Below are 115,343 nucleotides of genomic sequence, written 5' to 3'. Positions count from 1 at the left end.
CCTCGTCGGCTACGACGACTCCGCCATCGCCCGCCACATGGACCCGCCGCTGACCAGCGTCCGCCAGCCGATCGAGGACATGGGCCGCGCGATGCTCGACCTCCTGCTCGACGAGATCGCGGACCGCCGGCCTGCGGTCTCGCGAGGCCTGGACAAGCGGCAGTTGGTGCTTCCCGCGACGTTGGTGGAGCGCGACTCGTCGTGAGGGGCGCCCCCGTCCCGGGGTACTGGAGAACGACGAAGGCCCGGCCTGTCTGTGCAGGTCGGGCCTTCGTCTTCGAGGGTGAGTGACGGGACTTGAACCCGCGGCATCCTGGACCACAACCAGGTGCTCTACCAGCTGAGCTACACCCACCATGCCCGGCGGTTGTCCGCGTGGACTTCCTGACCGGCCGAGAAAAAGTGTACAGGGTCCCGAGGGGTGCTCGCGCCCGCGTTTTCGAGGGCGCGGCACAGCCCCTACTGCGCAGGCAGGACGTGCTTCGCGGCGATCGTGCGGGCCTTGTCGGAGTCCGGGCCCGGGGGCGGGACGAAGATCGCCTCGCGGTAGTAGCGGAGTTCGGCGATGGACTCGCGGATGTCCGCCAGGGCGCGGTGGTTGCCGTTCTTCTCCGGGCTGTTGAAGTACGCCCGGGGGTACCAGCGGCGGGCCAGTTCCTTGACGGAGGAGACGTCGACGATCCGGTAGTGGAGGTACTCCTCCAGGCTCGGCATGTCCCGCAGCAGGAAACCGCGGTCCGTGCCCACCGAGTTGCCGCACAGCGGGGCCTTGCCCGGCTCCTTGACGTGCTCCCGTACGTACGCCATGACCTGCTCCTCGGCGTCCGCCAGTGTCGTACCGGCGGCCAGCTCGGAGAGGAGACCGGAGGCGGTGTGCATGGCACGTACCACCTCCGGCATGGTCTCCAGCGCCGTGTCGGGCGGGCGGATCACGATGTCCACCCCTTCGCCGAGCACGTTCAGCTCAGAGTCGGTGACCAGCGCGGCCACCTCGATGAGCGCGTCGTCGGACAACGAGAGGCCGGTCATCTCGCAGTCGATCCACACCATGCGATCGTTCATATGTCTTACCCTATGCCCCCGGCGATGCCCGGTGGCAGGCGCGGGACCAGGCAGGCTGCCTGACACCGCGCCTCACCCCTGCGAGCTGTACGTCTACGACGCCTGAGCGGCCTTGGCGAAGTCCGGTGCAACACCGCGCCCCTAAAGGAGGCCGCAGGCCTTCCTTTTAGGGGCGCGGGGAACTGCGCGACCAGCCACAACGAACCCGCAGCTTCGAACCGCCAAACCCAGCGGAGCGCTAGGGCGCGCTCCGCTGCCCCGGCAGGCTCGGCCGGCCGTTGGCGTACATCTCGTTGCCGCTCCTGTCCGGCTCCGTGGACAGGGACGCCGACGGGCCCACGGCGTGCGCGGCGGCCGTGCGGCGGGTCTGCGGGGGGACCGAGGCGGACTCCTGCGGGGGCGGTGGCGGCGGTGGTCCCTCCGGGTCCGAGGGCTTGTCGGACTGTGGGCGCCGGGCGCGGTAGGCGGCCCGGTACGCGGCCGGGGACGAGCCGAGCTGCCGGCGGAAGTGGCCGCGCAGGGCCACCGGGGAGCGGAAGCCGCAGCGGCCCGCCACCTCGTCCACCGAGTAGTCGGACGTCTCGAGGAGCCGCTGCGCCTGGAGCACCCGCTGCGTGATCAGCCACTGCAGGGGAGCGCTCCCGGTGAGCGAGCGGAACCGGCGGTCGAACGTACGACGGCTCATGTACGCGCGTGCCGCCAGCGTCTCCACGTCGAACTGCTCGTGGAGATGCTCCAGCGCCCAGGCGACGACCTCCGCGAGCGGGTCGGCGCCGATCTCCTCTGGTAAAGACCGATCGAGGTAGCGCTCCTGGCCGCCGCTGCGCCGGGGCGGGACCACCAGGCGGCGGGCCAGCGCTCCGGCTGCTTCGTTTCCGTGGTCTGTCCGCACGATGTGCAGACAGAGGTCTATGCCCGCCGCCGTACCCGCCGATGTCAGTACGTCGCCGTCGTCCACGAACAGTTCGCGGGGATCGACGTGGACGGACGGATAGCGCTTGGCCAGCGTCGGCGCGTACATCCAGTGGGTGGTCGCGGGACGACCGTCCAGCAGACCTGCCGCTGCGAGTACGAAGGCGCCGGTGCACAGCCCGACTATGCGGGCACCCTCCTCGTGCGCCCGGCGCAGTGCGTCGAGCGCCTCCTCCGGCGGCGGGGAGGTGATCGATCGCCAGGCAGGCACGACGACCGTGCCTGCCCTGGATATCGCCTCCAGCCCCTGGGGCGCGGTGAGTTCGAGCCCCCCGGTGGTCCGCAGGGGCCCCTCCTCCCCGGCGCAGACAAGCAGCCTGTAGCGCGGTACGCCGGCGTCCTGGCGGTCGATCCCGAACACCGACAGTGGAATGGAACTCTCAAAGATGGGGCCGCCGCTGAACAGCAGCACCGCGACGATCTCCTTGCGGCGTCGCCCGGAAAGTTTCCGGGCCGCGGCTTCCGGCGCGGCAGCGGAGTCGTGGCTCATACTGCTAAGCCCCCCTCGGTGGTCGCGGCTCCTCGGTTGTGTCGCTCCTGCACGTTTCCCCTTGGTCCTGCACGAGTCCCCCGCCGTAAGACAGCATGATCGAATCTACTGTGTCCCGTGGTACCTACGTGACCAGTTCAGCACTCGGCACATTGTCGACATGACAACTTGGCGTGAAGCATTCGATCACGAAGCGTTGCACTCGTGGGCCGTACAGGGAAGTGCGCCTCGCATGCGTGGCCGGTCCCCGTAGGGTGCGAGGCCCCTTGGCGCCCCTTTCGGTGCAGGTCGAACGAGGGGTGGAGACCCCTTCGGCCAACGAATGCGCGGGAGCCAGAAGTTGGCTGAAAAGCACCGGGCGCGTGAGCGGAAACCGGTCAGTCGACCGGCGTGTTTTCTGCCGCTCGCCGGCCCCCTCTGTGCGCTCCCGTACCGCCCCTGATGCGCCGTCGGCGACTTGCTGTTCGTTTCTCGGCCGGTTTCTCGCTCACCGGGCCCGCCGCGAACCGCTCGGAGCGCCTCAACAGGGCCCGGCACGCCGCTGTCACCGCCGCCAGGCCGAGGGCCGCCCCTGCCGCGCCCGCCAGGGACGTCCCGTACCCGACGAGCACCACGGGGACCAGTACGCAGCTGAAGGCCGCCCAGCGCACCACATCGCTCACGGAGTCGCCGACGGAGTCCTGCGCGGCGGGCCTCCCGGAGGAGGGCTGGGATGCGGGCACGGTGGGCCTCCCTGGACGGTGGCTTGGGCCTGTCTGGAGCGGTGGCTCATCGGAGTTCAACGCCTGTTCGACCGGCCGGTCACGGAATCCGCCCCGCGGGTGGTAGCCCGACCGCCGCCGAGCCCGCCGAAAAGAGACCGAGCGGCGGGGGCGAACCGATCAACTGCCGCCCCACGCCTGTCAAAACCCCGCGCAAACAGCCTGTACGGGGCAGCAACCATTGCGTTGCGGGCACCCTCTCGTGCATGCTCCCTGGAACCCTCCCGCGGCCGTCGCGGGATCTGGGCAGAGGAGGCGTGCCGCCGTACCCTTGGGGGTATGGGGTTGGGAAGAAGATTCCCGGACACAGCTCCGTAGCACATGTCGTCCCACCCATGAGGATCCAAACGCCGAGACAGCCATGGCCGGTCAAGAATTCTTCGATCCCGCGGACCGCAAGCGCCCCGTCGTCGATCCCACGGCGTCCGAGCCCTTCGCGGCGGAAGAGACACGTCAGTCCTGTGACCCTGCTTTCAAGCACGGCGTCGTCGTCGGCTTCGACGGCTCGACGTCCAGCGAGCGCGCCCTCGCCTATGCGATCGGAATGGCACACCGCTCCGGCTCCGGCCTGATCATCGTGCACGTCGCCAACCGGCTGCCGACCACGGTGTGGGCGGGCTGCGAACCCCCGGTCTTCGTCGACGTCCCGGACCACCGCACCGAGGTCCTGGGGCTCGAACTCGCCTGCGCGGACTATCTCGCCGAGGTGCCCTGGATCCTCGTCGAGCGCGGCGGCGACATCTGCCACGAGCTCGAGGAGGTCGGGCGGGAGTACGAGGCGGACGCGATCGTCGTCGGCTCCACGCACGGCATCGTCGGGCGGATCTTCGGCTCGGTCGCTGGGCGGCTCGCGAAGCGGGCGCAGCGGCCGGTCATCGTCATCCCGTGACGCCTGGTCATTGTCATTCCCTGGCGCGTCCCCTTGTTCCCGTTGCCCCAGGTGAGGCGCGGCGCGGCGGGGTGTCGGGCTGCTTCTGACGCGGCATAAACCTACTCGTGCGTAGAGGTGTTTGTGTCTTTGTGAAGGGTACAAACCGGTCGTCGGACCGACACGGTTCCGGCATAGGGCATCGCGCAAGCGCACCTGTATGAAAGGAGCCCCGCCGTGAACAACGACGTCACTGCGGGAAGCACCATCACCACCCTCGGTCATCTCGCCCTCGGCATCACCCTGCTGTTCTTCGGCCTCGGTCACACCGAAGTGATCGACGGTGTGACGGCGGCCGACGCCGTGGGCCTGGCCACCTACGTCGGCGGCATCGCGCTCTTCATCGCGGGTCTGTTCGCGTTCCGCGACCGTGACATCGTCACGGGCACGGCCTTCACGGGGTTCGGGGCCCTGTGGTTCGCCTGGGGTGCGATGGCGGGCGACTGGGGGGTCACCGCAGGCAGCGCGCTGTCGGACAACGCCGCAGGGCTCTTCTTCCTGCTGTTCGCTCTCGTCGCGCTGAGCCTCACCCTCGGGGCGGCGGCCCGCGGACCGCTCACACAGGGCGCCTACGGGCTGTTCTTCGTCGCGCTGGTGCTTCTCGCCATCTCGAGCTTCGCGGACAGCGAAGCGCTCGGTAAGGTCGGCGGCTGGTTCGCCGTGGCGGGCGGCGCCGTGTCCTGGTACACCGCGACGGCGTTCCTGGCCCACTGGCCCACCGCACTCCCACGACGCGCTGCCGGCCGGAGGATGACGGCTCCCGGCTGAGGCAGCCACGAGCCGGCGTAATGGGCGACGTCGGCTCCCGCAAAGAACGGTCCCCTGTGTGCTGGTGGCACACACAGGGGACCGTTCGCGTGGGTTCGCGGACTACTCCACCGTCACCGACTTCGCGAGGTTCCGCGGCTTGTCGATGTCCCGGCCCAGGGCCAACGCCGTGTGGTAGGCGAGGAGTTGGAGGGGGATGCCCATCAGGATCGGGTCCAGCTCGTCCTCGTTCTTCGGGACGAGGATCGTCCTGTCGGCCTTCTCCTGCTCCTGGTGCGCCACCGCGAGGATCTTGCCGCTGCGGGCCTTGATCTCCTCCAGGGCGGCGCGGTTCTTCTCCAGCAGATCGTCGTCCGGCACGATCGCGACCGTCGGCAGGGCGGGCTCGATCAGGGCGAGGGGGCCGTGCTTGAGCTCGGAGGCGGGGTAGGCCTCGGCGTGGATGTACGAGACCTCCTTGAGCTTCAGCGAGGCCTCGCGGGCGACCGGGTAGCCCCGTACACGGCCGATGAAGAGCATCGAGCGGGCCTCGGCGTACTCCGCCGCCAGCTTCTCGATCTCGCCCTCCTGCTGAAGGATCTCCGAGATCTGCGCGGGCAGCCTGCGCAGGCCCTCGATGATCCGCTTGCCGTCGCGGACCGACAGGTCGCGGGTGCGGCCCAGGTGCAGCGCGAGCAGCGCGAAGGCGACCGTGGTGTTCGTGAAGCACTTGGTCGAGACGACGCAGACCTCGGGGCCCGCGTGGACATAGATGCCGCCGTCCGCCTCGCGGGCGATGGCGCTGCCCACCACGTTCACCACGCCCAGGACGCGCGCGCCCTTGCGCTTCAGCTCCTGCACGGCGGCCAGTACGTCGTACGTCTCACCGGACTGCGAGACCGCGATGTACAGCGTGTCGGGGTCGACGACCGCGTTGCGGTAGCGGAACTCGGAGGCCGGCTCGGCGTCCGCGGGGATACGGGCCAGCTCCTCGATCATCTGGGCGCCGATCATGCCCGCGTGGTACGAGGTGCCGCAGCCGAGGATCTTCACGCGGCGGATCTTGCGCGCCTCGCGGGCGTCCAGGTTCAGGCCGCCCAGGTGCACGGTGGAGAACCGGTCGTCGATGCGGCCGCGCAGGCACCGGTCCACGGCGTCGGCCTGCTCGGAGATCTCCTTGTGCATGTACGTGTCGTGGCCGCCCATGTCGTACGAGGCGGCCTCCCACTCCACGGTGGTCGGCTCGGTCGTCGTGCGGGTGCCCTCGGTGGTGTACGTACGGAAGTCGTCGGCCTTCAGTGTGGCCATCTCACCGTCGTCGAGGGTGACGATCTGCCGGGTGTGGGCGACCAGGGCTGCGATGTCCGAGGCGACGAACATCTCCTTCTCGCCGATGCCGAGGACGACCGGGGAGCCGTTGCGAGCCACCACGATGCGGTCGGGGAAGTCGGCGTGCATCACGGCGATGCCGTACGTGCCCTCGATGACGCGCAGTGTGTCGCGGACCTTGTCCTCGAGCTTCACGGCCTGCGAGCGGGCGATGAGGTGGGTGAGGACCTCGGTGTCGGTCTCGGAGAGGAACTCGACTCCGTCGGCCTCCAGCTTCCTGCGCAGGTCGGAGGCGTTGTCGATGATGCCGTTGTGGACGACGGCGACCTTGCCCTCGGCGTCCAGGTGCGGGTGCGCGTTGACGTCGGAGGGGGCGCCGTGGGTGGCCCAGCGGGTGTGGGCGATGCCGGTGGTGCCCTTGAAGCGGGCGGGCACCTTGGCCTCCAGGTCGCGGACCCGGCCCTTGGCCTTGACCATCTTGAGGCCGGCCGTCCTCGGGCTGGTCACGACGATGCCGGCGGAGTCGTAGCCGCGGTACTCCAGGCGCTGCAGGCCTTCGAGGAGCAGCGGCGCCACGTCACGCTTGCCGATGTAACCGACGATTCCACACATACAGAAGGCCCCTAGCCGTAGATGATCTAGCCGTAAACGATGCGGCGCAGCTGCCTGAGCGTGAGCTCGGGCGGTGCGACCGCGCGGTACTTCAGGTCCGCCGCGATCCGTTCGAAGATCGCCGCGTTCACCAGGCCCTGAACCTGGAGCTCGCGATGGCGGCGACGGACGAAGTCCTCCGTCGTCTCGTCGAAGTAGGCGAGCACGTCCTGTATCACCCGCAGTGCCTCGCCCCGACTCAGGGCGGTGGAGCGCGTCAGGTGATCAACGAGTTCGTCGTGCACTCGATGATCCTGAATGATGGGGCGAGTGATCGCAAGAAATCTGCCCGAAATCGGGCAGGAGTGTGGCGGAACCGTCTCAAAGGATCTGCGCTGGCCGCGAAAGCGCTCCGCTGGGAGGGCGGTTCGAAGCTGCGGGTTCGTTGGGGCTGGTCGCTCCCCCACTCTCGGCTTCGCTCGAGCGGGGGGACCCCCATCGCGGCGGAGCCGCATATGTCACAGCCCCGCGCCCCTATGAGGCCTGCGGCCTCCTTAGGGGCGCGGTATCTGGCTCAGAGGTGCTTCAGGATGGCCTGCTTGGCCAGTGTGAACTCCTCGTCCGTGAGGACGCCCGACTTGTGCAGTTCGCCGAGTTCGCGCAGGCGGCGCAGTAGCGCGTCGTGATCGGGCTCGGCGGGCGGCTCGGCGTCCTGGGCGGGGGCGTTCGACGCTGTGGGCACCCGGTCCTCGACGGACGCCGACGGGTGCGGGAGGCGGGCCTGCACCGCCGCCGCGATCAGCGCCATCAGCGGGTCCTTCTTGAAGCCCCACAGCTCGATGGAGTTGGGGTCGTACTTCGGCGGGGCCTTGGTCGGGGCGCCTCGGACGGTGAAGCGCAGGCAGCCGTTCTCCAGGCCGATCGCGGGGTGCCACTCCACGGACTGGATGTCCGCGAAGTAGAGCGTGCGAGGGCCGGACGCCGCCTTGGCCTCCTCCGTCTTCCAGTTCCACTCCAGCCGTACGCGCTCCCCGTCGAAGCTCGCGGTGCCGTCCCCGGCGGACACCGACAGCGGCACGGACGGACCCTGCACCAGATAGCGGTCGACGGCGGTGGCCGGAACCTGGTCCAGCAGCAGCGCGTTGCGGATCTCGTCCACGAAGTACTCGGCGACGCCGTAGCGGTCGGAGTCGACGGCGAGCTGGTACGGATCGTTCGGCTCGGCGAGCTTGCCGCCGGTCGCCTGCAGCAACGGGTCCGCGCCCTCCCGCAGCCGGAGTTTCAACCGCCCGGACTTCTTGCCCTGTTCGAAGGAGATCCCCGCCAACGCACCTAGCGGGACGGTGAGTTCACCCAGGGTCTTGCGCAACAGGCTCACGCTCTTGTCGCGCCCCGGTGTCAGGTGCAGGGCATCGCCGTCGAAGGTCCAAGTACCGTCCTTCTGGATGATTTCCGCCATACGGTAATTCTGTCATCGGGTCCCCGAGAGCTGGTCCCGAGCGGACATGACGACGAGCGCCCCCTGGGACCGTACTTGAGGGCGCCCGCCTGCTTGTGGGGCTGCTGCTACAGCCCGGCTATGGGGTTCTTCAGATTGCCGACGAGCTGGAGCGCGCCCGCCGGGTCGGCGAGGTCGACCATCTGCTTGTTGTTGCGCAGCTGGAGCCGGTTGAGGCAGGACAGCGCGAAGTCCGGCGCGAACATGTCGTACTGCCGGAACTTGTCGGCCAGTTCGGGCGCGGCTGCCTGATAGTCGCGTACGCAGTCGGCGACCGTCCGCCAGAAGTCGGTCTCCTCGATGACGCCCTCGTCGGCGAGGTTCGCGGCCAGGAAGCGGAAGAAGCAGTCGAAGACGTCCGTGAGGATCGACAGCAGCTTCTTGTCCTCGGGCACCTCGACGCGGATCCGCTCGACCACCGGCGGCAGCACCGCGTCCGGGTCCATCACCGCGATCTCCTCGGCGATGTCCTTGTAGATCACGCGCTGTACGACGCCGTCCTTGAGGACGAGGATGACGTTCTCGCCGTGCGGCATGAACACCAGGTCGTACGCGTAGAAGCTGTGCAGCAGCGGCGTGAGGTACGCGTGCAGATAGCGCCGCAGCCACTCCACGGGCGTGAGGCCCGAGCGCTCGATCAGCGCCGCCGCGATGGACGCGCCGTCATGGTCCACATGGACGAGGGAGGCCATGGTGGCCAGTTGCTCGCCCTCCTGGAGGGAGGGGACCGGGCTTTCGCGCCACAGGGCGGCGAGCATCTTGCGGTACGGGGAGTAGCGGTCGGTGGCCGCCTCGTACTCCAGGTGCCGGTAGCCGACGGCCGCGCGCTCGCGGATGACCGACAGGCCGGTGGACTTCAACACCGGGTCGTTCTGCACGAGTTGGGCCAGCCAGTCGTTGATGGCCGGCGTCGCCTCCATGTACGCGGCGGAGAGGCCGCGCATGAAGCCCATGTTGATGACCGACAGAGCGGTCTTCACATAGTGCTTCTCGGGGGCGCTCTTGTTGAAGAACGTCCGGATCGACTGCTGGGCCAGATACTCGTCGTCACCCTCACCCAGGCACACCAGGTGCTGCTGGGCGACCTCGGCCGCGAAGGTCACGGAGAGTTTGTTCCACCACTGCCATGGGTGGACGGGAATGAGGAGGTAGTCGTCCGGGTCGAGACCCTTTTCGGTCAAGGTGACGGAGAACCGCTTCAGCGTCTCGTCCCCGAGCTCGGACCGCAGCAGCGACTCGTAGTCGATGCCGACGCCCGCCGTGAACGCCGCTCGCGAGCGGTGCGCCGCCAGCCAGATCAGCCGTACGGGGCTCGCGGTCTCAGGGGCGTACGAGAGGTACTCGTGGACCCCGAAGCCGAGCCGCCCGTTGTTGGCGACGAAGCAGGGGTGGCCCTCGGTCATCCCCGTCTCGATCTCCTGGAAGCCGCTCCTGGCGAGCTCGGCGGAGGTGAGCTGGGGCTTGGTGAGCTTGTAGCAGGTGCCGGAGAGGGTGGAGGAGATCTCCTCCAGATAGACCGGCAGCACCTCGTCGCTGAGGCCGAGGGACTTCTTCAGCTCGATGAAGAACTCCAGGGCGTGCAGGGGGAGTTGACTGCCGTCGCGGTGCCGGGTGATCGACTCGGCGTCGACCTGCCAGTGGTCGAGGGCGCGACGGGCGGCGGTGAAGCGGTAGCGGGTGAGGCCGTCGTCGCTGCGTACGACGTACGAGCCGTCGTCGGTGGCCTCCGGCGTGAGCAGCCGCTCGTGGGCGAACTCGGCGAGGGCCTTGCGGATGAGGAGGTGGTTGGCGCGTGTCCAGCGCTCCGGCGACAGGTGCGCCACTGCGTCGGACAGATGCGGTCCGGTTGCGGTTGCGGTGTCGGTGGTCAGGGTCATATCGCCACTCCTCGAGAAGCCAGGCTGTGCTTTTTAAAGAAGTGCGCCCGCGTGCAGAAGGACAGCAGCGCGCGCTTCTCCGGCTTCTGGATCTCGCGTACGGGCACAAAGCCGACGGCCTCGTTCAGCGCGTGCACGGCCGTGTTGCTCACGTCCGGTTCGACGACGATCCGCCGGGTGCGCGGGTCGGCGAACAGGGACTCCATCACCGCGGTGATCACGGCCCGGGTGAAGCCGTGCACGGGCGTGTCCGTCGGCGCCACCAGGAAGTGCATGCCGACGTCGCCGGGCTCGGGCTCGTACAGGCCGACGAGTTCGACGTACCGCGGGTCGTAGCGCTCCATCAGGAACGCCGGCTCGCCGTCGTGCAGCCCGATGAACGCGTCGTGGTGCTCATGGGCGGCGATCCGCATGTACTCGCGCTCCACGTCCTGGAGCCGGGCGCCCTGCATCAGCCAGTAGGCCGCCTTGGGATGGGTCACCCAGGAGTGCAGCAGCTCGGCGTCGGAGAGCGGGTCGAGGGGGCGCAGCGAGAGCGCCCCGAGAATCGCAGTGCTCATACGGCGAACTCCTGGAAGGCGATGGTCTTCTCGACGGGGTAGTACTCGCTGCCGAGCAACTCGCGGATGATGTACGCGTTGCGGTACGCGCCCATGCCGAGGTCCGGTGACGTGATCGAGTGCGTGTGGACGCCCGCGTTCTGGAGGAAGATGCCGCGCCCGGTGGTGTCGATGGCGTAGTTGCGGGCCACGTCGTGGTTGCCGTGCTCGTCGTAGAGGATCCGGTCGCGTACGGGCTTCAGGAACTCCGGTTCCGCGTACTTGTAGCCGGTCGCCAGGACCAGGCCCTCGGAGTGCAGCTCGTAGTCCTTCTCCTGCTCCTCCTGACGCAGGCCGAGGGTGTACGTGCCGTTCTCGTAACTCGCCCTGCTCAGGGAGGAGTTGGTGAGCAGCCGGGTGGGAACCGGGCCGCCGAGGTTCTTCTGGTAGAGCAGATCGAAGATCTCGTTGATCAGCTCACCGTCGATGCCCTTGAACAGGCCCTTCTGCTCCGACTGGAGCCGGTAGCGGGTCCGCTCGGGCAGCGCGTGGAAGTAGTCGATGTACTCCGGGGAGGTCATCTCCAGCGTGAGCTTGGTGTACTCGAGCGGGAAGAAGCGGGGCGAGCGCGTGACCCAGTTCAGCCGGTAGCCGTGGACGTCGATCTCGCTCAGCAAGTCGTAGTAGATCTCCGCGGCGGACTGACCGCTGCCGACCAGGGTGATGGACTTCTTCGCCTGGAGCTCCTGCTTGTGCTGCTGGTAGCGGGAGTTGTGGATGAAGTCCCCGCCGAGGCCCTGACAGGCCTCCGGTATGTACGGCGGCGTTCCGGTGCCGAGCACGAGGTGGCGGGCGCGGTAGATCTCGCCGGCCTGCGTCCGTACGACGTAGACGTCATCGGCGTACGTGACCTCGGTGACCGTCGTGTTGAAACGGATGCTGGAGAGCTGCCCGGCGGCCCAGCGGCAGTAGTCGTCGTACTCGACGCGCAGCGGATAGAAGTTCTCGCGGATGTAGAACGTGTACAACCGCCCTGAGGACTTCAGGTAGTTGAGGAAGGAGTACGGGGACGTCGGGTCGGCCAGGGTGACCAGGTCCGACATGAACGGCGTCTGGAGATGTGCGCCCTCCAGGAACATCCCGGAGTGCCACTCGAAGTCCGGCTTGGACTCCAGGAAGACGCCGTCGAGTTCGGTGATCGGCTCGGTGAGGCAGGCGAGGCCGAGGTTGAAGGGGCCGAGGCCGATCCCGATGAAGTCGTGGGTCTTCGCGGGGGATTCGGGAAGCGCGGATTCAGGAAGCGCGGATTCAGGAAGCGCGGTCAAGGGACTCTCCCAGGTACTGCTCGGCGTGGCCGGCGATCAGGTCGAGTACGGCGGCGATGTCGTCCGTCGTGGTCTCGGGGTTGAGCAGGGTGAACTTCAGGTAGTGGCGGCCGGCGACCTTGGTGCCCGCGACGACCGCGTCACCGGAGGCGAACAGGGCCTTGCGGGCGTACAGGTTGGCGCGGTCGATCTCGGCCGGGTCGGTGACGGATGCCGGGATGTAGCGGAAGACGAGGGTGGACAGCGACGGCGCGACGACCACGTCGAAGCGCGGGTCGGCGGCGAGCAACTCCCAGCCCTCGGCGGCGAGTTCGCAGACCTCGTCGAAGAGCTCGCCGATGCCGTCGGCGCCCATCACGCGCAGCGTCATCCACAGCTTGAGCGCGTCGAAGCGGCGGGTGGTCTGCAGGGACTTGTCGACCTGGTTGGGGATGCGCTCCTGCACCATGCGGCGGGGGTTGAGGTACTCCGCGTGGTACGTGGCATGCCGCAGCGTGGCCGCGTCCCGGACCAGCACGGCGGATGAACTCACCGGCTGGAAGAAGGACTTGTGGTAGTCGACGGTGACGGAGTCGGCGCGCTCGATGCCGTCGATGAGGTGGCGGTTCTTCAGGGAGGTGAGCAACCCGCAGCCGTACGCCGCGTCGACGTGCAGCCAGGCGCCGAACTGGTCGCACAGTTCGGCGATCTCGGGCAGCGGGTCGATGGAGCCGAAGTCGGTGGTGCCCGCGGTGGCGACGACGGCCATCGGGATCAGCCCGTCGCGGCGGCAGCGCTCCAGCTCGTGGGCGAGCGCGACGGTCTGCAGGCGCTTGTCGTGGCCGACGGGTATGGAGACCACGGAGTCCTGGCTGAGCCCGAGGAGTTTCGCCGACTTCTTGACGCTGAAGTGGCTCACCTCGGAGGCGAAGACGCGCAGTTTGGCGTACGAGTCGGTCTTGGCCTCTTCTCGCGCCAGGAGCAGCGCCTGGAGGTTGGACTGGGTGCCGCCGGACGTGAACACGCCGTCGGCGGCCGGGCCGAGGCCGATGCGCTCGGTGGTCCAGTCGATGAGCCGGCGCTCGATGAGGGTGCCGCCGGCCGACTGGTCCCAGGTGTCCAGCGAGGAGTTGACGGCGGAGAGGACCGCCTCGCCGACGACGGCGGGGATCACGACCGGGCAGTTGAGGTGCGCGAGATAGCGCGGGTGGTGGAAGTAGATCGCGTCGCGCAGGTAGAGCTCTTCGAGCTCGTCCAGGGCCGCTGTGGTGTCGAGCAGCGGCCGGTCGAGGTCGACCTTGTCGATGCGCGGCGCGAGGGCGTCGACCGTGACGCCGGTGAACGGACGGTCGGTGGTGGCGAGTTTGGCCGCCACCCGCTCGATTCCTTCGGTCACGGAGCTGCGGTACCGCTCCGCGGTCGTGTCATTGAGCAGGTGCGAGCGCATGGGGGGTTCCTCCGGGGACAGAGAGGGTGTGGGGCGCGGTGTTCCTGAGAGCGTGTGGTTTAGGTAAGGCTAACCTAACTTCTTGGCTCTCGCTCGTCCCTCATGTCCCTTTAGTTGCACGTATGGCGACGTTTGGTGGCTGTCCGTGAGGGATGGATCACTCTCCTTGGATCACCCTCCCTGGGTCACTCTCCTTGCTCGAGCCGCTGGTCCTCGGTCAGCCCGAGCCGCCAGTAGCCGACGAACCTGACCCGCCGGCGGTCGATCTCCCGCTCGCGCACGAGATGGCGGCGCAGCTCCTTCACACAGCCGGCCTCGCCCGAGATCCAGGCGTACGGGCTTTGTGCGGGCGGGAGTTGGGCGGAGCGGATCGCGTCGAGAGCCATGGGGGAACCTTCGTCGCGTACGAGCCAGGTGATCTCGGCGTCCGCGTCGGTGCTCAGCTCCAGACGGTCGCCCGCGTGCGGGACCTCCAGCCAGACGCGGGCTCTGGTCCCGGCCGGCAGCGACTCCAGGATGGCCGCGGCGGCGGGCAGGGCCGTCTCGTCCGCCCACATGAGGACCAGATCGGTGTCGGCGGGCGGACGGAAACGTATCGCCCCGTTGTCGGCGACCGCCGGGCCGATCAGGGCGACACGGTCACCGGCCTTGGCGTCGGCGGCCCAGCGGGAGGCCGGGCCCGCCGGGGTGGCGGCCCCGGGCTCCGTGCCGTGCAGCACGAAGTCGATGTCGATCTCGGTGGTCAGCCCCTGCGCGTCGCGGCGCAGCGCCCGCAGCGTGTACGAGCGCATCACCGCCCGTACGTCGTCGGGGATGCCGAGGTATGCCTCCCGCCAGCCCTCGCCGTACTCCAACGGCAGGACGGGCTTCTCCTGTCCCGGGTGCGGCAGGAAGAGCGAGAGGCTCTGGTCCAGGCCGTCGGAGGCGAAGGCGCGCAGGTCGCCGCCCGCGAAGGTGACGCGGACGAGAGACGGGCTGAGCCGCCTCGTCCGTACGACCTGGAGGGAGAAGATACGGTACGGGGCGGCTACGGCCGTCGTCATGCGTGCTCCTGAGTTCTCGTCAGGGGGCGGGCTTTGTTCGGCAACGCCGACGGGTCAGGCGGGTCAGGCGACCTTCTTGGCCTTCTCGATGGCCGTGGCGAGGTTCTCGAGGATGGGCGCGCACTTGTCGTAGGACAGGATCGGCTCCGGGTCACGTGCGATGACCTGACCGGCCTTCACGGCGGGCAGCTGCTTCCATGTGCCCTCGGTGATGTCGGCGGGCTGGATGGCCGAGGTGCGGTTGTCCATCAGGATGAGATCCGCGGGGTACTTGTCGACGTTCTCCCAGCTCAGGTTCTCGAACCAGCCGCCGCTGGCCTTCAGTACGTCGGCGGGGGGCTCGACGAAGTTCACGCCGAGCGCCTTGAAGTACTCCAGGTCGATGGAGAGGTTCGAGGTGGAGACGTAGAAGATGTCCTGGCTCGCGGAGCCGGCCAGCACCCTGATGCCCGGGTTGGCCTTGACGGCGGCGCGTACCTTGGCGGAGGCGTCCTCGAAGCGCTTCTTGGCGGCGGTGACCTTGTCGGCCTTCACGTCGGCGCCCAGCGACTCGGCGAGCTCCATCATGCGCTGCAGCGGCTCGGTCAGCCGGCGGTCGTAGACGGAGATGCCGACGCTCGGGGCGAGGGCGGCGATCTTGTCCTTGGACTCCTCGGGGACGTACCAGAGCGTGCCCGCGTCGTCGAACATCGTGGTGATCAGCACGTCGGGCGCCAGGGTGGCGTACTTCTCGACGTTGAACTGGCCGAACTCGTTGCCGAGAATGGTCACCTTGCTGATGTCGAGGTCGCCGGCCTGTACGTCGGCCTTGCCGTCCTTGGTCTCGGTGGGGCCGAAGACGCCCTTGACGGCGATGCCGTAGTCGTGGAGCGCGGCGGCGACGCCGGTGAACGCGACGATGTTCGCCGGGACCTTGTCAGTCTTGACGGTCTCGCCGCGGTCGTCCTTGAAGCTCCAGGGGCCGGACTTGGCGGACTCCGTCGAGTCCGCAGAACCACCGCTTTGCGCGTCGTCATCGCCGCAGGCCGCGAGGACAGCGCCGAGGCCGAGGGCGCCGCCCGCGGCCAGGATGCCGCGGCGGGTGGGGTGGGCGGAACGGGCGTTGAACATGGTGGTGACTGCTTTCGCACAGGGCGGATCGCCCAAAGGACAGGTTCCAAGGTAGGTTAGCCTAACCTTACGAAGCGTCCAGGGCGCGGGTCTCACCTGCGGAAATGCCCGAAGCCGCCCGCGTCCGCGCCTGTGCGGACCCTGTGCGGCTCGGATGCGGACCGGTCGTCGCCCGGGTGCCGCCGGGGTGCCGCCGGGGTGCCGCGAGGGTGTCGGCAGGGTGGCTTTTCAGCCCGCCAGACCCGACTCCCGTGCGATCAGCATGCGTTGGACTGCGGCTCTGGAGCGGAATCCAGGGACGGCAGCCCCGCACCTTCCCAGCGGAGGGGTCAACAGCCCGACGCGCCGGAGGCATCGACCTGGCCATGGCCGATCGCGATCAGCGCGCGGTCCAGGACCTCCTGGACCTGGCCGAGAGCCGAGATTGTGGTCACCAGACCCGGGGCCTGGTAGTGGTCGACGACCGGCGTCGTCTCGCTGCGGTAGACCTCCAGTCGCGTACGAACAGTTGCCTCGCGGTCGTCATCGCGCTGGTACAGCTCACCGCCGCAGACGTCGCAGGCTCCTGCCACTTCAGGCGAGCTGTAGTCGACGTGGAAGATGTGTTCGCGATCCCGACGGCACAGCCGTCGTCCAGCGATCCGCCTGACCACCTCGGCCTCGGGAATCTCCAGGTCGAGCACGGCATCCAGCCTCGACTCCGAGTCGGCCAGGATGCCGTCCAGCGCCTCCGCCTGGGCAAGATTGCGGGGGAAGCCGTCCAGCAGGAATCCGCGCTCGGTGTCCGGGCGGGCAAGGCGCTCTTTGATCACCTCGATCGTGACCTCGTCCGGTATCAGAAGGCCGGCGCGCATGTGCGTGTGGGCGCTCTGCCCGAGCTCGGTGCCCTGGTCGATGTGCTCGCGGAACAGGTCACCGGAAGAGATGTGCTGGATCGACAGATGCGCGGCAATGCGCACCGCCTGCGTGCCCTTGCCGGCTCCGGGCGGCCCGATCAGGAGGATGCGCATCGATGAGGTGTCCCTTCGTCATGCGTGGCCAGGGCCAATCCCAGGATTCGAAGTAGCTGGGCGTCGTGACTGCGTAGACGCCCTTTGTGCATTCCGGCAGATGGTAGGCACCGTAAGGTCTTTTCGCCTGGGTGCCCAGGTGTTTCCGTGGCGTACCCCGGGATGCCGAACGGGTGCGGGCGCTTGAGTTACCGTCAGCGTGGCTGTCGCGTGCCGGGCGGGAAGTGGCTTGTTGACCCTCACACCGTGTCAGGCGCTGAACTCGGAGACATCATGTTCACCATCGGAGACTTCGCCCGGCACGGCCGCGTGTCGGTCCGCATGCTGCGTCACTACGACGCCACTGGACTGCTACGCCCGGCCCACGTCGACCCCGCCACCGGCTACCGGTACTACTCGGCTGCCCAGCTGGCCCGCCTCAACCGCGTCATCGCGCTGAAAGACCTCGGCCTGACCCTCCAGCAGGTCCAGCAGATCCTGGACGAGAAGGTCACCACCGAAGAACTGCGCGCCATGCTGCGGCTGCGGCGAGCCGAGTTGGAGATCGCAATGGCCGCCACGGCGGCGCGGCTGGTCCAGGTCGAGGCGAGGCTCCGGTCGATCGAGAGCGAGGGGCACATGCCCACGAACGACGTCGTCCTCAAGAACATCCTGGCGATCCGGGTGGCGGAGCTGACCGCAACCGCCACGAGCTACGAGCCCGAGGACATCGGCCCGGTCATCGGGCCGCTCTACGACGAGCTGTTCCGGCGCCTGGACACGGCCGGGGTAACGCCTGCGGGGCCCGGTGTCGCCTATTACGAGGACGCCCCGGAAGGCGGTGGCAGGATCAGCATCCACGCCGCCGTCCAGGTCGCAGCCCCGCTCCAGGACGGCGCCTTCCGGGTGCTCGACCTGCCGCCCGTCGACCAGGCGGCGACCATCGTGCACCGCGGCTCGATGGACACCGTGCTGCCCACGGCCCAGGCGCTGGCCTTCTGGATCGACGAAAACGGGTACCAGTCAGCCGGATACCCCCGGGAGATCAGCCTTGAATGCCCGGACAACCGCAACGACTGGGTGACCGAACTCCAGGCGCCGGTGATCAAGCCCTGAGACCCAGGGCCATGGTCCCGGGACAGGCCCCCACGGGATCGAGCATCATGGCCGGGCAGCCGGTGGTCGCAGTTGTCCGCGGCTGCCCGGCCGTAGTTTGGTGAGCTTCTGGTAGCAGGTCAGCGCGGCGGCGAGACCGAGGAACGCAAGGAAGTGAGTGCCCTTTCGCTCGTACCGGACGGTGAGCCGGCGGTATCCGCGCGACCTCTTACCGCGGCGCGACGGCCGCGAGTACGCCCCGTGCAGCCGTTCCGTCTGGCCAGGTCCACCCGGCGACTAGGCGTCCGGACGACCTCTGCGTGGCCTCCGCCGACCGCAGGACGCGGTTGACCTGAACGTCAAGCCCGTCGTCAGGGCCAGTTCCGTGCACGGTGACGGTCGGGTCAGGGGTGTCGCTCCTGCTCTGGTGCTGCGGCATCGCCTCGCCACGCAGGAGGGCGCGCAACTGCGCCATCACCACCGGGTCGCGGACACCGTCGTAGATCCACCGGGTGCCGAGCACCCCATGCTCAGAGGTACCGATCAGCGCCTCGCCGGGAACGTTCTCCAGCGCCGCACCGCGGTAGCCCATCGGCACCAGATACGCCACCGGCTCCTGCGCGGTGGCGTCCACCACGACCATGAACTCGATCCCGACCGCCCCCTCCGGATCGTCCAAACGGAACCCACCGGCCTTAACCAGTTCCGGCGTTTCTGCGTCGCCCACGTACCAGCTCTGCTTCGGCAGCCAGCAGGTGAGCAGCTCCAGCTTGGTGGGCGTCATGGTGGTGCGGTGGATGGAGGCCATGCGAGCTCCCTCACGCGTAGGTCTGGGCCCGTCCTCCAACGGGATGTGATCGAACCTATAGGAAACGGCTGTGCTTCCCGAGCAGCGGCGAGTGACCTCGCGGACCTCCCCACGCTATGAGGGTCGATTGCGGTTGGAGGTCGCCGACGCCAACAACGATCGGCCCGCGCCCAGGGAGGCGCAGACTGATGAGGAGTGCGGGCGTGGCGTCGCTCTCGTCGCCCACACGACCGCGCCGCCTCAACCGCCGCCCCCATGGCCGCCCGCGTCTTCTCATCGAGCAGTACGCTCGGCGCCTCCTCGATGATCTTCTGAGGGTGAAGCTAACGGTGGAGTTCTGCTGGCGGTCCTCAGCGCCGTGGCCATCGGGCACATGGTCTACCGGGTGTGGAACACCGAAGTGTCGGCCGCCGGGCCGGGTCACCACCGCTACACCCAGATGATCCATCCCCGGGAGACTGCCCACACGCCTGGACCCGCCTGCGGACCTGGATGCGAGCAGCTCGCGGTCGGGGGTGCTGATCAGGAGGCGTCAGCCCGTCGACCCCAAATCGTGATCACCTTCGTCGTTGACATGTACGCCCCATGTGCGAATAAGGTGCATCACCTTTGAACTTGTTGTGACTCCCGGTGAAATTGTTGCGACTCCCGGGTGGCGACTTCGTGGAGTGCGGGGGAGGGTCCGGGGAATGAGTGTGCCCGTGCGGCGCCGTGGTGTCGGCAAGGTGCGTGTGACAGCGCTTGCTGTTGCGGTCGTCGGCAGTCTGCTGTCGCTGGGAAGCGGCGGCGCGGCCCATGCCTCCGCTCTGTCGGACACCGCCACGACGGCTGAGGCCAAGGACGTCGTTCCACCGGCCGCGCTGTCCGCAGCGGCTCAGGCCGCACAGGCCGGGGAGCCGGTCGAGGTCTTGGAAGAGCGCACCGCGTACTCCCAGGTGTTCGCCCAGCCGGATGGCGGCTTCAAACTGACCCAGTCGACCACTCCGCAGCGAGTGGAGGCTTCTGACGGGTCGTGGAAGCCGGTCGACCCGACGCTGGAGAAGCGGGCCGATGGCCGCATCGCACCCAAGGGTGCCGTGGTCGACCTCTCCTTCTCCGGCAAGGGCTCCGGTTCCGACATGATCCGGATCGGGGACCGCGATGGCCACTCACTCACCCTGGGGTGGGGCAACGAACTGCCGGAGCCGGTCCTGGAAGGGGACACGGCCACCTATCGCGAGGTATTTCCCGGGGTCGATCTGCTTCTGACCGCGACGCCCGAGTCCTACCGCGAAGTGCTCGTCGTCAAGACCCCGGAAGCGGCGGCAAGTCCCGCACTGGACAAGGTGGTCCTCGAAGTAGAAAGCAGAGGGCTGGAGGTCAGGCCCACTGTCGGCGGCGGCCTGGTGGCGGAGAACAGCGACGGGGTGGAGGTGTTCACAGGCCCACCGGGACGGATGTGGGACTCCGCAGGCGGAACCCAGGCCACGGGAGTCCAGACCATGATGGGCGCAGCCGCGGATGAGGACGGAGAAGACGATCCGACCAACCCGGCTGCCGGTCCGGGAGACGGCAGTGCCTCTGCCGTGATGCCCGTACAGGTTGGAGACGACACCATCGCCGTTGTGCCCGACGACGAGGTGCTGAAGGGCGAAAAGACCGTCTACCCCGTGTACATCGACCCTGCGGTCGGAGTGGGACACACGTACCGCACCGTCCTGTCCTCCGACGGTGACGACTTCTGGATGTTCGACGGGGCGGGCTACGGCATCGGCCGGTGCGGCTACAACTCCGAGGGCGCGTGCACTACCGGTGCCTGGTACACGAACCGGATGTACTTCCAGTTCAACTCCGCGAGCGCACTGCGCGGCAAGTACGTGATCGACGCCACCTTCCGGGCTTATGAGACCTGGTCGTTCGACTGCAACCCGGCCTGGGTGGACCTGGAACGCACGGATGGCATCTCTTCGGGCAGCAGCTGGCCGGGGCCGGGCGGGCCCAAGGCGGACAACGGCTGGGACCAAGTCGGTGACAGATACGTCTCGGCCGGCCGCGGCACTGCTTGTTCTCCGGAGCAGCAGAACGCGTGGATCGAGTTCAACGACAACCCGGACGAGCCCGACGAGAACCTGAAGTCCACGGTGCGGAACTTCGCCGACGGCAAGATCGACAATCTGACACTCATGCTGAAGGCGAAGGACGAGTCGGACGTCACCGCCTGGAAGCGGTTCGACGACAACGCGGAGCTGGAGGTGGAGTTCGCCTACCAGCCGGGCGTGCCCACCCGGTACGGAGTGTGGCCGGGCAACCCTGGTGGCGATCCGGACGACGTGCAGTGCTCCACCTCCTCGGGCAATCCAGCGATCGTGACCCGGGCCACTCCCTACGTGCAGGCGGCGGTTCAGACCAAGGTCGAACACAACGCGGGCAGTTCGGAGGGTGATCTGCAGGCCGAGTGGGTGATGGAACGTAAGCAGACCGACGGTACGTGGGCGAAGAACTGGAGTGCCTACAGACCTACTTCCGGCTGGGACTCGGACGGCACCATCGAAACCGCTCAGGTCTCGTCGCTGGCGGACAAGGCCCTGTACCGGGTCAAGGCGCGCACCCAGTCGCACTGGCACTACGCCGCGACGGGAGCGTCCGGGGACCTCTTCTCCTCGTACACACCCTGGTGTTACTTCAAGGTCGACTCGGAGAGGCCGAAGACGCCCGTGGTATCCGTGGTGCAGAACGGCGTCTACTCACTGTGCTCGACCGAGGACTGCGCCGCACAGGGCGGCCCGGGCGTCAGGGGCAAGCTGCACTTCGCCCAGAACTCCGGGGACAACGACGTCGTGAAGTTCGAGTGGCGACTGCCCGGAATGACCAAGACCGACTTCATCACCGGTGCCAGCGTGGACGAAGAAATCGTTCCCTTGCTGGCCGGCAGACAGACTCTGCATGTACGCGGCTGGGATGCCGGAGGCTCGGGGGAATGGGCCTACGTCAAGATCAAGGTGGCAGCCGGCCAAGGCGCGGTCGGGCGCTGGCACTTCGACGACTATCCGTCCGGATCGCAGGAGAAGCTTGCCAAGGACACGGCCACCGAAGGCAGTGTCCGGCACAACGCGACGATGTACACCGACGGGACGGGGTTCTCGTCGCTGGCCCGTCGTGGAGATGCCGACCAGTCGCTCTGGCTGGACAGCTCCGACCCCGCCAAGCAGCAGGGTTATGCCGCGACGTCCACGCCTGCGATCAACACGACCGACTCATTCACTGTTTCGACCTGGGCGTACCTCACCGACGCCTCGGTGAACAGAGTGATGCTGGCCCAGCCCGGCAGCGCGGCGAACGCGTTCGCGCTGTACTACTCGTCGTCTTACAAGGCATGGGTGTTCAACCGTACGGACCAGGACAAGACGAGTCCGGTGTTCATCCGTTCCATCGCCGAGAAGCAGAATCCGCAGCTGAAGGTGTGGACGCATCTGGCGGGTGTGTTCAAGACCGAGGGCGACGACGGCCTGCCCGACACCGATCCGACGAACGACACCATCCAGCTGTTCGTCAACGGCCAACCACAGGGTGACCCGGTCAAGTTGTCCGCTACGGCGTCCAGCTACCAGCCCTGGTCGGCGTCTGGCGGACTGCAGTGGGCACGCTCGGTCAAATCCGGTGTCGGTGGAGAGTTCTTCCGGGGCCGTCTCGATGAGACCGCCGTGTGGCAGCGCGCACTCACCGAAGCCGAGGTACGCGGGGAAGGCGAGCTGCGCGAGAACGAGGCCGCGGCAACCGAGCTGATGGCGGCCTGGGACGCCTCCGCCTCCACGGGCACAACGCTGGCCGAGCAGTCGGGTTACCCGTTCGCGGGAATGACGCTCGCCGGCAACGCCAAACTCGCGGAGGCACCGCAGTTGCTGACCTTGGACGGCGCCAACAGCTTTGCCTCCACGACCGGGCCGGCGGTCGATGAAACGGGGTCGTTCACCGTCAGCGCCCTCGCACGGGTGGACTCGGCCAAGCTGGTCGGCAAGGCGGACGGCTACACCGTCACCGTCGCCAAACAGAAGATCGGCAACGAGGCGTCCTGGGCGCTGAAGCTGGTCAAGCTGGCCGACGACGTGGACGGCGACGGCAAGCCGGAATGCCTGTGGCGTTTCGAACGGGCCACAGTGGATGCCACCGGAACGAAGGCCTCCGAGACTCAAGTGTTGTCCACTGCCCTGGCCGTGCTGGACGAACTGGTGCACATCACCGGGGTGTACAACGCGGCCGAGGATTTCGCCGACGGTGATGCGACCCGATTCGGCAAGCTGCACCTGTTCATCGGCGCGGAGGAGCAGGTGGACGAGGCCACTCAGCCGAACTTCTCCGAGCCCCAGCAGGGCACCGGCGAACTCGCAATCGGCCGTGGCCACACCGATGGCGCACCCAGTGAGTACTTGCCCGGTGCGGTGCAGGAACTGCGGATCTGGGCCGGTTCCATGGAGAGCCGCCAGATCGCCGAACGGGTCCTCGGGGACCCGGCGCCAACCACTGGCTAGCCGCAACTTCGATGCGGACACCGCCTCGGGCGCTTACGCCCGAGGCAACACATGAGCAGGGACGCACATCCACGCACCATTCCGGTGCGGGTCAGACGATGACGACGGGGCTGGAGAAGGTCGTGAAGGCTGCATACCGGGCGGGTCGCAGGCGCTGGACGGGGCGCGCGGCAGCGGTTCTTGCGTTGGCAATGCTGCCGAGCCTGCTGACACAAGCCGAGTTCCAGGCTGAGGCACAGGACAAGCCGCTCGGTCGCCCGGAACTGCCTGCTCCGCGCGAGGCCGATCTGAGTACCGCCAAGCCCAAGCCGGACAAGAAGAGTGCAGCCGCTCTGAAGAAGGCGGAAGCCGCTGACAAGGTTGCGGCACAACGCGCACGCAACGAACAGTCCGCCGACTCGGTGTGGCCGAAGCCGGGCACCGTGACGGTGAAAGTGCCTGCCACTGGAGTTGCCCGCGCCAAGGCAGGATCGCTGCCGGTCAGCATCGCGGCCCCGAAGTCCAAGCGTTCCGGAGTCGCCGACGAGGTGACCGTCACGGTTCTGGGCCGCAAAGCGGCAAGAGCAGCCGGAGTCGACGGGGTACTGCTCACCGTCAGGGGCAACGAAAAGGGCGGAGCCCGACTGGCCGTGAACTACGACAAGTTCGCGGTCGGAGGCGGGGACTTCGGCGGTCGGCTCCGTCTGGTTCAGTTGCCTTCCTGCGTCCTGACCAGTCCTGACAAGCGCACCTGCCGTGTCCAGAAGGAACTGCCCTCCGTCAACAACCGCCGGGAAACCCGGGTGACCGGCGACGTCAGCCTTCCGCAGTCGGCGGCCGAGGTTTCGAGGACTGACCGCTCGGCTTCCCCAACAGCTTCCCGGACGAGCCAGGCGACCGTGCTGGCGGTCACCGCCGGTGCCGCCTCAGGGCTCGGTAACTACAAGGCCACCCCGCTGTCGGCCTCTTCCACTTGGGAGGCAGGTGGTTCCTCCGGCTCGTTCACCTGGAGTTACCCCCTGGGCGTCCCCGCCCCGGCGGCTGGACCGAAGCCGGACCTCGCCTTCTCGTACGACTCGAGCAGCGTCGACGGGCGCACCGCGAACACCAACAATCAGGGATCGCTGGTGGGAGAAGGGTTCGACCTGACCTCCTCCTACATCGAGCGCAAGTACGGCTCGTGCGACGACGACGGCCAGACGGACAAGTTCGACCTTTGTTGGAAGTACACCAACGCCTCGCTCGTGCTCAACGGCAAGGCCTCCGAGCTGGTCAAGGACGACACCAGCGGTGAGTGGCGGCTGAAGAACGACGACGCGTCCAAGGTCGAGCACCTGACCGACACCGCCCTCGGCAACGGCGACAGCAGCGGCGAGTACTGGCGTGTGACCACCGGCGACGGCACCCGGTACACCTTCGGCCTGCACAAGCTGCCCGGCGCACCGAGCGGCGAGCGCACCAACTCCGTGTGGACCGTGCCGGTCTTCGGCGACGACGAGGGCGAGCCGGGTTACGCGGGCGGCACCAGCTTCGCCGGGCGGTGGGACATCCAGGCCTGGCGGTGGAACCTCGACATGGTCGAGGACACCTACGGCAACGCCATGACCTACTGGTACGCCGCGGAGAAGAACTTCTACGCCAAGAACGGTGTCGACTCGCCAGGCACGGAATATGTGCGTGGCGGCTACCTCAAGGAGATCCGTTACGGCCAGCGCGCCGGCGCCCTGTTCAGCGCCACGCCGGCCGCATCCAACAAGGTCACCTTCTCCGTCGCCGAGCGCTGCCTGGCTGCCTCTCCCGGCTGCGACACCCTGGACGAGGAACACCGCACCAACTGGCCGGACGTGCCCTATGACGCGATCTGCAAGGAAGGGGACGCGTGCACCGGCTTGAGCAGCCCCACCTTCTTCACCCGCAAGCGGCTGACCGGCGTCGAGACGTACTTCTGGAACACCAAGCTCAGCACCCCGGCCTTCGACCAGGTCGACTCCTGGAAGCTCAAGCACCTCTACCTCGACCCGGGTGAGGTCGGCGACTCGTCGGACCAGTCCTTGTGGCTCGACGAACTGCAGCGCACGGGGACGTACGGCACGGACATCTCGCTCCCGGCCCTCAAGTTCGGCCACCAGATGTTCAAGAACCGTGTCGACGGCACGGCTGACAACATCCTGCCGCTGGGCAAGCCACGCCTGTCCACGGTCGTCTCCGAGACCGGTCAGCAGACCACGGTCGACTACATGCCCGCCGAGTGCACCGCGGGCATGACCAAGCCGGCCGAGGACAAGAACACGAAGCGCTGCTACCCGGTCTACTGGTCGCCCAACGGGGGTTCCGTCCCTCAGCTCGACTGGTTCCAGAAGTACCCCGTATCCGATGTACGCCTCGCCTCCGCTTACGGCGGCACCCTGGCAGTCAACCACCACTACGACTACTCCGGCGGCGGCGCGTGGCACTACAACGACGACCCCATGACGCCCGAGAAGGAACGCACGTGGTCCGTCTGGCGGGGCTTCGAGAAGGTCACGCACACCGTGGGCGACGACACAGGGCCGAAGTCCAAGGACGTCACCGTGTACCTGCGCGGTATGCACGGCGACAAACAGAAGGACGGCTCCACGCGTACCGCGGAGGTCACCGGGATCAAGGCCCCGAAGATCACCGACCTGGACCAGTACGCCGGCCAGACCCGTGAGCAGGTCACCTACGAGGGCACCGACGAGGTCTCCGGGAAGATCAACGATCCCTGGTCGAAGAAGACCGCCACGCAGCACAAGTCGTACGCCGACACCGAGGCCTACTACGTACGCACTCAGGCCAGCCACGCCCGTACCCGAGTGACGTCCGGCGTCAGCCCTACGGACAAGACGCGTACCACGCAGACGACCTTCGACGACTACGGCATGCCGGAGACGGTCCAGGACTCCGGCACGGAAGCCTCGGGTGACGAGGTCTGCACCCGGACCTGGTACGCCCGCAACCCCACCGCGGGACTCACCGCGTTGGTCTCCCGTGAGCAGACGGTCGCCAAGGCGTGCAGCGTGGCCACGAGCGTGCTCGACCTCCCGGCCGACGACTCACGTCCTGGTGACGTCATCGCCGACACCGCCACCTCGTACGACAGCACCACATGGTCGGCGACCCAGGTGCCCACCAAGGGCGCGGTTCGCTGGATCGGTCGCGTCAACCGCTATGACGCATCGGACAACCCGGTCTGGGAGAAGGTCACCGAGACCGAGTACGACACCCTCGGCCGCGCGACCGCGGTCACGAACAACCTCGGGAACCGAACCCTCACCACCTACACCCCGACGGCAGCCGGTCCGCTGACCCAGATGGAGGTCCTCAACGCCAAGGACCACAAGACGGTCATGGTCATGGACGCCGCCCGCGGCCTCCCGGTGAAGACCACGGACCCCAACAACCGTGTCACCGAGCAGGCCTACGACAGCCTCGGCCGGCTGACCGAGGCGTGGCTGCCCAACCGGTCCCGAGTCCTGAGCCAGGGCGGCAACTACAAGTTCGGCTACAGCATCTCCAACACCGCCCCGTCGTGGCTCTCCACGTCGACGCTCGGCAAGACCCAGTACAACACCGGCTACGAGATCTTTGACGCGCTCCAGCGTCCGCGTCAGACCCAGGCCCCCTCACCACGCGGTGGCAGAGTCGTCAACGAGACCCTGTACGACGACCGCGGCCTGGCGGTCGAGACCAACGCCGACCTGTGGGACTCCACCGCCCCGTCCGGCACGCTCGTCGGCACGGCAGGCGGCTCGGCTCCGCTGCACACCGACACCAGCTACGACGGGACCGGCCGGCCGACCCAGGTGGTGACCAAGACCTACAGCACCACCCGTTGGACCACGACGACCAGCTACACCGGAGACTCCGTCACGACCACCGCACCCGTCGGCGGCAACGCCGTCACCGTGGTGAGCAACCTGCTCGGGCAGGTCACCGAGAGACGCGAGTACCCCAACCCCACGGTCACCGGCACGCCGGCCACCACCAAGTTCACCTACGCTCCCGGCGGTCAGACCAAGACCCTCACCGGCCCGGATCAGAAGCAGTGGTCCTACGGCTACGACCTCAAGGGCCGCCCCACTACGGTGACCGACCCGGACAGCGGCACCACGACGTCGACCTACACGAGCGTTGACCAACTGGAGACCAGCAAGGACGCGGAAAACAAGAAACTTGTCTATGGCTACGACGTGCTCGGCCGCAAGACAGACCTGTGGCAGACCGACAAGACGGACGCCAACAAGCTCGCCACCTGGACCTTCGACACGGTCACGAACGGCAAGGGCTATCCGGCCAACGCCATCCGCTACGTCGGCGGAGTCGCCGGCAAGACGTACACCCAGAAGATCACCGCCTACAACAGCCTCTACCAGGCCCTGTCCTCGGAAGTGCAACTGCCCGCAGCCGCCGATGAGCCTCTCGTCGCCGCGGGAGTCCCGCAGACCCTGAAGTTCGAGACGGCCTACAACGTCGACGGCACTGTCCAGTACTCCCGCGAGCCCGCCGTCGCAGGCTTGCCCACCACCGGCGCGCAGTCCTACGAGCAGATCGACTTCACCTACAACCCCCTCGGCATGCTCGACACCGCCAAGGGCGTCACCGGCTATCTGCTCGGCACCACCTACACGCCCGTCGGCATGCTGGAGCAGCAGACCCTGGGCAGCGACTCGGCCGGCAAGAAGGTCTACGTCGCCAACCAATACGAGGATGGCACCCGCCGCCTGAGGGAGTCGGACGTCACCACCGACACCCATAGCTACATGGTGCAGGACCTCAGGTACTCCTACGACGATGCCGGCAACATCACCGCCATCTCGGACACCGCGACCTGGCAGGGGACCTCCCAGGCGGACCACCAGTGCTTTGCCTACGACGGTCACCGGCGTCTCACCGAGGCCTGGACCCCGAAAACCGCGGACTGCGCCGCTTCGGGCCGCACGACGTCGAACCTGGGCGGGGCTGCACCGTACTGGTTCAGCTACACGTACAACGAAGCCGGTCAGCGCAAGACCGAAACACAGCATGGCCTCTCGGGCAACACCACGATCAATTACGGGTACGGCACCACCGCCGGGCAGCCGCACCCTCTGACGAAGGCCGAGACCACGGTCCCGGGAAGCTCGACTCCCACCACGCAGACCTACGCGTACGACAAGACTGGCAACACCACCACCAGACCCGGCACCCAGGCGACGCAGACCCTGCTGTGGAACAGCGAGGGCAAACTCGCCGAAGCCAGTCAGCCTGCTGCCGGAGGCAAGCCGGCCACCAACACCAAGTACGTCTACGACGCGGATGGAGAACTCCTCATCCGCCGCGCCGGCACTACGGACGGGGAAACCGTGCTGTACCTCGGCGCCACCGAGGTGAAGCTCACCGTCTCCAACAGCGGTGTCAACAAGGCTCTTTCCGGTACCCGCTACTACGCCGGAGGCGCCATACGAACCGTCAGCCCCGGGAAGAGCGAACTCTCCTTCCAGGCGGGTGACCACCACGGCACCATGAGTCTGACCGTCAAGAACGACTCGACCCAGACCGCCACGCGCCGCTACCTCACCCCCTTTGGAGCCCCTCGCGGCGACGAGCCCAGCACCTGGCCGGACGACAAGGCCTTCCTCGGCAAGCCCGCTGATGAGACAACCGGGCTGACCCATGTCGGGGCCCGCGAATACGACCCGGCCATCGGCCAGTTCATCAGTGTCGACCCTGTGCTCGACAGCAATAACGCCTGGTCCCTCAACGGCTACGGCTACGCGAACAACAGCCCCGTCACACAGTCGGACCCGACCGGTCTCTTCTGCGACGGCTGCAGCGTGGACAACCCGGACTCGGTCTGGACACCGGAGCACGGGCCTGGCTGCACGCACACCGCCTGCTACGACAGGGACGGAGAGGTCCTCTACGAGATCGACCACAGCGGGAGCACAGGGAGCACAGGGGGCGCAGGGAACAGCGCCAGCAGCGGCCAGACGGCGAAGCAGCCCGAGATCATCCCTGGCGTGCCCATTCCCACCGAGGAAAACCTCCGCAACCGCGGGTACGACCCCTGGGGAAACCAGACATACACCCAGCTCCTCATGAAGTGGTCCGAGGGCTGGTGCCTGTCAGACCCGGGAGGTGACATCTGCGGCGCCGCTAATGCGTTGGGATGGATCAAGCCGACGCAGGACTTCCTGGAACTCATAGGCGTACGCGACGCGATCCGCTGCGCCCAGGGAAGCGTGAGCGGTTGTGTATGGACGGCGGTGGGGCTACTGCCGGTGGGGAAGCTGGCAAAGGCGGCGAAACTCGTCAAGAAGGGCGACAACGCCGCTGCGGAGGCGCTGTCCTGCGTGAAGAGGAGCTTCCTGCCTGGCACCCAGGTACTCATGGCCGACGGCACCACCAAGGACATCGAGGACCTGCGGGTCGGTGACGAAGTCCTGGCGACAGATCCCGAGACGGGCAGAACCTCGCCCCAGAAGGTGACCGCTGAACTGCTGAGCGAGGGCGTCAAGAACCTCGTAAAGATCAAGGTTGAAGATGAACTGGATGGTCAGCAGACGCTGACCGCCACCGACAACCACCCCTTCTGGGTACCGGAGTCGCGCCTGTGGGTGAACGCCGGCGACCTCAAGCCCGGGCAGTGGCTTCGTACCTCTGCCGGAACCCTGGTCCAGATCAAGGCGATCAAACGCTGGACCCAGATCGCCCGCGTGCACAACCTGAGCGTCGCTGGTCCACATACGTATTACGCGCTCGTCGGTTCTCAGCCAGTGCTCGTACACAATGCGGGAAGCGTGGGAATTTGTCCGGTAAGCGGGATTGACCATGGAGATCTGGGCGCATTCGCGACGCGTAACAGGCTGGCGTCCGAGGGGTACCAGAACATCACCAGCGAAGTGAGGTTCTTGGACGGCAATGGGGACGTCTTCATAGCCGACTTCATCGCAAGGAGGCCCGACGGCAAATGGGTGGCGGTAGAGGTCAAGACCAATACGGGGTCGCTGACACCTAATCAAACCGTTGGGTATCCCCAACTTACGAGGAGTGGGGCCGTGTTGCAGTCGAGCAAGCTGAAGCAGCACGGTTTCAAGAAGGGAGATACCGTCCGGATGGAAACGGTCGAAATTGATCACTGGCTCTGCCCGGACTGTAAGTAGGTTATATCCTGGGGTGTCGGTTGAGCGGGTAGGTGTCCAAGGGAGGGGCAGGAGTGGGATCAAAGGTTTCAATTCTGGCTTTTGCGTCCGAAGTGCCCAGTGTGGTGCTCCATGCCGACCTGGTTGACCAGGCTTCTGCGTCGCGGGAGCTTATTGAAAGCGTCCTGCGTGAGCGCATGGAACCGGTGAGGGAAGTGACACTGGATGAGGCGCTTTGGCCGCTTCCGGGAGTTGCGTGTGCAGGTAGCTTTGAAGGCTTGGAACTCGTCACCTCGCTGGATCTCCGTCAGGGTAAACCTAGCGACATGTCAAGTGATGTGCGTCGCGTAGGAGGAGACCGGAACGCATTTGCTGTGTTTATGGACAGCGCGATCGACTGGGCGGCATTCGCGATGTGGGAACGCGGGCACCTGGCTCGATCTGTCAGTCTCTCGTACGAGGGTGGTGTGGTCGAGAACGAAGGCGTGCAGCTGGAGTTTGAGCAGGGTTTCTGGGCGCTGTCGACGGATGTCGCGCTCGGCTTCCATCCTCTGGAGCTCGGAAACGAGGCGTTGCGGGCTTTCTTCGGGTTTGTGCAAGAAGGGCGCTGGGACGAGCATGGTATCGACCCGGAGGAAATCACCCTTACGGAATACCGGGCGCAGGATGCGGAAGATCGTCAACAATTCTTGCGGGAGAAATCGACTCGCATGATTCGGCTCGGATGATCCGCTGCTCTCGGGGCTTACGGGTGGGGCTGCCTGGGAGTGGGCGTGGCTGGACGCGGTGGCCCGCTTTGAAGTCGGCGAAACGACCAGGGCGGCGGCCCCGTCGTGCTGTGGGTGTCGGAGCGGTGGCGGCATCTGTGACATGAGCGCGGGGTGGCCGGGGTTGCCTTGAAGGGGGCCCGGTCGCCGGCCGACCAGTCGTTGACGCCGCCGCGCGCCAGGAACTTCGGTCGAAGGGGTCACGCCCCCGTGGTCCGCGTATGTGGCCTACACCAAGATGGGCAGCGGCGGAGCCGGGGCCATGAGCAAGATCAGTGACGGCTGGGGTGGCTACCAGGTCATCAGCTGATCAATCAGAGACGGCTCCTGTGGCGGGGTTGTGTGATGCTGCGGCATGAGCGTCGCGCAACTCCGCTCCGCTTCATCGCTGCCGCCAGGCTGATGGCCTCGATGTCATGTCCCGGGGTCTGCATGGAGCAGGGCATCTGCATTCGCGCCGAGAGCCTGGAGGAATGCGTTCCAAGAAGTGGGACTGAAGGCGAGCGAGGGGCCGGGTATGGCTTTCGAATCCCGGACGTTGACCCTGTGCGCTGTCACTCGGGCTTCCAGGCACTCCCCGTTCTGGCCGCTGTAGCTGCTCTTGAACCATTCGGTTCGGTGCGACGGCATGCGCTGTTCGTCCTTAGGGATCGGTCAGTTCCTCGGCGATCTGGATGATCCGTGCCTCGGAGTCCAGAGCGCTGAGGGCTGAGGCTCTGAGGTGGTCGAAGGCGCTGCTCAGCCGAACCGTGTCTTCCCGGGACTCCAGGTAGGCGTGGCTCGCGAAGTTCTCCAGCAGGGCCACTTCGAGCTCTGCCGGTGGAGGGAAGCTGTAGATCAGGAAGGGGTACGGTCCGCCTGGGCAGGCCCCTGCTGCGAAGGGTAGTACCTGCAAAGTCACGTTCGGAAGCTGCGCTACCTGTACCAGATGGAGCAGCTGTTCGTGCAGTACTGCCGCCCCGCCCACCTGCTGTCGTAGGGCCGCTTCGCCCAGGATCATCCACACCTTGAGCGGTGGCGGATCCTCGCGGGTGAGGGCCTTCTGCCGTTCCATGCGTACGCGGACCTTGGTCTGCTGGTCGGTGTTGAGCGGGCCGGCGATGCCACCCTGGATCACTGCTGTCGCGTAGGCCTCTGTCTGGAACAGGCCTGGAACGATGCCGGGTTGAAAGCCGCGACACTCAGACACCTCGTCCTCAAGGCCGACAAGGTCCAGGAAATCTTGCGGTAGTTGGTCCTCAAGGACTCGCCACCAGCGCTGGCGGCGACTCTCACGGGCCAGCGCCAGCCAACTCTCCCGCTCGTCGGTGTCCTTCACCCCGTAGAGGTCGAGCAGGGCCTTCAAGTCCAGTTGGCGGATGCCGCTCTTCCCGGCCTCGATGCGGCTCACCTTTGCGGCATGGCAGCTGAGTTGCGTTGCGGCGTCCTCCAGGGCCAGTCCCTTGTCCTCGCGAAGGCGACGCAGGTTGGTGCCCAGCACCCGCTTGCGCACTGTCGGCCTGAGTTCTCCTGCTGCCACCAGCACCCCCTGATCGCGACGACTCTACGGATCCACCAGGGTACTCAGGGCGAACGATCCTGCAATCTCGTCTAGTTGTTCTGATTGCAAGTTGAGGGCGATGCGTGCAGGCTACTCAGAGCGACCTAGCTGACACGCACCGCATTGAGAGTCGAGGGGGCAGGTATGCCCGAATCCGAAGACGCCGAGATCACATGGCAGTTGCCGCGTACGGCGCGCAGCGCCGGTCGCGCGCGAGCGCTTCTGCGCGAGCAACTTGCCGACTGGAAGGTGGTGGGCGATGTGGCCGACACGGCCGAACTTTTGCTCGCGGAGCTTGTCGCCAACTCCGTCCAGCATGCTTTCGTTCCGGTCGGCAGGGAGATCGGTGTGCGGATCGCACGCTATGAGGGTCGATTGCGGGTGGAGGTCGCCGACGCCAACAACGATCGGCCCGCGCCCAGGGAGGCGCAGGCCGATGAGGAATGCGGGCGTGGCCTCGCTCTCGTCGTTGCTCTGGCTGAGAAGTGGGGGTGCTGTCCGCGGTGGCATGGGATTGGCAAGGCAGTGTGGGCGGAGCTGCTCCTCTGAGCGAGGGAGATGTCAGCTCGTCAGGCCCAACTCCCGTGCGATTAGCATGCGTTGGACCTCGCTGGTGCCCTCGCCGATCTCCAGGATCTTGGAGTCGCGCCACATGCGGGCCACGGGGTACTCGTTCATGAAGCCGTAGCCGCCGTGGATCTGGGTGGCGTCGCGGGCGTTGTCCACGGCGATCGTGGAGGAGTAGAGCTTGGCCAGGGCCGCCTCCTTCTTGAAGGGGTCGCCGGTCACCAGGCGGGAGGCCGCGTCGCGCCAGGCGAGGCGGGACGTGTGGGCCTTCATCTCCATGTCGGCGATCTTGAACTGGATCGCCTGGTTCGCGCCGATCGGGCGGCCGAAGGCGTGGCGCTCCTTGGCGTACTTCAGGGATTCGTCGACGCAGCCCTGCGCAAGACCCGTCGCCAGGGCCGCTATGGCGATACGGCCCTCGTCGAGGATGCGGAGGAACTGGGCGTAACCGCGGCCCTCCTCGCCGAGCAGGTTCGCGGCGGGTACGCGGACGTCGTCGAAGGACAGCTCGCGGGTGTCCGAGGCGTTCCAGCCGACCTTCGAGTACGAGGGTGCCACCGTGAAGCCCGGAGTCCCGGACGGGACGATGATCGCCGAGATACGGGGCTTGCCCTCGGCGGTGCGGCCGGTGACCGCCGTGACCGTGACCAGAGCCGTGATGTCCGTACCGGAGTTGGTGATGAAGCACTTGGTGCCGTTGATCACCCATTCGTTCGTCGTCTCGTCGAGACGGGCCGTCGTACGGGTCGCACCGGCGTCCGAGCCGCCGTCCGGTTCGGTCAGGCCGAAGGCGCCGAGAATCTCGCCTGTGCAGAGGCGAGGGAGCCATTCCCGTTTCTGGGCCTCTGTGCCGAAGAGGTGGATCGGCATCGCGCCGAGGGAGACGCCTGCTTCGAGGGTGATGGCCACGGAGGAGTCCACGCGGGCCAGTTCCTCCAGCGCGATGCCCAGCGCCAGGTAGTCGCCGCCCATACCGCCGTACTCCTCCGGGAACGGCAGCCCGAACAGGCCCATCCGGCCCATCTCCCGCACGATCTCGTACGGGAACTCATGCCGTTCGTAGAAGTCACCGATCTTCGGGGCGACCACGTCGTGTGCGAACTCCTCGACCGTACGCCGGAGTTCTTCGAGTTCGGGGGAGAGCCGATGGTCCAGAGACATGGGGGATCACTCCTTGTGGGAGAGGGCGCGGACGGTGCGGGAAGGGCTGGGTCGGCCCAGTTGCTCGGCCATCCACACGCTGGTGGTGATGAGGCGGTCGAGGTCGACTCCGGTGTCGATGCCGAGGCCCCGCAGCATCCACACGAGGTCTTCGGTGGCGAGGTTGCCGGTGGCGGACTTGGCGTACGGGCAGCCGCCGAGGCCTCCGGCGGACGCGTCGACGGTCGTGATCCCGTGCTGAAGCGCCGCGAGGGTGTTGGCGAGGGCCTGGCCGTAGGTGTCGTGGAAGTGCACGCCGAGGGTGTGGGTGGGGACGCCTGCTTCGTTGAGGGCGCTGAGGAGTGCCCGTACGTGCCCCGCGGTCGCGACGCCGATCGTGTCGCCGAGGCTCAGTTCGTCGCAGCCCATGTCGAGCAGGGCCCTGCAGACTCGTACGACCTGGGGGATCGGGACCGCTCCTTCCCACGGGTCCCCGAAGCTCATGGAGATGTAGCCGCGGACGTGGCGGCCTTCCGTCTTCGCCCGGTTCACCACCGGCTCGAACATGGCCAGCGACTCGTCGAGGGTGCGGTTGAGGTTGGCCTTCGCGAAGGATTCGGTGGCACTGGCGAAGACGGCGACCTGCCGGGCGCCGAGCGCCAGGGCGCGGTCCAGGCCGCGTTCGTTCGGCACGAGGACCGGGAGCGCGACCGGGAGTTCGCTGACGCGGGGGAACAGCTGCTCCGCGTCCGCCAGTTGGGGCACCCACTTCGGGTGTACGAAGCTGGTGGCCTCGATGGTCGTCAGGCCCGCGTCGGCGAGGCGGTGGATGAACTCCGCCTTGACCTCCGTCGGGACCGTGCCCTTCTCGTTCTGCAGGCCGTCGCGGGCGCCGACCTCGTAGATCCGGACGGCGGCCGGGAGGCCCTGGGCGGGAACGGCCATGGGCAGTCCCAGTTCGGGAGTGGTCATGACGTGGCCTCCTCCTGCCCCAGCTCTTGCTCCTGGGGCGCGATCACGGCCAGCACCTGGTCCATGGCGACGGTCGAGCCCGGAGTGACGTCCAGCTCGGCGACGGTGCCGGCGTGCGGGGCGGAGATGACGTGCTCCATCTTCATCGCCTCGACGACCAGCAGGCTCTGTCCGGCGGTCACTTCGTCGCCGACGGCGACCTTCACGACGGTGACTGTGCCGGGCATGGGGGCAGTGAGGGAGTCGACGCCGGTGCGGGCAGCTCCGCTGAGGGAGGCGGCTACGGGGTCGTGGTCCTGGACGTTCCAGGCGTCGCCGTCCCGGGCCAGCCAGGTTCCGGAGTGGGTGAAGGTGCGGGTGCGGCCTTCGAGGTGGAGGGTGACGGTAGAGGGTTTTTCTTCCCCAACCCCGCCCCTTCCCGAAGCTGGGGGCAAGCCCCCAGACCCCCGGAGAGGTTCGGCTGCGCCGTCAAGCAGGAACTCCACGCCCTCCGCTGTGCTCCGCACGCGGACGGTCACGGAGTCGTGGCCGGGCACGCGCAGGTGGTGCACGGTCCAGGCGGGTTCCCCGCCGAGCCGCCACCCGCTGGGTACGGAGAAGGGATCCACCCAGCTGTCGCCCTCTGAGCCCGGTCCCGCACCACTCAGCCCGTCCGGCGTTTGAGGACGAGGCCGTTCAGGCCGATGGGGGGTCTGGGGGCGCAGCCCCCAGCTTCGGGAAGGGGCGGGGCTGGGGAAAAGTTCCGCCTGTCGCAACAACCCCGCCGCCACGTACACCTCACCCGGCACCTCAGCCGAGACCAGCCCGTCAACCTCCCGCTCCACCAGCCCCGTGTCCAACTCCCCGGCCACAACGGCAGGATGAGCCAACAGCCTCCGCAGGAACCCCGCGTTGGTCGGCACCCCCAGCGTCACCGTCTCGGCAAGAGCAGCCCGGAGCTTCCGTAGAGCCGTCGCCCGGTCAGGCCCGTACGCGATGACCTTGGACAACATCGGGTCGTACAGGCTGCCGACCTCGGTGCCTTCGCTGAGCCCCGAGTCGGTGCGGACGCCGTCGCCCTGAGGCTCGCGCAGAGCCAGCACCGTCCCCCCGGAAGGAAGGAACCCCCGCGCCGCATCCTCCGCACAGATCCGCGCCTCGACCGCGTGCCCGGTGAGCGCGACGTCGTCCTGCTCGAACCCCAACCGCTCACCCGCCGCGACCCGAAGCTGCCACTCGACGAGATCGATCCCCGTGACCATCTCCGTCACCGGATGCTCGACCTGGAGCCGGGTGTTCATCTCCATGAAGCAGTACGCGGACGGGTCGTCGCCCGGCACGATGAACTCGACCGTGCCCGCGCCCACGTACCCGCAGGAGCGCGCCGCCTCGACCGCCGCCGTCCCCATGGCCGCTCGCGTCTTCTCGTCGAGCAGTACGCTCGGCGCCTCCTCGATGATCTTCTGGTGCCGGCGCTGGAGGGAGCACTCACGCTCGCCCAGGTGCACCACATTGCCGTGGCCGTCCGCCAGGACCTGGATCTCGATGTGCCGGGGCCGGTCGATCCACCGCTCCACGAGGAGCGTGTCGTCGCCGAAGGAGGCACGGGCCTCCCGCCGGGCCGCCGCGATCTCCTCGCTCAGCACCGACAGGTCGCGCACCAGCCGCATCCCCTTGCCGCCGCCGCCCGCCGAGGGCTTGAGCAGCACGGGTGCGCCCAGCTCGCGGGCTGCGTCCTCCAGTTCGGGATCGGCGGCGCCCGGCACGACCGGAACCCCGGCCGCCTTCACCGTCTCCTTGGCGCGGATCTTGTCGCCCATGAGCTCGATGGCCGAGGCGGGCGGCCCGATGAAGACGAGCCCGGCGTCGGCGCAGGCGCGCGCGAAGGCGGCGTTCTCGGCGAGGAAGCCATAGCCCGGATGCACCGCCTGCGCGCCCGTCCGTGCCGCCGCCTCCAGCAGCCGCTCCGCCGACAGATAGCTCTCGCTCGCCGGCGCCGGACCGATCCGTACGGCCGTGTCCGCCTCGCGGACGTGTCGTGCGTCGGCGTCCGCATCGCTGAAGACGGCCACCGAGCGCACACCCAGCGCCCGGAGCGTACGGATGACCCGGACCGCGATCTCGCCCCGGTTGGCCACAAGCACTGTCTCGAACATCGTCAAGAGTCCCTCACCCTCACATCCGGAAGACGCCGAACTGGGGCTCACCCAGGGGCGCGTTGGCGCAGGCGGTCAGGGCGAGACCCAGCACCTGCCGGGTCTCCATCGGGTCGATGACCCCGTCGTCCCAGAGCCGGGCCGTCGCGTAGTAGGCGTTCCCCTGGCGCTCGTACTGCGCACGAATCGGCTCCTTGAAGGCCTCTTCATCCTCGGCGGGCCAGGACTCGCCGCGGGCCTCCAACTGGTCGCGCTTGACGGTGGCGAGGACCGACGCGGCCTGTTCGCCGCCCATCACGGAGATCTTGGCGTTGGGCCACATCCACAGGAAGCGCGGGGAGTACGCCCGGCCGCACATCGAGTAGTTGCCCGCGCCGTACGAGCCGCCGATCACCACCGTCAGCTTCGGTACGCGCGTACTGGCCACCGCCGTGACCATCTTGGCGCCGTGCTTGGCGATACCGCCCGCCTCGTAGTCACGCCCCACCATGAAGCCCGAGACGTTCTGCAGGAACAGCAGCGGGATCCCGCGCTGGTCGCACAGCTCGATGAAGTGGGCGCCCTTCTGGGCCGATTCGGAGAACAGGATGCCGTTGTTGGCGACGATCCCGACCGGATGCCCGTGCACCCGCGCGAACCCCGTCACCAGCGTCTGCCCGAACTCCGACTTGAACTCCGCGAAGCGCGAGCCGTCCACCACGCGCGCGATGACCTCGCGTACGTCGTAGGGGGTACGGGAATCCACCGGCACCACGCCGTACAGTCCCGCCGGGTCCACCTTCGGCTCCACGGCCGGTGCGACCGACCAGGGCAGTGACCCGCGCGCGGGGAGGGTGGAAACGATGGTGCGCACGATCCGCAGCGCGTGCGCGTCGTCCTCCGCGAGGTGGTCGGTGACACCCGACACGCGCGCGTGGACCTCGCCGCCGCCCAGTTCCTCGGCGGTGACGACCTCTCCCGTCGCGGCCTTCACCAGGGGCGGGCCACCCAGGAAGATCGTGCCCTGATTGCGCACGATCACGGCCTCGTCGCTCATGGCGGGGACGTACGCACCGCCCGCCGTGCACGAGCCGAGCACCGCCGCGATCTGCGGGATCCCGGCCCCAGACATCCGCGCCTGGTTGTAGAAGATGCGCCCGAAATGCTCGCGATCGGGGAAGACCTCGTCCTGCATGGGCAGGAAGGCGCCTCCGGAGTCCACCAAGTACACACAGGGGAGGCGGTTTTCCAGCGCCACCTCCTGGGCGCGCAGGTGCTTCTTCACCGTCATCGGGTAGTACGTGCCGCCCTTGACGGTCGCGTCATTGGCGACGATCACGCACTCGCGGCCGCTCACCCGCCCGATCCCGGCGATGACGCCCGCGGCCGGCGCCTGGTCTTCGTACATCCCGTCGGCGGCGAGCGGGGCCAGCTCCAGGAAGGGTGAGCCCGGGTCGAGGAGGGCGTCCACGCGGTCGCGCGGCAGCAGCTTTCCGCGCGCGGTGTGCCGGGCGCGCGCCCGCTCGCCGCCGCCGAGCCTGGCCGTGGCCAGCTTCCGCCGCAGCTCGTCCAACAGCGTGTGGTGCGCCGCCTCGTTGGCCTGCCAGGCGGCCGACGCGGGGTCGGCCGTGCTGGTCAGCACCGGTGCCTCCTGCATCGTGGAGTCCCCTCGCTTTGTTAATGAGCGTTAACCATGTCCTCCAGGTTAACGACCGCTAACCTCCCTGTCTAGAATTACCTCCATGGCCACCAGAACCGAATCCCTCACCCGCCGCGAACAGATCCTCAAGGAGGCCGCCCGGCTCTTCGCCGAGCGCGGCTTCCACGGTGTCGGGGTCGACGAGATAGGGGCGGCGGTCGGCATCAGCGGACCCGGCCTGTACCGGCACTTCGCGGGCAAGGACGCGATGCTCGCCGAGCTGCTCGTGGGAATCAGCGGGCAGCTGCTGACCGGTGGCAAGGGGCGGGCCGCCGAGGCCGCCGGGAACCCCGAGGCGGTCCTCGACTCGCTCGTCGAAGGGCACATCGACTTCGCGCTCGACGACCGTCCCCTCATCACCCTGCACGACCGCGAGCTGGACCGCCTCCGGGACAGCGACCGCAAGCTCGTACGGCAACTCCAGCGCCAGTACGTCGAGCTGTGGGTGGAGGTCGTACGCGAGGTCTACCCCGACCTCGCCGAACCGGCCGCCCGGGCCGCCGTCCACGCGGTCTTCGGGCTGCTGAACTCGACGCCGCACATGGGGCGTCCCGGCTCGCTGCCCGGCCGGGCGGGGACGGCGGCCTTGCTGCACCGGATGGCGCGGGGGGCTTTTGAAGCGGCGGCCGCCTCGACCCCGGGGTGAGCCGGTCCTACGGTGAGCCGGTCCTACGGCGGCCCGGTCCGGGCCTGACCCGGTGCCCGTGTGACCTGCCTCCAGCGTGACCTACGTCTCTGGACGACTGTCGTGACCGGCGGGTAACGTGGGCTGAGCAAGCGCTTAGACAAGACATGCGGCGCTTGGGACCGAGCAGCGCGAGCCAAGGAGCCGTACACGATGCGCCGTACCGTCTTCAACGAGGATCACGAGGCGTTCCGGGAGACCCTGCGAGCCTTCATCGAGGCCGAGGTCGTCCCCGTGTACGACGAGTGGTTCGCCGCGGGCCAGGCACCGCGCGACTTCTACTACAAGCTCGCCGAGCTGGGCGTCTTCGGGATCCGCGTCCCCGAGGAGTTCGGCGGCGCGGGCATCGACTCGTACAAGTTCGAGGCCGTCATGTACGAGGAGACCGCCCGCGCGGGTGTCTCCTTCGGCGGCTCCGGTGTGCATGTGCTGCTCGGCCTGCCGTACATCAAGATGCTCGCCACCGACGAGCAGAAGAAGCGGTTCCTGCCGAAGTTCGTCTCCGGTGAGGAGATGTGGGCCCTCGCGATGACCGAGCCTGGCACCGGCTCCGACCTCGCGGGCATGAAGACCACCGCGAAGCTCTCCGACGACGGCACGCACTACGTGCTCAACGGCGCCAAGACCTTCATCACCGGCGGCGTCCACGCCGACCGCGTCATCGTCTGCGCCCGCACCTCCGCCCCGCGCGAGGACGACCGCCGCTTCGGCATCTCCCTGTTCGCCGTCGACACCAAGTCCGAGGGCTACTCCGTCGGCCGCAAGCTCGACAAGCTCGGCCTGAAGACCTCCGACACCGCCGAGCTGGCGTTCGTCGACGTGAAGGTGCCGGTCGAGGACCTGCTCGGCGAGGAGAACAAGGGCTTCGCCTACCTCGGCACCAACCTCGCCTCGGAGCGCTGGGGCATCGCCTACGGCGCGTACGCGCAGGCCGAGGCGGCGGTCCGGTTCGCCAAGGAGTACGTCCAGGACCGTACGGTCTTCGGCAAGACGGTCGCCTCCTTCCAGAACACCAAGTTCGAGCTGGCCGCCTGCCAGGCCGAGGTCGACGCCGCACAGGCCGTCGCCGACCGCTCCCTGGAAGCCCTCGACGCGGGCGAGCTGTCCCCGGCCGAGGCCGCGAGCGCCAAGCTGTTCTGCACCGAGGTCGCACACCGCGTCATCGACCGCTGCCTCCAGCTGCACGGCGGCTACGGCTTCATGAACGAGTACCCGATAGCCCGCCTCTACGCCGACAACCGCGTCAACCGGATCTACGGCGGCACCAGCGAGGTCATGAAGATGATCATCGCGAAGGACATGGGTCTGTAAGCCGCCCGCAATCAGTGCGCGGTACAACCGACAACATGAGCCAGGCACGCGAGGCACTCGACTCCCTGCTCGATCTGCTCGACCTGGAGCGGATCGAGCAGGACATCTTCCGCGGCCGGTCCCAGTCCTCCGTCGTCCCGCGCGTCTTCGGCGGGCAGGTCGCGGCGCAGGCCCTGGTCGCCGCCGGGCGTACGGTTCCCGAGGACCGGCTCGCCCACTCCCTGCACGCGTACTTCCTGCGCCCCGGAGACCCCGGCGCGCCCATCGTCTACACCGTGGACCGGATCCGCGACGGCCGTTCCTTCACGACCCGGAGGGTCGTCGCGGTCCAGCACGGGCAGCCGATCTTCCACCTCTCCGCGTCCTTCCAGACGTACGAGGAGGGCCTGGAACACCAGGCCCCCATGCCGGCCTCGCCCGACCCCGAGACCCTGCCGACCGCGGCGGAAATCCTGCCGACGTACGCGGACGCCTTCTGGGAACCGGGCGTACTGGAGCGCCTGCTGGAGGCCCGCGCAGCGGTCGACCTCCGGTACGTGGACGCGCCGCCGTTCGCCAGCGTCGGGGAGGAGCGCGAGCCGCGCTCCCAGGTGTGGTTCCGCACCAACGGCAAGCTGGTGGACGATCCCCTGCTCCACGTCTGCCTCGCCACGTACGTCTCCGACATGACGCTCCTCGACTCCGTGCTCCTCGCCCACGGGCGGGGTGGCTGGGCCGTGGGGGACGTGGTCGGGGCCTCGCTGGACCACGCGATGTGGTTCCACCGGCCGTTCCGTGCCGACGAGTGGCTGCTGTACGACCAGGAGTCGCCGTCGGCGTCGGGCGGGCGGGGGCTCGGGCAGGCCCGGATCTATACGCGGGAGGGGCAGCTGGCGATCACGGTGATCCAGGAAGGTGTGGTACGGATCCCCCGGTGATGTGGTGATGGTTCCACCGGGGGTGGGCCGGGGCTCAAGCCGTCGCCGTGAGGCCCGCCGCGTCCAGGAGATACGCCGTCATCGGGTCATAGTGCCGCGGACTCGTGACGTGGTCGTCCAGGGGAATCGTCACCTGGAGCGTGCCCTCGGACTCGGCGATGAAGAGAGCGGGGTCGTTGGAGTCCGCGTACCCCATGGAGTCGATGCCCTGCTGGCCGGCGAAACCCGCCCAGCCGTGGTCGGCGACGACCAGATCGGGCAGCGGCCGGCCCTCGCGCTCGAGCCCCGTCAGGATGGCGCGCATCGGCTCCCCGGAGTGGGTGTGCCAGAGCGTGGCACCCTGCTCCAGGACCGCCACGTCCGCGAACTGGAAGACATACCCCTCGTCCGTCTGCAGCCCGTCCGGAATCACCACGATCTCGCATCCGGCGGCCCGCAACCCGGCGGCCGTCGCCCGGTGCACATCCAGCAACCCGCCCGGATGCCCCGTCGCGAACAGCACCCGCTGCTTCCCGGCCGCCGCCTTCCGCAGCCGTGACGCCATCCGGTCCAGGGCGTCGATCGTCAGCTCCGGATCGATGGTGTCCTGCCCGTGGCGATACTCCGGGTCGTCATTCACCCCGCAACGCTCCGCCATCACCGCGAGTACGTCCTGCTCGTCGGTCCAGCGGTCACCGAGCTCGAGGCCGAGCCAGAAGTGGCGGTCGCCGTTCGCCAGTTTGCGGTAGTGGGAGAGGTTGTTCTCGCGGGGGGTGGCGACATCGCCCGCGATACGCGTCCTTACGAGGTGGTCGACGAGGTCGGCGCGGCTGGGAGTCCCGGGTATCGGCATGGTCCCTATTCTGCCGGTGCGCTCCGCGTGGCGAACTGGTGTTCCGTAGCCTGGGACGGGGGGGCACGTGGTGTTCGTCACCCCGGGCAGCGAAACGATCACAGGCGGGGCCGAAGCGGCGTTCCCGTCAGCCCAGGTGTGTCGGCGCGAACATCCGTAGCACCGCCGGGAGGACGAGCACCGCAGGGCCGGGTGTGGACAGGGCCTTGGACAGGTCCGCTTCGAGAGTTTCCGGGGTCGTACGGGCCCCCGGTACCCCGAACGACTCCGCCAGGGCCACATAGTCCGGGCGGGCCAGTTCCGTGGCCGTCTCCGTGGCTGTGGCCGTCGCCGTCGTCTCGCCGAAGGTGTCCGTCATGTATTCGCGGAGGATGCCGTAGCCGCCGTCGTCGATGATCAGCCAGGTGACGTCGAAGCCGTGCTGCTTCGCGGTGGCGAGTTCGGCGATGGAGTACAGGGCGCCGCCGTCGCCGGAGACCGCGAGGACCGGGTGGGTGGGGTCCGCTGCCGCGGCGCCCAGGGCGGCCGGGAAGGCGTAGCCGAGGCCGCCCGCGCCCTGGGCCGAGTGCATGGTGTTCGGGTGGCGGGGGTCGAAGGCCGACCAGGCCCAGTACGCCAGGATCGTCATGTCCCAGAAGGAGGGGGAGCGCGGGGGAAGGGCTCGGCGTATCGACGCCAACGCGTCTTGTTCCAGGGCGAGTTGCTGGTCAGCTATGCGTGCATGGACCCGTTCCAGGAGCGTACGTACGCGCTCGGGAGCCGTCTCGTCCGTGCGGTCGTCCACCGTCTCCAGCAGGGCGGAGAGCGCGAGTCTCGCATCCGCGTGGATGCCGAGCGCCGGGTAGTTGGACTCCAGCTTGCCCAGGTCCGCCTCGATCTGGATCAGCCTGCCGCGCGGCTTGAACGTTCGGTAGTTCGACGACAGTTCGCCCAGGCCCGAGCCGACGACGAGGAGTACGTCCGCGTCCTCCAGGAAGTCCGTCGTGTGGCGGTCCTCCAGCCAGGACTGGAGGGAGAGGGGGTGGTTCCAGGGGAACGCTCCCTTGCCGCCGAAGGTGGTGACCACGGGCGCCTGGATCCGCTCCGCCAGCGCCCGCAGCTTTCCCGACGCGTCCGCCCGTATCACCCCGCCTCCCGCGATGATCGCCGGGCGGGCCGCCCCCGACAGCAAGTGGGCCGCCACCGCCGTGAGTTCGGGGCGCGGGACCAACTCCTCGGGCGTCGCGTCGGCCGCCGTCACCTGCGGCAGCGGCGTCTCGGCCAGCAGTACGTCCTGTGGGATCTCCACCCACACCGGCCCGTGCGGAGCCGTCAGCGCCGACTGCCACGCCGCCGCGATCGCCGACGGGATCTGTGACTGCGTACGGACCGTATGGACCGACTTCACCACGCCCCTGAAGGACGCCTGCTGGTCCGGGAGTTCGTGCAGGTAGCCGTGGCGGCCGCCGCCCAGGCCCGCCGTCGGGATCTGGCTGCTGATCGCCAGCACCGGCGCGCTCGCCGCCGCCGCCTCCTGGAGTGCGGCCAGGGACGTCAGCGCGCCCGGGCCCGTCGAGAGCAGGAGCGGGGCCGCCTCGCCGGTGATACGGCCGTACGCGTCGGCCGCGAAGCCCGCGTTGTTCTCGACGCGTAGGCCGACGTAGCGGAGCGAGGAGCGGCGCAGCGCGTCGAACATGCCCAGGGCGTGCTGGCCGGGGAGACCGAAGACCGTTGTCGCGCCGAGGCCGGACAGGGTTTCCACGACCAGGTCTCCGCCATTGCGGCCGGAGGGAGGATTCAGAGCGGCCGAGGTCTGCGCCTCCGTCGGGCGGAGGACCAAGTCGTGGTCGTGGGTCACTTCGCTGCCTTCTCCTGCTTTGCCTGCGCGATCTGGCGGGACATGATCGTCGTCAGTTCGTACGCCGTATGGGACGCGGCGACCGACGTGATCTCGGCGTGATCGTACGCGGGCGCGACCTCCACGACGTCCGCCGAGACGAGGTGGCAGGACGCCAACCCCCGGAGGATCTCCAGGAGTTCGCGGGAGGTGAGGCCGCCCGCCTCCGGTGTACCCGTGCCGGGCGCGTGCGCCGGATCCAGGACGTCGATGTCGATGGAGATGTAGAGCGGACGGTCGCCGATGCGCTGCCGCAGCTGGTCCGCCACCTCGTCCACACCGCGCCGCATCACGTCCGCCGACGTCACGATGCCGAAGCCCATCTTCTCGTCGTCGTCCAGGTCCTGCCTGCCGTACAGCGGGCCGCGCGTGCCCACGTGCGACAACGCCGACGTGTCGAGGATGCCTTCCTCGACCGCCCGCCGGAACGGTGTCCCATGCGTGTACTGAGCGCCGAAGTACGTGTCCCAGGTGTCGAGATGCGCGTCGAAGTGGAGCAGGGCGACCGGGCCGTGCTTCTTCGCGACCGACCGCAGGAGGGGGAGCGCGATGGTGTGGTCGCCGCCGAGGGTCATCAACCGGGCGCCGGTGCCGAGGAGTTCGTCCGCGGCTCCTTCGATGGTCTCCACGGCCTCGTTGATGTCGAACGGGTTCGCGGCGATGTCCCCGGCGTCCGCGACCTGCGCGAGGGCGAACGGGGACGCGTCCTGCGCGGGGTTGTACGGGCGCAGGAGACGGCTGGCCTCCCTGATCGCGTTCCCGCCGAACCGGGCACCCGGCCGGTACGAGACGCCCGCGTCGAACGGCACGCCCACGACCGCGACGTCGGCGCGGCCGACCTCGTCGAGGCGGGGCAGCCGGGCGAAGGTCGCGGGACCCGCGTACCGCGGAATGCGGGACGAGTCGACGGGGCCGCGGGGCGTCTCGTTGCTGCTCATGGTTGTTCTGCCTTCTTTCCTACGCTTCGTCGCGTATGTACTGCACAGCCGACTCTAGTGGGGAGCCGGAACGGGTTCGGACACGGGTTCGGGAGCCCGGCCCGCCAGTCGCTCGCGCCAGGCGGCGAGCACGGCGGCGTCGGTGGCGGGTGTGGCCAGCGAGACGATCACGTACGTGGCCAGCGAGGCCGGCAGTCCGTAATAGATGGGCTCGTTGGCGAGGATTCCGTAGGTCGCCATCAGGGCGATGACCGCGAGGCCGCCGACCGCGACGGAGGCCAGCGCGCCCTGGGCGGTGCCGCGCTTCCACAGCAGGCCGCCGAGGATGGGGACGAGGAGGCCGCCGACGAGGAGGTTGTACGCGACGGTCAGGGCCTCGACGACGTTGTTGAGCGCAATCGCCGTACAGATCACCGCGACGCCCATGATGAGGATGAAGGCCCTGTTGCCCCTGACCTCGTCGTGCTGCTCCTCGGACGGTCGGACGGCCCCTCGCAACCGCGACCAGATGTCGTTGTTCGCGACGGTCGCGCAGGCGATGAGTGCGCCGGAGGACGTCGACATCACGGCTGCCAGGGCCGCGGCCAGCACCAAACCCCGTACGCCCATGGGGAGTTCGTCCTTCACGATGGTCGCGAAGGCGTCGTCCGCGCTGCCGAGCTTCGGGTAGAGGACCTTGGCCGCCGTACCGATGACGGCGCCGGCGAGCGCGTACGCCAGGCAGTAGGTGCCCGCGACCGTGCCGCCCCACTTGGCGGTCCGGTCACTGCGCGCGGTGAACACGCGCTGCCAGATGTCCTGCCCGATCAGCATGCCGAACGTATAGATCAGGACGTACGTGAAGATCGTCTCGCCGCCGATGCCCAGCGGATCGAAGTACGACGTCGGCAACTCGTCCCTCATCGCGCCGAAGCCGCCCGCCTTGACGACCGCGATCGGGAGCAGCAGGAGCAGTACGCCGATCGTCTTGACCACGAACTGCACCATGTCGGTGAGGGTGATCGACCACATGCCGCCGAGCGTCGAGTACGCGACCACGATCGAGCCGCCGAGGACGATCGCGGCCGTGCGGTTCATGTCGAAGAGGACGTCGAAGATCGTGGCGTACGCGATGGTGGACGTGACGGCGAGCATCAGCGTGTACGCCCACATGACGACGCCGGAGATGACGCCGGCCCGTCCGCCGTAGCGCAGGTCGAGCATCTCGGAGACGGTGTAGACCTTCAGCCGGGCGATGCGGGCGGAGAAGAAGACCGACAGGGCGAGGAGCCCGAGGCCGATGGTGAAGACCATCCAGGCGCCGGAGAGCCCGTACTGGTACCCGAGGCCGACGCCGCCGATGGTGGACGCGCCGCCGAGGACGATCGCGGCCATGGTGCCGGAGTACATGGTGGGGCCGAGGCGGCGGCCCGCCACCAGGAACTCGCTCTTCGACTTGGCGCGGCGCATACCCCACCAGCCCATGGCCAGCATGCCTGCCAGATAGACGACGATCACTGCGTAGTCGACGGCCACGGGGCCCTCCTTCACTCGGTGTCGCCTGCGGGTGACGAGCAACGACACTAGGTGGCCGGAAAGCGGCTGCGAAGTGTACGTTTCATCCATTCGAGCCGCCTTGAGTGGAGGGAACGTCCACCATGCCGGACCCCGCCGTCCCTCCCACCCCACCGGTCCCACTGGCGGCCCTCCTGGCCCGCGAGGACCTCGCCCTCCGCCAGATCGCCGGGCCGACCGATCCGGACCTCGTCATCCACTGGGCGCACACCTCGGAGATGGCGGACCCGTACCCGTACCTACTGGGCGGCGAGCTGCTGCTGACGGCCGGGGTGCACATCCCGGAGGCGGCGGGCTCTGGCACCTACTTCGAGGACTACGTGTCCCGGATCGTCGCGGCGGGCGGCGCAGCCCTCGGCTTCGGGGTGGCGCCGGTGCACGACACGGTGCCGCGGGCGCTGGTCGCGGCCTGCGAGGCGTACGAGCTGCCGCTGGTCGAGGTCCCGCCGCAGACCACCTTCTCGGGCGTGGCCCGGGCGGTCTGGCAGCTCATGGCCCAGGCCCGGCACGCGGAGCTGCGCCGCGTGACCGAGGCCCAGCAGAGCCTGGCCGCGGCAGCCTCCCGGCAGGACCCGGTGCCGTCGGTCCTGCGGCAACTGGCTCAGCGGGTGGGCGGCCGGGCGGTGCTGTACGGCACCGACGGGGCGGAAGTCGCGGTAGCGGGGCGGGAGTTGGGGCCGGGAGCGAGTGGCGCGCTGGCCGAGCTGGCGGCGATCGTACGGCCGGTCGAGGGCCCCGGTGCCACGCTCACGCCTGCCCCCTCCTCCGCCACCGACACCGTGGACGGCACCCACCTCGCCGCGTACGCCCTCGGTACGGAGCAGAGGTTCGTGCTCGCAGTGGCGGCGCCCCGGCGCGAACCCGGCGACCACACCATCGCCTCCGTCGCCGCCGTACTCCTGTCCCTCCTCACCGGCGAGCACCAGAGCGGTACCGGTGCGGCTCGCTCCTCGGCTCTCGTACGACTGCTGCTGGGCGCCGCGCCCGAGGACGTGGCGCATCTTCTGGGCGGGAAGCGGTGGGTCGTGGTGCACGCGTGTCCGGACGGCCCCGCTGCTCCGGACGCCGTCGCCGCGTCCGCGCTGGGGGCGGCACTCGGCTCGGCGCTTGTTGACCTGGACGTGGACGGGGAGGTCGTACGCGTCCTCGTGCCCGCCGAGCGTGAGCCGGTCCCGCAGTCCGGCTGGATGTGCGGGGTCAGCTCGGCCGTCGGTCCGCAGGAGTGGGCTACCGCCGACATGCAGGCCGCCCGCGCGCTGGCTCGCGCGCGGGCCAGCCGTACGCCCCTGGTCCGCCACAGCGAACACCCCGGCCTGGCCGGTCTGATTCCGTCGGCCGAGGCCGAGGCTCACGCCCGTACGCTCCTCGCCCCGATCGCCACGAACCCGGCTCTCCCCGAGACCCTCCGCACCTGGCTTTCCCTGCACGGCAGTTGGGACCGCACGGCGGTCGCCCTGTCCGTGCACCGGAACACGGTGCGGCAGCGGGTCGCGCGGTGTGCGGCCCTTCTGGACATGGACCTCGACGATCCGGACGTACGGATGGAGCTGTGGTTCGCGTTGAGGCAGGAGTGACCAATCCGCTCAGTCGCTCAACGGAGCGCCGAGCCGAACAGTGCGTCCGTGTAGGGCGCGGACAGGTCCTTGCCGCCGAAGGCGATGGCGGACGTGGTGGTGAGACCGGTGGTCCTGCCGCGCAGGAGCCAGACGGCGCCGTTGTCGCTGTTCTCTGCCGTGGAGGCCACGGCGAGGTCGCGGTAGCCGTTGCCGTTGACGTCCAGGAGCGCGGTGGTCGCGCCGAACCTGTCGTTCGTCTCGGCCACTCCGGGCACACCGGAGGTGTTCTGGTGGAACACCTGGGTTCCCGTGCCCGTGACGCCGGAGGCCGAGCCGGGCACCAGGGCGAACGAACCGGCGTTGGTGAGGCCGCTGAAGTCCTCGCCGGAGATGCCGAGCGCGATGTCCGCGTAGCCGTCGCCGGTGACGTCGGCGACCGAGACCGCGGAGCCGACATCGTCGCCGGATTCCTGGGCGCCGTGGAAGCCGGGCAGGCTCTGGTCGAAGCTCTGGGTGTTGGAGCTGGACAGGCCGGAGGCCGAGCCGTAGGCGACGCGGACCTGCTCGGACCAGTCGTCGGCGCCGACCACCACGTCGTCGAAGCCGTCGCCGTTCACGTCACCCACGCCGGTGCCCGGCGCGGCGCCGCCCGCGGTTTCTCCGGGTGCCCACTCGGTGGTGAAGCCCGAACTGCCGCCGTACAGCAGCCGGTTGCCCCAGGTGCCGTCGCCGGTGTAGTTCCACTGGACGATGTCGTCCTTGCCGTCGCCGTTGACGTCGCCGACCTGGCCGGAGACGACAGGTCCGGTGATCGAGTCGGGGCCGTCCTCGCAGCCGCCGTTGGTGACGCATGAGGCGTCGTCCGCCTCGTAGCCCCACCATTCGGACTTGTCGAGGATGTTCAGGGTGGCGGCGGGCTTTCCGGTGCGTGTGACCGGGCCCTTCCACAAGGTGGCCGGGGCGCCCTCGGGGTCGTCGCCGCCGACGTCCTGCTTGGAGAACAAGGCCAGGTCCGTCGTGCCGTCCCCGTCGAAGTCACCGGCCTGGGGGGGCGGCCCCGTATCCGGCGATGTTCGTGCCGCCGGTGAGGCCCGAGGGGGAGCCCCACAGGATGACGGAGCCCGCGGTGCCGCCCGCGATCACGAGGTCGCCGTAGCCGTCGCCGTCCAGGTCGCCCTTGGCGAACGTGGACCCGAAGCGCTGGTCGGCGGTGGCGGAGCCCGGGACGCCGCTGGTGGAGCGGCTGATGAGCTTCTTGTTGGTGGCGGAGAGGCCGTTGGGCGAGCCGTATGTGACGGCCACGTAGCCGGCCTTGGCCGCGCCGGAGATCGTGGCGTTCGGTGCGCCGACGACCAGGTCGGCGTAGCCGTCTCCGTTTAAGTCGTCCTGTACGTCAACGTCCGCCGATTCGGCCGTGGGGGCGGCCTGGGCGGCATGGGCGGAGGCCCCGGTGAGGGCCAGGGTGCTGATCCCTCCGGCGAGCAGCGCCGCGGCGGCCACGGGGGCGGTCAGCCGGGCGGTGGGGGTTCTGCGTCGTGCTCGGGACATGCATGTGCCTTTCGAGTCGGTCCTTTCGGCGCGTCGGGGACGCGCCTTCATGGGATGAGACTCGGGCGGTAGGTCACCGGTTGTTCGACCTGAAGACATTCATTGTTCATTTGTAAGCTTGGCTTGAACCGAACTCCCCGGTAACCCGGGGAGTTCGAGCCTCTGCGCGGTGTGCTGCCAGGCCGGATGTGCTACCAGATCGCCTCGACCCACTCCGGGTGGTCGATGAACGGGTTGCGGTTGTGCTGGTAGGTGTCGTAGATGATCTCGTTGCGGTTCTCCTCGAAGGCGCTCGGCGGGTCCTCGTCGTTCCACTGCTTCAGGACCGAGAGGCGGCCGTGGTACGGGGAACTGCCGTTGGAGACCGAGTCGTTGGGCTCCAGGTCCGCCCAGCTGTCGTCGCCCTCGTAGCGGACGGCCATGTAGAGGATCATGCGGGCCACATCGCCCTTGACGGCGTCGCGCGGCTCGAAGGAGTTCGAGTCGGTGTAGTTGCCGGCCGCGCCGCTGACCGCGCTGCCGCCGTTGTCGAAGTCCTTGTTGCCGCGGATGCTGTTGATCTGCACGTCCTCGGGGCGCAGGTGGTGCAGGTCGGTGCCGGGGCCTGCCGAGGTGCCGAAGTCGCCGTGGGACTGGGCCCAGACGTGCTCGCGGTTCCAGTTGCCGGTGCTGCCGCCGTTGAGGGACTTGCTGCGGGAGGTGCCGGTGTAGAGCAGGATCACGTTGTTGCTGTTGTTCGGGTCCTGGTCCGTGGCCTTGAGGGCGTTCCAGACCGCGGAGTACGAGATCCGGGTCTGGTCGCTGATGATCGTGTGCAGCGAGTCCTTCAGGGCCGGGCCCGTCTTGCCGATCGCGTCCTGGTAGTACGTGTCGTCGTACGCGGTGGTGGTGGCCACGGCGGGGCTCGCGGCGGCGGTCGGCAGGGTGATTCCGAGGAGTACTGCGGCGGCGGTCAGCGCGAGCGGCTTCCAGCCGCGTATTCGTCTGCCTGTCTGCGCAACGGACATGGGGGGTGTCCTTTCCCGGGGACGGCACGCGTGGAACGCGGTGTCCGGCTCAAAGGGCCTGAGTTCTACGCGTGTTGACCACTTGGTCAATCGGGAGAGTGGCACGGGGGAGGGGCTCGCGGCGTAACCGGGACGAGGCGTTTGTGTGACGTTCTGAAATCGAAAGCAGCTACTGGCGTTGCGCGAGGGTTTTCCCCAAGTCGTGGAGGGTTTGCTCTAGTTGACGTCGGACACGTCCGGCGGTACGGCGTGGGCCGCCGATGGTCCGGCAACTGACCTCCAGTCTCGGCGGGCATGTGGACCCTTCACCGCTAAGAACTTTTGTGCGGGAAACGTGTGTACAACTTTCGGCCACTTCAATGAGTCAGAGAAGGCGAGTGCGCTGAAGCGCGCTCGTTCTGCTTCAAGGGGATGGGAAGCACTCCATGACTCACCGGATATCCAGGCGTACCCGTGTGCTGTGCGCAGGGCTCGGAGCGGGGGTGCTCATGCCGTTCGTGGCGGGGGCGGGACCCGCCGTTGCGGCGACGCCGCAGGTCAGTTGTACGTCCGGCCAGGCGGGCCTGGCCGCCAAGTTGCAGAGGGACATCACCACTGCCCTCGCGAACCGCAACGGCACGATCGCCGTCGGTCTCTACGACCGTACGACCCGGACGACCTGCACGCTGCGGGCGAGTTCGGCGTACGACTCGGCCAGCGTCGTGAAGGTGACCGTGCTCGCCACGCTGCTGTGGGACGCGAGGAGGCAGGGCCGGTATCTCACGCAGCGCGAGACCGAACTCGCCACCGCCATGATCACTAAGTCGGACAACTCCGCGACCAGCACGCTCTGGAGGCAGCTGGGCGTGACCAAGGTGAAGGGCTTCCTCGCCGCCGCCGGGATGACCCAGACCAAGCCCGGCGCGAACGGCTACTGGGGACTCACCCAGATCACCGTCCGCGACGAGCAGAAGCTGCTCGCCCTCGTCACCGCGAGGAACTCCGTCCTGAGCGACAACTCCCGTGCGTACATATCGAAGTTGATGGGGAGGGTCATCTCCTCGCAGAGATGGGGTACGCCGGCGGGGGCGCCCTCCTCCGTGTCCGTGCACGTCAAGAACGGCTGGCTGTCACGGTCCACGCACGGCTGGCGCGTCCACAGCGTCGGTACGTTCAAGGGCGGCGGCCGCGACTACATGATCTCCGTCCTCACCCACGGCAACAGCACGATGAACTACGGCATCACCACGATCCAGGGCGTGGCGCGGGCGATCCACAAGGACCTACGTCCCTAGGACCGGTTGACGCGTCAGGCTGTTACTGAACGGCGGGAGGCCAGGAGGAGAGCAGATCACGCAGCAGCTCGGTGAAGGCGCCGTCCAGAGTGTCCTCCCAGCGCTGGTCGCCGACTGCTTCGGGGCAGAGAGCGGCGGGGCGGGCGACCCAGAGGATCTTCCACGACTTGGACTTCAGTGCGAGATCGCCCCAGACCCCGCCGTGCGGGAGGAGCGGGTAGAGCAGATCGCCGATCCGTTCCGTCGCGACCTCCACCAGCGGGCCCTCGATCGCCGTGTGCGCCGCTGCGAGCGCCTTGGGGGAGGAGCGGGCGATCGCGGCCGTGGTCGGATGGCGGCGGACGACACGCGTCACGCGGGTCAGGTGGTCGATGATCCCCTGAGTGGTGCCGTCGCTGGGGCTGGTGCGTTGTGCCTCGTCAAAAGCGTGCGCGAGTTCGGCTTTGAGCGCGAGCTGGTGCAGTTTGGAGGCGGACTTCCAGTTGGCGTAGAGGAAGTTGCGCGACGTGCCACAGCTGCGGGCGATGGCGGCCAGGGGTACGTCCAGGCCGCCGGTACGCATCAGCGTGCGTACGGTGGTGATCACGTGTCCCGAGCTGTACGGATTGCGCTCGAGTCTGAACTGCGGGCTCATGGCCCCTATGGTGCGAAAAGCGTGAACACACGGGGCCTTGATGTCCTTTGTGCACTCAAACGAGCGGTGTTTGAACACTGCGGGGAGAAGTGCTCACCCTTTTTGCTAGGGGCACTGCTCCGCCGGGCCCCTCAGGCTGGGAACTCGCCGCTCTTGACGGCTGTGACGAACGCCGACCAATCGCCCACCGCGAAGAGCAGTGCCGGGCCGTGGGGGGTTTTGGAGTCGCGGACGGGGACGCCTGAGGGGTGGGTGTCGAGGACTTCGAGGCAGCTGCCGGATTCATTGCCGCTGTACGACGACTTGCGCCAGCCGTTCATCGTGGATGAGTCCGGGATGATGCGCTCAGTCATGGTGTCCGTATTCCTTCGCAATCGCCCTCAGGAGGGCAACAGACTCCATCTGCGGTAGTGCGTCGCCCAGTCCGAGATCGTAGACGGCCTGGAGCCGATGGACCACGGCCGGCGAATCGTGCACTCTGCCGATGGACATGGCCTCGCTGTACGCGGCAGGAGGTTGGTCCTCGAACCACCACAGCGACAGCATGCTCTGCATCAGCGGATGAACGCCCAGGCCGAACGGCAGAACGTGAGCACGTACCCGCTCGCTCTCCACGAGGTGGACGATGTGCATGATCTGCTCAGCCATGACGTCCTGGCCGCCGACCGGGCGACGTAGCACTGCCTCGTCCAGCAGCGTCCACACCACGGGCGTCACCGGATCGTCGAGGACCTTCGCGCGCTCAAGCCGTGTGACAACGTGCCTGTCACGCTCCTCGGGACTCCTGGGAGGGAACGTCGTGCCCAGCACCGCACGCGCGTACCTCTCCGTCTGAAGGATGCCGGGGAAGAAGCTCAGCGCGAACTCGCGGATGACCGTTGCCTGTTGTTCGAGTTGGCGTGCCGCTTCGAAGTAGTCGGCAATCGTGCCGTCCTGCTGCGGCAGAAAGCTGCTCAGTACGTTTCCCGTGCCCAGCGCTCTGTCCAGGCGCCTCGCGTCCTCCTTCGAAGGCACGCGCCGCCCAGCTTCGATATGCGCGATGTGCGAACGGGTCATGAACGCCAAGTCCGCCAGTTCCTGCTGCGTCAGCCCGGCCGCCTCGCGCTGTTCCCTGAGCCAGTCGCCGTAGATGCTGCCCACCTCGTCAACTCCCTTGCGACAAACGCCTCGTCACCAGCCATCCTCTGGCGAGCCTAGCCCGCCCCATCTCACTCTGTGAGTGCATCACTACGCAACGAAACCAATGGAGTTCACTGATGGATGGGACCAACGAGGCGCGACTGCTCCCCTGGGCGGGCCCGGAGGGCAAACGCTGCTATCTCCTGACCGACGGGACCGGCTACCTCTCCCGGGTGGCGGACAGCATCGAGACCATCCAACTGGCAATGGCCGACGACCTCCTCGACCACGCGGCCGACATGCTCACCGACCACCGAGCCACACCGGCACAACTCCGCTTCCTGCTCGCGCGAATGACCGAGGCCCTGACCGACGTACACCGCATCGCAGAGAGCCGCGGCGCCCGCCTTCCCGAGACCTAGACCAATGCCAGCGCCTCCTTCAGGTTGTGCTCGGCGATGTTCTTCATGAAGGTGCGGTCGGGGAAGTCGCCGTCGAGGAGTCGTAGTGGGCCCGCTGTGAGTGAGAGGCGTTGCGCGAGTGTGTAGAGGGCGAGTCGGTTCTCGTCCAGGCCGGACACTGCCAGGGGGCCGTACTCGTCGTTCAGGCGGATGCGGAGGAAGACGTGCTCCCACTCGACGTCGAAGTACATCAAGCCCTCGATGTCGATCAGTACGGGGTTGCCGTCCGCGTCCACCTGTACGTGGTCCGGGCCCAGTTCGCCGTGCACGACCGAGTACTGCGTGCGCGGCTGCACCTGCTCGGCCAGCACGTGCAGCCGCTCCTCCAGCCGGTCGCGGGCCGTCGCGATTCTCGGGTCGCGGGAGGCTGCTTCGGTGAGGTCCCGTAGCGCGCGCTCGAGGATGACTTCCTCGCATGACGTTCCGCGCGAGGTTCCGCCGGCGTCGACCACGGCCACCTTGCCGTACGTCGGTGCCCGGTGGTGCCGCATCGCCTCCAGCGCCTCTGCGAGGCGGGCCATGACCGGGGCGGCCGTGCGCGGGTCGCGTGCGAGGAGTTTCTCCAGGTTCTCTCCGGGGACGTCCTCGACGATCGCCAGGTCGGCCGGGTGGTGCGTACCGTCGCGGTCGAGGAGGCGTATCGCCGGTACGCGGACGCCGAGCCCGTCCAGCCGTGCGTGGGCGGCCTCGAACAGGTCGAGGCCGAGGCCGGGCGAGAACGGATCGGTGAGGTCGTCGTCGCCCTCGGCCGACGGCCAGTAGTTCTCGGTGTCGTCCCACACATAGGCGATCGCCGTTGTCGCGTCGTCCATCGTCAGGCGGTACACGCCCTTCTTGCTGCCACCCGCGACCCGTTCGGCTCCCTCCAACCGCCGCCCGGCTCCCAGAGCCGCCCGCGCCGCGCCTGCCAGTTGATCCCGTGTCGCTGTCCCCGGTGCCATATTCCGGACCGCCTCTCCGTCGCTACGGCCCGTGCACCTTACGGGAGTTGCGGTGTACGGGAGTTTCCGTGTGGGCCCGAGTGTGGGTGACCAGGGTGCGAAAAGCGTGAACACGGAGGGACGCAATGCCCTTTGGCTGCTCAAACGAGCGGCGTCTGAACGCAGCAGGGAGAACTGTTCACGCTTTTTCTGCCTACCCCTCAACCACCCGTGCCTACGGTGATCGCATGCGCTTGAGATCCGTACTCGCGACCCTCACCGCCGGCCTGACCGCGGCCACCTGCCTGACCGCCGCCGGACCCGCCGCGGCCGGAGCCCCAGCCGCCGCAGCCGCAACCGCGGCGGGAACCCCACCTCGGAACGCCTGTTCGCCCTCCGTCTCCATCGACGGGTTTTCCGACGTCCTCGACAAGACGACGTACGAAGGCACCTACGTCGGCAACTTCTCCGCGCTCGCCGTCGACCGGAACGGCAAGCTCGCCGCCCTCTCCGACCGGTCGTCCCTCTTCACCCTGGACCCGAAGACGTTCCAGCCCCGCTCCGTCGTCGCGCTTGCGGACGAGAACAAGGCCGCGCTCGACTCCGAGGGGCTGGTCGTCGAGCGGGACGGTACGCGGCTCGTGTCGTCCGAGGGAGAGCCGACCGTTCGCCGGTACGGGCGGGACGGCGCGATCCTCACCCGCCTCCCCGTGCCGGAGTACCTGCGCGTCGCCCCCGCCGGGCGTGCCGCCGCCAACCAGACCTTCGAGGCCCTGACCCTCTTCCCCGGCGGCCACACCCTGCTGGCCGGCATGGAGGGTTCCCTGTCCGGTGACACCCCGGGCATCGTCCGCTTCCAGACCTGGCACCGCCACGGCTCGAAGGACTTCCGCCTCGCGGCCCAGTACGGCTACCGCACGGACACCGGCCTCGGTGTCGTCGAGACCGCCGCGACCCCCGACGGCCGCCTCCTCGTCCTGGAACGCGGCTTCACGCCGGGCGTCGGCAACACGGTTCGCCTCTACGCCGCCGACCTCCGCCGCGCCATGGACACGAGCGGCGTCGAGAACCTGACCGGTCAGAACGAGGTACGCCTGGTCAGGAAAACCCTCCTCGCCGACCTCGTGAACTGCCCCACCCTCGGCGCCACCGCCAAGCAGCCCCAGCCCAACCCCCTCCTCGACAACATCGAGGCCATGACCGTCACCGGCCACCGCCACGGCCGTCTCAAGGTCCTCCTGGCCAGCGACGACAACCAGAACGCCGTCCAGACCACCCGCTTCTACTTCCTGCGCGTACGCCTCTGACCATTTCGCCTCCGACTATTGCTCCGAATATTGCGGAGGGATGAAATCCGGTTCCGATCGCGTTGGTGCCTTCCGGCGGACAAGGATCTACGGGAGGCACCGGCGTGGCAGTGCAACAGGGGGAGTCGAGCGGCTGGGCACGGCGGCTCGCCGGATACGCGTGGCGGTATCCGAAGGACGTCGTGCTCGCGCTCGGTTCCTCGCTCGCCGGCATGGCGGTCATGGCGCTGGTCCCGCTCGTCACCAAGGTGATCATCGATGACGTCATCGGGGACAAGAGCCGGGACATGGCCCCTTGGGCAGGCGCCCTCATCGGGGCGGCCCTCCTCGTCTACGTCTTCACGTACATCCGGCGCTACTACGGCGGCCGACTCGCCCTCGACGTCCAGCACGACCTGCGCACCGACATGTACAAGGCGATCACCGGGCTCGACGGGCGGCGGCAGGACGAGCTGTCGACCGGTCAGGTCGTGGGCCGGGCGACCAGTGACCTCCAGCTGATCCAGAGCCTGCTGTTCATGCTCCCGATGACCATCGGGAACGTGCTGCTGTTCCTGATCTCCCTCGGGATCATGGCCTCGCTGTCCCTTCCGCTCACCGGCGTCGCGCTGGCCGTCGCCCCCGCCCTGTGGTTCATCGCCAAGCGCAGCAGCACCCGGCTGCACCCCGCCACCTGGTACGCGCAGGGTCAGGCCGCCGCCGTCGCGGGAGTCGTCGACGGCGCCGTCAGCGGCGTACGCGTGGTGAAGGGGTTCGGGCAGGAGGACCAGGAGACCGGGAAGCTGCGGGAGGTCGGGCGGCGGCTCTTCGCGGGGCGGCTGCGGACCATCAAGCTGAACTCCCGGTACACACCCGCACTGCAGGCCGTGCCCGCGCTCGGGCAGGTCGCGATGCTCGCCTTCGGCGGCTGGCTCGCCGTACGCGGGCACATCACGCTCGGTACGTTCGTCGCCTTCTCGACGTATCTCGCCCAGCTCGTCGGACCGGTCCGCATGCTCGCCATGGTGCTGACCGTCGGGCAGCAGGCCCGTGCCGGTGCCGAGCGCGTCCTCGAGCTGATCGACATCGAGCCGGCCATCGAGGACGGTACGAAGCCGCTGCCGGCCGACGCGCCCGCGACCGTCGAGTTCGACGACGTGGCCTTCGGGTACGAAGACGCCTCGCAACCCGTTCTCGACGGGCTCAGCTTCGAGATCCGCCCGGGCGAGACGCTCGCCGTGGTCGGCTCCTCCGGGTCCGGCAAGTCGACGGTGTCCCTCCTCCTTCCGCGCTTCTACGACGTCACACGCGGCGCCGTCCTCGTCGGCGGCCACGACGTGCGCGAGCTCACGCTCGAATCGCTGCGCGCCGCGATCGGGCTCGTCCCCGAGGACTCCTTCCTCTTCTCGGACACCGTGCGCGCCAACATCGCGTACGGCCGCCCCGACGCCACCCAGGAGGAGATCGAGACCGCCGCGCGGGCCGCGCAGGCGGACCGGTTCATCGCCGAGCTGCCGGACGGGTACGACACCAAGGTCGGCGAGCAGGGCCTGACGCTCTCGGGCGGGCAGCGCCAGCGCGTCGCCCTGGCCCGTGCGATCCTCACCGATCCGCGCCTGCTGGTCCTCGACGACGCGACCTCGGCCGTGGACGCCCGCGTCGAGCACGAGATCCACGAGGCCCTGAAGCACGTGATGGAGGGTCGTACGACCCTCCTCATCGCCCACCGCCGCTCCACGCTCAACCTCGCCGACCGCATCGCCGTCCTCGACGGCGGACGGCTCGCCGACATCGGTACGCACGAGGAGCTTCAGCAGCGCTCGCCGCTGTACCGGCAGCTGCTCACCGACCCGGACGAGCTGGGCGGCGTCTCGCCAGGTCACGCACAGCCCGCCTGCCCGGTCGAGGACACGTCCGTACGGGACGAACTGGACGCCGAGTTCGACGCCGAGCGCGGGATCACGCCCAAGCTGTGGACCGGGGACCGTGAGCCCCGGGACGCGGCCATGGACGGGATGCCGGCGACACCCGAACTCCTCGCCCAGGTCGAGGCGTTGCCCCCGGCGGACGACAAGCCCGGTATCGACGAGGCGCGGGCAGTCACCCCGGAGGAGTCGTACGGGCTCCGCAGACTGTTGCGGGGCTTCGGGCTCCCCCTCCTCGTCAGCCTCGGCCTCGTCGCCGTCGACGCGGGCATGGGCCTGCTGCTGCCGGTGATGATCCGGAACGGAATCGACGACGGTGTCAGCAAGGTCGCCGAGGGCGCGGTGTGGACGGCGTCCCTGCTGGCCCTGCTCACCGTGGTCGTCCAGTGGGTGGCACAGACCGGTGAGATCCGTATGACGGGACGTACGGGCGAGAGGGTCCTGTACGCGCTCCGGCTGAAGATCTTCGCGCAGCTCCAGCGGCTCGGACTCGACTACTACGAGCGGGAGTTGACGGGCCGGATCATGACCCGGATGACGACCGACGTGGACGCCCTGTCGACGTTCCTGCAGACGGGACTCGTCACCGCCTTCGTCTCGGTCGTCACCTTCTTCGGCATCATGGCCGCGCTGCTCGTGATCGACGTGGAGCTCGCGCTCGTCGTCTTCGCGACGCTGCCGCCGCTGATCATCGCCACGGTCTTCTTCCGCCGGGCGAGTGTGAAGGCGTACGAACTCGCCCGTGAGCGCGTCTCCGTGGTGAACGCGGACCTTCAGGAGTCGGTGGCCGGGCTGCGGATCGTGCAGGCGTTCCGCCGCGAGCGGGGTGGCCGGCGGCGGTTCGCGGAGGGCAGCGACAGCTATCGCAAGGCGCGGATCCGGGGGCAGTGGCTGATCTCGGTGTACTTCCCCTTCGTGCAGTTCCTGTCGTCGGTCGCGGCGGCCGCGGTGATCATCGTGGGCGCGGGGCGGATCGACGCGGGGACGCTCACCACCGGTGCGCTGGTCGCGTATCTGCTGTACATCGACCTGTTCTTCGCGCCCGTGCAGCAGCTCTCGCAGGTCTTCGACGGCTACCAGCAGGCGAGCGTCTCGCTGGGCCGCGTCCAGGAACTGCTCCAGGAGCCGACCTCCACCAAGGCCGCCGACAAGGCACTCGAAGTCCCGTCACTGCGGGGGGAGATCGCCTTCGAGGACGTCGACTTCGCGTACAAGGACGACGAAGAGGCCCTGAGCGGCGTGAAGTTGCACATCCCCGCCGGACAGACCGTGGCCTTCGTCGGCGAGACGGGCGCGGGTAAGTCGACGCTGGTCAAGCTGGTCGCCCGGTTCTACGACCCGACGGGCGGGCGGGTGACCGTCGACGGCACGGATCTGCGTGCGCTGGACCTCACCTCGTACCGGCACCGTCTCGGGGTCGTCCCCCAGGAGGCGTACCTCTTCCAGGGCACGGTCCGGGACGCCATCGCCTACGGCCGCCCCGACGCCACCGACGCCGAGGTGGAGGCCGCCGCTCGCGCGGTCGGCGCGCACGACATGATCGCCACGCTCGACGGCGGCTACCTCCACGAGGTCGCCGAACGCGGCCGCAACCTCTCCGCCGGGCAACGCCAGTTGATCGCCCTCGCCCGAGCCGAACTCGTCGACCCGGACATCCTCCTGCTCGACGAGGCCACCGCCGCGCTCGACCTGGCCACCGAGGCCCAGGTCAACCAGGCCACCGACCGCATCGCGGGCCGCCGCACCACACTGGTGGTCGCCCACCGCCTCACCACGGCGGCCCGTGCGGACCGGGTCGTGGTCATGGACCACGGCCGGGTGGCGGAGGACGGCACGCACGAGGAGCTGCTCGAACGGGGCGGGCGGTACGCGGAGTTGTGGCAGATGTTCCTCGGGGAGCCGGTCACCGCCCCGATTGCCTAGTCTTTGCCCGACTTCCCTTCCACCAGGCAACCAGACGGCCTACGTCATGCGTCCGTAGACGGAGTACGCCGATTGCTGCGGGAGGGAACAACAGTGGACAAGAGCGCGATACGCCGTCATATGGCGCTCGGTGTGGCTGTACTGACCGCTTCCGGACTGCTGTCACTCGCGGGCACGGGCACCGCGGAGGCGGCGGCACTCTGCTCCGGCCGCAAGGTCCGCACGCTGCCCTTCTCCACCGGATCCGTCCAGATCTACAAGAAGCGCGGCTACGTCTGCGCGGTGACCCTCCGCGAGAGGCAGGGCACCCGCACCTACATGTCCGTGAGCGTACGAGCATGGCGAGCCCGACCAGCCGTGAACAAAGGCCTCTTCAAACACCACGCAGGCCCGGTAACGGTCCACGCCGGCCACCGCCGAGTACTGATAAAGGGAACAGTTGGCTCGGACTCGGCGAGCTCGGGCTGGATCCGCCTGTAACCCCGCGCCCCTAAAAAGGGGGCCGCAGGCCCCTTTTTAGGGGCGCGGGGAACTGCGCGACAAGCCACAACGGACCCGCAGCTCAGAACTGTCCGGTATGCCCCCAACATCCCCTGGCCTCAACGGAGTTGCTCCGCTAGGTTCCGGCGGACATCTGTGTTTTTCCAGGGGAGTGTGCATGCGCAAGACGCTCAGATGGCTGCTGTCGCTCGTGGTGCTCATAGGCACTGTGAGCACGGCCGGCGCGGCCACCGCCGCACAGCCGGAGGCCACCGCCGCACAGCCGTCGGCAACCGCCGACATAAAGGACCGCCTCCTCGCGATACCAGGCATGAGCCTGATCGAGGAGAAGCCCTACACCGGCTACCGCTACTTCGTCCTCAACTACACCCAGCCGATCGACCACCGGCACCCGTCCAAGGGCACCTTCCAGCAGCGCATCACGGTGCTGCACAAGGACACGGCCCGCCCGACGGTGTTCTTCACCAGCGGCTACAACGTCTCGACGACGCCGCGCCGCAGCGAGCCGACCCAGATCGTGGACGGCAACCAGATCTCGATGGAGTACCGCTTCTTCACTCCGTCCCGGCCCAACCCGGCCGACTGGTCCAAGCTCGACATCTGGCAGGCGGCCAGCGACCAGCACCGTATCTTCAAGGCGCTGAAGAAGGTCTACGACAAGAAGTGGCTCTCCACGGGCGGCTCGAAGGGCGGCATGACCGCCACGTACTACGAGCGCTTCTACCCGCGCGACATGGACGGCGTCGTCGCGTACGTCGCCCCCAACGACGTGGTGAACAACGAGGATTCGGCCTACGACCGGTTCTTCGCGAACGTCGGCACCAAGGAGTGCCGCGACAAGCTGAACGCCGTGCAGCGCGAGGCGCTCGTACGCCGTGAGCCGCTGGAGAAGCGCTACAAGGAATTCGCCGACGCGGAGGGCCTGACCTTCAACACGGTCGGCAGCCTGGACAAGGCGTACGAGGCCGTCGTACTCGACTATGTGTGGGGCTTCTGGCAGTACAGCCTGCTCGCCGACTGCGACACCATCCCGGCGGACGCCGCGAACGCCACCGACGACGAGATCTGGAGCACGATCGACACGATCGTCGGCTTCTCCGCCTACGCCGACCAGGGCCTGGAGCAGTACACGCCGTACTACTACCAGGCGGGTACGCAACTCGGGGCGCCGGACATCGAGTTCCCGCACATCGAGTCGGGGCTGATCCGCTACGGCTACCAGCCGCCGCGGAACTTCGTGCCGCGCGACATCTCCATGAAGTTCCAGCCGTGGGCGATGCGCGACGTCGACACCTGGGTCAAGCACAACGCCAAGCAGATGCTGTACGTGTACGGCGAGAACGACCCGTGGGGCTCCGAGCCGTTCCACCTGGGCAAGGGCGCCCGTGACTCGTACATCTTCACGGCCCCCGGGGCGAACCACGGCGCCAATGTCGCCGGCCTCGTCGCCGACGAGAAGGCCCTCGCCACGGCCCGCATCCTGAAGTGGGCGGGCGTCGCCTCCGCCACGGTCCAGGAGGACCCGTCGAAGGCGAAGCCGCTGGCCAAGTTCGACAGGAAGCTGGACAAGCACAGCGCGGAGCGCCAGCTGCGGCCGTAAAGCCGTAATTGCTCCCGGCTCCCGGCAGAGCAACTGCCGTGTTGCGCCCGTCCGTTGACTACAGCGGGCGGGCGCAGCCCACCGGCTTCGGCCCGCCGAGCTGGACGTACAGGACTGTCGACGCGGGACAGTCGGCACGCTTCTCGACCGCCGACGCCACCTTGTACTCGGGCGACTTCTCGCCCTTGCCGTCGCACGCCGTCTCGCGGACCTCGCCCTCGCCGGCGCTGTAGACGCAGTCGCCGACGATCGTGCGCGGGCCTCCGCCGCCGCCCGGGTCGCCGGGGTGCGGCTTCTGCAGATTGCGCATACAGGCGTAGCCCTGCGGGACCGCGCCGTCGCCGTCCTCGTCCGCGGACGGTTTCTGTTCGCTGATGTGCAGCACGAAGTCCGTGGTGGCGGGGCACGCCGGACCTTCGCTCTGCTTGCCGTCATGGCGCGCCACGACCCGCGCCGCCGCCCGCTCACTGGTGCACGGCACCTCGGTGAACGACGTGCGCCCGAACGAACTGCACTCGTCCACCCCGAGGAACTGCGCCCCGAATCCGGCGGTCCGCGTAGGCGTCACCTGCTCGCTCTCGCCGAGCCGGCCCTCCCCGGAATCCGCGGATCCCGAAATCCGGTCGCACCCGGTGAGCGCCGCCACCATCACCAGCAGCGCGCACACCACCCACCCACACCGTGCCTTGTGCATGACTGCTCCCCCCGATACCCCCACCCAGCGTGACCCGCCACAGCGGGCCCACGCCAGACATGCGGGGTGCTTTGCGTCTTTTGGAGGCTGTGCGCCGGGTGTACGGCGTACGTGACGTACGGCGGACTGTACAGCCGTACGTCATCCGATGCCGGACCAGGGGCTGGTAGCTCAGCCCGTGGACTGACCGGTGTCTTAGTAACTCAGCCCGTGCCCGATCGGATACAGCACCTGCTCCGGGTCGTCCGCCCGCTGCACCGGCACCGGCAGCCTGCCCGCAGGTTCGATGCGGCCCGCGATCACTCGGGCCGCGGCGCGCAGCTCGACGTCGGTCCAGGAGTACGTCGCCAAGTAGGCTTGTACTGACGGCAGTTGGGCCACATCGTAGGGGTTGCGGACGGCGACCGCGACCACCGGGCGGCCGGTCGCGAGCAGCTCGCCGACGAGCGTCTTCTGGGAGCTGGTCGCCGTGACGTTGTACGTGCCGACGACCACCGCGTCCGCGTCCCGCGCCGCCGCCACGGCTGTCGCGATGGCCGCCGCGGAGGGCGCCGTACCCGTGGAGAGCGCGGTGGCGGTGAAGCCCAACTCCCTGAGCACACCCGCGAGGACGGTCGTCGGCGGTCCGGTGGTCCCGGACGGCGAGGCGGGATCGGCGCCGACGACGAGCACTTTCCGGTGCGTACGGCGTGAAAGCGGCAACAGACCGCCCGAGTTGACCAGCAGCGTCGTCGTACCGTCGGCGATCCGGTCGGCCGCCCCGAGGTGCGCCGGGATGCCGACGGTACGGTCGACGCCGCGAGCGGACACGTACGGGTCCTTCAGCAGCCCCAGCTTCGCCTTCAGCCGGAGGATGCGCAGGATCGACTCGTCGAGGCGGGCCTCGGTCAGCTCGCCGCCGCGAACGGCCGCCAGGACCGCGTTCCAGGCGAGGGCCGGCTTCGGTGGGTTGAGCAGCTGGTCGACACCGGCCTTGAGCGCGAGCACCGGCACCCGGTCGTCACCGTACTTCGTGCGGACGCCCTCCATGCCGAGCGAGTCCGTCACCACCACCCCGTCGTAGCCGAGCCGTTCGCGCAGGATGCCGGTGAGGATCGGGCGGGAGAGGGTGGCCGGGTCGCCGGAGGGATCGAGTGCCGGGACCATGATGTGGGCGGTCATGATCGAGTCGATACCGGCGGCGATCGCGGCCCTGAAGGGCGGCGCGTCCAGCTCGGCCCACTGCGCCTCGGTGTGTTCGATGACCGGGAAACCGTAGTGACTGTCGGTCTCGGTGTCGCCGTGCCCCGGGAAGTGCTTGGCCGTGGCGGCCACCTGGGAGCTCTGGTAGCCCTTCACCTGGGCGGCGACCAGGGCGGCCACGGCCTGCGGATCGGCGCCGAAGGAGCGTACGCCGATGACCGGGTTGGCCGGGTTCACGTTCACGTCGGCGACCGGCGCGTAGTCCTGCCGGATGCCCATCGCGCGCAGCTCCGCGCCGCCGATCTGCCCGGCCCTGCGGGCATCCGACCGCGAGCCGCCCACCCGTCTCCCACCACCACCCTTCTGACGAAGCGCTTCGCGCCCTTTTTCTCCTGCGCCGAGCGCCATCGCGCCCGGCAGGAGCGTCGCGGGCTTGCCCACGCGGGCGACGATGCCGTGTTCCTGGTCGGTGGAGATGAGGACGGGCAGGCCTCGGGGCAGTTCCAGCGAGGCCTTCTGGATGCCGTTGCTGAGGTCCGCGATCTGGTGCGGGTCACGGGTGTTGTGCGCCCAGGCGAAGTAGATGATCCCGCCCACGTGATACCGGGCGATCAGCTCCGCGGCCGTACGTACGCCGATCTCCTCGAGGTTCGCGTCGATGTCGGCCTGGTCGGGCGCGGTCGCCGAGTGCCCGTACACCCGCATCACGAAGAGCTGGCCGACCTTCTCTTCGAGGGTCATACGGGAGATGAGGGCGCGCAGCCGCCTGTCGTTGCCGTCCGCCCGGGCGGGGGCCTGACCGATCGCGACGGCCGCCGCCGTGCCCGCCGTGGCGGCGAGCAGCGTACGTCTGGAGGTGCCGGACTTCCTCGTGCGTTCGTACACGTGCGCTCCTTCCGGAGAGGGCCCGAGGGGCCCGTGGAGGGGCGAGCATGAAGGAAACTTCCGAGAAGTCACGGATATCCGGGAACTTTCTGCCAGTCAAGACCGCGCGGCACGAGAAAAGTCCGGCGTGGCACAGCGCGCCCCGTCAGGGGCGCGGGGAACTGCGCGACCAGCCCCCACCGGCCCGCGGGTTCATCACTGGGCTTCCAGCGCACTGCTTGAGAGAAAGTGGCCCCGAGAGGGGCCGCCACCGGCGCAGTTGGAGGGGGCGCGCCGATGACGGCATGCTGCCGGCCGCAGGCGGTTGGAGAGGGTGGGTCAGCGATCGCAGCCAGCAGCGAGGGCCGACACCGCACAGCGGAGACTCATCCGGCAGCCTGCGGATTGGACGGGGGGTGGCGGGGATGGGTTCCCCGGATCGGCCCGATTCCCGGAAATTGGTACGGGAACGCACCACCGTGTCCGAGGAGGTTGCTGCGGCACTGTTTTGGGCCGGAGCGCCGCAGCCAACCTGTGAACCCGCTGAACTCACCGAACTCGCCGATCAGCGCTTCTTGTTGTACGTCGCCGTCACCTCGACCTCGACGAGCCACCCCGGCACGGCCAGCGAGGCGACCTCCATCGTCGCCCGCGCCGGGCGGGCCTTGTTGGCGAGCAGCGGCGGCTTGGGGGCCGAAGTGCCCATGGACACCGGCACGACCTGGAGCGACTTCAGGTCGATGTTCGCGAAGTACTGCCGGTACGCGCGGTTCCAGCCCGCGTAGTCGGCGATCTCGGCGCCCGGCGGTTTCATCAGATACGCCTTCATCGTGATGACGTCGGCCGGTTTCACGCCCGCGGTCTCGAGGTTGGTTCTGATGTTGCGGAGCACGACGAGCGCCTGCGCCTCGGTGATCGTGACGCCCTGCGCCCCTTCGGTGAGGGCGGGGTCGGTGTAGCGCTCGGACGTGCCCTCGGGCGCGGCCGGGTTCAGCGGGGACGGGCCGAGACCGCTGCTCTGGTAGACGGCGACTTCCCCGCCCGTCGCCACGCCGTTCGCGATGGCCGGGTTGGACTGCCCCTCGGGCAGCATGACCCGTACGTCCTTCGGGCCCGGCGACCACCAGCCCTTGGCACCGGCGACTGTCGCAGAGCCGGTCAGCAGCGCCCCGGTCAGGGCCGTACCGACGAAAACCTTCGTACGCCGCTTCATCCCGCCATCACCCTCTCGTGGATCCCGGTCACGACCTTGCGTGCCGAGGTGAACGCACCGTGCTGCCAGGCGATGACGTGGCTGAGCCAGTCGCCGGCGAAGTAGACGTGTCCCGCGGGCTGGTTGAGCAGCTTGTACTCGGGTCCGGTCTGCGAGGGCCAGCCGACCCAGCCCGCCTCGATGTGGGGCGTGCGATGCCAGGCGACGCTGAAGGACTGGTCGAGTTCGGTGCGGTACTTGTCGCCGTGGATCTTCACGCCCCGGCTCACTGCCCGCTTCAGCCGCTCGGCGTGCGGCAGATCGCTGTACGCGACAGCGTTGTCACCGAAGTTGTAGTAGCCGATGAGCGTGCCGCGGCGGCCCTGATAGCCGTACGACGGGTACCAGATGGTGGCCAGGTCCGTGTCGGTCGGTGTGATGCCGCCGTAGATGTGCTCGTCCGTCTCCCACCAGCGGCTGCGGTACTCGAGCCCGATCTTGCCGACGGGAGTCGCTGTGGGGTACTTCAGCGCCGCGGTGACGTCCGCACCCAGGTTGTGCTTGATACGGGCCATGACCATGGGCGGGATGGCCGCCACGACGAAGTCGGCGCGCCGGGTGCGGATACGGCCCTCGGCGTCCTCGTAGGTGACCTCGGCGCCGTCCGGAAGGTTCTTCACCTCCATCGCCTTGGCGCCGTACGTGATCCGGTCCTGGCCGATGGCCTTGGCGAGCGCGTACGGGATGGCGTCCATCCCGCCCACCGGCTGGAACATCAGCATGGCCTGGTCGTAGCCGAACTCGAAGGAGAAGCGCTGCCCGACGCCGCTCGCGACCACGTCCGACAGGGAGGGCACCGGGCCGAGCACCGTGCCCTCCTCGAAGCCCGCGCCAGGTTCGACCGAGTAGCCGCGACGGTCGCTGCCGGTGTACGCGAAGCCGTCCGCCTTGCCCTTGATGGCGCCGAAGTTCTGCAGGAACGCGATGAGGCCTTCCTTGTCGGCGGCGGTGAGTTCCTTGTCCAGGGCGCCCTGGTCGGTGGCTTTGGCGAGCAACTCGGAGACGTAGCCGTGAACATCGGCCTTCGCCGTACGCCAGCGGATCGGCTTGCCCGCGAGGGCTGCGCTCTTCTCGTGGTAGATGTACGCGTTGGCGTTCTGGTTGGTGAACACCTCGAGAGGAACGCCGAGCTCACGGCAGTACTCGAGCGTGACGTGGGACTGCGGCAGCCGGGCCGGGCCCGCGTTCATGTACTGGCCCTTGGAGAACGAGCCCTTCTGCGTACGCCCGTCCAGATCGGTCAGTGTGGTGCCGCCGCGGACCGTCCAGTTGCGTCCGCCCGGGCGGTCCTTCGCCTCCAGGATCCGGCAGTCGTAGCCCGCCTTGCCCAGCTCGTACGCCGTTGCCAGGCCGGCTATGCCACCGCCGAGCACGAGGACCTTCTTGCGGCTCCGCCCGGTGAGTTCGAAGTCGCCGTTCCGGGGCGCCCGGTACGCCTCGGCCCGAGCCTCCGGGACCGGCGCGAGCCCCAGGGCCCCCATCGCCGAGTACAGCATTCCGGCGCCGCCCGCGATCCCGACGGATCTCAGGAAACCGCGGCGAGATGCCTCTGCAACCATCAATTCCTCCTCGCCCGCAGCCCACGGCCCTGGCGGGCCGAGGCTGCATCGTTGGATCAACCCGGCCCGGTGGGGGGTGAGTTGCGGGTGAGGCCGGAGTGCTTCTTGAGCCTCCGTCAGGAGTGTTACAGGGCCATGCCAATGAGGTGTCCATGGCGGATGAGGTTGGTTTGCAATTCAAACCGACGTCACTGGAACCCGCGCACCCTGGGCATCGCGCCGGGCATCACACCGCGGAGCCGACCCGGCTCTCTTGTGCGCGGAGTTCCACGTGGAGGAGGTCGACCGTCGAGCACACCGGCGGCAGGATCAGCGGCACCAGCAGGAGCGCCACCGCGGTCGGAGTGATCAGGACCAGTACGCCGGTGATGTACGCGTTGTCGCCGCTCAGCCAGAGCATGGCCAGGCCGAGGGAGTGGGCGACGGGGGCAGCCGCGTACTGGAGCAGCGTGAAGACGAGTACGACGGCGGCCGTGAGGAACAGGCCCATGCCGTACGTCTTCCAGGGCGCGACCCGAGTCAGTGCCCAGGAGCGGCGTACGGCCGCTTTGGAGGAGGAGTTCTCGGACACCAGCACGGCGGTGGCCACGCAGTGGCGGAAATACACCAGCAGGCCGAGCCCTGCGATCGCTATCGGCAGGTACCAGCCCACGATCCGGTACTGCATCGGCACGGTCTCACCGTCGCCCGTACGCTCCAACCCGGGCACCTCGCCCGCCTCGACGGCCACCCACAGTGCGAACCCCAGGAAGGCGACAGCGCCGACGCGCAGCCAGGTCCGCCCCTGCACCCAGATGGCGACGCCGACGTGTGGGCGCGTGCGCGCCCATAACTCCCGGATGCTCAGGCGTCCTTGGTCGCCGTTGCGGGTGTGGTCGAAGGCGACCGCGTGAGCGGTGTGCAGCACGGCGAGGACGACCACCGCGACAACCAGGAGCAGGACCGTGACGACGGCTCCGACCTTTTGCAGCGACTCCATCCGGCCGTCGATGTAGGCCGCGATGGGGTCCTGGTCGGCGACATTCTGCTCCGCGCCTCTCCGGACGTCCTCGAACGTGCCCCAGGACACGAGGAACCCGGCCGCCACGATGCCGCCGCCGACGAGGGTGGTGAGTGCGGTGACGACGAGGGTGAAGCCGTAGAGGGGGCGCCAGGTGCGGCCGAGGGCACGGAGGGCTTCACGGATGAGCATCAGCTGTAATTGTAATTCCCCTTGAACCAAGCCGAGTTGCTCACCCCGTCAGGCCGACTCGTTCAGCAACCGCGACAGGTGCTCCCGGCCGGCGCCCAGCAGACCTTCGAGCGGCGCGGCCTGCTCGTACCACCGCTTCTCGTACTCCCAGCACAGCCAACCGTCCCAGCCCTCGCGGGAGAGGAGTTCCACGCACTCGGTGAGCGGGAGGACACCCGCGCCGAGCGGCAGCGGGGTGGTGTCGTCGGCGGACGCGATGTCCTTGACCTGGACATAGCCGAGGTAGGGGGAGAGGGCCGCATACGTCGAGCCGGGCTGTTCGCCGCCGAGCCAGGTGTGCATGACGTCCCAGAGGGCGCCGACGCGGGGGTGGCCGACGAGGCCGAGGACACGGATGGCGTCCGCGCCCGTGCGGTGCGAGTCGTGGGTCTCCAGGAGGATGCGTACGCCAAGATCGGCGGCGTACTCCGCGGCCGTGCCCAGACGCCGCGCGGCCGTCGCGTCGGCCTCCCCGGGGCTCTGGTCGGTGCCGCCGCCGGGAAAGACGCGGATGAAGGGGGCGCCCAGGTCGCGGGCCAGCTCCAGGAGCCCGCGGATCTCCTGGAGTACGGGTTCGTCGTCGCCCGGTGCGGCCACGCGCGCGTATCCCGCGAGCCCCAGGATCTCCACGCCCGCCCCCTTGAACTCGGCGGCCACGTCGGCCCGCCGGCTCAGGTCTATGCCGGGATGGACCGGCTCCTCGGGGTGCGCGCGCAACTCGACACCGTGGTAGCCGTGCGCGGCCGCGAGCCGCAGCACATCGGGGATGGGCAGTCCGGGAACGCCGAGCGTGGAGAAGGCCAACTTCATGCTGCGGACCCTACCTGCCACCCCCGCATGCTGGGCAGAGTCAGTCCTGTGTGCCGTGCAGGTCCAGGCGCCAGTCCTGGCCGACCAGGTCCACACCGAAGGAACGGTGCGGCTTCTCGGCGAGGAGGACGAAGCCGTGGCGCTGGTAGATCTTGCGGGCCGCGGACAGTACGTCGTTCGTCCACAGGACCATTTCGCGGTAGCCGACGCCCCGCGCGAACTCGATGCAGGCGCGCACGAGTCGGTCACCGATACCGAGGCCGCGCGCGTCCGGCTCGACGAGGAGGAGACGCAGACGTGCGGCTCCCGGCGCCTCGTCCCGTACGCACATCACGCAGCCCACCGCGCGACCGTCCAGCTCCGCGATCCACACCCGCTCCAGATGCGGGTCGTGATCCTCCGCGAAGTCCGCGACGATCCGGGCGACCAGGCCCTCGTAGTCCGTGTTGAACCCGTGCTCGGCGGCGTACAGCGCGGCGTTGCGCTCAACGATCCAGCCGAGGTCGCCGGGGCCGGGGTCCCGCAGGACGACGTCCTCGCGGCGCGGCGTCCGACCGTCGGACAGAACGTCCCGGATCGTGCGCATCGCCTCGGTCAGGCGGGGCCGGTCGTCCGCCGGAACGGTGGCCAGCAGCGAACCGACCGCTTCCCGCGAACGCTCGTCCAGCAGATCGGCCACCTCGCGCCCGCGCACGGTGAGCGTGATGTGACGCCGCCGGGTGTCCGTCTCGGAGGGCGCGCGCTCGATCAGCCCGTCCTGCTCGAACTTCGCCAGGATGCGGCTCAAATACCCGGCGTCCAACGACAGTTCACCACGCAGATCGGCGGCGTCCGTACGGAGTGAATGCGCGAGTTCGTACAGCACCCGAGCCTCGGTCAGCGTGTACGGGGCGTACAACTGGCGGCTGTAGTCCAGCGCGCCGATGACGTTCGTATAGAAGCGGTTGAACGAGCGGATGTCCTGGATGGTCATGGGCCGAACCTCGAGATGGTTGACTCAGTCAGAGATATCGCTGTCCTGAGGGTAGACCGACGACGACGCCTCGTCCATGGCTCGGTTCGCTACCGCGCCCCTGAAAGGAGGCCGCAGGCTTCTCTTTCAGGGGCGCGGGACTGTACCAATGCGGCTCCGCCGCGCGGGCGCGGGGAACTGCGCGACAAGCCACGACGAACCCGCACTCGCCCACGAACCGAACCCACCACCCCCGTAGGCGCCCCGCTACCCCTTGGGCACGCCCGTAGACCCCCGCACCATCAACTCCCCCCGCACCGTCACGATCCCCCCCTCCGGGGCCTCCTCCCGCCCCATGGCGACCCGCCCGGCCAGGGCCCCCGCCTCCGAGAGCGGCAACCGCACCGTCGTCAGCGCGGGCACCGCATCGACGCTGAACGGCAGGTCGTCGAACCCGACGACCGAGACGTCATCGGGGATACGCAGCCCCGAGTCGCGCAGCGCGGCACACGCGCCGAGCGCGACGGTGTCGTTCGCGGCGACAACGGCCGTCAACGACGGCTCGCGGCGCAGGAGTTCGAGGGTCGCCTCGTAACCCGCCCGGCGGTCGTAGCGGCCGTGGACGGTCCACGCGGGGTCGTCGGGGATACCGTGCGCGGCGAGCGCGGCCCGGTGGCCTTCGAGGCGGTGGCGGGTCGTGGTCCGCTCCTCGGGGCCCGCGATGTAGCCCATGCGGCGATGGCCGAGTTCGATCAGGTGCTCGGTGAGCTCCTGGCCGCCGCCGCGGTTGTCGAACGTGAGCGCCACCGCGTCGGTGTCGGCCGGTGCGGGCGGACGTCCGCACAGCACCACCCGGGTCCCCGCGTCCGCCAGCTTGCGCAGCTTCGTCGCGACGGCCGTCGCGTGCGCGGTGTTCTCGACGGCGCCGCCGGTCAGTACGACCGCGGCGGCGCGTTGGCGCTGAAGGAGCGTGAGATAGGTGAGCTCGCGTTCCGGGGAGCCGCCCGTGTTGCAGACGACGCCAAGGCGTTCCCCGCCCGCACGCCCGCCGGGTCCGCCGATCTCGGACTGGATCGCCGCCGCCATGATCCCGAAGAAGGGGTCGGCGATGTCGTTGACCAGGATCCCGACCAGGTCGGAGGTGGCGGCGGCCAGTGCGCTCGCCGGGCCGTTCAGTACGTAGTCCAGCTCGTCCACGGCCCGCAGTACCCGCTCCCGCGTCGTTGCCGCCACGGGGTAGTTGCCGTTCAGCACGCGGGACACGGTGGCGGGCGAGACCTGCGCGCGAGCCGCCACGTCCGCCAGGGTCACGGTCATCTATCGTCCTCCGGTCAGGCCTCTACATAGGTACATCCCGCACACGACCGCATGTCTCGCACATCTCACCACCGCGCGGTCTTGTCCGATCCGCTGCACAGAGGCTAGCTTCTCATCACATAGAAAGCGCTTGCTGTAACGCTCACCTGTTCACCTGTGGGGCGTACGCGGCGCAGAACGCGTACGAAGGGAATGACGTGACACGCAAGACGGTGCGCATCGCGATGAACGGCGTGACGGGACGCATGGGCTACCGCCAGCATCTCGTCCGCTCCATCCTCGCCCTGCGCGAACAGGGCGGCCTCGACCTGGGCGACGGCACCGTGCTGTGGCCCGAGCCCGTGCTCGTCGGCCGCCGTGAGTACGCGCTGAAGGCGCTCGCGGACCAGCACGGCATCGAGCACTGGTCCACCAGCCTCGACGCCGTACTCGAGGACCCGGCCGTCGACATCTACTTCGACGCGCAGGTCACCTCCGCCCGCGAGGACGCCATCAAGAAGGCCATCGAGGCCGGAAAGCACATCTACACCGAGAAGCCGACCGCGACCGGCCTCGACGGCGCACTGGAGCTCGCCCGGCTGGCCGATGCCAAGGGCATCAAGCACGGCGTGGTCCAGGACAAGCTCTTCCTCCCGGGCCTGCTCAAGCTCAAGCGCCTCATCGACGGCGGCTTCTTCGGACGGATCCTGTCCATCCGCGGCGAGTTCGGCTACTGGGTCTTCGAGGGTGACTGGCAGTCCGCCCAGCGCCCGTCCTGGAACTACCGTGCCGAGGACGGCGGCGGCATCGTCGTCGACATGTTCCCGCACTGGGAGTACGTCCTCCACGAACTGTTCGGCCGCGTCAAGTCCGTACAGGCGCTGACCGCGACCCACATCCCGCAGCGCTGGGACGAGCAGGGCAAGCCGTACGCCGCGACCGCCGACGACGCCGCGTACGGCATCTTCGAGCTGGAGAACGGCGCCATCGCCCAGATCAACTCCTCCTGGACCGTACGCGTCAACCGTGACGAGCTGGTGGAGTTCCAGGTCGACGGCACCGAGGGCTCGGCGGTCGCCGGCCTGCGCAACTGCCGTGCCCAGCACCGCAGTTCGACGCCGAAGCCGGTCTGGAACCCGGACATCCCCGCCACCGAGGTCTTCCGCGACCAGTGGCAGGAGGTGCCCGACAACGACGAGTTCGACAACGGCTTCAAGGCCCAGTGGGAGCTCTTCCTCAAGCACGTGTACGCCGACGCGCCCTACCACTGGGACCTGCTCGCCGGCGCCCGCGGCGTCCAGCTCGCCGAACTGGGACTGAAGTCCTCGGCCGAGGGCCGCCGTTTCGACGTACCGGAGATCTCGCTGTGACGACTGGGACTACTGGAACGACAGGGACGATCCAACTGCCCGGTGCGGACGGGGTGTTGAGGTCCTACACTCCGCGCACGGAACCCCTCGCCCTCACCACGGGCGCCCCGTTCAGCTCCCGTACGGTCTTCTCCGCCGCGCACGTCGTGGCCGACCCGTACGCGGATGTCTCCCCCGACTCACCCGCGGCCGTCGACTGGGACGCCACCCTCGCCTTCCGCCGCCACCTGTGGTCGCACGGGCTCGGCGTCGCGGAGGCGATGGACACGGCTCAGCGGGGGATGGGCCTGGACTGGGCGGGAGCGGCGGAACTGATCCGCCGCTCGGCCGCCGAGGCGAAGGCCGTCGGCGGGCTGATCGCGTGCGGGGTGGGCACGGACCAGCTCGCCTCGGGCTCCTTGGCGGAGGTCCAGGCGGCGTACGAGGAGCAGCTCGCGCTCGTGGAGGGGACGGGCGCGCAGGCGATCCTGATGGCGTCGCGGGCGCTGGCGGCGGTGGCCTCCGGTCCCGAGGACTACCTCGACGTGTACGGGCATCTCCTCCGCCAGGCCTCCGAACCCGTGATCCTGCACTGGCTCGGCCCGATGTTCGACCCGGCCCTGGAGGGCTACTGGGGCTCGTCCGACCTGGACGCCGCGACCGACACCTTCCTGGAGGTCATCGCCGCGCACCCCGACAAGGTCGACGGCATCAAGGTCTCCCTCCTGGACGCCCAGCGGGAGATCGACCTGCGCCGCCGGCTGCCGAAGGGCGTCCGCTGCTACACGGGCGACGACTTCAACTACCCGGAGCTGATCGCGGGCGACGACCAGGGCTTCAGCCACGCCCTGCTCGGCATCTTCGACCCGCTGGGCCCGCTGGCGGCAGAAGCCGTCCGGGTCCTCGACACGGGCGACGTGAAGGGCTTCCGCGAACTCCTCGATCCCACGGTCGAGTTGTCCCGCCACCTCTTCCAGACCCCGACCCGCTTCTACAAGACGGGCGTGGTCTTCCTGGCCTGGCTCGCGGGCCACCAGTCGCACTTCACGATGGTCGGCGGCCTCCAGTCGGCCCGCTCGCTCCCGCACTTCGCCCGCGCGTACGAACTGGCCGACGGGCTGGGATTGTTCCCGGACCCGGCGCTGGCCGTGGCGCGGATGAAGAGCTTGCTGTCGCTGTACGGAGTGGAACATTGAACCCTCCCCCAGCTGAAGCAGGGGGATTCCTGGCTCAGGAAGCCCCACAGGCCAGCGGCCTGCAAGGTCTTACTCCCTCAACACCAGCCGGGACGGAACCTGCCCGGTTTGTTGAGCAAAGCTCGGCAGTGCCGTCTTGGTTCTCGATCGGCACGGTGTGCGTGCTTGGTTCTCGCAACGCACGGCAGGCACGTTACCCGATCGCGTGGCGGGATTTCGCCCTGGAGGCGAAATCCCGTTCCTTGCCCTGCTCCGCAGGAGTTCGATTCCTCCCCCGCTTGAAGGCGGCGGCATCCTCGAAGGAGACCAGGTGAGCGAATCCGTGAGTGGATCAGTGATGGTCGAGAACCTTTCCCGTTTCTCGATCAACCAGATGACGGTGAAGCAGCTATCGCTGCCCGAACTGGTCGACGCCTGCCTGGAGTTGGGTGTACCGGGCGTGGGCCTGTGGCGCGAGCCGGTCCAGTCGTACGGCGTGGAGGCGACGGCCAAGCTGATCCGCGAGGCGGGTCTCGCCGTGACGACGTTGTGCCGGGGCGGTTTCTTCACGGCGATCGACCCGGACGAGCGGGCGAAGGCGCTGGACGACAACAGGGCGGCCATCGACGAGGCGGCCACCCTCGGCACGGACACCCTGGTCCTGGTCTCGGGCGGCCTTCCGCCCGGCTCGAAGGACCTGCACGGCGCGCGGGAGCGCATCGCGGACGCACTGGCCGAGCTGGGGCCGTACGCGGCTGAGCGCGGCGTCCGGCTGGCCATCGAGCCGCTGCACCCGATGTTCGCCTCGGACCGCTGCGTGGTGTCCACCCTGGCCCAGGCGCTGGACCTCGCGGAACGCTTCCCGGCGGAGCAGGTGGGCGTGACGGTCGACACGTACCACATCTGGTGGGACGACCAGGCCCCCGCCCAGATCACCCGCGCGGGCGCCGGCGGCCGCATCCACACCTTCCAACTGGCCGACTGGACAACCCCGTTGCCGGAGGGCGTCCTCACCGGCCGTGGTCAGATCGGCGACGGCGCGATCGACATGAGGGAGTGGAAGGGCTACGTCGAGGCGGCGGGCTACACCGGTCCCATCGAGGTCGAGCTTTTCAACGCCGGGCTGTGGGCACGGGACGGCCGCGAGGTGCTGGCGGAGACGGCGGCACGGTTCGTGGAGCATGCGGCGTAAGGGCGTACATGGCCTGACGAGCTTGGGGCGCCCTACGAGGGAAGGGGCGCCCCATCTTGACGTTCGCGGCTGGGGTGCGACGCGGGCCTGGGTGGAGCAGGCGCTGTCTGCGGGCGAGCACATCGACGGCGTGGTGCGGCTTCGTGGCGGGTGGACGTCGGAAATGCGGCGTCTGGACATCTCCGGGCCGGGCGGTCGGCGCTCGATGGTTCTGCGGTCGTTCGTCAAACCCTTCTTCTTGCGGCACGCGGAGGGGCTGCTGAGCCGCGAGGCGGACATTCTGCGCCTGCTCGGCGATACGGACGTGCCCGCGGCCACGCTGGTGGGTGTGGACGCGACGGCGCAGCACTGCGATCACCCGTCCTTGCTGATGTCCCTGCTGCCGGGGTCCGTGCGCCTGGGCGATGAGGGGGCCGACCGGCGTTCCGATCTGCCGGCGGTTGCTGGACGCCTTGGCCTTCGCCCGGACGCCGAGAAGGTGGCCGTCCCATGGCGCGAACTGGACCGAACCGATCTGATCCCCACCGTGCTGACCAGTCGGCTGGAGGGTTACGTCCAGGCTTTGCTCGACCGCTACTGAGCGGACCCTGCGTTTGACGGGAGTCCGCCCAGGGGCTGGACTGGAATCGCGGGCGCTGCGGCCGGACCCCGTTCTAGGGAGAGCAGCGATGACGACCATGGAAACCTTCCACCTTCTGCAGCCGTACCGGATCGCCGAGGAGACGTTCGTCATCCCGTGGGCTCTGGAAGCCCCGCCGGTCGGCCACTTCCCGATGAATTCGATGGTGATCCGGGGATCCGAACCGGTGCTTGTGGACACCGGGGCACCGGCGGTTCGGTCCCAGTGGCTGGAGGCCGCGTGGTCCGTGGTGGATCCGTTGGACGTTCGGTGGATCTTCCTCACTCACGACGACCGTGACCACGCCGGCAACCTCTTGGCGGTACTCGCTGAATGCCCGAACGCGACGCTGCTGACGACGTGGTTCTCGATCGGGCGCATGGCCGAGGAGTGGGAGACGCCCATCAACCGGTGCCGCTTCATGATCGACGGCGATACGGTGGATGTGGGTGACCGAACTCTGGTGGCCAAGCGGCCGCCGTTGTACGACAACCCCACGACCCGCGCCCTCTTCGACCCGAAGACCGATGTCCTGTGGGCGGTGGACACCTTCGCGACGAACGTGCCCGCTCCCATCCCCGAAATCGCCGACCTGTCCGCCGATGAATTTCGCGAAGGCCAGTTCTTCGGCGGGCGCCTGGTCTCGCCCTGGGTCGCGCTGCTCGACGGCCGGAAGTTCGGGGCGGTGGTGGACGACTTCCAGCGGCTGGATGCCGAGGTCATCGCCGGCTGCCATTCACCGGTGCTTCGCGGGCCGCGGATCGCGGAGGCGTACGACCTTCTCCGCCGGCTTCCCGAGATTCCCGCGTGGCCGGAGTTCACGCAGGCCGACCTGGACCAGTGGATGGCGGTTGCCGAGGGGTCGGTCCCGCCGGAACAGCCACGGCCGTCGGCCACGTGACGGGTGTTCCCGCCGCCATCAAGCCGAGCGGCACACGGCCGCCGGTGGGCGGTCGGCACCTGCGCAAGCGCATTACAGGCCGAGAGACGTCTGTGTCTGCCGCGTCTCCTGTATCTCCTGCTCGTCAGTGAAGGCACCGGATGACGCCGCCCCGCCGAGGAGTGCCGTGGCGAACGCCGCCGCAGCGACGAACGCCCAGCGTGGCCGCCACGAGCGCTTGGTTTCGTCGTTGCGTGGGGGTGGGGCGTCGACGTGCCCGCAGACGATGGTGGTGCGCGCGTCCGCCCACGCCTCCGCCTCGTCGTCCCGCACTCCGCAGGCCGTGACGAACGCGACGACCAGCTCCTCGCGGGGCAGCCGCTCCCTGCCGAGCATGGTCGCCGCCGTGGAGTAGGGCAGCGTGTGGCCCGCCGCCGTCGCGCGGCGTTCCAGCTGGCGGTAGCTCAGGCCCGACCACGCCTTGAGGCGTCGTAGCGCCGCCACGAAGGCGGCCGGGTCGGTGTCCGGTGGTGTGGGCGGTGCGGTGGTCATGACGGTGGTCCCCCCTGGTGAGCTGGACGTACACGGGCTCGCACAAGCTCGAACACCCTGACAGCTTGAGGAACGGCGACAGCGGCGGTCAACCTCGGTGCGGATTCCCGATGTTGGAGGTCATATGGGCAAGGGTCTTCGTCTGCGTCACTGTCGCCGTACGGGCGTCGCCGCCACGGTCCTCTCGGTTCTGGTGATGGTGGGCGGATGCGCCGAAGAACGGGCCGCCGGGCGCGCGGCACCGCCCGGCGCCCCGTTCCCGAAGGCGCGCGACGGGGAGTCGGTCGCCGGCTTCCTCCGCCGCACCCTGCCCGCCGGGTCCGGCGGCACCGTGATCGCCGCACGCGGCGGCGAACTCGCGTACTGCGGAGGGTTCGGGACGGCGGATCGTGCCTCGGGCACCCCCGCGAGCTGCCGCACCGTGTACGACGTCATGTCGAACACCAAGCAGTTCACCGCGGCCGCGATCCTGAAGCTGGAGGTGATGGGGCGGCTGCGGGTGAGTGATCCGATCGGCCGGCACCTGGGGTGGCCGGTTCCCGGGGACAAGCGCGGCATCACGATCGAGCACCTGCTCACGCACACATCGGGCCTGGTCGAGGGGCTCGGCGACGACTACGAACCCGTCTCGCGCGACGAGTTGGTGCGGCAGGCCCTGGCGTCGAAGCTGCAGTCCGTCCCGGGTGCGGAGTTCCACTACTCCAACACCGGGTACAGCCTGCTCGCCGCGATCATCGAGGAGGCGTCCGGGGAGGGCTACGAGCCGTTCCTGGCCCGTCACCTGTTCGCACCGGCCGGAATGGACCGGACCGGATACGTGCTGCCCCGGTGGCCGCGGCACCTGGTCGCGGTGGAGTACGACAGCGAGGGACGGAGCCAGGGCAGGCCCGTCGACCATCCCTGGGCGGCCGACGGGCCGTACTGGAACCTGCGCGGCAACGGCGGCATGCTCTCCACCGCGGGTGACATGTTCCGCTGGCACCGAGCCCTCTCGGGCGACGAGATCCTTCCGGCGGCGGCCAGGCGGAGGCTGTTCGCGCCCCACGTGCGGATCCCCGACTCCGACGAGCTGCTCGGGCCCGGCGCGTCGTACTACGGATACGGCTGGGTCGTCACCGGCACTTCCGAAGGCCCGCTCGCCTGGCACAACGGCGGCAACGACTGGTCTCTGGGCTATCTCGCGCGCTGGCCGCGCGACGGCGTCCTGGTGTTCTGGGTGAGCAACCACGCCTACCAGGACGGGAAGTGGGACCTCCAGGACCGTGCGGAGAAGCTGACGCTGGGCATCGCCGACCGCGTACGGGCGGAGGACCACTGAGGTCCCGTAAAAAATCTTCCGGAAGCCGTGCAACCCTCCGCCCACCCCGCGGGTCGTACTTGGCATCAGAGCTTCTGGAGGGGGGATCTGGGGGGATCCGCGGGGGTTCTGATGTTGGGGGAGGGGTAGAACGAGGGGCTCGGTCGACGGACCGGGCCCCTCGAAGCCTTTCCAGCGGCGCTTCGAGCGACCTTTTGACCGGCGCTTTTGGGCCAAGTCGTGCGGCCGGTAAGCGTGTTGCTCTCTGTGGCGGCTGTGCCTCACTCTGCTTCCCGAGCGGGACGACCGTAGGGGGGCAAGGGGGGCAGGTTTTGTGCTGCGCATCCACTTCACGTCCGAGGACTTCGGACGCATCCGGCTGGCAAGACATCCCGATCCGCTCTGGGAGATCACGTGCAGCCTGCACCGGCTGCAGACGAAGCGCGGGCGCTGGGCCTTCGCCGACTGGCACCGAACCACCAGGGCCACACTCGCGGGCACCCCGCTCGGTGCCGCGGTACGCCGGTTGATCGTTCCGCTGGTGCCCCTGGCGCACTACTTCCCCGACTTCCTGACCCCGCCCGAGGCCGCCGACGGACTGGACCGGGGACTCGCGGCGATCATCGACACCCCGGCCGCACGGGTGGCACACGAGATCGACCTGCTGGACCAGACCAACGGCTGCCCCGCCTGGGCGCCGACACTCCTGGACCGCACGGCCCGCGAGGAACTCGCCAAGGTCCTGCGTGCCTACCACGACGCCGTCGTCGCGCCCCATCACGACCGCATTTGCGCGATGGTCGCGGGCGAACGCGCCCTGCGCGCCCGCGAAACCCTCGATACCGGCATCGACGGACTGCTCGGCAGTCTCTCGCCCGCCATACGCTGGCAGCCGCCCGTGCTCCACGTCGACTACGTCGATGACCGGGACCTGCATCTCGGGGGACGCGGACTGCGCCTCGTCCCCTCCTACTTCTGCTGGCAGACGCCGATCTCCCTGGCCGACTCCACCCTGCAGCCGGTGCTGGTCTACCCCTTGCACGGCTCCTGGCTGCCGGCGCCCGTACGCCCTCTCGACGCCTCCCTCGCCGCGCTCCTGGGGAAGACCCGCGCGGCCGCACTGCGGGCCGTCGCCCTCGGTGCCACGACGACGGAACTGGCGCGCTCCCTCGGCGTCTCCCCGGCCACCGCCACGCACCACACGGCGGTGCTGCGCGACGCGGGTCTGATCATGAGCCGACGCCTCAACAACACCGTGCTGCACACCCTCACTCCGCTCGGGGCGGCGATGCTCCGTCCCGTCGGCTTGCCGCGGACACCGGCGGAACACCCGCCTCCGCCGCCTGAGCTGCGACTTTCGAGCCCTGTCGAAGGTCGTAGTGCGTGAGTGCCCCGGTCTGCGAGCGTTTGCGGCGCAGCAGGCACCCACCACCACCGAAGGGCGAACCGATGAAGAAAGCCATTGTCTCCGGCGCACTCGCGCTGGCCTCCGCCGCGACCTGCGTGGTCGCGATCGCTCCCACCGCGTCCGCCGCCCCGCAGGCCTGTGTGACCTCGACGCTGACCACAGGGGCGCGAGGCGGCCAGGGCACCGTCGTCCGCAAGTCGTCCACCAGCACCTGCAGCGACCTCAACCTCACCTTCGCCGACGACAAGACGACGGTGGGCTACGACGAGTACGCCGGCCGTCTCCGCAACTCCAGCGGCACCTGGTTCCAGTGCAGTGCGGGCTACATCGGTGTGCTCGACGGTTCGTACCCCGTCGACCGCTACCTGCCCTGCACGGACGTCAATGACAACACTCCGTTCGCGATCTCGAGCTGGTTCAACGGCGGCGACACCGTCCGCATCACCCACTGACCCGATCCCGTGACTCCCGGGGGGTGTCGTCACAGACGGCGCCCCCCGGGGCCCCTGCGAGAAAGAGGAATGGTCCGGATGATCCGCACGGCGATCCCTAGCCGGTTCATGCTCCGTACCGTGGTCACGGCGGTCGCCGCAGCGCTGCTCGCCGCCTGCTCGACCGGCTCCGGTTCCTCGGACCGCACCTCGTCCGAGCCCGAGCCCGTTCCCCCGGCCCGCCTCAGCCACGGCCTGCCCGACGACCCCGTACGGATGCTCTTCCCCGCGACCGGTGCCGAAAGCCGGTGGACCCAGGGGCTGGACGTCTTCGTGCGGCAGGTGTCCCGTGCCACCGCGGCCTCGTGCGCACATGACCACGGGATCGGCCTCCCTGAGGACGTTCCGGTCGCGTTCATCCGCTTCTTCGAAGTGCCCGACCTGGACTTCATCGCTCGGCACGGACTGAGCGAGAGCGCTCAGGTCCCCGCGCTCGAGACAGGCCCAGCCGCTACCCGCCCCGGCAGTTCCGCCGAGGTACGCCGCTGCCTCTCCGAAGGAGCGGCAGCAGCCAAAGCGCTGCACGACTCCTACGCCACGCTTCAGCGCCGGTGGTTCCGCGAACTCGCCTCCGTGAGCCGCGCTCCCGCCACGCACCGTGCCCTGGGCACGCTGCCCGACTGCCTCGCCCAGCACGGCGTCAAGGCCCGCGACGAGGGCGGTGTCATGGCCGTCGCCGACGCCCTCCTGCAAACGGCCGCCCCCGCCGACATCCCCCGCGCCGGGCGCCGACTCGGCCGCGCCTACGCCACCTGCATGCGTCCGGTCGAAGCCGTCCGCGAACCCGCACGTCTCAGCCTGCGGACCCGCTTCCTCGCCGAACACGCCGACGAGGTCCGCGAGTTGCGCGAGACGCTTGTCCCCTCCCTCCGCAGTGCGGAGAAGGAACACGGCGTAAGCCTCGCCTTTCCGGCGCCCTGACGGACGTATCCGGGCAGCTCAGAAAATGACCCCACACCGCGTTCCGGCCCGCTTCACATGGAAGCGATCTCCTCCGCGCTGGGGAACGAAGCCTGGGCGCCCTCCCGGGTGACCGCGACGGCGCCCACGCGTGCCGCGTACGCCGCCGACTCCGTGAGGGACTCCCCGGTCCCGAGCCGCCAGGCCAGGGCCGCGGTGAAGGCGTCGCCCGCCCCCGTCGTGTCCACGGCGTCGACCTTCACGGACGGGACGCGGGCCACCCCGGACGCGTCGGCGACCAGCGCGCCCTCCTCGCCCAGCGTGACGACCACCGAGCGCGGGCCCCGCGCGAGGAGCGCCTCGGCCCACTCCGAGGGCGTGGCGCCCGCGTCGGCACCCAGCACCACCCGCGCCTCGTGTTCGTTCACGATCAGCGGGTCGCAGGCCGCGAGCACCTCGTCCGGCAGTTCTCGCGGAGGGGACGGATTCAGTACGAAACGGGTGCCCGGCCGCAAGCCTCGTACGATCTCCTCGACCGTCTCCAGGGGGATCTCCAGCTGGGCCGAGACCACCGGGGAGGCGGCGAGGAGGGCCGAGGCCGTGCGGACGTCCTCCGGGGTCAGGCGGCCGTTCGCGCCGGGCGACACGACGATGCTGTTGTCGCCGGACGGGTCCACCGTGATCAGCGCGACGCCGGTGGGCGCCCCGCCGACGAGGACGCCGGCCGTGTCGACACCGGCGTTCCGCATCGAGTCGAGCAGCAGCCGCCCGTGGCCGTCGTCGCCGACCCGTGCCAGCAGCGCCGTACGGGCCCCGAGGCGGGCTGCGGCGACCGCCTGGTTGGCGCCCTTGCCGCCCGGGTGGACGGCCAGGTCGGAGCCGAGGACGGTCTCCCCGGCGCCGGGGCGGCGCTCGACGCCGATCACCAGGTCGGCGTTGGCCGACCCGATGACCAGCAGGTCGTAGTCGTACATCACTCTCTCCTCGTGGAGTTCCCCGTGAATCCCTGGGCGGACTGGCTCAGGAGCCGTGTGGGCCGGCTCAGGACATGAGGTCGGCGACGTTCTCGGACGTCACCATCTTCACCGGGACCTTGGCCCTCGCGGTGACCATCTCACCGTCCGCGGCCTTCAGCGCGTGATGAAGGTTGTCCACAGGTTTCGCGCGCTGTCAGAGGCGGGCGGTAGCGTCGGATCATGTCGAATCTGGCGGGGAACCAGGCGGGCACCGGGGCGCGGAACCTGGCGGTTCTCGAGGGCGTGCTGGAGCGGATCACGTACGCCAACGAGGAGAACGGCTACACGGTCGCCCGGGTGGACACCGGACGGGGCGGCGGCGATCTGCTCACGGTCGTCGGCGCGCTGCTCGGCGCCCAGGTGGGGGAGTCCCTGCGGATGGAGGGCCGCTGGGGGTCCCACCCTCAGTACGGCAAGCAGTTCACGGTGGAGAACTACACGACGGTGCTGCCCGCCACCGTCCAGGGCATCCGCCGCTATCTGGGATCCGGCCTGGTCAAGGGCATCGGGCCGGTGTTCGCGGACCGCATCACCCAGCACTTCGGGCTCGACACCCTCCAGATCATCGAGGAGGAGCCGAAGCGGCTCATCGAGGTGCCAGGGCTTGGCCCCAAGCGGACCAAGAAGATCGCCGACGCCTGGGAGGAGCAGAAGGCGATCAAGGAGGTCATGCTCTTCCTCCAGACCGTCGAGGTGTCGACGTCGATCGCGGTCCGTATCTACAAGAAGTACGGCGACGCCTCGATCTCGGTGGTCAAGAACCAGCCGTACCGCCTGGCGTCCGACGTCTGGGGCATCGGCTTCCTCACCGCCGACAAGATCGCCCAGTCCGTCGGTATCCCGCACGACAGCCCGGAGCGCGTCAAGGCCGGTCTCCAGTACGCCCTTTCGCAGTCCACCGACCAGGGCCACTGCTTCCTCCCGGAGGAGCAGCTGATCGCGGACGCGGTGAAGCTGCTCCAGGTGGACACGGGCCTGGTCATCGAGTGCCTCGGGGAGCTGGCGGCGCCCCAGGAGGACGACGGCGACCCCGGAGTCGTACGCGAAAAGGTCCCAGGTCACGACGGCGGCGACCCCGTGACGGCCATCTACCTGGTCCCCTTCCACCGGGCCGAACTCTCCCTGTCCGCCCAGCTGTTGCGCCTCCTGCGCACCGACGAGGACCGGATGCCGGCCTTCCGGGATGTGGCCTGGGACAAGGCCCTGGCCTGGCTCAAGGACCGTACGGGAGCGGAGCTGGCCCCCGAGCAGGAGGAGGCCGTCCGCCTCGCGCTCACCGAGAAGGTCGCCGTGCTCACCGGAGGCCCCGGCTGCGGCAAGTCCTTCACGGTCCGCTCGATCGTGGAGCTGGCCCGCGCCAAGAAGGCCAAGGTCGTCCTGGCCGCGCCCACAGGCCGGGCCGCCAAGCGGCTGGCCGAGCTCACGGGCGCGGAGGCCTCGACCGTGCACCGGCTCCTGGAGCTGAAGCCCGGCGGGGACGCGGCGTACGACAAGGACCGCCCGCTGGACGCCGACCTGGTGGTCGTGGACGAGGCCTCGATGCTCGACCTGCTCCTGGCCAACAAGCTGGTGAAGGCGGTGCCTCCGGGGGCGCATCTGCTCTTCGTGGGAGACGTCGACCAGCTGCCGAGCGTCGGCGCTGGGGAGGTCCTGCGCGATCTGCTCGCCGAGGGCGGCCCGGTGCCCGCCGTCCGGCTCACCCGGATCTTCCGCCAGGCCCAGCAGTCGGGAGTCGTGACCAACGCGCACCGGATCAACGAGGGCAAGCAGCCGATCACTCAGGACCTGAAGGACTTCTTCCTCTTCGTCGAGGACGACACGGAAGAGGTGGGCCGGCTCACGGTGGACGTGGCGGCCCGGCGCATCCCCGCCAAGTTCGGCCTCGATCCGCGCCGTGACGTCCAGGTCCTCGCCCCCATGCACCGCGGCCCGGCGGGCGCGGGCACCCTCAACGGACTGCTCCAGCAGGCGATCACACCCGCCCGTCCCGACCTCGCCGAGAAGCGCTTCGGAGGCCGGGTCTTCCGCGTCGGCGACAAGGTCACGCAGATCCGCAACAATTATGAGAAGGGCGAGAACGGTGTCTTCAACGGCACGGTCGGCGTGGTCACCTCCCTCAACGTGGACGACCAGCGGCTGACGGTGCTGACCGACGAGGACGAGGAGGTGCCGTACGAATTCGACGAGCTCGACGAGCTGGCGCACGCGTACGCGGTGACGATCCACCGCTCCCAGGGCAGTGAGTACCCGGCGGTGGTGATCCCGGTGACCACCAGCGCCTGGATGATGCTCCAGCGCAATCTGCTCTACACGGCCGTCACCCGCGCCAAGAAGCTTGTGGTGCTGGTCGGTTCACGCAAGGCGATAGGGCAGGCGGTACGCACGGTGTCGGCGGGCCGACGTTGTACGGCCCTGGATTTCCGGCTCTCACCCCGCCCTCTCGGCCCGTGAGCCAGATTTGATCGATCAAATGAGTCGCAAGGGTCACAGAGCACTTCCGCAGGCAGGGCGAAGGGGGGCAGGATGAGCAGGGTGGCGGCACTGAGTGCCGCCAATAGGCCCAATGGTCGACCCCGAGTGCACTCTCCTGCGCCAAATGGGGGATGGTAGAAGCAGTCAGGGCACCTCGAAGAAGAGGCACAACGTCGGTGAGGGATGACGTGAGCGACAACTCTGTAGTACTGCGGTACGGCGACGGCGAGTACACCTACCCGGTGATAGACAGCACCGTCGGCGACAAGGGCTTCGACATCGGGAAGCTCCGCGCCCAGACCGGTCTGGTCACGCTGGACAGTGGTTACGGCAACACCGCCGCCTATAAATCCGCCATCACCTATCTCGACGGTGAGCAGGGCATCCTCCGGTACCGCGGTTACCCGATCGAGCAGCTGGCAGAGCGCTCCACCTTCCTCGAGGTGGCCTACCTGCTGATCAACGGTGAGCTTCCGACGGTCGACGAGCTCTCCACCTTCAAGGGCGACATCACGCAGCACACGCTGCTGCATGAGGACGTCAAGAACTTCTACCGTGGCTTCCCGCGCGACGCCCACCCGATGGCGATGCTGTCGTCGGTGGTCTCCGCGCTGTCCACCTTCTACCAGGACAGCCACAACCCGTTCGACGAGACGCAGCGCAACCTCTCCACGATCCGCCTGCTCGCCAAGCTCCCGACGATCGCGGCGTACGCGTACAAGAAGTCGATCGGGCACCCCTTCGTCTACCCGCGCAACGACCTCGGTTACGTCGAGAACTTCCTGCGTATGACCTTCTCGGTCCCGGCGCAGGAGTACGACCTGGACCCGGTCGTGGTCTCCGCGCTCGACAAGCTGCTGATCCTGCACGCGGACCACGAGCAGAACTGTTCGACCTCCACGGTCCGTCTGGTCGGCTCCTCGCAGGCGAACATGTTCGCCTCGATCTCGGCCGGCATCTCGGCGCTGTGGGGTCCGCTGCACGGCGGCGCCAACCAGTCCGTGCTGGAGATGCTGGAAGGCATCAAGGCCAACGGCGGCGACGTCGACTCCTTCATCCGCAAGGTGAAGAACAAGGAGGACGGCGTCCGCCTGATGGGCTTCGGCCACCGGGTGTACAAGTCCTTCGACCCGCGCGCCAAGATCATCAAGGCCGCGGCGCACGATGTCCTCTCGGCCCTCGGCAAGTCCGACGAGCTGCTGGACATCGCGCTCAAGCTGGAGGAGCACGCGCTCTCCGACGACTACTTCGTCTCGCGCAACCTCTACCCGAACGTGGACTTCTACACCGGGCTGATCTACCGGGCGATGGGCTTCCCGACCGAGATGTTCACGGTCCTGTTCGCGCTCGGCCGTCTCCCCGGCTGGATCGCCCAGTGGCACGAGATGATCAAGGAGCCGGGTTCGCGGATCGGCCGCCCGCGGCAGATCTACACGGGCGAGGTTCTTCGGGACTTCGTCCCGGTCGAGGCGCGTTAAAGCGGCTTTTGCAAGTCACGGCGCCCTACAGCGAGTGAGCCGAAGGGGCGCGACGGTGTCGAGAGTGCATGGGGGTCCCCCCGCGCGAGCGCGTTCGAGCGTGGGGGAGCGCGGAGTGCCCGACGAAGGAGGGTCGAGCACGGTCGCGCTCTCGACACCGGCTGCAGCGCCCCGGAGGCGAACCGAGCTCCAAAAATAAAACGGAAGGCGCCCCGCTGCCGGTCCCCCCACGGGCCGGAGTCGGGGCGCCTTCCTTGTCCCGGTTCGGATTCCCCCCACGGGATCCGGCCGGGCGACTGAGGACAGCGCCTGAATCGCTGTGATCTAAACGAGCAGAACTCGATGTACTGCTGAACTGGCTGAACTCTGTGTACTGCAGCGAGTGCGGTCTGCCGGGACCCGTACGGGAGGGCCGCTCAAGCTCCCCGTGTACGTGCCCCGGCAACGCAGTTCCGGGAACGTCCCCCAAGACATCCCCAGATGCCAGTCACGCCCCCCAAGACGCTTCTGACATCGCCAACTTAGACTCACGAACCCCTTCGATGGTTACCTTCGCATCACTGTGATCTGCGTCTCTTGCATATGTCCTGAAGATGCACAAGAGACCCGATACGTCGATCGGAGCCCAAGCGTAAGGAAGATGCGCGAGCCTTGTGAAGAGCTTATGTGAGGCTCGCGTCGGACTCTAGAGGGGTTCTTACTTCGACATCACCGAAATGCCCGGAGTCGAAGGCTGTTCGTCACCACGAACAGCGAGGAGAACGCCATCGCGGCGCCCGCGATCATCGGGTTCAGCAGTCCCGCTGCGGCGAGCGGCAGCGCGGCCACGTTGTAGCCGAAGGCCCAGACGAGATTTCCCTTGATCGTGGCAAGGGTCCTCCGCGACAGCCGGATCGCGTCCGCGGCCACCCGCAGATCCCCGCGCACGAGCGTCAGATCGCCCGCCTCGATCGCCGCGTCAGTCCCCGTGCCCATGGCAAGGCCCAGATCGGCGACGGCGAGAGCTGCCGCGTCGTTGACGCCGTCGCCGACCATCGCGACGGTCCGCCCCTCGGCCTGGAGCCGCTTGATCACCTCGACCTTGTCCTGCGGCAGCACCTCGGCGAAGACGAACTCGTCGTCGATGCCGACGCGGCGTGCCACGGACTCGGCGACGGTCCGGTTGTCCCCGGTCAGCAGTACGGGCGTCAGCCCCAGGGCGCGCAGCTCGCGGACCGCCTCGGCGCTGGTTTCCTTGACCGCGTCGGCGACGGTCACGACACCGCGTGCCACCCCGTCCCAGGCGACGGCCACGGCGGTACGCCCCTCCGCCTCGGCCCGCGTCCTCAGCGCGACCAGCTCGTCCGGCAGCGCGACACCGGCCTCGTCGAGCAGCCGAGCCCGCCCGACCAGCACCTCGTGTCCGTCGACCGTTCCGCGTACGCCGAGCCCCGCGAGGTTCTCGAAGCCGTCGACCGAGGGCAACGGAACCCCCACACGCTCCTCCGCGCCCGTCGCGACGGCCCGTGCGATCGGGTGCTCGGAGGCGTGCTCCAGGGCGCCCGCGAGCCGCAGCACCTGCTTCTCGTCGGCGCCGGCAGCGGCGTACACCTCCTGGAGGGTCATACGGCCCGTGGTGACCGTGCCGGTCTTGTCCAGGACGACCGTGTCGACGCGGCGCGTGGACTCCAGGACCTCGGGGCCCTTGATGAGGATGCCGAGCTGGGCGCCGCGCCCGGTGCCGACCATGAGGGCGGTCGGGGTGGCGAGGCCGAGGGCGCACGGGCAGGCGATGATCAGCACCGCGACGGCGGCCGTGAAGGCGGCGGTCAGCTCGTCCGTCATGCCGAGCCAGACGCCGAAGGTGGCGACGGCGATCAGCAGGACGGCGGGGACGAAGACGGCGGAGATCCGGTCGGCGAGGCGCTGCGCCTCGGCCTTGCCGTTCTGCGCGTCCTCGACGAGCTTCGCCATCCGCGCCAGCTGCGTGTCCGCGCCGACACGGCTTGCCTCGACGACGAGCCTGCCGCCGGCGTTCACGGTCGCGCCCGTCACGGCGTCGCCGACCGTCACGTCCACCGGCACCGACTCGCCGGTCAGCATCGAGGCGTCGACCGCCGAGGCGCCCTCGACGACGGTGCCGTCGGTGGCGACCTTCTCGCCGGGCCGTACGACGAAACGGTCACCGACCTTGAGATCGGCGACGGGGACGCGTACCTCACGGCCGTCGCGCAGTACGGAGACATCCCTGGCGCCCAGCTCCATCAGGGCCCTCAGGGCCGCGCCAGAGCGCCGCTTGGCGCGGGCCTCCAGATAGCGGCCGAGGAGGATGAAGGTGACCACTCCGGCGGCCACTTCGAGATAGATCGTCGACGAGGCCTCCCCACGGGACACTGTGAGGTCGAAGCCGTGCCGCATGCCCGGCATCCCCGCGTGGCCCCAGAACAGCGCCCACACGGACCAGCCGAAGGCGGCCAGCGTGCCGACGGAGATGAGCGTGTCCATCGTGGCCGTGCCGTGCCGGGCGTTCGTGAACGTCGCCCGGTGGAACGGCAGTCCGCCCCATACGACGACGGGCGCGGCGAACGTCAGCGACAGCCACTGCCAGTTGTCGAACTGGAGGGACGGGACCATGGCGAGGAGGACCACGGGGAGGGCGAGCACGGCGGAGACGGTCAGGCGCTCGCGCAGGGAGGCGAGTTCGGGGTCTTCCCGGGGTGCCTCCGGTGAGGGCTCCTGCTCCGGGGGTGCCGGCTCCTCGGCCGTGTAGCCGGTCTTCTCCACGGTGGCGATCAGATCGGCGACGCGTATGCCGTCTTCGTACGAGACCCTCGCGCGCTCCGTCGCGTAGTTCACCGTGGCGGTGACGCCGTCCATGCGGTTGAGCTTCTTCTCGACGCGGGCCGCGCAGGAGGCGCAGGTCATGCCGCCGATGGTGAGTTCGACCTCGGCGGCGGGCGCTGCCGTGCTGCTCAACTTCGGGCCTCAGGCCGTGCCGACGAGCTCGAAGCCGGCCTCGTCGATCGCGGCGCGGACCGCGTCCGCGTCGAGCGGGGCGGTGGAGACGACGGTGACCTCGCCGGTCGAGGCGACGGCCTTCACCGAGCTGACGCCGGGGAGCTCGGAGAGCTCGTTGGAGACGGAGCCTTCGCAGTGGGCGCAGCTCATTCCGGTGACCTGGTAGGTGACGGTCTGCTCGGTCATGTCGTTGCTCCTTGTTGGGGCGGGTGAGGCCGTTTGCTCCTACTGTACCCCTAGGGGGTATTCCCCCAAAGTGTGGGGTTCCTCCGGCGGTTGGGCGGGTGCGGGTGTGTGGGTGGCTGGTCGCGCAGTTCCCCGCGCCCCTTAGGTGCGTGGTGGGTGCGGGGCCGCGGGCCGGTGCGTCAGCCCGTCGCAGGCCGGGCATACGACCCTGGCCTGGTACAAGGCCCTGGTTCTCCGAGACCGAAGCTAAGCGACGGGCATACGACGCACCGGCCCACGACCCCTCCCGCCGGAGGAAGGCTGCGGGTCGTCGGGGGCACGGGCTTCCCCGGGGCGCCGGGATCTTCGGGGCCCCGGGGAGCCGCAGGCTTTTGCTTTTAGGGGCGCGGGGAACTGCGCGACCAGCCACGACGCACCCGCAGCCGCGACACGCAGTGTCACCCCCCATCCCCTGGCGGGGGGCCTGGGGGCGCAGCCCCCAGTTTCGGGAAGGGGCGGGACTGGGGAAAGAAACCCTCTGGTCAGTCCGCCCGGCGACCCCGGTTGCTCGGCCGGGAGGCCACCCATGCCCGGATGGTGTCCGCATACCAATACGGCTTGCCGGACTCCACATGGTCCGGCGGAGGAAGCATCCCGTGTTTGCGGTAGGACCGCACGGTGTCCGGCTGCACATGGATGTGCGCCGCGATGTCCTTGTACGACCAGAGTCTTTGGTCGGTCATCAGTAGCACCTCCCCGCGCGCGCCGCGGAGGCGCTGCGCTGGCGATCGCGTGGCTGTGACCGTCCAACGACAGGACGTGACCGTGGATCAGTGTCTGTCGCTCGGGTGTGACGCAAGGCGTGCGCGGCCGGGACATGTGTGACAGGACGGCGGTATCTGTGACACGGGTGACGCGTTGCGGCGTCTGGGTCTGGTCCGAATGTCCGGACAACCAATTGACAGGCATCATGGAGCGCCGCTACACCTTGGAGCAGCCGAAGCGAAGGGAAGCCGATGGGCGAGTCCGCGGTGCCGACCCCCTCGGAGGTCGAGGACGCGCTCAAGGCGGGGGCGGTCCTGTGAGCAACGGCGTCTGCACTGGCCGAGCAATCGTCCGAGCAGCGGCCACCACCCTTGAACTCCTGGGCAGGGAGGGCGTGTTCAGCGAAGTCACCGGCTTCGCGTACACCCCTCGCGAGGCCCGGGTGCAGATCGCCTCCGGCGCGGGACGCCGCTTCGCCCTGGCAGGAGCGAAGTGCGAGCGCTGACTCCCCGCCCGCTACGGCCCCGCGCCGGAGGTCCTCGTACACCCCGCCGGCACCACGAGCACCGGCCCGGTGTCGAGTCGGAACTGTCGGAACCGGAGGAGAAGCACTGTTTCGAGTTCGAGATCGACGGCCCGAACGGATTCGGCCATCAGCGCGTATTTCCCCGCGTGAGGGCGGATCCGATGTCCTCGCCGAGGTCCGCACCGACGATGCCGGCGGTGCCTTCCTCGTACTCGACGGATGGCACGGCTCGTCCATCGCCCGGCCAGGTCACGCGATGTACTACTGGAACGTGACAGACGGCCCGGGTGAGGACAGGGTGTGGCGGAGCTGCTTCCACCCGGGACACGTAGAAAGCACAGAGGGCTACCGATGACAGAGCCGAAGACGTCAACGGCGACGACAAGGCTGACGGTCGCGCAGGCGCTGGTGCGGTTCCTCGCCGCCCAGTACACGGAGCGGGACGGGGTACGGCGCCGGCTGATCGACGCCACCTGGGGCATCTTCGGGCACGGCAATGTCGCCGGGCTCGGGCAGGCGCTTCTCGAGTACGGCGCCGAGATGCCGTACCACCAGGGCCGCAACGAACAGGCCATGGTGCACGCGGCGGTCGGCTACGCCCGTCAGTCGCACCGCCTGGCCGCGCACGCCGTCACGACGTCCATCGGCCCGGGCGCCACCAACCTCGTCACGGGCGCCGCCCTCGCCACGATCAACCACATCCCCGTACTGCTCCTGCCCGGCGACACCTTCGCGACCCGCCCCGCCGACCCGGTACTCCAGCAGCTCGAAGTCCCGTACGCGGGCGATGTGTCGGTCAACGACTGTCTGCGCCCGGTGTCGAAGTACTTCGACCGCGTCATGCGCCCCGAAGCCCTCATCCCGGCCGCCCTCCAGGCGATGCGTGTGCTCACCGACCCGGTCGAGACGGGCGCCGTCACGCTCGCGCTGCCGCAGGACGTGCAGGCCGAGGCGTACGACTGGCCGGAGGAGTTCTTCGCCGAGCGCGTCTGGGCCGTCCGCCGTCCCGGCGCGGACCCGGAGGAACTGGCCGCCGCCGTCAGGGCCGTACGGGAGGCCCGGCGCCCCTTGGTCGTCGCGGGCGGCGGGGTTCACCACAGTGAGGCCGAGGCCGCGCTGAAGGAGTTCGCCGACGCCACCGGTATCCCGGTCGCCTCGACCCAGGCGGGCAAGGGCTCGCTGACCTGGGACCATCCGGCGGACGTCGGCGGCATCGGGCACACCGGCACCGCGACCGCCTGCGAACTGGCCCGCACCGCCGACCTGGTGATCGGCGTAGGCACCCGCTACACCGACTTCACCACCGCCTCCGGCACCCTCTTCGCCGCCCACGATGTCCGCTTCCTGAACCTCAACATCGCCCCCTTCGACGGCCACAAGCTGTCCGGCCGGCCGCTGATCGCGGACGCCCGTACGGGCCTGGAGGCGCTCACCGAGGCGCTCGCGCTGCACGGCCACCGCGCCGAGCCCGCGTACGTCACCGACTACACGGACGACAAGGAGCGCTGGGAGCACCGGGTCGACGCGGCCTACGAGGCGGACGAGCCGGACACCCGGCCCACCCAGCCGCAGGTCCTCGGCCTGCTCGACGAACTGGTCACCGAGGACGACATCCTGATCAACGCGGCCGGCTCCCTCCCCGGCGACCTGCAGAAACTGTGGCGGACCCGGTCCCGGGACCAGTACCACGTCGAGTACGGCTACTCCTGCATGGGTTACGAGATCCCGGCCGCGATCGGCGTGCGCATGGCGGCGCCCGACCGTCCCGTGTGGGCGCTGGTCGGCGACGGCACGTATCTGATGATGCCGACGGAGATGGTCACGGCCGTCCAGGAAGGCATCGCGATCAAGGTCGTGGTCCTGCAGAACCACGGGTACGCGTCCATCGGCGGGCTCTCCGATTCGGTGGGCGGCGAGCGGTTCGGCACCGCGTACCGCTACCGGTCTGAGGACGGTACGTACACGGGGCGACCGCTGCCCGTCGATCTCGCCGCCAACGCGGCCAGCCTCGGGATGCGGGTGCTGCGCGCGAAGACCGTACGGGACCTGCGGGACGCCCTCGCCGAGGCGCGGGCCGCCGACACTCCCATATGTGTCTACGTGGAGACCGAAACGGCAGACACAGTGTCGGGCGCACCTCCGGCGCAGGCCTGGTGGGATGTACCTGTGGCCGAGACCGCGACCCGCTCGTCGGCGGTCAAGGCACGCGAGGTGTACGACCGGCATGCCGCCGCCCGCCGCCGCCATCTGTGAGGAGTTGCAGGACATGACGAAGACCGTCGACCACTGGATCGGTGGCAAGCCCGCTGGGAGCACGTCGGGTACGTACGGGCCGGTCACCGACCCGGCGACCGGTGCCGTGACCACGCGGGTCGCCTTCGCGAGCGTCGACGAGGTGGACGCCGCGGTCGCCGCCGCCAAGGAGGCGTACGCGACCTGGGGCCAGTCCTCGCTCGCTCAGCGGACGTCCATTCTGTTCAGGTTCCGGGCGCTGCTCGACGCGCACCGGGACGAGATCGCCGAGCTGATCACCGCTGAGCACGGCAAGGTGCACAGCGATGCGCTGGGCGAGGTGGCGCGTGGCCTGGAGATCGTCGACCTGGCGTGTGGCATCAACGTGCAACTGAAGGGCGAGCTGTCGACGCAGGTCGCCAGCCGTGTGGACGTGGCGTCGATCCGGCAGCCGCTGGGGGTCGTCGCGGGCATCACGCCGTTCAACTTCCCGGCCATGGTGCCGATGTGGATGTTCCCGATGGCCATCGCCTGCGGCAACACCTTCGTGCTGAAGCCCAGCGAGAAGGACCCCTCGGCGTCGGTGAAGCTCGCCGAGCTGCTGGCGGAGGCCGGGCTTCCGGACGGTGTCTTCAATGTCGTGCACGGCGACAAGGTGGCCGTCGACCGGCTCCTCGAGCACCCGGACGTGAAGGCCGTCTCGTTCGTGGGCTCGACGCCGATCGCCCGCTACATCCACACCACCGCCGCCGCGAACGGCAAGCGCGTACAGGCCCTCGGCGGTGCCAAGAACCACATGCTGGTGCTGCCGGACGCGGACCTGGACGCGGCGGCCGACGCGGCGGTGTCGGCCGCGTACGGGTCCGCGGGTGAGCGGTGCATGGCCATCTCGGCCGTCGTCGCGGTCGGTGCGATCGGCGACGAGCTGGTGGAGAAGATCCGCGAGCGCGCCGAGAAGATCAAGATCGGCCCGGGCGACGACCCCGCGTCCGAGATGGGCCCGCTGATCACGAAGGCGCACCGCGACAAGGTCGCCTCGTATGTGACGGGTGCGGCGGCGCAGGGCTCCGAGGTCGTCCTCGACGGCACCGGCTTCACGGTCGAGGGTTACGAGGACGGTCACTGGATCGGCATCTCGCTGCTCGACAAGGTGCCGCCGGCCTCGGACGCGTACCGGGACGAGATCTTCGGCCCGGTGCTGTGCGTGCTGCGCGCGGAGACGTACGACGACGGCGTGGCGCTGATCAACAACTCGCCGTTCGGCAACGGCACCGCGATCTTCACCCGGGACGGCGGCGCGGCCCGGCGCTTCCAGATGGAGATCGAGGCGGGCATGGTCGGCGTGAACGTGCCGATCCCGGTGCCGGTGGGCTACCACTCCTTCGGCGGCTGGAAGGACTCCCTCTTCGGCGACCACCACATCTACGGCAACGACGGCACGCACTTCTACACCCGCGGCAAGGTCGTGACGACACGCTGGCCGGACCCGGCCGACGCGCCGACGGGCGTGGACCTGGGGTTCCCGCGCAACCACTGAGCTGAGCCCTCGTTCCTATCGGTTGCCTGTCAATCGTCAGCCGTGACTTCGGCGGGGGCGCGTGGGCGGGGCGCACCCGCCGTGTGGACGACGGCACGCTCCTCGGCATCGTCACCGCAGGTCACGTACGGGTTCCGAGGGCTTCGCCTACTGCGTCCGTGGTATGCGGCCGGGGTCGCGTACGCCGGTGGGATGTCTGCCACTTCCGACCGGAGGCTGCATCGGCTGTCGGTGGCGGCCCTTACCGTTGACGCATGGATCTTCGACTGCCCCGACTGCGCGAGGCCGTACTGCGGCGGCCGCGACGGCTGATCGCCGCCGCGGCCGCCGTGGTCGTGCTCGCCGGCGCCGGTACGTGGACGGCCGTCGCCTCTGACGACGTCCCGCCCGTGGACCGGGCCGACAGAGTCATGGACATGGGCAGCGGGGTGAAGGTCGACACCTCGTACTTCACGTCGGGCTCCGGCCGCCGCCCCGCCGTCCTCCTCGCGCACGGCTTCGGCGGCAGCAAGGACGACGTACGGTCCCAGGCGGAGGGCCTGGCGCGCGACGGGTACGCGGTGCTGACCTGGTCGGCCCGCGGATTGGGCAGGTCCACGGGCAAGATCGGCCTGAACGACCCCAAGGGCGAGGTCGCCGACGTCTCCAAGCTGATCGACTGGCTGGCCGAGCGACCCGAGGTCGAGCTGGACAAGGACGGCGACCCGCGCGTCGGCGCCACCGGCGCCTCGTACGGCGGCGCGGTCTCGCTGCTCGCGGCGGGCCACGACCAGCGGGTGGACGCGATCGCCCCGGCGATCACGTACTGGAACCTCGCGGACGCGCTGTTCCCGAACGGCGTCTTCAAGAAGCTGTGGGCCGGGATCTTCGTCAACTCCGGCGGCGGCTGCGACAAGTTCGAGGCCACGCTGTGCGAGATGTACCAGCGGGTCGCGGAGTCCGGGCAGCCGGACGCCGAGGCGACGGAGTTGCTGGAATCCCGCTCCCCGTCCGCCGTCGGCGACGAGATCAACGTGCCGACGCTCATCATGCAGGGCCAGACCGACTCCCTCTTCCCGCTCGGCCAGGCGGACGCGATGGCCAAGGCGATCCGGGCCAACGGCGCACCCGTGGACGTCGACTGGATCTCGGGCGGCCATGACGGCGGCGACATGGAGGCGGACCGGGTGGCCGCGCGTGTGGGCTCCTGGTTCGACCGCTATCTGAAGGACGAGTCGGGGGTGGACACAGGGCCCGCTTTCCAGGTCACGCGCAGCGGCGGCGTCGACTCCCGGGAGGGCACCACCCGGCTGACCAGCGTGACCTCGGACAGCTACCCCGGCCTGACGAGCAAGACGCGCCCGATCGCCCTGTCCGGGCGTGAGCAGAGCTTCGAGAACCCGGCGGGCGCCAACCCGCCCGCCGTCTCGGCCCTGCCCGGCCTCGGCGGCGCCGGCGGCCTCTCCCAGCTCTCCTCGCTCGGGATCGGTGTGTCCCTCGACTTCCCGGGCCAGTTCGCCGCGTTCGAGTCCGAGCCCTTCGTGGAGGACCTCCAGATCACCGGCTCGCCGACGGCGACGGTCCATGTGAAGTCGACCAGCGAGGACGCCGTGCTCTTCGCGAAGGTCTACGACGTCGGACCGGACGGCGGCATGCAGCAGGTGCTACCCGCGCAACTGGTCGAGCCCATCAGGGTTCAGGACGCGAAGGCCGGCAAGGACGTACGGCTCACCCTGCCGGCGATCGACTACGAGGTGGACGACGGCCACCGGCTGCGCCTGGTCCTCGCCTCGACGGACCTCGGCTACGCCTCACCGACGGCTCCGGCGACCTACACGGTCTCCATGGCGGGAGACGGCGGCCTGAGGGTGCCGATGCCACTCGGCGACTCGGAGGCGACGGCACCGCTGCCCGCGTGGGTGTGGTGGCTGCCGCTGGCCGGCGCCCTCACGGCGCTGGCCCTGATCCTGACGGCCCGTCGCCCCGCCGCCGCACCCGCCCCGGACCCGGAACTGGCCGACGTCCCGCTCCAGATCACGGACCTGAGCAAGAAGTACGCCAAGTCGAGCGCCGGCTACGCGGTCCGCGACCTGTCCTTCCAGGTGGAAAAGGGCCAGGTGCTCGGCCTGCTGGGCCCGAACGGCGCGGGCAAGACGACGACGCTGCGCATGCTGATGGGCCTGATCAAGCCGGACGGCGGAGAAATCCGGGTCTTCGGCCACGCGATCCGCCCGGGCGCCCCGGTGCTGTCCCGCGTCGGTTCCTTCGTCGAGGGCGCGGGCTTCCTGCCGCACCTCTCCGGCCGCGAGAATCTCGAACTGTACTGGCGGGCCACGGGCCGCCCGGCCGAGGACGCGCACCTGGAAGAGGCCCTGGAGATAGCGGGCCTCGGTGACGCCCTGTCCCGCGCGGTCCGTACGTACTCCCAGGGCATGCGCCAGCGCCTCGCCATCGCCCAGGCCATGCTCGGCCTCCCGGACCTGCTCATCCTGGACGAACCGACCAACGGCCTCGACCCGCCGCAGATCCGCGAGATGCGGCAGGTCGTGATCCGCTACGCGGCCGCCGGCCGCACGGTCATCCTCTCCAGCCACCTGCTGGCCGAGGTCGAGCAGTCCTGCACCCACATCGTGGTCATGGACCACGGCCGCCTGGTCCAGGCGGGCCCCGTGGGCGACATCATCGGCAGCGGCGACACCCTCCTCGTCGGCCTGGCCTCCGACATCGCCGACCCGGTGGTGGAGAAGGTGGCGGCCCTACGGGACGTGGAGTCGGCGGTACGAACACCGGACGGCCTGCTCGTACGGCTGGCTCCGGCGACGCCCTCCACAGAGGGCGCCGCGGTGCCCGAGCCCGCAGGCGTAAGGGCATCCGGCGGAGCGGACCGCGCCGAGGGCTCGGTGGCTGTCTCAGGCGCCCCGGACGCCGCGGTCGCCGAGGACGCACCGAGCGTCCACGAGCGGAGCGCCTCGCTGCTCGTCGAGCTCGTACGCCTCGAAGTGCCCGTCGCCTCGATCGGCCCGAACCATCGCCTGGAGGACGCCTTCCTCACCCTGATCGGAGACTCCGAATGAGCACCCTCGCCGAGAAGGCCGACAAGGTCGAGAAGGAAGAGGTGGCGGAGGGCTACCGGGCGGGCCGGACCCTGCCGCTGCGCGTCGAGCTCGTACGACAGCTGAAGCGGCGTCGCACGCTCATCATGTTCGGGATCCTGGCCGCCCTGCCGTTCATCCTGGCCATCGCCTTCCAGGTCGGCGGCGAACCGGGCGACGGCAACGAGCGCGTGAACCTGATGGACACGGCCACCGCGTCCGGGGCGAACTTCGCCGCGGTGAACCTCTTCGCGTCCGCGGGCTTCCTCCTCGTCGTCCCCGTGGCGCTGTTCTGCGGAGACACGGTCGCCTCGGAGGCGAGCTGGTCGTCGCTGCGTTATCTGCTCGCGGCGCCCGTGCCCCGCGCCCGCCTGCTGTGGTCCAAGCTCGTCGTCGGACTCACCCTCAGCCTCGCCGCGATGGTGCTGCTGCCGGTCATCGCACTTGCCGTCGGCACGGTCGCGTACGGCTGGGGCCCACTGCAACTGCCCGTCGGCGGCACGCTGCCCAGCGGCGACGCCGCACGGCTCTTGCTGATCATCATGGCGTACATCTTCGTGTCCCAACTGGTCACCGCGGGGCTGGCGTTCTGGCTGTCGACCCGTACGGACGCCCCGCTGGGCGCGGTCGGCGGCGCGGTGGGCCTGACGATCATCGGCAGTGTCCTCGACGAGGTGACGGCCCTCGGCGACTGGCGCGACTTCATCCCCGCGCACTGGCAGTACGCCTGGCTGGACGTCATCCAGCCGGAGCCGGCCTACGGCGAGATGATCCAGGGCACTGCCATCTCCGTCACGTACGCACTGGTGCTGTTCGCCTTGGCCTTCCGGGGGTTCGCCGGCAAGGACGTCGTCTCCTAGGCCGGCCTTGACTGGTGCCTGGACCGATGCCTGGACTGGTGCCTGGATCGGCTGTCCGGACCCGGAGGGAACGCCTGTTCCGGCATCGAACATCCGGGACGTATTCGCCATGGTCAGCCACCCCTCCCGCTGAGCGGAAAGATCCATCAGCATGAGCAGGCGAGGGCCCGACCAGCCCTGGCGGTGAGGGGGAGAGCGTCGTCCCGCCCGCGAGGGCCAACGGACCCGGAGGATCACCATGCGAACAGTCACGAAGCAGGCCACGGAGTGGCTCGCCGCCGCCGCGACCGATCCACGCGACTGCAAGCGGCGGTGGCAGGGCTATCAGGGGATCGCGGTGCTGCCCTGCGGACGGTTCTGGGACGTGCTGAGTGTCCCGGAGGAACTGGGTGTGCGGGCCCTGGACGCCCTGCTGTGCATCCCGCAGGCGCCCGGTCCCGTACTCGCGGACACCGTCGCGCGCAGGGTGGGCTTCTTCCTGCCGCCGGATCCCGAGGGCCGCTGGGTCGGCTCGGACGTCCGGTACCTGGGCAGAGGCGCCTGGATCACGGTGCCCGCGCCACGTCCGGCACCAGGACGTTTCCGGTGGCTGGTTCCGCCCGACGGTACGGGAACGCTGTTCGTCCCCGCCGCCGTGGAACTGGCCCTCCAGCAGGCCCTCGGCACTCTCGCCGCCCAGGCCTCCGCGCAGCGCTGGTGCCCGACGTGCGGAGCGGCGACCGCGGGGATCAGTTAGACCGCCGGTGGTCGCCCCCTCCTGCTCGGGCTCGTCCTGATCCTGTGGCAGTTGTTCGTGCTCGCCGCCCGATTCCTGCGCGTCTGCAACCGGCCCTTCAACCCGCCCTTGCCGGAGCTCGATCCGCTGGTCTGCCGCTGAGATCACCACCCTTGAGACGACGTCCTTCCGCGGGTTCGCCCGCGGAAGGACGTCGTGTCGTAAGGGTCCCTACGGAGTCCCTATGGACACCCCCAGGTCTCCGGAAGATCTCCCACCGGTCTCAACAGGCGCCCGCCGTGCCCGCTTTGAGATCGATCCGCAACGCCCCGTGCCGCACACCTCGGCCCTCTCCGGCGTCACAGTCACAGACGTCGACGTCAACTCAGAGGGGGCCCACATGGGCGAGTACCGGACGACACACCGAACACGACGACCGCGCGGCGCACTCGCCGCCCTGATGACCGCGGGCTGCCTGCTGCTCGCCGCCTGCGGCTCGGGCGCCGACGAGTCGTCGGCCGACGGCAGCAACAGCGCCCACGACACCGAGCGCTTCCCGGCGCCGGCCCCCGTGCAGCCGACCGGACCCGCGGGCACCGACGAAGGCAGCACCCCGGGTGAGCAGAAGGGCGAGATCCGCGAGAGCACCCCGCCGCCCGCCGACTACCTCTCCACCTTCGCCCTGGACGTCGACACCGCCTCGTACGGGTACGCGCGCCGCACCCTCGCCGACGGCCGGCGGCCCGACCCGGCGACCATCCGCCCCGAGGAGTTCATCAACAGCTTCCGCCAGAACTACGAGCGTCCCGACGGCGACGGCTTCTCCGTCACGGTCGACGGCGCCCGTACGGACGCGGGCGGGGAGGGCGACGACTGGCGGCTCGTACGCGTCGGTCTCGCCACGCGCCCGTCCGAGGACAGCGGCGAACGGCCGCCCGCCGCCCTCACGTTCGTCATCGACGTCTCGGGTTCCATGGCCGAGCCGGGCCGGCTCGACCTGGCCCAGAAGTCCCTCGGCGTGATGACGGACGAACTGCGCGACGACGACTCGGTCGCGATCGTCGCCTTCAGCGACGAGGCCGAGACCGTACTCCCGATGACCCGCCTCGGCGACAACCGTGACCGCGTCCACGACGCCATCGACACCCTGGAACCCACCCTCTCCACCAACCTCGGCGCGGGCGTCGACACCGGATACGCCACAGCCGTCGAGGGCCGGCGCGAGGGCGCCACCAACCGGGTCGTGCTGCTCTCCGACGCCCTCGCCAACACCGGCGAGACCGACGCCGACGCCATCCTGGACCGCATCGCCGACGCCCGCCGCGAGCACGGCATCACCCTGTTCGGCGTCGGCGTGGGCAGCGACTACGGCGACGACCTGATGGAACAGCTCGCCGACAAGGGCGACGGCCACACCACCTACGTATCGAACGAAGAGGACGCCCGCACGGTCTTCGTCGACCAACTGCCCCGCAACATCGATCTGACGGCCCGCGACGCCAAGGCACAGGTCGCCTTCGATCCGCAGACGGTCGAGCAGTTCCGGCTCATCGGCTACGACAACCGAGAGGTCGCCGACGAGGACTTCCGCAACGACAGCGTCGACGGCGGCGAGATCGGCCCCGGCCACACGGTCACGGCCCTCTACGCCGTACGCACCAAGCCCGGAGCCTCCGGCCACCTCGCCACCGCGACCGTCCGCTGGCTCGACCCCGACACCCGCACCCCGCACGAGGAGTCGGCCCAGCTGGAGTCCGAAGCCCTCAACCAGCCCCTGTGGAGCCGCGACAACGCCCGCAACGGACTCCAGGTCACCGCCATAGCCGCCTACTTCGCCGACGCCCTCCGCTCCGGCGACTCCCGCTGGTCCCGTCTCCCCGGCGCCCCCTCCCTGCCCGAACTGTCCGACCGCGCCGACGAGTTGGCTGACACCACGGAGTCCGAAGAGGTACGCCAACTCGCCGAGACGATCGAACAGGCCGGGTCGGGAGTAGGAGTAGGGGGCTAGGAAGGCCTGAGCCGGTAGGCGTACGTATACGTCCGCCCGGAGTGCAGCAGGTACTTCTCCAGCGGAGCCGCGCCCCACGAGTCGATGCCGCCCACCCCCATCTGGCGGTGGTTGACGCCCAGTACGGTCTCGTCGCGCCGCTTCAACTCGTACGGATGGCGCGGCCCGTCGAGGTCGAACGGCGAGTAGTGCAGCGCGCTGGTCTCCAGCAGCGGCTCGCCGTCCGCCGGGTCGGCGAGCACGGTGAGCCCGTCACCGGCACGGTCGGTCAGCGACAGGTGGCGTACGTCCGTCATGTTCCCGGTCTGCTGGGGGCGGACGTACGGCGCCACCTGATCGTCGACCGTGGAGCGCCAACGCCCCACGAACGCGGACGTCTTGCGGTCCCAGTAGTTCTCGTGCGGTCCACGCCCGAACCAGTCGAGCCGCTCGAAGCCCCCGGGAACGGTCAACAGGGCACCCACCATGGGCAGATCGGGCAACCCCGAGGCCGCCTCCAGCGTGTGCCGCACCCGCACCTCGCCGTCCCCGCGCACCCGGAACTCGGTACGCCACGACGAGGCGTTCGGCGAGGTGGGCAGCGTACAGCCGACCTCGATGACGACCTCGCTCGAGGAGGGCTGCGAGGCTTTGACCGACGTCACGGTCCGCTTGGCCCCCGCGTCGCGCCAAGTGCGCGCCGTGTTCTGGAACTTCCTGCCGATGTCGTTGTCCGTCGGCCCCCGCCAGAAGTTCGGCACAGGGCCTTCGGCGAGCAGAAGCCGGCCGCGGAAGACGTACGAGGAGAGCGTGCCGGAGGCCTTCGACAGCACCACCTCCACGTTGCGGCCGCTCACCTTCACCTCTCGGTCGGTCTCCGTCAGCTTGAGGCCGCCCCGCGGTGCGGGATCGGAGGGCGCGGCTGCCTGCCAGTCCAACGCCAGTTGTTCGGCGGCCACTTCGTGCCCGGCGTCGGCCCAGCTCGTCTTCTTCCGCAGCACGAAGGACAGGTTGAGGAAATACTCCGCGCCGGGTTCGAGCGCGGACGGCTTCCGGTACGGGATGCGTACGGTCCCCTCCTCGCCCGGCGCGACCTTGGGCGCCGCCAGCGTGCCGTGCTGCACGCGAGCGCCGTCCTGCGTGACGGTCCACCGCAGCTCGTACGCGTCCAGGCCGCTGAACAGGTGCTTGTTGCGCACCTTCACCACACCCGCGGCGAGATCACCGGCCGTGATCCCCACCGGCTGGTAGACCTTCTTCGCCTCCAGCAGCCCCGGATGAATCGCACGGTCACCCGCCACCAGGCCGTTGCAGCAGAAGTTCCCGTCCGTCGGATAGCCGGGCTTCCAGTCGCCTCCGAACGACAGATACGTGCGCTTCGGGTCGCCCGGCACGGGCAGCCGTATCGTCTGGTCGGCCCAGTCCCAGAAGAACGCGCCGTGCAGGTTCGGATAGCGCTCGATGATCTCCCAGTACTCCGGGAGGTTGCCGCCGCTGTTGCCCATCATGTGCGTGTACTCGCACAGCATGTACGGCTTCGGGTTGCCCGACTTGCCGTATCGCTCGACGCCCGCCGGGCTGGTGTACATCTCGCTGTGCACATCGGTCACGGCGTTCATGCCCTCGTAGTGCACGGGCCGCGAGGCGTCGCGCGCGTGCACCCAGTCGGCCATGACCTTGAAGTTCGAGCCCTGGCCCGCCTCGTTGCCGAGCGACCACACGACCACGCACGTGTGGTTCTTGTCCCGCTCGACCATCGACCGCATCCGGTCCACACACGCGTCGGTCCACTCGGGCAGCGAACCCGGCACGGTGTCGCGTACCCCGTGCGTCTCCAGGTTCGCCTCGTCGACGACGTACAGGCCGTACTCGTCGCACAGCTCCAGCATCCTCGGATGGTTGGGATAGTGCGCGGTGCGCAGGGCGTTGATGTTGTGACGCTTCATCAGCAGGATGTCCTGCACCATCCGCGCCTCGTCGACGGCCTGCCCGCGGTCGGGGTCGTTCTCGTGGCGGTTGGTGCCGCGGAACATGATCGGCTTGCCGTTGACGGTGAACTTGCCGGGCCCGTAGTCGACTTGGCGGAACCCGACCCGCTTGCTGTGGATGTCGACGGCCTTACCGGAGCGGTCCTTGAGCGTGATGACCAGGGTGTAGAGATTCGGCTGCTCGGCCGACCAGAGGGCCGGGGCCCTCACCTCACCCTTCAGCGTCACCTTCTCCTCGACGCCGTCCGCCAGCTCCAGCACTCGCCGCCCCCGCGCGTCGAACAGCTCGGCCACGACGCGATGTCCGGCGGCCGACTGCTTCCCACCCCGGTCGCGTAAGGCGACATCGACACTCAACACGGCGTCGCGGTACGCGGAGTCCAGCTCCGTCCGCACGAACAGGTCGTCGACGTGCACCTGCGGAACCGAGTACAGATACACGTCCCGGAAGATCCCGGACAGATCGATCATGTCCTGGTCCTCCAGCCAACTGCCGTCGGACCAGCGGTAGACCTCCACGGCGAGCGTGTTCCGCCCGGCCTTCAGATACGGGGAGATGTCGAACTCGGCGGGCGTGTAGCTGTCCTCGCTGTACCCGACGCGCTCGCCGTTGACCCACACGAAGAACGCGGACTTCACGCCCTGGAAGGAGATCAGCGTGCGCCGGCGCTTCCATCCCTCGGGCACGGTGAAGGTACGGCGGTACGAGCCCACCGGGTTGAAGTCGTGCGGGATCTGTGGCGGCTCGGGCGTCTCGTAACCGACCCACGGATACGGGATGTTGAGGTAGATCGGCTCCGGGTAGCCCTCGATCTCCCAGTTCGACGGGACGGGGATACGGTCCCAGTCGCTGTCGTCGAAGCCGGGCGTGTGGAACCCGGTGGGGCGCTGATCGGGGTTTCTCGCCCAGTGGAAGCGCCAACTGCCGTTCAGGGAGCGGTGGTACGGCGACTTCTCGAACTGCCCGCGCCGGGCGGCCTCGGCACTTGCATACGGCACGAGACGGGCTGCCCGTGCTGGCTCTCTGTTGACCTGGAAGACTCTCGGACTCGCGTCCCACTCGTCCCCCTCGGCGGCGAACGCCCGCTTCTGCGCGGCGAACGCGGCCGAGCCCGCGAGGGCGGCTCCTGCGACGAGGACATTGCGGCGGCTCGGACGGTATGTGCTCATACGGCGGCTCCACCGGAAGGCAACATGAAACTTCAGGGTCGAACGGAACCGCGCAGGGCGCAAGACCTCATGCGTCTCATAAGCCTCCAAGGGCATCTGGCCTGAACGCCCACACGACCGAACACAGACGAACAACCGATTGAAGTTCGGCTACGCACGAGTAAGTTGACGCCCGCGTAAGTACGCATCGCATCGCACCACCGCAAGTGAACCGCGACCGGGAGCCGTCATGGGCGTACGCAAAGATCTGAAACAGGCGAAGAAACGTACCGACCTGGCAGACCGCACCACGGTCGAGCTCGTCAGGGATCATCAGGGAGTCGTCCGCGAGGCCCGCATGCCGCCCCTCGCGCAGAGGGCCACCACCGGCAGCATCGCCGACCTGCCCTACACCAACGCGGCCGAGGCCCCCGATGCCGTGATCCTCCGCCGCCGGGCGAACGGCACCTGGCACCCGGTCACCGCGGAGGCCTTCGCCCACGAAGTCACCGCCGTCGCCAAGGGGTTGATTGCGGCGGGACTCGAACCGGGTGGCCGGGTCGCGCTGATGTCCCGTACGCGCTACGAGTGGACGGTCCTCGACTTCGCGATCTGGGCGGCGGGCGGCCAGTCCGTCCCCATCTACGCCACGTCCTCGGCCGAGCAGATCGAGTGGATCGTCCGCGACTCGGGCGCCCGCCTCGTCATAGCCGAGACCCCCGAGAACGCGGAAGAGGTCACCGCCGGCACGGCCGACCACCCCGACCCCCCGCTCGTGTGGCAGATCGACGAAGGCGCGATCCCCGAACTCACCGCCCGCGGCCGGCACATCCCCGACGAGGAGATCATCAAGCGCCGCGAGGCCCTCACCCCCGACACGCCCGCGACGATCTGCTACACCTCCGGCACCACCGGAGAGCCCAAGGGCTGCGTCCTCACGCACGCCAACCTGCACGCCGAGGCCGCCAACACGGTCGAGCTCCTGCATCCCATCTTCAAAGAGATCACGGGCCAGGCCGCCTCGACGCTCCTCTTCCTCCCCCTCGCCCACATCCTGGGCCGCACCATCCAGATCGCCTGCCTGATGGCCCGTATCGAGCTGGGGCACTATCCGAGCATCAAGCCGGCCGAACTCCGGCCCGCGCTGCGGGAGTTCGGCCCCACCTTCCTGGTCGGCGTCCCGTATCTCTTCGAGAAGATCCACGCCACCGGCCGCGCGACCGCCGAGCGCATCGGCCGCGCCGCCTCCTTCGACCGCGCCGACCGCATCGCCGTCCGCTTCGGCGAGGCCCACCTCAACAGGTTCCTCGACCGCGGCGAGGGCCCGAACCCCGGCCTGTACGCCGCCTGGGCCCTGTACGACCAGCTGGTCTACCGCCGCATCCGCAAGGAACTCGGCGGCCGCCTGCGCTACGCCATCAGCGGCGGCTCCCCCCTCGACCGCAACCTCAACCTCTTCTTCTACGCCGCCGGAATCATCATCTACGAGGGCTACGGCCTGACCGAGACCACAGCCGCCGCAACGATCGTCCCGCCCCTGAAACCCCGCCCCGGCACGGTCGGCCTCCCGGTCCCCGGCACGGCGATCCGCATCGACGACGACGGCGAGGTCCTCATCAAGGGCGGCATCGTCTTCAACGCGTACTGGAACAACCCCGCCGCCACCGACGCCGCCCTGACCGACGAATGGTTCGCGACCGGCGACCTCGGCGCCCTCGACGAGGACGGCTACCTCACCATCACCGGCCGCAAGAAGGACATCCTCATCACCTCCGGCGGCAAAAACGTCTCTCCCGCCATCCTCGAGGACCGCCTCCGCAGCCGCCCCCCGGTCGGCCAGTGCATAGTCGTCGGCGACAACCGCCCCTACGTAGCCGCCCTGATCACCCTCGACCGCGAGGACGTAGCCCACTGGCTTCATGTCCGCGCCATGCCCGCGGACACCCCGATGTCCGACCTCGTACGCGACCCCACCATGCGCGCCGACGTCCAGAAGGCCGTGGACTACGCGAACCAGGCGGTCTCCCGAGCCGAGTCCATCCGCGAGTTCATCCTCGTGGAGGACGAGTTCACCGAGGAGAACCGCCTCCTCACCCCGTCCCTGAAGGTCAAGCGGCATGCGGTGACACGGGCGTACGCGGATCAGATCGAGGAGCTGTACGGCGGCTGAGGCGGGCTGCCGAGTGCGCGGGCGCGTGACTCCGCGATTCACCCCGGGGGACCCGAAGTCGATCCGGCCCAGTTGATTCTGGCGCGGCATTCGGGTGAATTCCGTAACTCCCCACGTTTCACGGTTTCTTCATTCGTCCATTCCTCGTTTACGGCCTGCAGGTACTGGTGCGAGCTGTTCCAGCTGCGCTCGCTCGGTTCGACCGGCATTGGACCGTCTTTGCGGCGCCAGGGTCGGCTTTTCCCCCTCTATTGATCCGAAACGGTAGGTGTTCCGGGTCGTTGTTCCCTGCGTGAGTGAACTGGTGGGGGATGCACGGCAGTTGCCGCCGTCGGCTCAGGAGGCCCTGCGGATGCGGGCGGTGGCTGCGCTGGTGGCGGGCCGGGACCGTCAAGACGTCGCGGAGCTGTTCAAGGTCTCGCTCAAGGCCGTGGACAACTGGTGGGCCAAGTGGCTGGCGGGCGGCCGCGAGGCGCTCGTGTCCCAGCCGCGCGGGCGTCGGGTCGGCGCGCATCAGCTCCTTGGCGAGGCCGAGCAGCAGGCGATCCGGCAGGCCATGCTGGATCACCGGCCGTGCGACCTGAGCCTTGCAGGCCAGCTGTGGACCCGGGCCGGCGTGCGGGACTTGATCGCCAGGCTGTTCCGGGTGCGGCTGACCGAGCAGGGTGTGGGCAAGTACCTGCGCCGCTGGGGCTTGTCCTTCCAGCGCCCGGACAAGCGGGCCGTCGAGCAGGACGAGGAAGCGGTCCGCCTCTGGCGGGAGGAGACCTGGCCGGCGATCCGTGCGAAGGCGAAGACCGAGGGCGGCGAGGTGCTCTTCGCCGAGGCGGCCGCCAAGGCTCCGGCGACCTCGGCCACGCCGACAGTGTCGACGGACGTGCTGCCGCCCGCTCCCACCTGGGGCGTTGCCAAGCCCATGATCTCCTGGAGCTTCGCCGCCGACCCCACGAGCGACGCGCAGGACGCCGTGGAGGCCATGGAGAAGGCCCTCGACAGCTTCCTGTATTCGGTCACCTCTGATGACGTCAGTCTGGTGCCTGAGTCGATCGACGGTCTGGTGGCCGAGGAGGAGAACCTCGTCGCCGCGCTGATCGACAGCGACCTGGCGGCTACGACGCCGCCCAGCACGTCGACATCGACGGAGGCGTTTTCCCCGCCGGCCGTCACGCTCCCCGCGATCATGCTGCCGACAGCAGTGCTGCCGCCGACCCCGTGAGCGTCATACGGTGCGGCTCTTGCCCGTCCAGTCGTGGTGCCGGCCGGAGACCGGCACCACGACTGTTGCTGTTCCTGTCCTTCTCCCGACTTTCCTCCGGTCTTATCGCGTCCGAGGTCCGGTCTTTCAGAGTTCTCATATGAGGACTTGCGATCTTCGGCGTCCCCGGTTTCCGCTCCGGCCGGAGCTCGTTAGGCACGGCGACAGCAACTCGCTCCGGCAACCTTCGTTGCCGAAGAAAGGAACACGATGAAGTCCCTGAAGGCTGCCGCCGCCATTGCCGGGTCCTTGATCGCTGCCGGGGTCGGCTCGCCCGCGTTCGCCCTGGACGCCACCGACCTGGCGTCCACCAGCCTCAACGGCGGCACGACCACGATCGAATCCGATGGCACGGTCCGGTCGGACGCGCTCAACACCAAGAACAAGGACTCGGCGCTCCACAAGGTCAAGGGCGCCGCGGAGGAACTGAGCAACACCCCCACGCTGGCGCGAATCGCCGGTGTGCCCGTGCCGCGCTGAGACCACGCCGTTCGGAGTCGGCCCTCGGTGGGATTCGAGGGCCGACTCTGCGTGTGCACAGCCAGTGACGCCGACCTGCTCCCCGTGCAGTTGTTGGCCCGGTCTGTGACCGCGCGGGGCGTGCCGCGGTCACGGCTACGGGCAACCGAATCGGACGAGGAGTGAACCATGGTCGTCAGCATCGGCGGAGTACCGGCAGGCGCCGAGGACGGAGTACTGGGCGCGACGCGGCCCGGACCGGCGGGCAGAACACGGCGGGACGCGACGCACGGTCTGCTCGCCTGCGCGCTCGCCGCAGCCCTGTCCCCGGTGGCCGCCGCCTTCTGGTCCTCGCGCCCCGGATCCGCAACCGGGAACTCCCTCGGCGATATCGCCTTCGACCAGACCTACTGCGGCCGCCGTGTCCGAGGCATGTGGATGCCCGTCCGCAGCGCCACGGAGGACGGCCAGTGGCACGTCACCGTGGACGGCCGCCCGCTGCATCTGATGCGCCGCGCCGACGGCACCTGGCTGAGCATGGTCGACCACTACCGGTCGCACCGGACATCGCTCGAGGCCGCCCGCGCCGCCGTCAACAACCCCGTCTTCTGGCTGCACCACGCCTTCATCGACCTGCAGTGGACCCGTTGGCAGCACCGGCACCGCGGGGCCCGCTATCTCCCCGCGACACCGCCGGGCCCCGGCGACGAGCAGCACGACCGCATCGTGGCACGGCACCAGAAGCTGCAGCCGTGGACGTGACGCCGGACGAACTGGAGGACGTCGGCCGGATCTACCGGTACGCGTGAGGTGACGCGGGTTCATGGGGAGAGCCTCGGAGCTCGCGGGCGCCGGGGCTCTTGGATCGGGACGCCAGACGTCAGTGGCCGTAACCGCTTTTCTTGTGGATCTTGTGGCCGTTCTTGCAGACGTTGCCGATGGCCGGGTTGAGAGCGCCGATCACGGTGACGGTGTTTCCGCACGCGTTGATCGGCGCGTGGACAGGAACCTGGATCGCATTGCCGGACGCGACGCCGGGCGAGCCCACCGCCGTAGCCTCGGCGTCGGCGTCGGCGTTCGCCGAGGCGAGAGGGGTCCCGCTGAGCACCACGGCGCCCGTGCCGAGTGCGATGGTGGCCACCATCGCGATGCGAGACATCACGTTCTCCTTACCGGGTTGGTAAGCGCGGTAGTCGGAAGCGCGACCGTACTGCCCGTTCGACGCGATGGCATCGGACCGGTCACGGCGCTTGCCCCTGGATCACCCTTGAAACGGGGCTTTCGGTGCAGGGCGGCGACCTGGTTGAGCAGGTCGCGCCTTCGCAGCCCCGGATTCCTGGATGGGACGACTCGCTGTGAGCAGTGGCTGTGCCACGGCAGATGTCCGGACGTCGCGGCTACCCAGGTTCGGCCATCCGGGACAAGCGCAGCAGCGCTGTGACGTGCATTTTTTCAAGAAAGTTACTCAAACGGGCGTTTCGATTGGGAAAGGCCGCAAAAGCTGCCTAAGGTCGGAAACCGTAAGCGACTGATCCGTTACGGATCGTGTCTCGCAAGGGAACGGAGAGGTAATGCGTAAGTACCAGAAGGCTGCTGTCGTCGTGGCCATGCTCGGCAGTGTCAGCTTCCTCGGCGCCGGCGTCAGCCAGGCCGACAATGGCTACGGGTCACACAACGGCAATGGCTACGGGTCACACAAGGAGCCTGGGGTCAAGGTCGACACTGACCAGACCAACGCCTGCCCCGCCTACAGCGGTGGCAAGAGTGACGGCTTGATCCACCTGCTCAACGGCAACAACATCAACGTCCTCGGCGCAGTGGTCAACAGCCACAACGCGGTCACCGACTGTGACAACGCGGCCAGGATCGGCTAATTGCCTATCAGGTGATCCAGGCAGGCCCTGGTGCCCGAACCCAAGTGTTCGAGCGCCGGGGCTTGCCCCTGGCTTTTGATGACCCGAGCGTCCGGAGCGTCACTGCTGTCCGGCCACGGGAGATCAACAGTAAAGGAGAAGGTAAATGCTGAATTCGAAGAAGATCGCAGTGACGGCGGGCGTCCTGTGGAGCCTGGCTCTGATCGGTGCCGGTTCCACCCAAGCCTTCGGTCATGATGGTTCCGGCAAGTGCGCCGATGACGGCAAGGGTAACGCTCGCTGCGTGCATAAGATCGAGTACACCTTCACCGACGACAAGCGCGAAAGCGTCCACATCGTCAACGAGAACACCTGCAAGGGTGGGGAGGACGAAAAGGGCAGTAGTCGTATGGCCTGCTTCGGTACAGCCACCATCAATGGCGAGCCGGTCTGACGTCCCACCGAGACGGTCGAGGGGCCCTTGTTCACATAGGCACTCGTCGCATAACTTCACCCGTACGGCGGAGAATGGCCGGGACCTGACATCGGGTCCCGGCCGTTACTGCCGTATGTCTCCTGGCCCCGACTCGACGGGGACGCAGGGTCGCTTGTGCTCGCCGGGTTCCGGGTCGGTGCGTTTGTTGTTCACCGGGCCTCGCCGCCGCGCTGAGCGGCCGACTCGGCTGTAGGCGCGAGGACCGTGCCGCATGACGCGTGCGAGGAAGTCGCCGGGTGTATGTCCTGGCCTCGATCTCGCATGAGGGTCCGTCAGCTTGCTGGTGGGCCCTTTCTGCTCGTTCAGAGCGGAGATTTCTGCTTGTGGGCAGGCTGGTGGCCCGGCTGTCGTGCCGGGTGGGCGCCGGGTTCCACGGCTGCGGGGTGGTGTGGCTCGTAGGGGCGGGACGCTGCTGGTCAGCCAGGGTTTGGTGTCCAAGGCCGTCGACAAGACTATGAGCGGCGTCGGTAACGGCAACCGCCCTGCTCCCGATGGCCGCTGACTCTTTTTCCGTGCTGGGTGAGCCCAGCGAACCATCGGCCGACCAGGTCGCCGGACTGTGCAGTTCGTGGTCCTCCTGCATATCGTCCGATCGGCGCACTTCATATCAGTCGCCATACAGGGCCTTTCGGATGAAATTTTATCTCTGCTCGTCCATAAGGGTTATCGGCTGCTTGGGGGATGATTTCGTTCCGATGCAGTATTGATTCCATCCTTCTCGTCACAGGAATGTGAGTCGCATCGCGTTTTGGAGAGAATATGGCTGATGTGATCATCTTGCCGCGTTGCCCGGAAACGGGTAAAGCCTCGTTCCGCACTGAGGACGAGGCTCGCGTCTGGCTCGTCAGGCAGCCGTTGATCGAGAGGATTCCGGACCGGATCTATCAGTGCCCCGGGTGCCGGTACTGGCACTTCACCGGGTCGCATCATCTGACCAGTCAGAAAATCCAGTCACGGCGAAACTATGGCAGGCGTGAGGCCGCTCCCCGGCGCAGTCGTAGGAAGCGGGGGAGGGGCTGACGAGAGGGTCAGGCCTTTCGCCCGTGCCGTTGTCGGAACATCAGTCGAACGGCTGAGGCACGGGCCCGGCTTGGACTTGTGCCTTCGGTTTCCATGCCGGCTTCTCCCAGTTATTCGAGCAGGAAGACGATTAGATTGCGACAGAACCTGAGCAGGGGAATGGTCGTGGCAGCCGCCGCGACGAGCATTCTGTCCCTGTACGGCAGTCCGGCGTTCGCGCACTCGCGTTCCGAGGAAGGCTCCGGGGCGTCGTCCGGTGCCCTGTCGGGCGGCGACGTTGAGGTTTCGACGGACGTCGACCCGGACGTCGACGGCAACTCCGGCGGTGTGAGCGCCGAGGTCGACACGTTCGTCGAGTACGGCGACCACGCCTATGGCAGTGGGTTCGATTATGACGTCAGTTACAGCCTTGGCGGCGATCATGGTGATCACGGTGATGGCAGCGGCTATGGCGACGATGACGTCGGCTACGGGGGCGCCGGAAGCGGCAGTGGCGGCGACTCGTACACGCCGCCCACGAAGCCGTCGACGTCACCGCCCACCACCATTCCGCCGGCGAGGACGTCGCCCATGTCGCCGCGACCGGCCACCCCGGTCGGCGGGCCCCCGGCAGTCGAGCACCCGGCGCAGCCGCCCTCGCTCGCTGAGACCGGTGGTGGGGAGCAGGTGCTCCTGGCCTCGGGTGCTGCCGCGTTGCTGATGACGAGCGGCGCCATTCTGTACCGGCGTGGGCGGGCCGCCTCGCTGCGGTAAGGAGGAACCACGCGGGAGTGGTTCCCTCGGGGCCGGACGGAGACTCGTCCGGCCCCGGACTCGTTCCTGGCCAGGGCTCACTCGGGTGGGTGGCCGGGGGTGGCCGGGCGGACGGCTCCGCTCGCGGTATCGCAGCACATATGACTGGATGTCAGGAGTGATCCGGAAAGTAGGTGGCGGTGCAGCCGTTACGCCGCCGTTGATCAGCCGAGACGGGAGCAGTCATGGCCGTACGGTATCGGCGCCTCAGACGATGGCCCGTATGTGCGGCGGTCGGCGTTGTCGCGGGGGCTGCCCTGTTGGCGGGGCCCGGGCACCGTGGGGGCAGCGGGGTGAATGAGGACGCCAAGGCGCGGGGGCCGGTAGCGGCGCCGGGGCGAGTGGCGCCCCGGGCGCCGACGGGCACCGGTACAACCCCCGCCCCCTTCCCCGCCTTCGGCGCCTACCTCGACTACAGCTGGAGTGGCGTGGCTCAGACGGACTGGTTCAGTCGGTGGCTGGGTGGGGCTGATCTGCGGGTGGGGCGTACGTATCTGCCCGGTGATCTCTGGAGCAACATCGAGGGCGCTCCCGGCTTTCTCGATGACTGGGCGGACTGGCGGCGGGAGAGGGACGAGCGGATCTTTGTCCTCAATGTGCCGATGATGGAGCGCAATGAGGAGGGGGTTTCCGACGCCGAGGTGCGTCACCTGCTGCGGCGGGGTGCGGCCGGGGAGTTCGATGTGCATTACCGGCGGCTGGCCGAGCGGCTGGTCGGGTTGGGGGTGCCGGACACCATCCTTGTGCTGGGGTGGGAGATGAACGGCATCACGTACACCCATCGGTGCGGGCCGGATCCGGAGGCCTGGAAGGCGTACTGGAACCGGATCGTCGCCGCCATGCGGTCGGTGCCCGGCCAGGAGTTTCGGTTCGACTTCGCGCCTAATCGCGGGCGCGATGCCATTCCGTGGACCGAGTGCTATCCGGGGGACGACACGGTCGACATCATCGGGATGGACAGTTACGACCAGCCGCAGGGGATGCCGTTCGACGTGCAGGTCACGGAGCCGTACGGGCTGCAGGATCATGTGGACTTCGCCAGGGAGCGTGGGAAGCCCATCTCGTATCCGGAGTGGGGGCTGTTCCGCAACGGTGACAACGCGGAGTACATGCGGCACATGCTCGACTGGATGGACGAGCACAAGCCGCTGTACAACACGCTCACCGACTACTGCCCGCACGGCGTGTGGCAGTGCGGGCAGAATCCGCAGGCGGCTCAGGTGTACCGGGCCGTGCTTTACGGACGTACCGAGCCCGTGCCGCCGATGCCAACGCCTGTGCCCGAGCCCACTCCGGAGCCTCAGCCGGCCCCGGGTTGCTCGTCGCTGGACCTGGGCGACTGGGTCGAGTACTGGATCGGCGGGGAGCCCTGCGTCCGTGACGACTGGTGGCCGGATGACTGGTGGTCAGACGACTGGTGGTCGTTCAGTTGGTGACCGCTCCCTTTCGCTCGCGTACGAGTTCCCTGGCCCGGTTGCGTGCGGAGGCTTCGCAGGCGACCGCTGACAGCAGTGGGGCGGTGCGCCGTCGGGCCAGCAGCAGTCGCTGGTTGACCACGGTGTCCGGGCGCCAGCGGAACTTGTACGGCTCGGCTCCGCGCAGCAGGCTCAGTACCTGGCGGCCGTCGCGGGACACGTGATCGGCGCTGGCGTGCAGCAGCATGGTGGCGATGTCCGCCTTCCACTCCCGCAGCCGTGGGTGGGCGCCGTACAGGTAGTTGCCCGCCAGTCGCGGTGTCAGCAGGGTCACGTCGAC

At 68.8% G+C, this 115,343-nt stretch carries 87 protein-coding genes, 1 tRNA gene and 3 pseudogenes (2 of these 91 cut by a window edge); 44 read left to right on the top strand and 47 right to left on the bottom strand.

The window, feature by feature from the left end; genetic code table 11:
• Positions 1-205, top strand: the 3' portion of a protein-coding gene (locus tag IEZ21_RS02330) for a LacI family DNA-binding transcriptional regulator (protein ID WP_189320184.1). It extends 851 nt beyond the left edge of the window; 205 of the gene's 1,056 nt are visible here — the last part of the coding sequence; the start codon falls outside the window, past its left edge; its stop codon occupies positions 203-205.
• Positions 206-282: 77 nt separating this feature from the next.
• On the opposite strand, the gene IEZ21_RS02325 is transcribed toward IEZ21_RS02330, so the two are convergent.
• The 4 genes from IEZ21_RS02325 to IEZ21_RS02310 all read right to left on the bottom strand — a co-directional run bounded on the left by IEZ21_RS02325 (position 283) and on the right by IEZ21_RS02310 (position 3,246).
• Positions 283-355, bottom strand: a tRNA-His gene (locus IEZ21_RS02325).
• Positions 356-459: 104 nt separating this feature from the next.
• Complete coding sequence (gene orn, locus IEZ21_RS02320) at positions 460-1,062, bottom strand: oligoribonuclease (RefSeq protein WP_033322809.1); 603 nt, start codon at positions 1,060-1,062, stop codon at positions 460-462.
• Positions 1,063-1,300: 238 nt separating this feature from the next.
• Entirely contained in the window at positions 1,301-2,524 is a 1,224-nt protein-coding gene (locus IEZ21_RS02315) for a helix-turn-helix domain-containing protein (RefSeq protein ID WP_189320183.1), read from the bottom strand.
• Positions 2,525-2,901: 377 nt separating this feature from the next.
• A complete protein-coding gene (locus IEZ21_RS02310; protein ID WP_189320182.1) occupies positions 2,902-3,246 on the bottom strand; it encodes a hypothetical protein in 345 nt (114 codons plus the stop codon).
• Between the two features lie 400 nt (positions 3,247-3,646).
• Between IEZ21_RS02310 and IEZ21_RS02305 the strand changes: the two genes are divergently transcribed.
• Positions 3,647-4,174, top strand: a complete 528-nt coding sequence (locus IEZ21_RS02305; protein ID WP_033322807.1) for a universal stress protein — start codon at positions 3,647-3,649, stop codon at positions 4,172-4,174.
• Between the two features lie 216 nt (positions 4,175-4,390).
• On the top strand, positions 4,391-4,981 hold the full coding sequence (locus tag IEZ21_RS02300; protein WP_189320181.1) for a GPR1/FUN34/YaaH family transporter: 591 nt from the start codon (positions 4,391-4,393) through the stop codon (positions 4,979-4,981).
• Positions 4,982-5,083: 102 nt separating this feature from the next.
• Here IEZ21_RS02300 and glmS read toward each other — a convergent pair whose 3' ends face one another.
• The 10 genes from glmS to IEZ21_RS02250 all read right to left on the bottom strand — a co-directional run bounded on the left by glmS (position 5,084) and on the right by IEZ21_RS02250 (position 16,708).
• Positions 5,084-6,901, bottom strand: coding sequence for a glutamine--fructose-6-phosphate transaminase (isomerizing) (gene glmS, locus IEZ21_RS02295; protein WP_189320180.1), 1,818 nt, complete (start codon positions 6,899-6,901; stop codon positions 5,084-5,086).
• A gap of 26 nt (positions 6,902-6,927) precedes the next feature.
• Positions 6,928-7,185 carry a hypothetical protein gene (locus tag IEZ21_RS02290; protein ID WP_189320179.1) on the bottom strand — a complete coding sequence of 86 codons (258 nt, stop codon included), beginning with the start codon at positions 7,183-7,185 and terminating at the stop codon, positions 6,928-6,930.
• Positions 7,186-7,454: 269 nt separating this feature from the next.
• Entirely contained in the window at positions 7,455-8,339 is an 885-nt protein-coding gene (locus IEZ21_RS02285; protein WP_189320178.1) for a DUF4429 domain-containing protein, read from the bottom strand.
• 107 nt (positions 8,340-8,446) lie between these two features.
• Entirely contained in the window at positions 8,447-10,255 is a 1,809-nt protein-coding gene (locus IEZ21_RS02280; protein ID WP_189320177.1) for an IucA/IucC family protein, read from the bottom strand.
• Positions 10,252-10,815, bottom strand: a complete 564-nt coding sequence (locus IEZ21_RS02275) for a GNAT family N-acetyltransferase (RefSeq protein ID WP_189320176.1) — start codon at positions 10,813-10,815, stop codon at positions 10,252-10,254. Before IEZ21_RS02275 ends, IEZ21_RS02280 begins: the two co-directional genes overlap by 4 nt.
• Positions 10,812-12,119 (bottom strand): lysine N(6)-hydroxylase/L-ornithine N(5)-oxygenase family protein, encoded by a 1,308-nt coding sequence (locus IEZ21_RS02270; protein ID WP_373302152.1) that lies wholly within the window; start codon positions 12,117-12,119, stop codon positions 10,812-10,814. The genes IEZ21_RS02275 and IEZ21_RS02270 overlap by 4 nt, the downstream gene beginning before the upstream one ends.
• The gene (gene desA / locus IEZ21_RS02265; protein ID WP_189320175.1) at positions 12,103-13,545 is read right to left on the bottom strand and encodes a lysine decarboxylase DesA; all 1,443 of its coding nucleotides are present in this window, start codon (positions 13,543-13,545) and stop codon (positions 12,103-12,105) included. The genes IEZ21_RS02270 and desA overlap by 17 nt, the downstream gene beginning before the upstream one ends.
• Positions 13,546-13,730: 185 nt before the next feature.
• Positions 13,731-14,588: a siderophore-interacting protein gene (locus tag IEZ21_RS02260; protein WP_189320174.1), complete on the bottom strand. Its 858-nt coding sequence runs from the start codon at positions 14,586-14,588 to the stop codon at positions 13,731-13,733.
• Positions 14,589-14,651: 63 nt separating this feature from the next.
• The gene (locus tag IEZ21_RS02255; protein ID WP_189320173.1) at positions 14,652-15,698 is read right to left on the bottom strand and encodes an ABC transporter substrate-binding protein; all 1,047 of its coding nucleotides are present in this window, start codon (positions 15,696-15,698) and stop codon (positions 14,652-14,654) included.
• Between the two features lie 329 nt (positions 15,699-16,027).
• Positions 16,028-16,708: an adenylate kinase gene (locus IEZ21_RS02250; protein WP_189320172.1), complete on the bottom strand. Its 681-nt coding sequence runs from the start codon at positions 16,706-16,708 to the stop codon at positions 16,028-16,030.
• A 273-nt stretch (positions 16,709-16,981) separates the two neighbouring features.
• On the opposite strand from IEZ21_RS02250, the gene IEZ21_RS02245 reads away from it, so the two are divergent.
• Entirely contained in the window at positions 16,982-17,803 is an 822-nt protein-coding gene (locus IEZ21_RS02245) for a MerR family transcriptional regulator (RefSeq protein ID WP_189320171.1), read from the top strand.
• A gap of 208 nt (positions 17,804-18,011) precedes the next feature.
• Here the strand turns inward: IEZ21_RS02245 and IEZ21_RS02235 are convergent, their stop codons facing one another.
• Positions 18,012-18,590 carry a maltokinase N-terminal cap-like domain-containing protein gene (locus IEZ21_RS02235; RefSeq protein ID WP_189320170.1) on the bottom strand — a complete coding sequence of 193 codons (579 nt, stop codon included), beginning with the start codon at positions 18,588-18,590 and terminating at the stop codon, positions 18,012-18,014.
• Positions 18,591-19,279: 689 nt separating this feature from the next.
• Between IEZ21_RS02235 and IEZ21_RS02230 the strand changes: the two genes are divergently transcribed.
• The 3 genes from IEZ21_RS02230 to IEZ21_RS02220 all read left to right on the top strand — a co-directional run bounded on the left by IEZ21_RS02230 (position 19,280) and on the right by IEZ21_RS02220 (position 30,944).
• On the top strand, positions 19,280-23,095 hold the full coding sequence (locus IEZ21_RS02230; RefSeq protein WP_189320169.1) for a LamG-like jellyroll fold domain-containing protein: 3,816 nt from the start codon (positions 19,280-19,282) through the stop codon (positions 23,093-23,095).
• A 122-nt stretch (positions 23,096-23,217) separates the two neighbouring features.
• Positions 23,218-30,237, top strand: a complete 7,020-nt coding sequence (locus tag IEZ21_RS02225; RefSeq protein ID WP_246567215.1) for a polymorphic toxin-type HINT domain-containing protein — start codon at positions 23,218-23,220, stop codon at positions 30,235-30,237.
• A gap of 53 nt (positions 30,238-30,290) precedes the next feature.
• Positions 30,291-30,944 carry a DUF6928 family protein gene (locus IEZ21_RS02220; RefSeq protein ID WP_189320167.1) on the top strand — a complete coding sequence of 218 codons (654 nt, stop codon included), beginning with the start codon at positions 30,291-30,293 and terminating at the stop codon, positions 30,942-30,944.
• A 453-nt stretch (positions 30,945-31,397) separates the two neighbouring features.
• Here the strand turns inward: IEZ21_RS02220 and IEZ21_RS02215 are convergent, their stop codons facing one another.
• Both IEZ21_RS02215 and IEZ21_RS02210 read right to left on the bottom strand, forming a co-directional pair.
• Positions 31,398-31,613 (bottom strand): DUF397 domain-containing protein, encoded by a 216-nt coding sequence (locus tag IEZ21_RS02215; protein ID WP_189320166.1) that lies wholly within the window; start codon positions 31,611-31,613, stop codon positions 31,398-31,400.
• Between the two features lie 13 nt (positions 31,614-31,626).
• On the bottom strand, positions 31,627-32,502 hold the full coding sequence (locus tag IEZ21_RS02210) for a helix-turn-helix domain-containing protein (protein WP_246567213.1): 876 nt from the start codon (positions 32,500-32,502) through the stop codon (positions 31,627-31,629).
• 165 nt (positions 32,503-32,667) lie between these two features.
• On the opposite strand from IEZ21_RS02210, the gene IEZ21_RS02205 reads away from it, so the two are divergent.
• Positions 32,668-33,072 (top strand): ATP-binding protein, encoded by a 405-nt coding sequence (locus IEZ21_RS02205; RefSeq protein ID WP_189320165.1) that lies wholly within the window; start codon positions 32,668-32,670, stop codon positions 33,070-33,072.
• Positions 33,073-33,084: 12 nt separating this feature from the next.
• Here IEZ21_RS02205 and IEZ21_RS02200 read toward each other — a convergent pair whose 3' ends face one another.
• From IEZ21_RS02200 to IEZ21_RS02185, 4 genes are read right to left on the bottom strand one after another with little or no spacing between them, the layout of a single operon-like run.
• Entirely contained in the window at positions 33,085-34,245 is a 1,161-nt protein-coding gene (locus tag IEZ21_RS02200) for an acyl-CoA dehydrogenase family protein (RefSeq protein WP_189320375.1), read from the bottom strand.
• 12 nt (positions 34,246-34,257) lie between these two features.
• Complete coding sequence (locus IEZ21_RS02195) at positions 34,258-35,202, bottom strand: hydroxymethylglutaryl-CoA lyase (RefSeq protein ID WP_189320164.1); 945 nt, start codon at positions 35,200-35,202, stop codon at positions 34,258-34,260.
• Entirely contained in the window at positions 35,199-37,337 is a 2,139-nt protein-coding gene (locus IEZ21_RS02190) for an ATP-binding protein (RefSeq protein ID WP_189320163.1), read from the bottom strand. Before IEZ21_RS02190 ends, IEZ21_RS02195 begins: the two co-directional genes overlap by 4 nt.
• Positions 37,338-37,356: 19 nt before the next feature.
• The gene (locus tag IEZ21_RS02185; RefSeq protein WP_189320162.1) at positions 37,357-38,973 is read right to left on the bottom strand and encodes a carboxyl transferase domain-containing protein; all 1,617 of its coding nucleotides are present in this window, start codon (positions 38,971-38,973) and stop codon (positions 37,357-37,359) included.
• An 85-nt stretch (positions 38,974-39,058) separates the two neighbouring features.
• Here IEZ21_RS02185 and IEZ21_RS02180 point away from each other — a divergent pair, with 85 nt between their 5' ends.
• From IEZ21_RS02180 to IEZ21_RS02170, 3 genes are all read left to right on the top strand, one after another.
• Positions 39,059-39,661 (top strand): SACE_7040 family transcriptional regulator, encoded by a 603-nt coding sequence (locus IEZ21_RS02180; protein WP_189320161.1) that lies wholly within the window; start codon positions 39,059-39,061, stop codon positions 39,659-39,661.
• A gap of 192 nt (positions 39,662-39,853) precedes the next feature.
• Positions 39,854-41,011, top strand: coding sequence for an acyl-CoA dehydrogenase family protein (locus tag IEZ21_RS02175; protein WP_033322787.1), 1,158 nt, complete (start codon positions 39,854-39,856; stop codon positions 41,009-41,011).
• A 35-nt stretch (positions 41,012-41,046) separates the two neighbouring features.
• Positions 41,047-41,928, top strand: coding sequence for an acyl-CoA thioesterase (locus IEZ21_RS02170; RefSeq protein ID WP_033322841.1), 882 nt, complete (start codon positions 41,047-41,049; stop codon positions 41,926-41,928).
• Between the two features lie 34 nt (positions 41,929-41,962).
• Here IEZ21_RS02170 and IEZ21_RS02165 read toward each other — a convergent pair whose 3' ends face one another.
• From IEZ21_RS02165 to IEZ21_RS02150, 4 genes are all read right to left on the bottom strand, one after another.
• Positions 41,963-42,760, bottom strand: coding sequence for a phosphatase (locus tag IEZ21_RS02165; RefSeq protein WP_189320160.1), 798 nt, complete (start codon positions 42,758-42,760; stop codon positions 41,963-41,965).
• Positions 42,761-42,887: 127 nt separating this feature from the next.
• Entirely contained in the window at positions 42,888-44,597 is a 1,710-nt protein-coding gene (locus IEZ21_RS02160; RefSeq protein WP_189320159.1) for a thiamine pyrophosphate-binding protein, read from the bottom strand.
• Positions 44,594-45,574 carry an agmatinase gene (speB, locus tag IEZ21_RS02155; RefSeq protein ID WP_189320158.1) on the bottom strand — a complete coding sequence of 327 codons (981 nt, stop codon included), beginning with the start codon at positions 45,572-45,574 and terminating at the stop codon, positions 44,594-44,596. The genes IEZ21_RS02160 and speB overlap by 4 nt, the downstream gene beginning before the upstream one ends.
• Before the next feature lie 54 nt (positions 45,575-45,628).
• Positions 45,629-47,089: a sodium:solute symporter family protein gene (locus IEZ21_RS02150; RefSeq protein ID WP_189320157.1), complete on the bottom strand. Its 1,461-nt coding sequence runs from the start codon at positions 47,087-47,089 to the stop codon at positions 45,629-45,631.
• 122 nt (positions 47,090-47,211) lie between these two features.
• On the opposite strand from IEZ21_RS02150, the gene IEZ21_RS02145 reads away from it, so the two are divergent.
• A complete protein-coding gene (locus IEZ21_RS02145; protein ID WP_189320156.1) occupies positions 47,212-48,702 on the top strand; it encodes a PucR family transcriptional regulator in 1,491 nt (496 codons plus the stop codon).
• A gap of 17 nt (positions 48,703-48,719) precedes the next feature.
• On the opposite strand, the pseudogene IEZ21_RS02140 reads toward IEZ21_RS02145, so the two are convergent.
• Together IEZ21_RS02140 and IEZ21_RS02135 are read right to left on the bottom strand one after the other, a co-directional pair.
• Positions 48,720-50,232, bottom strand: a pseudogene (locus IEZ21_RS02140) (FG-GAP-like repeat-containing protein).
• 191 nt (positions 50,233-50,423) lie between these two features.
• Positions 50,424-51,239 carry an endonuclease I family protein gene (locus IEZ21_RS02135; protein ID WP_189320155.1) on the bottom strand — a complete coding sequence of 272 codons (816 nt, stop codon included), beginning with the start codon at positions 51,237-51,239 and terminating at the stop codon, positions 50,424-50,426.
• A gap of 425 nt (positions 51,240-51,664) precedes the next feature.
• Here IEZ21_RS02135 and IEZ21_RS02130 point away from each other — a divergent pair, with 425 nt between their 5' ends.
• A complete protein-coding gene (locus tag IEZ21_RS02130; RefSeq protein ID WP_189320154.1) occupies positions 51,665-52,513 on the top strand; it encodes a serine hydrolase in 849 nt (282 codons plus the stop codon).
• Positions 52,514-52,535: 22 nt separating this feature from the next.
• Here the strand turns inward: IEZ21_RS02130 and IEZ21_RS02125 are convergent, their stop codons facing one another.
• From IEZ21_RS02125 to IEZ21_RS02115, 3 genes are all read right to left on the bottom strand, one after another.
• Positions 52,536-53,147: a hypothetical protein gene (locus IEZ21_RS02125; protein ID WP_189320153.1), complete on the bottom strand. Its 612-nt coding sequence runs from the start codon at positions 53,145-53,147 to the stop codon at positions 52,536-52,538.
• A gap of 131 nt (positions 53,148-53,278) precedes the next feature.
• A complete protein-coding gene (locus IEZ21_RS02120) occupies positions 53,279-53,500 on the bottom strand; it encodes a DUF397 domain-containing protein (protein ID WP_189320152.1) in 222 nt (73 codons plus the stop codon).
• Positions 53,493-54,287 (bottom strand): helix-turn-helix domain-containing protein, encoded by a 795-nt coding sequence (locus IEZ21_RS02115; protein ID WP_189320151.1) that lies wholly within the window; start codon positions 54,285-54,287, stop codon positions 53,493-53,495. Before IEZ21_RS02115 ends, IEZ21_RS02120 begins: the two co-directional genes overlap by 8 nt.
• Positions 54,288-54,403: 116 nt before the next feature.
• Here IEZ21_RS02115 and IEZ21_RS02110 point away from each other — a divergent pair, with 116 nt between their 5' ends.
• Complete coding sequence (locus IEZ21_RS02110; protein ID WP_189320150.1) at positions 54,404-54,688, top strand: hypothetical protein; 285 nt, start codon at positions 54,404-54,406, stop codon at positions 54,686-54,688.
• Here IEZ21_RS02110 and IEZ21_RS02105 read toward each other — a convergent pair.
• A complete protein-coding gene (locus IEZ21_RS02105; RefSeq protein ID WP_189320149.1) occupies positions 54,685-55,668 on the bottom strand; it encodes a phosphotransferase family protein in 984 nt (327 codons plus the stop codon). The genes IEZ21_RS02110 and IEZ21_RS02105 overlap by 4 nt on opposite strands.
• 227 nt (positions 55,669-55,895) lie before the next feature.
• Here IEZ21_RS02105 and IEZ21_RS02100 point away from each other — a divergent pair, with 227 nt between their 5' ends.
• The 4 genes from IEZ21_RS02100 to IEZ21_RS02085 all read left to right on the top strand — a co-directional run bounded on the left by IEZ21_RS02100 (position 55,896) and on the right by IEZ21_RS02085 (position 62,882).
• Positions 55,896-56,954 (top strand): esterase-like activity of phytase family protein, encoded by a 1,059-nt coding sequence (locus IEZ21_RS02100; RefSeq protein ID WP_189320148.1) that lies wholly within the window; start codon positions 55,896-55,898, stop codon positions 56,952-56,954.
• A gap of 104 nt (positions 56,955-57,058) precedes the next feature.
• Positions 57,059-60,781 carry an ABC transporter ATP-binding protein gene (locus IEZ21_RS02095; RefSeq protein WP_189320147.1) on the top strand — a complete coding sequence of 1,241 codons (3,723 nt, stop codon included), beginning with the start codon at positions 57,059-57,061 and terminating at the stop codon, positions 60,779-60,781.
• Between the two features lie 93 nt (positions 60,782-60,874).
• On the top strand, positions 60,875-61,261 hold the full coding sequence (locus tag IEZ21_RS02090) for a hypothetical protein (protein ID WP_189320146.1): 387 nt from the start codon (positions 60,875-60,877) through the stop codon (positions 61,259-61,261).
• A gap of 178 nt (positions 61,262-61,439) precedes the next feature.
• Complete coding sequence (locus tag IEZ21_RS02085; protein ID WP_189320145.1) at positions 61,440-62,882, top strand: S28 family serine protease; 1,443 nt, start codon at positions 61,440-61,442, stop codon at positions 62,880-62,882.
• A gap of 58 nt (positions 62,883-62,940) precedes the next feature.
• Here IEZ21_RS02085 and IEZ21_RS02080 read toward each other — a convergent pair whose 3' ends face one another.
• From IEZ21_RS02080 to IEZ21_RS02045, 8 genes are all read right to left on the bottom strand, one after another.
• On the bottom strand, positions 62,941-63,576 hold the full coding sequence (locus IEZ21_RS02080) for a hypothetical protein (RefSeq protein WP_189320144.1): 636 nt from the start codon (positions 63,574-63,576) through the stop codon (positions 62,941-62,943).
• Between the two features lie 195 nt (positions 63,577-63,771).
• Positions 63,772-65,643 (bottom strand): glycoside hydrolase family 3 protein, encoded by a 1,872-nt coding sequence (locus IEZ21_RS02075; protein ID WP_189320143.1) that lies wholly within the window; start codon positions 65,641-65,643, stop codon positions 63,772-63,774.
• Positions 65,644-66,187: 544 nt separating this feature from the next.
• Entirely contained in the window at positions 66,188-66,835 is a 648-nt protein-coding gene (locus tag IEZ21_RS02070) for a Rid family hydrolase (RefSeq protein ID WP_189320142.1), read from the bottom strand.
• Positions 66,832-68,433, bottom strand: a complete 1,602-nt coding sequence (locus IEZ21_RS02065; protein WP_189320141.1) for a flavin monoamine oxidase family protein — start codon at positions 68,431-68,433, stop codon at positions 66,832-66,834. Before IEZ21_RS02065 ends, IEZ21_RS02070 begins: the two co-directional genes overlap by 4 nt.
• Before the next feature lie 226 nt (positions 68,434-68,659).
• On the bottom strand, positions 68,660-69,625 hold the full coding sequence (locus tag IEZ21_RS02060) for a hypothetical protein (protein ID WP_189320140.1): 966 nt from the start codon (positions 69,623-69,625) through the stop codon (positions 68,660-68,662).
• A gap of 48 nt (positions 69,626-69,673) precedes the next feature.
• Positions 69,674-70,474 carry a sugar phosphate isomerase/epimerase family protein gene (locus tag IEZ21_RS02055; protein ID WP_189320139.1) on the bottom strand — a complete coding sequence of 267 codons (801 nt, stop codon included), beginning with the start codon at positions 70,472-70,474 and terminating at the stop codon, positions 69,674-69,676.
• Between the two features lie 40 nt (positions 70,475-70,514).
• Positions 70,515-71,447: a bifunctional helix-turn-helix transcriptional regulator/GNAT family N-acetyltransferase gene (locus IEZ21_RS02050; protein WP_189320138.1), complete on the bottom strand. Its 933-nt coding sequence runs from the start codon at positions 71,445-71,447 to the stop codon at positions 70,515-70,517.
• A gap of 246 nt (positions 71,448-71,693) precedes the next feature.
• Positions 71,694-72,743 carry a LacI family DNA-binding transcriptional regulator gene (locus tag IEZ21_RS02045; protein ID WP_189320137.1) on the bottom strand — a complete coding sequence of 350 codons (1,050 nt, stop codon included), beginning with the start codon at positions 72,741-72,743 and terminating at the stop codon, positions 71,694-71,696.
• A 197-nt stretch (positions 72,744-72,940) separates the two neighbouring features.
• Between IEZ21_RS02045 and IEZ21_RS02040 the strand changes: the two genes are divergently transcribed.
• The 5 genes from IEZ21_RS02040 (at position 72,941) to IEZ21_RS02020 (ending at position 77,958) form a co-directional block, all read left to right on the top strand.
• Positions 72,941-74,092 (top strand): Gfo/Idh/MocA family protein, encoded by a 1,152-nt coding sequence (locus IEZ21_RS02040; protein WP_189320136.1) that lies wholly within the window; start codon positions 72,941-72,943, stop codon positions 74,090-74,092.
• A 29-nt stretch (positions 74,093-74,121) separates the two neighbouring features.
• Positions 74,122-75,267 carry a dihydrodipicolinate synthase family protein gene (locus tag IEZ21_RS02035; protein ID WP_373302166.1) on the top strand — a complete coding sequence of 382 codons (1,146 nt, stop codon included), beginning with the start codon at positions 74,122-74,124 and terminating at the stop codon, positions 75,265-75,267.
• Positions 75,268-75,604: 337 nt separating this feature from the next.
• Entirely contained in the window at positions 75,605-76,438 is an 834-nt protein-coding gene (locus IEZ21_RS02030) for a sugar phosphate isomerase/epimerase family protein (RefSeq protein ID WP_189320374.1), read from the top strand.
• A gap of 91 nt (positions 76,439-76,529) precedes the next feature.
• The gene (locus tag IEZ21_RS02025; RefSeq protein ID WP_246567210.1) at positions 76,530-77,018 is read left to right on the top strand and encodes a phosphotransferase; all 489 of its coding nucleotides are present in this window, start codon (positions 76,530-76,532) and stop codon (positions 77,016-77,018) included.
• An 88-nt stretch (positions 77,019-77,106) separates the two neighbouring features.
• Positions 77,107-77,958 (top strand): MBL fold metallo-hydrolase, encoded by an 852-nt coding sequence (locus tag IEZ21_RS02020; RefSeq protein ID WP_245685434.1) that lies wholly within the window; start codon positions 77,107-77,109, stop codon positions 77,956-77,958.
• Between the two features lie 72 nt (positions 77,959-78,030).
• Here the strand turns inward: IEZ21_RS02020 and IEZ21_RS02015 are convergent, their stop codons facing one another.
• Positions 78,031-78,489: a helix-turn-helix domain-containing protein gene (locus IEZ21_RS02015; RefSeq protein ID WP_189320134.1), complete on the bottom strand. Its 459-nt coding sequence runs from the start codon at positions 78,487-78,489 to the stop codon at positions 78,031-78,033.
• A gap of 124 nt (positions 78,490-78,613) precedes the next feature.
• Here IEZ21_RS02015 and IEZ21_RS02010 point away from each other — a divergent pair, with 124 nt between their 5' ends.
• The 4 genes from IEZ21_RS02010 to IEZ21_RS01995 all read left to right on the top strand — a co-directional run bounded on the left by IEZ21_RS02010 (position 78,614) and on the right by IEZ21_RS01995 (position 82,606).
• Positions 78,614-79,807, top strand: a complete 1,194-nt coding sequence (locus IEZ21_RS02010) for a serine hydrolase domain-containing protein (RefSeq protein ID WP_246567208.1) — start codon at positions 78,614-78,616, stop codon at positions 79,805-79,807.
• Positions 79,808-80,120: 313 nt separating this feature from the next.
• Entirely contained in the window at positions 80,121-81,173 is a 1,053-nt protein-coding gene (locus IEZ21_RS02005; protein WP_189320133.1) for a helix-turn-helix domain-containing protein, read from the top strand.
• Between the two features lie 62 nt (positions 81,174-81,235).
• On the top strand, positions 81,236-81,646 hold the full coding sequence (locus tag IEZ21_RS02000) for a hypothetical protein (RefSeq protein WP_189320132.1): 411 nt from the start codon (positions 81,236-81,238) through the stop codon (positions 81,644-81,646).
• A 78-nt stretch (positions 81,647-81,724) separates the two neighbouring features.
• Entirely contained in the window at positions 81,725-82,606 is an 882-nt protein-coding gene (locus IEZ21_RS01995; protein WP_189320131.1) for a hypothetical protein, read from the top strand.
• A gap of 53 nt (positions 82,607-82,659) precedes the next feature.
• Here the strand turns inward: IEZ21_RS01995 and rbsK are convergent, their stop codons facing one another.
• Positions 82,660-83,559, bottom strand: coding sequence for a ribokinase (gene rbsK, locus IEZ21_RS01990; protein ID WP_189320130.1), 900 nt, complete (start codon positions 83,557-83,559; stop codon positions 82,660-82,662).
• Between the two features lie 222 nt (positions 83,560-83,781).
• On the opposite strand from rbsK, the gene recD2 reads away from it, so the two are divergent.
• Together recD2 and IEZ21_RS01980 are read left to right on the top strand one after the other, a co-directional pair.
• Positions 83,782-86,052 carry an SF1B family DNA helicase RecD2 gene (recD2, locus tag IEZ21_RS01985; RefSeq protein WP_189320129.1) on the top strand — a complete coding sequence of 757 codons (2,271 nt, stop codon included), beginning with the start codon at positions 83,782-83,784 and terminating at the stop codon, positions 86,050-86,052.
• Positions 86,053-86,261: 209 nt separating this feature from the next.
• Positions 86,262-87,551, top strand: coding sequence for a citrate synthase (locus IEZ21_RS01980; protein WP_189320128.1), 1,290 nt, complete (start codon positions 86,262-86,264; stop codon positions 87,549-87,551).
• Positions 87,552-88,259: 708 nt separating this feature from the next.
• On the opposite strand, the gene IEZ21_RS01975 is transcribed toward IEZ21_RS01980, so the two are convergent.
• The 3 genes from IEZ21_RS01975 to IEZ21_RS01965 form a co-directional block, all read right to left on the bottom strand.
• On the bottom strand, positions 88,260-90,455 hold the full coding sequence (locus IEZ21_RS01975; protein ID WP_189320371.1) for a heavy metal translocating P-type ATPase: 2,196 nt from the start codon (positions 90,453-90,455) through the stop codon (positions 88,260-88,262).
• Between the two features lie 60 nt (positions 90,456-90,515).
• Positions 90,516-90,734, bottom strand: a complete 219-nt coding sequence (locus tag IEZ21_RS01970) for a heavy-metal-associated domain-containing protein (RefSeq protein ID WP_189320127.1) — start codon at positions 90,732-90,734, stop codon at positions 90,516-90,518.
• A gap of 521 nt (positions 90,735-91,255) precedes the next feature.
• Complete coding sequence (locus IEZ21_RS01965; protein WP_033322731.1) at positions 91,256-91,456, bottom strand: helix-turn-helix transcriptional regulator; 201 nt, start codon at positions 91,454-91,456, stop codon at positions 91,256-91,258.
• 359 nt (positions 91,457-91,815) lie between these two features.
• Between IEZ21_RS01965 and IEZ21_RS01960 the strand changes: the two are divergent.
• From IEZ21_RS01960 to IEZ21_RS01930, 7 genes and pseudogenes are all read left to right on the top strand, one after another.
• Positions 91,816-92,359 (top strand): annotated as a pseudogene (locus tag IEZ21_RS01960) (5-deoxy-glucuronate isomerase); the annotation flags it as partial.
• Positions 92,356-94,257 carry a 3D-(3,5/4)-trihydroxycyclohexane-1,2-dione acylhydrolase (decyclizing) gene (gene iolD / locus IEZ21_RS01955; protein ID WP_189320126.1) on the top strand — a complete coding sequence of 634 codons (1,902 nt, stop codon included), beginning with the start codon at positions 92,356-92,358 and terminating at the stop codon, positions 94,255-94,257. The pseudogene IEZ21_RS01960 and the gene iolD, both read left to right, overlap by 4 nt.
• A 13-nt stretch (positions 94,258-94,270) precedes the next feature.
• On the top strand, positions 94,271-95,773 hold the full coding sequence (gene mmsA / locus IEZ21_RS01950; protein WP_189320125.1) for a CoA-acylating methylmalonate-semialdehyde dehydrogenase: 1,503 nt from the start codon (positions 94,271-94,273) through the stop codon (positions 95,771-95,773).
• 254 nt (positions 95,774-96,027) lie between these two features.
• Positions 96,028-98,826 (top strand): alpha/beta fold hydrolase, encoded by a 2,799-nt coding sequence (locus tag IEZ21_RS01945; protein ID WP_189320124.1) that lies wholly within the window; start codon positions 96,028-96,030, stop codon positions 98,824-98,826.
• On the top strand, positions 98,823-99,704 hold the full coding sequence (locus IEZ21_RS01940; protein ID WP_189320123.1) for an ABC transporter permease: 882 nt from the start codon (positions 98,823-98,825) through the stop codon (positions 99,702-99,704). The genes IEZ21_RS01945 and IEZ21_RS01940 overlap by 4 nt, the downstream gene beginning before the upstream one ends.
• 238 nt (positions 99,705-99,942) lie before the next feature.
• Positions 99,943-100,440 carry a hypothetical protein gene (locus IEZ21_RS01935; RefSeq protein ID WP_189320122.1) on the top strand — a complete coding sequence of 166 codons (498 nt, stop codon included), beginning with the start codon at positions 99,943-99,945 and terminating at the stop codon, positions 100,438-100,440.
• A gap of 379 nt (positions 100,441-100,819) precedes the next feature.
• Complete coding sequence (locus tag IEZ21_RS01930) at positions 100,820-102,427, top strand: vWA domain-containing protein (RefSeq protein ID WP_189320121.1); 1,608 nt, start codon at positions 100,820-100,822, stop codon at positions 102,425-102,427.
• Here the strand turns inward: IEZ21_RS01930 and lacZ are convergent.
• Positions 102,424-105,564, bottom strand: coding sequence for a beta-galactosidase, LacZ type (gene lacZ, locus IEZ21_RS01925; protein ID WP_189320120.1), 3,141 nt, complete (start codon positions 105,562-105,564; stop codon positions 102,424-102,426). The genes IEZ21_RS01930 and lacZ overlap by 4 nt on opposite strands.
• A 229-nt stretch (positions 105,565-105,793) precedes the next feature.
• Between lacZ and IEZ21_RS01920 the strand changes: the two genes are divergently transcribed.
• From IEZ21_RS01920 to IEZ21_RS01905, 4 genes and pseudogenes are all read left to right on the top strand, one after another.
• Positions 105,794-107,713, top strand: coding sequence for an AMP-dependent synthetase/ligase (locus tag IEZ21_RS01920; RefSeq protein ID WP_189320119.1), 1,920 nt, complete (start codon positions 105,794-105,796; stop codon positions 107,711-107,713).
• Between the two features lie 292 nt (positions 107,714-108,005).
• The gene (locus tag IEZ21_RS47290) at positions 108,006-108,929 is read left to right on the top strand and encodes a helix-turn-helix domain-containing protein (RefSeq protein ID WP_444544973.1); all 924 of its coding nucleotides are present in this window, start codon (positions 108,006-108,008) and stop codon (positions 108,927-108,929) included.
• Between the two features lie 249 nt (positions 108,930-109,178).
• Entirely contained in the window at positions 109,179-109,448 is a 270-nt protein-coding gene (locus tag IEZ21_RS01910) for a hypothetical protein (protein WP_189320118.1), read from the top strand.
• A 168-nt stretch (positions 109,449-109,616) separates the two neighbouring features.
• Positions 109,617-110,236, top strand: a pseudogene (locus tag IEZ21_RS01905) (tyrosinase family oxidase copper chaperone).
• Positions 110,237-110,307: 71 nt separating this feature from the next.
• On the opposite strand, the gene IEZ21_RS01895 reads toward IEZ21_RS01905, so the two are convergent.
• The gene (locus IEZ21_RS01895) at positions 110,308-110,586 is read right to left on the bottom strand and encodes a chaplin (protein WP_189320117.1); all 279 of its coding nucleotides are present in this window, start codon (positions 110,584-110,586) and stop codon (positions 110,308-110,310) included.
• A 412-nt stretch (positions 110,587-110,998) separates the two neighbouring features.
• Between IEZ21_RS01895 and IEZ21_RS01890 the strand changes: the two genes are divergently transcribed.
• The 4 genes from IEZ21_RS01890 (at position 110,999) to IEZ21_RS01875 (ending at position 115,024) form a co-directional block, all read left to right on the top strand.
• Complete coding sequence (locus IEZ21_RS01890) at positions 110,999-111,301, top strand: hypothetical protein (RefSeq protein WP_189320116.1); 303 nt, start codon at positions 110,999-111,001, stop codon at positions 111,299-111,301.
• A gap of 145 nt (positions 111,302-111,446) precedes the next feature.
• Complete coding sequence (locus IEZ21_RS01885; protein WP_189320115.1) at positions 111,447-111,734, top strand: hypothetical protein; 288 nt, start codon at positions 111,447-111,449, stop codon at positions 111,732-111,734.
• Positions 111,735-112,961: 1,227 nt separating this feature from the next.
• The gene (locus IEZ21_RS01880) at positions 112,962-113,549 is read left to right on the top strand and encodes a hypothetical protein (protein WP_373302150.1); all 588 of its coding nucleotides are present in this window, start codon (positions 112,962-112,964) and stop codon (positions 113,547-113,549) included.
• 224 nt (positions 113,550-113,773) lie between these two features.
• Positions 113,774-115,024 (top strand): glycoside hydrolase family 26 protein, encoded by a 1,251-nt coding sequence (locus IEZ21_RS01875; RefSeq protein WP_189320113.1) that lies wholly within the window; start codon positions 113,774-113,776, stop codon positions 115,022-115,024.
• Here IEZ21_RS01875 and IEZ21_RS01870 read toward each other — a convergent pair.
• Positions 115,014-115,343: the 3' end of a GNAT family N-acetyltransferase gene (locus IEZ21_RS01870; RefSeq protein ID WP_246567205.1), read on the bottom strand. Its footprint extends 795 nt past the window's final position; the window shows 330 of its 1,125 coding nt (coding positions 796-1,125); the start codon falls outside the window, past its right edge — the gene reads right to left on this strand; the stop codon is at positions 115,014-115,016. The genes IEZ21_RS01875 and IEZ21_RS01870 overlap by 11 nt on opposite strands.

The sequence above is a fragment of the Streptomyces flaveus genome (assembly GCF_014647675.1).
Taxonomy (GTDB): domain Bacteria; phylum Actinomycetota; class Actinomycetes; order Streptomycetales; family Streptomycetaceae; genus Streptomyces; species Streptomyces flaveus.
This window is presented reverse-complemented; position numbering and strand designations above follow the sequence as displayed.

Bases quoted from the DNA above. Each gene is read 5' to 3' on its own strand.
- orn (WP_033322809.1), bottom strand. From the start codon at position 1,062: ATGAACGATCGCATGGTGTGGATCGACTGCGAGATGACCGGCCTCTCG.
- IEZ21_RS02315 (WP_189320183.1), bottom strand. From the start codon at position 2,524: ATGAGCCACGACTCCGCTGCCGCGCCGGAAGCCGCGGCCCGGAAACTT.
- IEZ21_RS02305 (WP_033322807.1), top strand. From the start codon at position 3,647: ATGGCCGGTCAAGAATTCTTCGATCCCGCGGACCGCAAGCGCCCCGTC.
- glmS (WP_189320180.1), bottom strand. From the start codon at position 6,901: ATGTGTGGAATCGTCGGTTACATCGGCAAGCGTGACGTGGCGCCGCTG.
- IEZ21_RS02285 (WP_189320178.1), bottom strand. From the start codon at position 8,339: ATGGCGGAAATCATCCAGAAGGACGGTACTTGGACCTTCGACGGCGAT.
- IEZ21_RS02280 (WP_189320177.1), bottom strand. From the start codon at position 10,255: ATGACCCTGACCACCGACACCGCAACCGCAACCGGACCGCATCTGTCC.
- IEZ21_RS02275 (WP_189320176.1), bottom strand. From the start codon at position 10,815: ATGAGCACTGCGATTCTCGGGGCGCTCTCGCTGCGCCCCCTCGACCCG.
- desA (WP_189320175.1), bottom strand. From the start codon at position 13,545: ATGCGCTCGCACCTGCTCAATGACACGACCGCGGAGCGGTACCGCAGC.
- IEZ21_RS02260 (WP_189320174.1), bottom strand. From the start codon at position 14,588: ATGACGACGGCCGTAGCCGCCCCGTACCGTATCTTCTCCCTCCAGGTC.
- IEZ21_RS02255 (WP_189320173.1), bottom strand. From the start codon at position 15,698: ATGTTCAACGCCCGTTCCGCCCACCCCACCCGCCGCGGCATCCTGGCC.
- IEZ21_RS02250 (WP_189320172.1), bottom strand. From the start codon at position 16,708: ATGCGCATCCTCCTGATCGGGCCGCCCGGAGCCGGCAAGGGCACGCAG.
- IEZ21_RS02245 (WP_189320171.1), top strand. From the start codon at position 16,982: ATGTTCACCATCGGAGACTTCGCCCGGCACGGCCGCGTGTCGGTCCGC.
- IEZ21_RS02235 (WP_189320170.1), bottom strand. From the start codon at position 18,590: ATGGCCTCCATCCACCGCACCACCATGACGCCCACCAAGCTGGAGCTG.
- IEZ21_RS02230 (WP_189320169.1), top strand. From the start codon at position 19,280: ATGAGTGTGCCCGTGCGGCGCCGTGGTGTCGGCAAGGTGCGTGTGACA.
- IEZ21_RS02215 (WP_189320166.1), bottom strand. From the start codon at position 31,613: ATGCCGTCGCACCGAACCGAATGGTTCAAGAGCAGCTACAGCGGCCAG.
- IEZ21_RS02205 (WP_189320165.1), top strand. From the start codon at position 32,668: ATGCCCGAATCCGAAGACGCCGAGATCACATGGCAGTTGCCGCGTACG.
- IEZ21_RS02195 (WP_189320164.1), bottom strand. From the start codon at position 35,202: ATGACCACTCCCGAACTGGGACTGCCCATGGCCGTTCCCGCCCAGGGC.
- IEZ21_RS02190 (WP_189320163.1), bottom strand. From the start codon at position 37,337: ATGTTCGAGACAGTGCTTGTGGCCAACCGGGGCGAGATCGCGGTCCGG.
- IEZ21_RS02185 (WP_189320162.1), bottom strand. From the start codon at position 38,973: ATGCAGGAGGCACCGGTGCTGACCAGCACGGCCGACCCCGCGTCGGCC.
- IEZ21_RS02180 (WP_189320161.1), top strand. From the start codon at position 39,059: ATGGCCACCAGAACCGAATCCCTCACCCGCCGCGAACAGATCCTCAAG.
- IEZ21_RS02175 (WP_033322787.1), top strand. From the start codon at position 39,854: ATGCGCCGTACCGTCTTCAACGAGGATCACGAGGCGTTCCGGGAGACC.
- IEZ21_RS02170 (WP_033322841.1), top strand. From the start codon at position 41,047: ATGAGCCAGGCACGCGAGGCACTCGACTCCCTGCTCGATCTGCTCGAC.
- IEZ21_RS02165 (WP_189320160.1), bottom strand. From the start codon at position 42,760: ATGCCGATACCCGGGACTCCCAGCCGCGCCGACCTCGTCGACCACCTC.
- speB (WP_189320158.1), bottom strand. From the start codon at position 45,574: ATGAGCAGCAACGAGACGCCCCGCGGCCCCGTCGACTCGTCCCGCATT.
- IEZ21_RS02145 (WP_189320156.1), top strand. From the start codon at position 47,212: ATGCCGGACCCCGCCGTCCCTCCCACCCCACCGGTCCCACTGGCGGCC.
- IEZ21_RS02135 (WP_189320155.1), bottom strand. From the start codon at position 51,239: ATGTCCGTTGCGCAGACAGGCAGACGAATACGCGGCTGGAAGCCGCTC.
- IEZ21_RS02130 (WP_189320154.1), top strand. From the start codon at position 51,665: ATGACTCACCGGATATCCAGGCGTACCCGTGTGCTGTGCGCAGGGCTC.
- IEZ21_RS02125 (WP_189320153.1), bottom strand. From the start codon at position 53,147: ATGAGCCCGCAGTTCAGACTCGAGCGCAATCCGTACAGCTCGGGACAC.
- IEZ21_RS02120 (WP_189320152.1), bottom strand. From the start codon at position 53,500: ATGACTGAGCGCATCATCCCGGACTCATCCACGATGAACGGCTGGCGC.
- IEZ21_RS02110 (WP_189320150.1), top strand. From the start codon at position 54,404: ATGGATGGGACCAACGAGGCGCGACTGCTCCCCTGGGCGGGCCCGGAG.
- IEZ21_RS02105 (WP_189320149.1), bottom strand. From the start codon at position 55,668: ATGGCACCGGGGACAGCGACACGGGATCAACTGGCAGGCGCGGCGCGG.
- IEZ21_RS02100 (WP_189320148.1), top strand. From the start codon at position 55,896: ATGCGCTTGAGATCCGTACTCGCGACCCTCACCGCCGGCCTGACCGCG.
- IEZ21_RS02085 (WP_189320145.1), top strand. From the start codon at position 61,440: ATGCGCAAGACGCTCAGATGGCTGCTGTCGCTCGTGGTGCTCATAGGC.
- IEZ21_RS02080 (WP_189320144.1), bottom strand. From the start codon at position 63,576: ATGCACAAGGCACGGTGTGGGTGGGTGGTGTGCGCGCTGCTGGTGATG.
- IEZ21_RS02070 (WP_189320142.1), bottom strand. From the start codon at position 66,835: ATGAAGCGGCGTACGAAGGTTTTCGTCGGTACGGCCCTGACCGGGGCG.
- IEZ21_RS02065 (WP_189320141.1), bottom strand. From the start codon at position 68,433: ATGGTTGCAGAGGCATCTCGCCGCGGTTTCCTGAGATCCGTCGGGATC.
- IEZ21_RS02060 (WP_189320140.1), bottom strand. From the start codon at position 69,625: ATGCTCATCCGTGAAGCCCTCCGTGCCCTCGGCCGCACCTGGCGCCCC.
- IEZ21_RS02055 (WP_189320139.1), bottom strand. From the start codon at position 70,474: ATGAAGTTGGCCTTCTCCACGCTCGGCGTTCCCGGACTGCCCATCCCC.
- IEZ21_RS02050 (WP_189320138.1), bottom strand. From the start codon at position 71,447: ATGACCATCCAGGACATCCGCTCGTTCAACCGCTTCTATACGAACGTC.
- IEZ21_RS02045 (WP_189320137.1), bottom strand. From the start codon at position 72,743: ATGACCGTGACCCTGGCGGACGTGGCGGCTCGCGCGCAGGTCTCGCCC.
- IEZ21_RS02030 (WP_189320374.1), top strand. From the start codon at position 75,605: ATGGTCGAGAACCTTTCCCGTTTCTCGATCAACCAGATGACGGTGAAG.
- IEZ21_RS02020 (WP_245685434.1), top strand. From the start codon at position 77,107: ATGACGACCATGGAAACCTTCCACCTTCTGCAGCCGTACCGGATCGCC.
- IEZ21_RS02015 (WP_189320134.1), bottom strand. From the start codon at position 78,489: ATGACCACCGCACCGCCCACACCACCGGACACCGACCCGGCCGCCTTC.
- IEZ21_RS02010 (WP_246567208.1), top strand. From the start codon at position 78,614: ATGGGCAAGGGTCTTCGTCTGCGTCACTGTCGCCGTACGGGCGTCGCC.
- IEZ21_RS02000 (WP_189320132.1), top strand. From the start codon at position 81,236: ATGAAGAAAGCCATTGTCTCCGGCGCACTCGCGCTGGCCTCCGCCGCG.
- IEZ21_RS01995 (WP_189320131.1), top strand. From the start codon at position 81,725: ATGATCCGCACGGCGATCCCTAGCCGGTTCATGCTCCGTACCGTGGTC.
- rbsK (WP_189320130.1), bottom strand. From the start codon at position 83,559: ATGTACGACTACGACCTGCTGGTCATCGGGTCGGCCAACGCCGACCTG.
- recD2 (WP_189320129.1), top strand. From the start codon at position 83,782: ATGTCGAATCTGGCGGGGAACCAGGCGGGCACCGGGGCGCGGAACCTG.
- IEZ21_RS01975 (WP_189320371.1), bottom strand. From the start codon at position 90,455: ATGACCTGCGCCTCCTGCGCGGCCCGCGTCGAGAAGAAGCTCAACCGC.
- IEZ21_RS01970 (WP_189320127.1), bottom strand. From the start codon at position 90,734: ATGACCGAGCAGACCGTCACCTACCAGGTCACCGGAATGAGCTGCGCC.
- IEZ21_RS01965 (WP_033322731.1), bottom strand. From the start codon at position 91,456: ATGACCGACCAAAGACTCTGGTCGTACAAGGACATCGCGGCGCACATC.
- iolD (WP_189320126.1), top strand. From the start codon at position 92,356: ATGACAGAGCCGAAGACGTCAACGGCGACGACAAGGCTGACGGTCGCG.
- mmsA (WP_189320125.1), top strand. From the start codon at position 94,271: ATGACGAAGACCGTCGACCACTGGATCGGTGGCAAGCCCGCTGGGAGC.
- IEZ21_RS01945 (WP_189320124.1), top strand. From the start codon at position 96,028: ATGGATCTTCGACTGCCCCGACTGCGCGAGGCCGTACTGCGGCGGCCG.
- IEZ21_RS01940 (WP_189320123.1), top strand. From the start codon at position 98,823: ATGAGCACCCTCGCCGAGAAGGCCGACAAGGTCGAGAAGGAAGAGGTG.
- IEZ21_RS01935 (WP_189320122.1), top strand. From the start codon at position 99,943: ATGCGAACAGTCACGAAGCAGGCCACGGAGTGGCTCGCCGCCGCCGCG.
- IEZ21_RS01930 (WP_189320121.1), top strand. From the start codon at position 100,820: ATGGGCGAGTACCGGACGACACACCGAACACGACGACCGCGCGGCGCA.
- lacZ (WP_189320120.1), bottom strand. From the start codon at position 105,564: ATGAGCACATACCGTCCGAGCCGCCGCAATGTCCTCGTCGCAGGAGCC.
- IEZ21_RS01920 (WP_189320119.1), top strand. From the start codon at position 105,794: ATGGGCGTACGCAAAGATCTGAAACAGGCGAAGAAACGTACCGACCTG.
- IEZ21_RS01910 (WP_189320118.1), top strand. From the start codon at position 109,179: ATGAAGTCCCTGAAGGCTGCCGCCGCCATTGCCGGGTCCTTGATCGCT.
- IEZ21_RS01895 (WP_189320117.1), bottom strand. From the start codon at position 110,586: ATGTCTCGCATCGCGATGGTGGCCACCATCGCACTCGGCACGGGCGCC.
- IEZ21_RS01890 (WP_189320116.1), top strand. From the start codon at position 110,999: ATGCGTAAGTACCAGAAGGCTGCTGTCGTCGTGGCCATGCTCGGCAGT.
- IEZ21_RS01885 (WP_189320115.1), top strand. From the start codon at position 111,447: ATGCTGAATTCGAAGAAGATCGCAGTGACGGCGGGCGTCCTGTGGAGC.
- IEZ21_RS01875 (WP_189320113.1), top strand. From the start codon at position 113,774: ATGGCCGTACGGTATCGGCGCCTCAGACGATGGCCCGTATGTGCGGCG.